The 114857-nt window shown below is 71.4% G+C and carries 103 protein-coding genes, 3 tRNA genes and 1 riboswitch (2 of these 107 cut by a window edge); of the genes, 56 read left to right on the top strand and 50 right to left on the bottom strand.

Annotated features, from left to right (window positions below; translation table 11 throughout):
• Window positions 1-800, bottom strand: the beginning of a protein-coding gene (gene dnaA / locus EV284_RS24820; RefSeq protein WP_130337860.1) for a chromosomal replication initiator protein DnaA. The gene continues 1174 nt to the left of window position 1, outside the view; only the first 800 of its 1974 coding nucleotides appear in the window; its start codon is at window positions 798-800; its stop codon lies off the left edge, out of view.
• A gap of 405 nt (window positions 801-1205) precedes the next feature.
• On the opposite strand from dnaA, the gene rpmH reads away from it, so the two are divergent.
• The 9 genes from rpmH (at window position 1206) to EV284_RS24770 (ending at window position 8030) form a co-directional block, all read left to right on the top strand.
• A complete protein-coding gene (gene rpmH / locus EV284_RS24810; protein WP_003975051.1) occupies window positions 1206-1343 on the top strand; it encodes a 50S ribosomal protein L34 in 138 nt (45 codons plus the stop codon).
• A gap of 21 nt (window positions 1344-1364) precedes the next feature.
• Window positions 1365-1736 (top strand): ribonuclease P protein component, encoded by a 372-nt coding sequence (rnpA, locus tag EV284_RS24805; RefSeq protein ID WP_078872991.1) that lies wholly within the window; start codon window positions 1365-1367, stop codon window positions 1734-1736.
• The gene (gene yidD, locus EV284_RS24800) at window positions 1733-2095 is read left to right on the top strand and encodes a membrane protein insertion efficiency factor YidD (protein WP_030806014.1); all 363 of its coding nucleotides are present in this window, start codon (window positions 1733-1735) and stop codon (window positions 2093-2095) included. Before rnpA ends, yidD begins: the two co-directional genes overlap by 4 nt.
• Before the next feature lie 3 nt (window positions 2096-2098).
• Window positions 2099-3391: a membrane protein insertase YidC gene (gene yidC / locus EV284_RS24795; RefSeq protein ID WP_130337858.1), complete on the top strand. Its 1293-nt coding sequence runs from the start codon at window positions 2099-2101 to the stop codon at window positions 3389-3391.
• A gap of 15 nt (window positions 3392-3406) precedes the next feature.
• On the top strand, window positions 3407-3919 hold the full coding sequence (locus EV284_RS24790; RefSeq protein ID WP_130337856.1) for a R3H domain-containing nucleic acid-binding protein: 513 nt from the start codon (window positions 3407-3409) through the stop codon (window positions 3917-3919).
• Window positions 3920-4036: 117 nt separating this feature from the next.
• A complete protein-coding gene (rsmG, locus tag EV284_RS24785; RefSeq protein ID WP_130337854.1) occupies window positions 4037-4753 on the top strand; it encodes a 16S rRNA (guanine(527)-N(7))-methyltransferase RsmG in 717 nt (238 codons plus the stop codon).
• Window positions 4754-5086: 333 nt separating this feature from the next.
• The gene (locus EV284_RS24780) at window positions 5087-6160 is read left to right on the top strand and encodes a ParA family protein (protein ID WP_130337852.1); all 1074 of its coding nucleotides are present in this window, start codon (window positions 5087-5089) and stop codon (window positions 6158-6160) included.
• On the top strand, window positions 6157-7251 hold the full coding sequence (locus tag EV284_RS24775; protein WP_130337850.1) for a ParB/RepB/Spo0J family partition protein: 1095 nt from the start codon (window positions 6157-6159) through the stop codon (window positions 7249-7251). The genes EV284_RS24780 and EV284_RS24775 overlap by 4 nt, the downstream gene beginning before the upstream one ends.
• A 161-nt stretch (window positions 7252-7412) precedes the next feature.
• Window positions 7413-8030: a GNAT family N-acetyltransferase gene (locus EV284_RS24770; RefSeq protein ID WP_130337848.1), complete on the top strand. Its 618-nt coding sequence runs from the start codon at window positions 7413-7415 to the stop codon at window positions 8028-8030.
• 90 nt (window positions 8031-8120) lie between these two features.
• On the opposite strand, the gene trxA is transcribed toward EV284_RS24770, so the two are convergent.
• The 7 genes from trxA to EV284_RS24735 form a co-directional block, all read right to left on the bottom strand.
• The gene (gene trxA / locus EV284_RS24765; RefSeq protein ID WP_130337846.1) at window positions 8121-8453 is read right to left on the bottom strand and encodes a thioredoxin; all 333 of its coding nucleotides are present in this window, start codon (window positions 8451-8453) and stop codon (window positions 8121-8123) included.
• A gap of 44 nt (window positions 8454-8497) precedes the next feature.
• Window positions 8498-9469, bottom strand: coding sequence for a thioredoxin-disulfide reductase (gene trxB, locus EV284_RS24760; RefSeq protein WP_130337844.1), 972 nt, complete (start codon window positions 9467-9469; stop codon window positions 8498-8500).
• A gap of 171 nt (window positions 9470-9640) precedes the next feature.
• Complete coding sequence (locus EV284_RS24755) at window positions 9641-10528, bottom strand: zf-HC2 domain-containing protein (RefSeq protein ID WP_130337842.1); 888 nt, start codon at window positions 10526-10528, stop codon at window positions 9641-9643.
• Window positions 10525-11253: an RNA polymerase sigma factor SigM gene (sigM, locus tag EV284_RS24750; protein WP_130337840.1), complete on the bottom strand. Its 729-nt coding sequence runs from the start codon at window positions 11251-11253 to the stop codon at window positions 10525-10527. The genes EV284_RS24755 and sigM overlap by 4 nt, the downstream gene beginning before the upstream one ends.
• A gap of 26 nt (window positions 11254-11279) precedes the next feature.
• Window positions 11280-12998, bottom strand: a complete 1719-nt coding sequence (locus tag EV284_RS24745; RefSeq protein WP_130337838.1) for a protein kinase family protein — start codon at window positions 12996-12998, stop codon at window positions 11280-11282.
• A 118-nt stretch (window positions 12999-13116) separates the two neighbouring features.
• A complete protein-coding gene (gene murJ, locus EV284_RS24740) occupies window positions 13117-15414 on the bottom strand; it encodes a murein biosynthesis integral membrane protein MurJ (RefSeq protein ID WP_130337836.1) in 2298 nt (765 codons plus the stop codon).
• Window positions 15415-15460: 46 nt separating this feature from the next.
• Window positions 15461-17821: a DUF6049 family protein gene (locus EV284_RS24735; RefSeq protein ID WP_130337834.1), complete on the bottom strand. Its 2361-nt coding sequence runs from the start codon at window positions 17819-17821 to the stop codon at window positions 15461-15463.
• Between the two features lie 260 nt (window positions 17822-18081).
• Here EV284_RS24735 and EV284_RS24730 point away from each other — a divergent pair, with 260 nt between their 5' ends.
• Entirely contained in the window at window positions 18082-19527 is a 1446-nt protein-coding gene (locus EV284_RS24730; protein ID WP_130337832.1) for a CCA tRNA nucleotidyltransferase, read from the top strand.
• A gap of 34 nt (window positions 19528-19561) precedes the next feature.
• On the opposite strand, the gene EV284_RS24725 is transcribed toward EV284_RS24730, so the two are convergent.
• From EV284_RS24725 to EV284_RS24715, 3 genes are all read right to left on the bottom strand, one after another.
• On the bottom strand, window positions 19562-20872 hold the full coding sequence (locus tag EV284_RS24725) for an MFS transporter (protein WP_130337830.1): 1311 nt from the start codon (window positions 20870-20872) through the stop codon (window positions 19562-19564).
• Between the two features lie 93 nt (window positions 20873-20965).
• Window positions 20966-22048, bottom strand: coding sequence for an inositol-3-phosphate synthase (locus EV284_RS24720; protein WP_130337828.1), 1083 nt, complete (start codon window positions 22046-22048; stop codon window positions 20966-20968).
• 43 nt (window positions 22049-22091) lie between these two features.
• Window positions 22092-22775: a PadR family transcriptional regulator gene (locus EV284_RS24715; RefSeq protein WP_130337826.1), complete on the bottom strand. Its 684-nt coding sequence runs from the start codon at window positions 22773-22775 to the stop codon at window positions 22092-22094.
• A 718-nt stretch (window positions 22776-23493) separates the two neighbouring features.
• On the opposite strand from EV284_RS24715, the gene EV284_RS24710 reads away from it, so the two are divergent.
• Together EV284_RS24710 and EV284_RS24705 are read left to right on the top strand one after the other, a co-directional pair.
• Window positions 23494-25773, top strand: coding sequence for a transglycosylase domain-containing protein (locus tag EV284_RS24710; RefSeq protein ID WP_130337824.1), 2280 nt, complete (start codon window positions 23494-23496; stop codon window positions 25771-25773).
• A gap of 126 nt (window positions 25774-25899) precedes the next feature.
• Window positions 25900-27405, top strand: coding sequence for a glycosyltransferase 87 family protein (locus EV284_RS24705; protein ID WP_207229126.1), 1506 nt, complete (start codon window positions 25900-25902; stop codon window positions 27403-27405).
• A 109-nt stretch (window positions 27406-27514) separates the two neighbouring features.
• Here EV284_RS24705 and EV284_RS24700 read toward each other — a convergent pair whose 3' ends face one another.
• From EV284_RS24700 to EV284_RS24690, 3 genes are all read right to left on the bottom strand, one after another.
• A complete protein-coding gene (locus tag EV284_RS24700) occupies window positions 27515-28546 on the bottom strand; it encodes an alanine racemase (RefSeq protein WP_130337820.1) in 1032 nt (343 codons plus the stop codon).
• A gap of 135 nt (window positions 28547-28681) precedes the next feature.
• Entirely contained in the window at window positions 28682-29803 is a 1122-nt protein-coding gene (gene femX, locus EV284_RS24695) for a peptidoglycan bridge formation glycyltransferase FemX (protein ID WP_030806071.1), read from the bottom strand.
• 181 nt (window positions 29804-29984) lie between these two features.
• On the bottom strand, window positions 29985-30302 hold the full coding sequence (locus EV284_RS24690) for a hypothetical protein (RefSeq protein WP_130337818.1): 318 nt from the start codon (window positions 30300-30302) through the stop codon (window positions 29985-29987).
• A 275-nt stretch (window positions 30303-30577) separates the two neighbouring features.
• Here EV284_RS24690 and rpsF point away from each other — a divergent pair, with 275 nt between their 5' ends.
• From rpsF to rplI, 4 genes are all read left to right on the top strand, one after another.
• The gene (gene rpsF, locus EV284_RS24685; RefSeq protein ID WP_003975025.1) at window positions 30578-30868 is read left to right on the top strand and encodes a 30S ribosomal protein S6; all 291 of its coding nucleotides are present in this window, start codon (window positions 30578-30580) and stop codon (window positions 30866-30868) included.
• A gap of 77 nt (window positions 30869-30945) precedes the next feature.
• Window positions 30946-31533 (top strand): single-stranded DNA-binding protein, encoded by a 588-nt coding sequence (locus EV284_RS24680; RefSeq protein ID WP_130337816.1) that lies wholly within the window; start codon window positions 30946-30948, stop codon window positions 31531-31533.
• 40 nt (window positions 31534-31573) lie between these two features.
• Window positions 31574-31810 carry a 30S ribosomal protein S18 gene (gene rpsR, locus EV284_RS24675; RefSeq protein ID WP_003949403.1) on the top strand — a complete coding sequence of 79 codons (237 nt, stop codon included), beginning with the start codon at window positions 31574-31576 and terminating at the stop codon, window positions 31808-31810.
• A gap of 17 nt (window positions 31811-31827) precedes the next feature.
• Window positions 31828-32274 (top strand): 50S ribosomal protein L9, encoded by a 447-nt coding sequence (gene rplI, locus EV284_RS24670; RefSeq protein WP_130337814.1) that lies wholly within the window; start codon window positions 31828-31830, stop codon window positions 32272-32274.
• 123 nt (window positions 32275-32397) lie between these two features.
• On the opposite strand, the gene EV284_RS24665 is transcribed toward rplI, so the two are convergent.
• Window positions 32398-33735, bottom strand: a complete 1338-nt coding sequence (locus EV284_RS24665) for an MATE family efflux transporter (RefSeq protein WP_130337812.1) — start codon at window positions 33733-33735, stop codon at window positions 32398-32400.
• Between the two features lie 460 nt (window positions 33736-34195).
• Here EV284_RS24665 and dnaB point away from each other — a divergent pair, with 460 nt between their 5' ends.
• Together dnaB and EV284_RS24655 are read left to right on the top strand one after the other, a co-directional pair.
• A complete protein-coding gene (dnaB, locus tag EV284_RS24660) occupies window positions 34196-35677 on the top strand; it encodes a replicative DNA helicase (RefSeq protein WP_130337810.1) in 1482 nt (493 codons plus the stop codon).
• Between the two features lie 64 nt (window positions 35678-35741).
• The gene (locus EV284_RS24655; RefSeq protein ID WP_130337808.1) at window positions 35742-37130 is read left to right on the top strand and encodes a serine hydrolase domain-containing protein; all 1389 of its coding nucleotides are present in this window, start codon (window positions 35742-35744) and stop codon (window positions 37128-37130) included.
• Window positions 37131-37194: 64 nt separating this feature from the next.
• Here the strand turns inward: EV284_RS24655 and EV284_RS24650 are convergent, their stop codons facing one another.
• Window positions 37195-37647, bottom strand: coding sequence for a GNAT family N-acetyltransferase (locus EV284_RS24650; RefSeq protein WP_130337806.1), 453 nt, complete (start codon window positions 37645-37647; stop codon window positions 37195-37197).
• A 10-nt stretch (window positions 37648-37657) separates the two neighbouring features.
• A complete protein-coding gene (locus EV284_RS24645) occupies window positions 37658-38116 on the bottom strand; it encodes a MarR family transcriptional regulator (RefSeq protein ID WP_130337804.1) in 459 nt (152 codons plus the stop codon).
• Between the two features lie 143 nt (window positions 38117-38259).
• On the opposite strand from EV284_RS24645, the gene EV284_RS24640 reads away from it, so the two are divergent.
• Window positions 38260-39465 (top strand): MFS transporter, encoded by a 1206-nt coding sequence (locus tag EV284_RS24640; RefSeq protein ID WP_130337802.1) that lies wholly within the window; start codon window positions 38260-38262, stop codon window positions 39463-39465.
• A gap of 93 nt (window positions 39466-39558) precedes the next feature.
• On the top strand, window positions 39559-39978 hold the full coding sequence (locus EV284_RS24635; RefSeq protein WP_130337800.1) for a heme-binding protein: 420 nt from the start codon (window positions 39559-39561) through the stop codon (window positions 39976-39978).
• A gap of 61 nt (window positions 39979-40039) precedes the next feature.
• Here the strand turns inward: EV284_RS24635 and EV284_RS24630 are convergent, their stop codons facing one another.
• A complete protein-coding gene (locus tag EV284_RS24630; RefSeq protein WP_130337798.1) occupies window positions 40040-40906 on the bottom strand; it encodes a GNAT family N-acetyltransferase in 867 nt (288 codons plus the stop codon).
• 316 nt (window positions 40907-41222) lie between these two features.
• Between EV284_RS24630 and EV284_RS24625 the strand changes: the two genes are divergently transcribed.
• Entirely contained in the window at window positions 41223-42428 is a 1206-nt protein-coding gene (locus EV284_RS24625) for a globin domain-containing protein (RefSeq protein ID WP_130337796.1), read from the top strand.
• An 11-nt stretch (window positions 42429-42439) separates the two neighbouring features.
• Here the strand turns inward: EV284_RS24625 and EV284_RS24620 are convergent, their stop codons facing one another.
• The 5 genes from EV284_RS24620 to EV284_RS24600 all read right to left on the bottom strand — a co-directional run bounded on the left by EV284_RS24620 (window position 42440) and on the right by EV284_RS24600 (window position 46133).
• Window positions 42440-42922 (bottom strand): NUDIX hydrolase, encoded by a 483-nt coding sequence (locus EV284_RS24620; protein WP_030806115.1) that lies wholly within the window; start codon window positions 42920-42922, stop codon window positions 42440-42442.
• 89 nt (window positions 42923-43011) lie between these two features.
• Window positions 43012-43917, bottom strand: coding sequence for a LysR family transcriptional regulator (locus EV284_RS24615; protein WP_130337794.1), 906 nt, complete (start codon window positions 43915-43917; stop codon window positions 43012-43014).
• A 194-nt stretch (window positions 43918-44111) separates the two neighbouring features.
• Window positions 44112-45260: a cystathionine gamma-lyase gene (locus EV284_RS24610; protein WP_130337792.1), complete on the bottom strand. Its 1149-nt coding sequence runs from the start codon at window positions 45258-45260 to the stop codon at window positions 44112-44114.
• Window positions 45257-45748 (bottom strand): low molecular weight protein-tyrosine-phosphatase, encoded by a 492-nt coding sequence (locus EV284_RS24605; protein WP_130337790.1) that lies wholly within the window; start codon window positions 45746-45748, stop codon window positions 45257-45259. The genes EV284_RS24610 and EV284_RS24605 overlap by 4 nt, the downstream gene beginning before the upstream one ends.
• Window positions 45749-45755: 7 nt before the next feature.
• A complete protein-coding gene (locus EV284_RS24600) occupies window positions 45756-46133 on the bottom strand; it encodes a phage holin family protein (RefSeq protein ID WP_130337788.1) in 378 nt (125 codons plus the stop codon).
• 60 nt (window positions 46134-46193) lie between these two features.
• Here EV284_RS24600 and EV284_RS24595 point away from each other — a divergent pair, with 60 nt between their 5' ends.
• The 4 genes from EV284_RS24595 to EV284_RS24580 all read left to right on the top strand — a co-directional run bounded on the left by EV284_RS24595 (window position 46194) and on the right by EV284_RS24580 (window position 48462).
• Window positions 46194-46511, top strand: coding sequence for a cupin domain-containing protein (locus tag EV284_RS24595; RefSeq protein ID WP_130337786.1), 318 nt, complete (start codon window positions 46194-46196; stop codon window positions 46509-46511).
• Window positions 46512-46641: 130 nt separating this feature from the next.
• On the top strand, window positions 46642-46854 hold the full coding sequence (locus EV284_RS24590) for a DUF5326 family protein (RefSeq protein ID WP_030806132.1): 213 nt from the start codon (window positions 46642-46644) through the stop codon (window positions 46852-46854).
• 215 nt (window positions 46855-47069) lie between these two features.
• Window positions 47070-47927, top strand: coding sequence for an IclR family transcriptional regulator C-terminal domain-containing protein (locus tag EV284_RS24585; RefSeq protein WP_207229125.1), 858 nt, complete (start codon window positions 47070-47072; stop codon window positions 47925-47927).
• Window positions 47928-48024: 97 nt separating this feature from the next.
• Window positions 48025-48462 carry an SsgA family sporulation/cell division regulator gene (locus EV284_RS24580; protein ID WP_030806138.1) on the top strand — a complete coding sequence of 146 codons (438 nt, stop codon included), beginning with the start codon at window positions 48025-48027 and terminating at the stop codon, window positions 48460-48462.
• A gap of 101 nt (window positions 48463-48563) precedes the next feature.
• Here EV284_RS24580 and EV284_RS24575 read toward each other — a convergent pair whose 3' ends face one another.
• Window positions 48564-50045: a YibE/F family protein gene (locus EV284_RS24575; RefSeq protein ID WP_130337784.1), complete on the bottom strand. Its 1482-nt coding sequence runs from the start codon at window positions 50043-50045 to the stop codon at window positions 48564-48566.
• Window positions 50046-50116: 71 nt separating this feature from the next.
• A riboswitch (TPP riboswitch) is annotated at window positions 50117-50289 on the top strand.
• Here EV284_RS24575 and thiC point away from each other — a divergent pair.
• Window positions 50282-52087 (top strand): phosphomethylpyrimidine synthase ThiC, encoded by a 1806-nt coding sequence (gene thiC / locus EV284_RS24570; protein WP_130337782.1) that lies wholly within the window; start codon window positions 50282-50284, stop codon window positions 52085-52087. It overlaps the preceding riboswitch by 8 nt.
• Window positions 52088-52119: 32 nt before the next feature.
• On the opposite strand, the gene EV284_RS24565 is transcribed toward thiC, so the two are convergent.
• From EV284_RS24565 to EV284_RS24555, 3 genes are all read right to left on the bottom strand, one after another.
• Window positions 52120-52977, bottom strand: coding sequence for a hypothetical protein (locus tag EV284_RS24565; protein WP_130337780.1), 858 nt, complete (start codon window positions 52975-52977; stop codon window positions 52120-52122).
• 194 nt (window positions 52978-53171) lie between these two features.
• Window positions 53172-54245 carry a metallophosphoesterase gene (locus tag EV284_RS24560; RefSeq protein WP_130337778.1) on the bottom strand — a complete coding sequence of 358 codons (1074 nt, stop codon included), beginning with the start codon at window positions 54243-54245 and terminating at the stop codon, window positions 53172-53174.
• Between the two features lie 298 nt (window positions 54246-54543).
• Window positions 54544-55656: a LacI family DNA-binding transcriptional regulator gene (locus EV284_RS24555; protein ID WP_130337776.1), complete on the bottom strand. Its 1113-nt coding sequence runs from the start codon at window positions 55654-55656 to the stop codon at window positions 54544-54546.
• Window positions 55657-56064: 408 nt separating this feature from the next.
• Between EV284_RS24555 and hisC the strand changes: the two genes are divergently transcribed.
• The 4 genes from hisC (at window position 56065) to cydD (ending at window position 63498) form a co-directional block, all read left to right on the top strand.
• Window positions 56065-57150: a histidinol-phosphate transaminase gene (gene hisC, locus EV284_RS24550; protein ID WP_130337773.1), complete on the top strand. Its 1086-nt coding sequence runs from the start codon at window positions 56065-56067 to the stop codon at window positions 57148-57150.
• A gap of 207 nt (window positions 57151-57357) precedes the next feature.
• Window positions 57358-58866, top strand: coding sequence for a cytochrome ubiquinol oxidase subunit I (locus tag EV284_RS24545; RefSeq protein ID WP_130337771.1), 1509 nt, complete (start codon window positions 57358-57360; stop codon window positions 58864-58866).
• Window positions 58867-58882: 16 nt separating this feature from the next.
• Window positions 58883-59887 carry a cytochrome d ubiquinol oxidase subunit II gene (gene cydB, locus EV284_RS24540; RefSeq protein ID WP_130337769.1) on the top strand — a complete coding sequence of 335 codons (1005 nt, stop codon included), beginning with the start codon at window positions 58883-58885 and terminating at the stop codon, window positions 59885-59887.
• A 59-nt stretch (window positions 59888-59946) separates the two neighbouring features.
• Window positions 59947-63498, top strand: a complete 3552-nt coding sequence (gene cydD / locus EV284_RS24535; RefSeq protein ID WP_130337767.1) for a thiol reductant ABC exporter subunit CydD — start codon at window positions 59947-59949, stop codon at window positions 63496-63498.
• Window positions 63499-63509: 11 nt separating this feature from the next.
• Here cydD and EV284_RS24530 read toward each other — a convergent pair whose 3' ends face one another.
• Entirely contained in the window at window positions 63510-64433 is a 924-nt protein-coding gene (locus tag EV284_RS24530) for a Cof-type HAD-IIB family hydrolase (RefSeq protein WP_130337765.1), read from the bottom strand.
• Between the two features lie 107 nt (window positions 64434-64540).
• On the opposite strand from EV284_RS24530, the gene EV284_RS24525 reads away from it, so the two are divergent.
• Window positions 64541-65443, top strand: a complete 903-nt coding sequence (locus EV284_RS24525; protein WP_130337763.1) for an LLM class flavin-dependent oxidoreductase — start codon at window positions 64541-64543, stop codon at window positions 65441-65443.
• A gap of 14 nt (window positions 65444-65457) precedes the next feature.
• On the opposite strand, the gene EV284_RS24520 is transcribed toward EV284_RS24525, so the two are convergent.
• Window positions 65458-66006: an RNA 2'-phosphotransferase gene (locus EV284_RS24520; protein WP_130337761.1), complete on the bottom strand. Its 549-nt coding sequence runs from the start codon at window positions 66004-66006 to the stop codon at window positions 65458-65460.
• 295 nt (window positions 66007-66301) lie between these two features.
• Window positions 66302-68056 (bottom strand): SDR family oxidoreductase, encoded by a 1755-nt coding sequence (locus tag EV284_RS24515; RefSeq protein WP_242625812.1) that lies wholly within the window; start codon window positions 68054-68056, stop codon window positions 66302-66304.
• Between the two features lie 211 nt (window positions 68057-68267).
• Here EV284_RS24515 and EV284_RS24510 point away from each other — a divergent pair, with 211 nt between their 5' ends.
• The 5 genes from EV284_RS24510 (at window position 68268) to EV284_RS24490 (ending at window position 72082) form a co-directional block, all read left to right on the top strand.
• Window positions 68268-69230 (top strand): ABC transporter ATP-binding protein, encoded by a 963-nt coding sequence (locus EV284_RS24510; RefSeq protein ID WP_130338424.1) that lies wholly within the window; start codon window positions 68268-68270, stop codon window positions 69228-69230.
• Entirely contained in the window at window positions 69220-70137 is a 918-nt protein-coding gene (locus tag EV284_RS24505; RefSeq protein WP_130337759.1) for an ABC transporter permease subunit, read from the top strand. Before EV284_RS24510 ends, EV284_RS24505 begins: the two co-directional genes overlap by 11 nt.
• A complete protein-coding gene (locus tag EV284_RS24500) occupies window positions 70134-71045 on the top strand; it encodes an ABC transporter ATP-binding protein (protein WP_130337757.1) in 912 nt (303 codons plus the stop codon). Before EV284_RS24505 ends, EV284_RS24500 begins: the two co-directional genes overlap by 4 nt.
• Before the next feature lie 10 nt (window positions 71046-71055).
• On the top strand, window positions 71056-71775 hold the full coding sequence (locus EV284_RS24495; protein ID WP_130337755.1) for an ABC transporter permease subunit: 720 nt from the start codon (window positions 71056-71058) through the stop codon (window positions 71773-71775).
• Between the two features lie 73 nt (window positions 71776-71848).
• On the top strand, window positions 71849-72082 hold the full coding sequence (locus EV284_RS24490) for a hypothetical protein (RefSeq protein WP_130337753.1): 234 nt from the start codon (window positions 71849-71851) through the stop codon (window positions 72080-72082).
• Window positions 72083-72369: 287 nt separating this feature from the next.
• Here the strand turns inward: EV284_RS24490 and EV284_RS24485 are convergent, their stop codons facing one another.
• The 9 genes from EV284_RS24485 to EV284_RS24445 all read right to left on the bottom strand — a co-directional run bounded on the left by EV284_RS24485 (window position 72370) and on the right by EV284_RS24445 (window position 82101).
• Window positions 72370-73173 (bottom strand): HAD family hydrolase, encoded by an 804-nt coding sequence (locus EV284_RS24485; RefSeq protein ID WP_130337751.1) that lies wholly within the window; start codon window positions 73171-73173, stop codon window positions 72370-72372.
• Window positions 73170-74447, bottom strand: coding sequence for a serine--tRNA ligase (gene serS, locus EV284_RS24480; protein WP_130337749.1), 1278 nt, complete (start codon window positions 74445-74447; stop codon window positions 73170-73172). Before serS ends, EV284_RS24485 begins: the two co-directional genes overlap by 4 nt.
• A gap of 370 nt (window positions 74448-74817) precedes the next feature.
• Window positions 74818-75750, bottom strand: coding sequence for a prephenate dehydratase (gene pheA / locus EV284_RS24475; RefSeq protein ID WP_130337747.1), 933 nt, complete (start codon window positions 75748-75750; stop codon window positions 74818-74820).
• 111 nt (window positions 75751-75861) lie between these two features.
• A complete protein-coding gene (gene efeB / locus EV284_RS24470) occupies window positions 75862-77139 on the bottom strand; it encodes an iron uptake transporter deferrochelatase/peroxidase subunit (protein WP_130337745.1) in 1278 nt (425 codons plus the stop codon).
• Window positions 77140-77147: 8 nt separating this feature from the next.
• The gene (locus EV284_RS24465; protein WP_130337743.1) at window positions 77148-79136 is read right to left on the bottom strand and encodes a copper resistance protein CopC; all 1989 of its coding nucleotides are present in this window, start codon (window positions 79134-79136) and stop codon (window positions 77148-77150) included.
• Window positions 79137-79149: 13 nt separating this feature from the next.
• Complete coding sequence (locus EV284_RS24460) at window positions 79150-79602, bottom strand: copper chaperone PCu(A)C (RefSeq protein WP_130337741.1); 453 nt, start codon at window positions 79600-79602, stop codon at window positions 79150-79152.
• Window positions 79599-80270 carry an SCO family protein gene (locus tag EV284_RS24455; RefSeq protein WP_130337739.1) on the bottom strand — a complete coding sequence of 224 codons (672 nt, stop codon included), beginning with the start codon at window positions 80268-80270 and terminating at the stop codon, window positions 79599-79601. Before EV284_RS24455 ends, EV284_RS24460 begins: the two co-directional genes overlap by 4 nt.
• Window positions 80271-80360: 90 nt before the next feature.
• A complete protein-coding gene (locus EV284_RS24450) occupies window positions 80361-81110 on the bottom strand; it encodes a YcnI family protein (RefSeq protein ID WP_130337737.1) in 750 nt (249 codons plus the stop codon).
• 145 nt (window positions 81111-81255) lie between these two features.
• Window positions 81256-82101: a hypothetical protein gene (locus EV284_RS24445; RefSeq protein WP_130337735.1), complete on the bottom strand. Its 846-nt coding sequence runs from the start codon at window positions 82099-82101 to the stop codon at window positions 81256-81258.
• Between the two features lie 221 nt (window positions 82102-82322).
• On the opposite strand from EV284_RS24445, the gene EV284_RS24440 reads away from it, so the two are divergent.
• On the top strand, window positions 82323-82772 hold the full coding sequence (locus tag EV284_RS24440; RefSeq protein ID WP_130337733.1) for an ATP-binding protein: 450 nt from the start codon (window positions 82323-82325) through the stop codon (window positions 82770-82772).
• 51 nt (window positions 82773-82823) lie between these two features.
• On the opposite strand, the gene EV284_RS24435 is transcribed toward EV284_RS24440, so the two are convergent.
• Both EV284_RS24435 and EV284_RS24430 read right to left on the bottom strand, forming a co-directional pair.
• Window positions 82824-84290: an aminopeptidase P family protein gene (locus tag EV284_RS24435; protein ID WP_130337731.1), complete on the bottom strand. Its 1467-nt coding sequence runs from the start codon at window positions 84288-84290 to the stop codon at window positions 82824-82826.
• A gap of 127 nt (window positions 84291-84417) precedes the next feature.
• Window positions 84418-85908 carry a PP2C family protein-serine/threonine phosphatase gene (locus tag EV284_RS24430; RefSeq protein ID WP_130337729.1) on the bottom strand — a complete coding sequence of 497 codons (1491 nt, stop codon included), beginning with the start codon at window positions 85906-85908 and terminating at the stop codon, window positions 84418-84420.
• 504 nt (window positions 85909-86412) lie between these two features.
• Between EV284_RS24430 and EV284_RS24425 the strand changes: the two genes are divergently transcribed.
• Together EV284_RS24425 and EV284_RS24420 are read left to right on the top strand one after the other, a co-directional pair.
• On the top strand, window positions 86413-87078 hold the full coding sequence (locus EV284_RS24425) for a bifunctional DNA primase/polymerase (protein ID WP_130337727.1): 666 nt from the start codon (window positions 86413-86415) through the stop codon (window positions 87076-87078).
• Between the two features lie 55 nt (window positions 87079-87133).
• Entirely contained in the window at window positions 87134-87658 is a 525-nt protein-coding gene (locus tag EV284_RS24420) for a hypothetical protein (protein WP_130337725.1), read from the top strand.
• Window positions 87659-87890: 232 nt separating this feature from the next.
• On the opposite strand, the gene EV284_RS24415 is transcribed toward EV284_RS24420, so the two are convergent.
• From EV284_RS24415 to EV284_RS24405, 3 genes are all read right to left on the bottom strand, one after another.
• Window positions 87891-88862, bottom strand: a complete 972-nt coding sequence (locus EV284_RS24415) for a DUF5926 family protein (protein ID WP_130337723.1) — start codon at window positions 88860-88862, stop codon at window positions 87891-87893.
• 138 nt (window positions 88863-89000) lie between these two features.
• The gene (locus EV284_RS24410) at window positions 89001-89642 is read right to left on the bottom strand and encodes an ATP-binding protein (protein ID WP_130337721.1); all 642 of its coding nucleotides are present in this window, start codon (window positions 89640-89642) and stop codon (window positions 89001-89003) included.
• Window positions 89643-89701: 59 nt separating this feature from the next.
• Window positions 89702-90520: a glycerophosphodiester phosphodiesterase gene (locus EV284_RS24405; RefSeq protein WP_130337719.1), complete on the bottom strand. Its 819-nt coding sequence runs from the start codon at window positions 90518-90520 to the stop codon at window positions 89702-89704.
• A 411-nt stretch (window positions 90521-90931) separates the two neighbouring features.
• Between EV284_RS24405 and EV284_RS24395 the strand changes: the two genes are divergently transcribed.
• Together EV284_RS24395 and EV284_RS24390 are read left to right on the top strand one after the other, a co-directional pair.
• Window positions 90932-92353, top strand: coding sequence for a trypsin-like peptidase domain-containing protein (locus EV284_RS24395; RefSeq protein WP_130337717.1), 1422 nt, complete (start codon window positions 90932-90934; stop codon window positions 92351-92353).
• A 69-nt stretch (window positions 92354-92422) separates the two neighbouring features.
• Window positions 92423-92509 (top strand) — tRNA-Ser (locus EV284_RS24390).
• Between the two features lie 70 nt (window positions 92510-92579).
• Here the strand turns inward: EV284_RS24390 and EV284_RS24385 are convergent.
• The 3 genes from EV284_RS24385 to EV284_RS24375 all read right to left on the bottom strand — a co-directional run bounded on the left by EV284_RS24385 (window position 92580) and on the right by EV284_RS24375 (window position 94710).
• Window positions 92580-93404 (bottom strand): phosphotransferase, encoded by an 825-nt coding sequence (locus EV284_RS24385; protein WP_130337715.1) that lies wholly within the window; start codon window positions 93402-93404, stop codon window positions 92580-92582.
• On the bottom strand, window positions 93401-93787 hold the full coding sequence (locus EV284_RS24380) for a VOC family protein (RefSeq protein ID WP_165425651.1): 387 nt from the start codon (window positions 93785-93787) through the stop codon (window positions 93401-93403). Before EV284_RS24380 ends, EV284_RS24385 begins: the two co-directional genes overlap by 4 nt.
• A 65-nt stretch (window positions 93788-93852) precedes the next feature.
• A complete protein-coding gene (locus tag EV284_RS24375) occupies window positions 93853-94710 on the bottom strand; it encodes a bifunctional DNA primase/polymerase (protein ID WP_130337711.1) in 858 nt (285 codons plus the stop codon).
• A 579-nt stretch (window positions 94711-95289) separates the two neighbouring features.
• Between EV284_RS24375 and EV284_RS24370 the strand changes: the two genes are divergently transcribed.
• Window positions 95290-95880 (top strand): SigE family RNA polymerase sigma factor, encoded by a 591-nt coding sequence (locus EV284_RS24370; RefSeq protein WP_130337709.1) that lies wholly within the window; start codon window positions 95290-95292, stop codon window positions 95878-95880.
• Window positions 95881-96016: 136 nt separating this feature from the next.
• The gene (locus tag EV284_RS24365; RefSeq protein WP_207229124.1) at window positions 96017-97669 is read left to right on the top strand and encodes a long-chain fatty acid--CoA ligase; all 1653 of its coding nucleotides are present in this window, start codon (window positions 96017-96019) and stop codon (window positions 97667-97669) included.
• A gap of 51 nt (window positions 97670-97720) precedes the next feature.
• On the opposite strand, the gene EV284_RS24360 is transcribed toward EV284_RS24365, so the two are convergent.
• A complete protein-coding gene (locus EV284_RS24360) occupies window positions 97721-101977 on the bottom strand; it encodes a PAS domain-containing protein (protein WP_130337707.1) in 4257 nt (1418 codons plus the stop codon).
• 299 nt (window positions 101978-102276) lie between these two features.
• The gene (locus tag EV284_RS24355; protein WP_130337705.1) at window positions 102277-102738 is read right to left on the bottom strand and encodes an SSI family serine proteinase inhibitor; all 462 of its coding nucleotides are present in this window, start codon (window positions 102736-102738) and stop codon (window positions 102277-102279) included.
• 200 nt (window positions 102739-102938) lie between these two features.
• Here EV284_RS24355 and EV284_RS24350 point away from each other — a divergent pair.
• From EV284_RS24350 to EV284_RS24330, 5 genes are all read left to right on the top strand, one after another.
• Window positions 102939-103029, top strand: a tRNA-Ser gene (locus EV284_RS24350).
• Window positions 103030-103243: 214 nt separating this feature from the next.
• Window positions 103244-103316 (top strand) — tRNA-Arg (locus tag EV284_RS24345).
• Between the two features lie 94 nt (window positions 103317-103410).
• Window positions 103411-103725, top strand: coding sequence for a hypothetical protein (locus tag EV284_RS24340; RefSeq protein WP_130337703.1), 315 nt, complete (start codon window positions 103411-103413; stop codon window positions 103723-103725).
• A gap of 75 nt (window positions 103726-103800) precedes the next feature.
• Window positions 103801-104211 (top strand): DUF6578 domain-containing protein, encoded by a 411-nt coding sequence (locus tag EV284_RS24335; RefSeq protein ID WP_130337701.1) that lies wholly within the window; start codon window positions 103801-103803, stop codon window positions 104209-104211.
• A gap of 71 nt (window positions 104212-104282) precedes the next feature.
• Window positions 104283-104711: a hypothetical protein gene (locus EV284_RS24330; RefSeq protein ID WP_130337699.1), complete on the top strand. Its 429-nt coding sequence runs from the start codon at window positions 104283-104285 to the stop codon at window positions 104709-104711.
• 43 nt (window positions 104712-104754) lie between these two features.
• Here EV284_RS24330 and EV284_RS24325 read toward each other — a convergent pair whose 3' ends face one another.
• A complete protein-coding gene (locus EV284_RS24325) occupies window positions 104755-105237 on the bottom strand; it encodes a MarR family transcriptional regulator (protein WP_130337697.1) in 483 nt (160 codons plus the stop codon).
• Between the two features lie 78 nt (window positions 105238-105315).
• Between EV284_RS24325 and EV284_RS24320 the strand changes: the two genes are divergently transcribed.
• From EV284_RS24320 to EV284_RS24285, 8 genes are all read left to right on the top strand, one after another.
• The gene (locus tag EV284_RS24320) at window positions 105316-105666 is read left to right on the top strand and encodes an HGxxPAAW family protein (protein WP_130337695.1); all 351 of its coding nucleotides are present in this window, start codon (window positions 105316-105318) and stop codon (window positions 105664-105666) included.
• 142 nt (window positions 105667-105808) lie between these two features.
• Window positions 105809-106684: a DUF2797 domain-containing protein gene (locus EV284_RS24315; protein ID WP_130337693.1), complete on the top strand. Its 876-nt coding sequence runs from the start codon at window positions 105809-105811 to the stop codon at window positions 106682-106684.
• Window positions 106685-106757: 73 nt separating this feature from the next.
• A complete protein-coding gene (locus tag EV284_RS24310; RefSeq protein ID WP_130337691.1) occupies window positions 106758-107498 on the top strand; it encodes a response regulator transcription factor in 741 nt (246 codons plus the stop codon).
• The gene (locus tag EV284_RS24305; protein WP_130337689.1) at window positions 107495-109090 is read left to right on the top strand and encodes a HAMP domain-containing sensor histidine kinase; all 1596 of its coding nucleotides are present in this window, start codon (window positions 107495-107497) and stop codon (window positions 109088-109090) included. The genes EV284_RS24310 and EV284_RS24305 overlap by 4 nt, the downstream gene beginning before the upstream one ends.
• Before the next feature lie 14 nt (window positions 109091-109104).
• Complete coding sequence (locus tag EV284_RS24300) at window positions 109105-110430, top strand: glycosyltransferase (protein ID WP_130337687.1); 1326 nt, start codon at window positions 109105-109107, stop codon at window positions 110428-110430.
• Entirely contained in the window at window positions 110427-112649 is a 2223-nt protein-coding gene (locus EV284_RS24295) for a glycosyltransferase family 39 protein (protein WP_130337685.1), read from the top strand. The genes EV284_RS24300 and EV284_RS24295 overlap by 4 nt, the downstream gene beginning before the upstream one ends.
• A gap of 64 nt (window positions 112650-112713) precedes the next feature.
• Window positions 112714-114153, top strand: coding sequence for an MFS transporter (locus EV284_RS24290; protein ID WP_130337683.1), 1440 nt, complete (start codon window positions 112714-112716; stop codon window positions 114151-114153).
• 69 nt (window positions 114154-114222) lie between these two features.
• Window positions 114223-114857 carry the 5' portion of a TetR/AcrR family transcriptional regulator gene (locus EV284_RS24285; protein WP_242625811.1) on the top strand. The gene runs 142 nt beyond the window's last position, so only the first 635 of its 777 coding nucleotides appear in the window; its start codon is at window positions 114223-114225; its stop codon lies beyond the right edge, outside the window.

The following is a 114857-nucleotide window of genomic DNA, read 5'->3' as shown; positions in this document are numbered from 1 at the left end:
CGCCGGACCGGGTCGCGCTGGTCGTACTCGGCGCGGGGCGCGCCGTACTCCGGGCGCGGGGCGTCGTAGCCGGGGCGCTGCTGCTCGTATCCCTGGCGCTCGCGGCCGGGCGCGCGGTAGTCCGGCGCGCCGCCGTAGGAGTCCTGGGACGGGGAGGCGTAGGGGTCGCGCTCGGGGTAGCCGAGGCGGGGCTGCTGCCAGCCGTAGTCGTCCTGCCCGGAGCGCGGCCAGGCGCCCGGCTCGGGGCGCTGGTACTCGGCCGGATAGGTGGGGCGGGCCGTCGGCATCCGCTCCTCGCGCCCGGTCGGCGGGCGCTCGCCCCGGCCGGCCTGGCCGTCGCCCGGGCGCTGCTGGTCGTCGGCGCGGTGGCGGCCGTAGCCCTCGTAGGGGCCGGAGGGCAGTTCCGGCTCCTCGTAGCGCGGCGAGGAGCCCTGGTCGCGCTGGTCGCGTTCGCGTTCGCGGTCGCGGTCGCGGGAGTCGGCCTGCTCGTGGCCGCCTGACGGCTGGGGCGCCGGGGGGCCGCCGACGGAGTCGTCCACCGTGATGGCGATCCGGATGGGACGGCCGCACTCGCGGCTCAGGGTCTCGCTGACGACCGGGGCCAGGCGGCCTTCGAGTACGTTCTTGGCGAATTCGTTCGGCACGGCCAGCAGCGCGGTGTCCGCGACCAGGGCCAGCGGCTGGCAGCGCCTGATCCAGTGCTCGTCCTTGGTCTCGACGCCCTGGCCCCGGCCCTCGCCCAGGAGTTCCTCCAGTACGCGTGGCCACACTGCGGCAAGATCGGCAGGTACGTCAGCCACGGGGCACGCTCTCTCGCAAGTCCCACGAACGTGTGGTTGTGGGATGGGTCGGGATGAAAATCGGGTGGACGGGCCGGACTGGGCCGGGCAATCCCGGTCGTGCGGGGACAAGGGAACGAATCGGAGTCCAGCCACGGTAGTCAGCGCAGCCGGTAGGGTTCAAGTTGTTGTCCCCAGCCTGTGGACAGTCTCCCCCGACGGGCGCCGGTTTGACCGGATGGCGTAGCCGCGCGTACCGTAACCAGGTCGAGTTGTCGATGGCTGCTGCCGCCTGCCTCCGATGGGCACAGATCGCTTCAGGTGATCGGGAAGCGGTGCACTCGGGCGTGACGCGAGCTACTCGTGGGCGCACGGTGACAGCCAGGACGGCACCCCGCCACTACCGATTTCTTCTGGAGCCCCCGAGTGAGCAAGCGCACCTTCCAGCCGAACAACCGTCGTCGCGCGAAGACCCACGGCTTCCGGCTGCGTATGCGTACCCGTGCCGGCCGCGCCATCCTGGCGACCCGCCGTAGCAAGGGTCGCGCCCGTCTGTCCGCCTGATCCCGATCAGGTCATGACATCGTGCTGCCCCGCGAATACCGGCTGAGGCGGCGCGAGGACTTCGCATCCGCGGTACGACGAGGACGCCGCGCCGGTCGTCCGACTCTCGTCGTCCACCTTCGTAGCGGTGCCACGGACCCGCACGCGCCTGGGGAGAGCGCTCCCCCGACGCGTGCGGGTTTCGTCGTGAGCAAGGCCGTGGGCAACGCGGTCGTCCGCAATACCGTCAAGCGCAGACTGCGTCACCTGATGCGTGACCGAGTCGCCCTGTTTCCCCCCGGTAGCCTGGTAGTCGTACGCGCGCTGCCCGGATCGGGCGACGCGGACCACGCACGGCTGGCCCAAGACCTGGACGCCGCTATCCAGCGGCTACTGGGAGGGGGCACGCGATGAAGTACCCGCTACTGGCTCTGATCAAGTTGTACCAGTGGACGATCAGTCCGCTGCTGGGGCCGGTCTGCAAGTACTACCCGTCGTGCTCCCACTACGGCTACACGGCCATCGACCGGCACGGTGCCATCAAGGGAACAGCTCTCACGGCCTGGCGCATTCTCCGCTGCAATCCGTGGTCGCTGGGCGGTGTGGACCATGTCCCGCCGCGCAAGCGCCCGCGGTGGCACGAAATGCTGCGCAACGCCTGGGGCGCACGCAAGGGCGGGAACTCCGCCGACCCGGCCACCGAGGCGAAGCTTTCTTCCGAGCCACCTTCGGGCCCGGCCGCAGAGACCTCGTCCCATGCCCAAGGAGCATGATTAGTGGACACGATTGCCAGCTTCTTCAGCTTCATCACGACACCCGTCTCCTGGGTCATCGTCCAGTTCCACACGGTGTACGGGGCCATCTTCGGCCCGGACACGGGTTGGGCCTGGGGCCTGTCCATCGTGTCCCTGGTGGTCCTGATCCGCATCTGCCTGATCCCGCTCTTCGTGAAGCAGATCAAGGCGACGCGCGCGATGCAGACGCTCCAGCCGGAGATGAAGAAGATCCAGGAGCGCTACAAGAACGACAAGCAGCGCCAGTCCGAAGAGATGATGAAGCTGTACAAGGAGTCGGGTACCAACCCGCTCTCCTCGTGCCTTCCCATCCTGGCGCAGTCGCCGTTCTTCTTCGCCCTGTACCACGTGCTCAACGGCATCGCGTCGGGCAAGACCATCGGCGTCATCAACGACTCGCTGCTCGAGAGCGCCCGTAAGGCCCACATCTTCGGTGCCCCGCTCGCGGCGAAGTTCAAGGACAGCGCCGACACGCTGGCTGCCCTGCACGCCACGGTCACCGATGTGCGGGTCGTCACCGCCATCATGATCATCCTGATGTCGGCGTCGCAGTTCTACACGCAGCGCCAGCTCATGACGAAGAACGTCGACACTTCGGTGAAGACCCCGTTCATGCAGCAGCAGAAGATGCTGATGTACGTCTTCCCGATCATGTTCGCCGTCTTCGGCATCAATTTCCCGGTCGGTGTCCTCATCTACTGGCTGACCACCAACGTGTGGACCATGGGCCAGCAGATGTACGTCATCCGCAACAACCCGACTCCGGGCTCCAAGGCGCAGGCCGCCTACCTGGAGCGCCTGACCGGTCACGTCACGCACCACGGCAAGGTCCGCAGCCGCGGCGCCCGGGTGATCGTCAAGGCGATCGTCGCCAAGGGCCGCGAGCGCAACGAGGCCGAGCGGAAGTTCATCAACTCCCTCACCAAGGCCGGCCTCACGGCCCAGGCCGACGGCAACGTGGTCAAGAGCGACAGCCAGACCGTCGCCCAGACCGAGGACGGCGCGCCCACCGCGGCCGCCGGCGCCCCGCGCCGTCAGCAGCCCAAGCGGCAGAGCAAGTCCCAGCGCCAGTCGGGGACCAAGCAGCCGCACGAGGCCGAGCCGGACGATGAGCCCTCCGCTCCCTCGCCCTCGCTGACCAAGTCCGAGGAGCCGCAGGACGCCAAGCCCGCGCCTCCCAAGCAGACTCAGAAGCCCGGTTCCGGCACCCGCAGCAAGGCCCAGTCCGGGCAGCGCAAGGGTGGCCAGCGGCCCAAGTCCCCGTCCAAGAAGTAAGAAGGAGCCCATCCCGTGACGGAAGGCACCACCACCGCCGCCGCCGAGGGTGCAGACACCCTCACCCGCCTGGAGCAGGAGGGTGAGATCGCTGCGGACTACCTCGAGGGTCTGCTGGACATCGCCGATCTCGACGGCGACATCGACATGGACGTGGAGGCCGACCGCGCCTCCGTCTCGATCATCAGCGACGCGCAGGGCCGCGATCTGCAGAAGCTGGTCGGCCGGGACGGCGAGGTGCTGGAGGCCCTGCAGGAGCTGACGCGCCTGGCCGTGCACCGCGAGACCGGTGACCGCAGCCGGCTGATGCTGGACATCGCGGGCTACCGGGCGCAGAAGCGCACCGAGCTGGCCGAGCTGGGCGCCAAGGCGGCCGCCGAGGTCAAGAGCACCGGCGAGCCGGTCAAGCTCAAGCCGATGACCCCGTTCGAGCGCAAGGTCGTCCACGACGCGATCAAGGGCGCGGGACTGCGCAGCGAGTCCGAGGGCGAGGAGCCCCAGCGGTTCGTCGTCGTGCTGCCCGCCTGATCGGCCCCATGGTTTCATCGGCCCCGTCTGACCAACAGACGGGGCCGAACTTTGTCAGCCTGGTAGTTCTGAGTGCCGGTGCCTGAAGCACCGGCGCGGTACGGAAGGACGGTCCCCGTGACGGAGGCAGCGGAGCTTCCCCCCGCGCCCGAAGAGGCGCGGGAAGTGTTTGGCGATCGCTTCGATGACGCGGTCCGCTATGCGGAGCTGCTGGCCGAGGCAGGCGTCCAGCGTGGCCTGATCGGCCCGCGAGAGGTACCGCGGCTGTGGGAGCGGCACCTGCTGAACTGCGCGGTGCTCTCCGAGGCCGTCCCCGAGGGGGTGACGGTGTGCGATGTCGGCTCGGGTGCGGGACTGCCGGGCATTCCGCTGGCCCTGGTCCGGGACGACCTCAACATCACCCTGCTGGAGCCCCTGCTGCGGCGCACCACGTTCCTCACCGAGGTCGTGGAGCTGCTGGGCCTGGACCACGTCACGGTGGTCCGCGGGCGCGCTGAGGAGATGCTGGGCAAGGTGCCGCCGGTCCACGTGGTGACCGCGCGAGCCGTGGCTCCGCTGGATCGCCTGGCCACCTGGGGCATCCCGCTGCTGCGGCCCTACGGCGAGATGCTGGCGCTCAAGGGCGACACCGCCGAGGAGGAGCTGAAGGCGGCGTCCACCGCGCTCAGCAAGCTCGGCGCGGTCTCCACGTCTGTGCTCCAGGTCGGCGAAGGCGTGGTGGACCCGCCGTCCACCGTGGTCCGGGTGGAGGTCGGGGAGAGCCCCGGCGGTGTCCGTTTCGCCGCGAAGCGCGCCAAGGCGGCCCGGACGAGCCGGACGCGGCGACGCCGCTGAGCCGCAGGCCCGTGCCCCCGGGGCTGTCGAGCCCGGGGCTCTTCAGCGCTGAGAGTGCGTCCCTGGCCGAGGCCGGGGGCGCATTTTTCTTTCCCGGCCGGGCTAGTCGGCAGGCTGGGACGGAGTGTCGCAGAGCACCGGTCGTCGTGGCTGTGCATCGTGTTTCACGTGAAACGTCGCTCCTTGCTGCACGGCATCATCAGCCGCGGTCGCGCCGCGGCAGAACCCCTCGACCGGCGACCTCTTGGTTCACTCGGAGGGGTTCCGAAGTTGTCCACAGAGGTGGACTTCTCCACAGAAGGACAGGGCTCACTGGTTCACGCCCCCGAAGGCATGGGAGGCTCTGTTCATTGCGAGCCTGTAGTCGAGGAGAGTGAATCCTTGCGGTCCGACGCCAACATCGCGGGACCGATGACCGATCCGGTCCCCGGTCCCCGTACCGAATCGAGGGGGACGGATGTTTCACGTGAAACACCGCCTCCGATGGACGACACTCCCATCGGTCGTGCGGCCCAAGTGGCGGTCGACGCCCTGGGCCGTGCTGCGGAAGGCATGCCGAGGCCGGAGCAGACCCGAGTCATCGTGGTCGCCAACCAGAAGGGCGGCGTCGGCAAGACCACGACGACCGTCAATCTGGCCGCCTCCCTCGCGCTGCACGGCGGCCGGGTCCTGGTGATCGACCTCGACCCGCAGGGGAACGCCTCCACCGCACTGGGGATCGACCACCACGCGGAAGTCCCCTCCATCTATGACGTGCTGGTGGACAGCCGGCCCCTGGCCGAGGTCGTCCAGCCCGTCCCCGATGTCGAGGGCCTCTTCTGTGCTCCCGCCACGATCGACCTCGCGGGCGCGGAGATCGAGCTGGTCTCCCTGGTGGCCCGTGAGAGCCGGCTGGAGCGCGCCATCCAGGCATACGAGCAGCCGTTGGACTACATCCTCATCGACTGCCCGCCGTCGCTGGGCCTGTTGACGGTCAACGCACTGGTGGCCGGCCAGGAAGTCCTCATCCCGATCCAGTGCGAGTACTACGCGCTGGAGGGCCTGGGCCAACTCCTGCGCAATGTGGACCTGGTGCGCGGTCACCTCAACCAGTCCCTGCATGTGTCGACGATCCTGCTCACCATGTACGACGGCCGGACCCGCCTCGCCTCGCAGGTCGCGGAAGAGGTGCGCACCCACTTCGGCGACGAGGTACTGCGGACGAGCATTCCCCGCTCGGTCCGTATTTCCGAGGCGCCGAGCTATGGGCAGACGGTACTGACCTACGATCCAGGATCGAGCGGTGCGCTCTCCTATCTCGAGGCGGCCCGAGAGATCGCGCTGAGGGGCGTGGGGGTCAGCTATGACCCGACCCAGGCCCACCTCGGCACCCAGAACGACCCGAACATGGTGGAGGGGACGCAGTGAGTGATCGACGAAGGGGGCTGGGCCGAGGACTTGGCGCACTGATCCCCGCAGCACCGACCGAGAAGATCCCGGCTTCGGCCGTGCTGGGTGGCGGTTCGTCCGCCGGTTCGGCATCGGGTCCGGCTCTGTCGCCCGACCGCAGGCCCACCGGCATCGGCCGGGGCGGCGCCCTGTCGTCGGCGCCCCAGGAGCCGGAGGCGGCCCCGGCAAGCCCGGCCGACGAGCGCCCGGCGCCGCCCGCCGGCGCCTACTTCGCCGAGCTGCCGCTCGAGTCCATCACGCCGAACCCGCGCCAGCCGCGCGAGGTCTTCGACGAGGACGCGCTGAACGAACTGGTCGTCTCCATCAAGGAGGTCGGCCTGCTCCAGCCCGTCGTCGTACGAGAACTGGGCGACGGCCGCTACGAACTGATCATGGGTGAGCGCCGGCTGCGCGCCAGCCGTGAGGCGGAGCTGGAGTCCATTCCGGCGATCGTCCGTGCCACGGACGACGAGAAGCTGCTGCTGGACGCCCTGCTGGAGAACCTGCACCGCGCGCAGTTGAACCCGCTGGAAGAGGCGCACGCCTACGACCAGTTGCTCAAGGACTTCAACTGCACGCACGACCAGCTGGCCGACCGCATCGGGCGCTCCCGGCCGCAGATCTCCAACACCCTGCGGCTGCTGAAGCTTTCGGCGACCGTGCAGAAGAGGGTCGCCGCGGGTGTGCTCTCGGCCGGTCACGCGCGAGCACTGCTGTCGGTGGAGGACTCCGAGGAGCAGGACCGGCTGGCGCACCGCATCGTGGCCGAGGGGCTGTCGGTGCGGGCGGTCGAGGAGATCGTGACGCTGATGGGCTCGCGTCCCCAGCGGGCCCAGCGAGCCAAGGGTCCTCGCGCCGGTGCTCTGGTCTCCCCGGCGCTGAGTGATCTGGCGACGCGGCTCTCCGACCGGTTCGAGACCCGGGTGAAGGTCGACCTCGGTCAGAAGAAGGGCAAGATCACCGTCGAGTTCGCCTCGGTGGATGATCTGGAGCGCATCCTCGGCACGCTGGCTCCGGGTGAGGGGCCGATCCTGCCGAAGGGTCTCCAGGAGGACGACTCCCAGGAGTAGCGCTACCTCGGGGCGTCCTCCGCATCGCCGCAGGGGCGGACCGTGTCCGGTGTGTACCGGAACACGGTCCGCTCTTTGCTTTGCGCCGGTATCCCCGCAATCGCATCGTGGATACGATGCGAGCTGATGTGACCCGGCGAAGGAAGCGAGGAGCGTCTTTCATGGGGCGTCGGCTCGTACCGCTCACGCTGGACAACCTCAAGGATCTGCCCCAGCGGTGCCGCTCCTGCGTCTTCTGGGAACTGGACCCGGTCACCGCCGAAGCCGCCGTGCGCGAGGGCACCGCGGAGGGGGAGAAGGAGTCCTGGATCTCCGCCGTCCTGCTGGACTGGGGCTCCTGCGGCCGCGTCGCCTATGTCGACGACGTACCGGTCGGCTTCGTGCTCTACGCCCCGGCGGCCTACGTTCCACGGGCGACGGCGTTCCCCACGAGCCCGGTCTCCCCGGACGCCGTTCAGCTCATCACGTCGTTCATCATGCCTGGCTACCAGGGGCAAGGGCTGGGCCGGATGCTGGTCCAGGCGGTCGCCAAGGATCTGCTGCGCCGGAACTTCAAGGCCGTCGAGGCGTTCGGGGACACTCGCTGGAAAGAGCCCGCCTGTCTGCTACCGGCCGACCATCTCCTCGCCGTCGGTTTCAAGACGGTGCGCCAGCACTCCCGCCACCCCCGTCTCCGTCTGGAACTGCGGTCGACGCTGTCCTGGAAGGAAGACGTGGAGATGGCCCTCGACCGGTTGCTGGGCGCGGTGCACAAGGAGCCGGCGCTACGGCCGTTGTGACGACCGGCGCGCACTTCAGACTCCAGGCATGACGAAGGGGCCGACCCGAGTGGGCCGGCCCCTTTCGTGAGCCGTGTTTCACGTGAAACGTCAGCCGGTGATGAAGTCGTCCAGGTCGCGGACGAGCGCCGCCTTCGGCTTGGCGCCGACGATCGTCTTGACGACCTCGCCGCCCTGGTAGACGTTCAGCGTCGGGATGGACATGACGCCGTACTTGGCAGCCGTGGCCGGGTTCTCGTCGATGTTCAGCTTGACGATCTGGATCTTGTCGCCGTGCTCGGCGGCGATGGCCTCCAAGGACGGAGCGATCTGGCGGCACGGGCCGCACCACTCGGCCCAGAAGTCCACCAGGACGGGCTTGTCACTCTTGAGGACGTCCTGGTCGAAGGATTCGTCAGTCGTTTTCTTCACGGTGCCGGCCACAGCGGGCTCCTCACTTGATCATTCGGTGGGGGAAAAGGGGTAAGTCAGACGGCGGTCTTCTCGGGCTCGGCGTGGCCGCCCTCGTCCAGCAGGGACGCGAGGTAGCGCTCGGCGTCCAGTGCCGAGGCACAACCCGTACCGGCCGCGGTGATCGCCTGGCGGTAGGTGTGGTCGACCACGTCACCCGCGGCGAAGACGCCGGGCAGGTTGGTCCGGGTGGAGGGCGCCTCGACCTTGAGGTAGCCCTCCGCGTCCAGATCGAGCTGGCCCTTGAACAGCTCGGTGCGCGGGTCATGGCCGATGGCGATGAACAGACCCGTGACGGGCAGGTCGGACAGCTCGCCGGTCTTGAGGTTGCGCAGCTTCAGCCCGGTGAGCTTCTGCTCGCCCAGGATCTCGACGACCTCGCTGTCCCAGGCGAACTTGATCTTCGGGTCGTTGAAGGCGCGCTCCTGCATCGCCTTGGAGGCGCGCAGGGTGTCCCGGCGGTGGATGATCGTCACGGACCTGGCGAACCGGGAGAGGAAGGTCGCCTCCTCCATCGCGGTGTCGCCGCCGCCGATGACGGCGATGTCCTGGTCCCGGAAGAAGAAGCCGTCACAGGTGGCGCACCACGAGACGCCACGGCCGGACAGCGCGTCCTCGTTGGGCAGCGCGAGCTTGCGGTGCTGGGAGCCGGTGGCGACGATGACGGCCTTGGCCCGGTGGACGGTGCCCGCGGTGTCGGTGACGGTCTTCACATCGCCGGTCAGGTCGACGGAGACGATGTCGTCCGGCAGCAGCTCGGCGCCGAAGCGCTCGGCCTGTGCCCGCATGTTGTCCATCAGCTCGGGGCCCATGATGCCGTTGGGGAAGCCCGGAAAGTTCTCCACCTCGGTGGTGTTCATCAGCGCGCCACCGGCGGTGACGGCACCCTCGAACACCAGGGGCTTCAGGGAGGCACGCGCGGTGTACAGCGCCGCCGTGTAGCCCGCGGGCCCGGAGCCGATGATGATCACATTACGGACGTCGCTCACGGCTTGGTTCCTCGTCTCTGGTCTGTGTCGGCCGACCGGTGGGAGCCCCTGCCGGGACTCTCACACCACCCAACCGATCCTAAGGGGCGCACATTCCCCTGATGTCCGGCCACGCGACGGCTCACACGGTACGGGCGAGGAGAGGTGCGCGGAGACGGGGTCCGCGCCGCTTCAAGAACGGACGAGACTCTGCTTCAGGAGCACACTCCCGGCGGCGGCGGTCCGCTTGGACGTACAGGACGCGTCGACCACATAGGCCGTGACGCGCTTGCTGTCGGCCTGGTCGGGCACCACCACGAGGTAGGCGCTCTTGTCGGCGTAGGTACCGCTCTTCGCCCCCAGAACCGTTTCACCGGAGTGGAGCGCCCGGCGGACACAGTCCGGCACCGGTACCTCGGTCTGGATCAACGTGTTCGCGCTCTGCGTAGGCCCCGAGGGCGCGAGGCCCGTCTCGGCGTCCTGCTGCGGGTGCTGGCTGCCTCGCTCCAGTCCTTTCCTGGCGGTGAGCAGATCCGACACCTGGCTTTTGACGCTGGCCCCGGAGAACGTACCGACGGCCGACGCGGCCGTGCTCTGCGCCGCCTTGTCGGACGCGTTGTTGCCGAGGGACTGCATGAGCAGAGAGCCGGCCCCGAGGACGGCAGCGGTGAGTACGGCGCCCAACGCGGCTGTCCGGCGACGGCTACGGGAGCGCTCTTTCCGGCCGGGACCAGTGCTGGCGCGGGAGAGCGTGCCGGGGCGATCCGGTGGGGTCGGTGTTTCACGTGAAACATGACGGCCGGGGCTCACGGCATCCGTCCGCTCGGTCCGGCCCGCGGCCTCGGCGGCCAAGGCGGCGTCGATCCGGTCCGCGATGTCCACGGGCATCGGGGGTGCATCCGGGACGTCACCCAACAAGCCCTGGATCTCCGTCAGCGCGGCATGGACCTCGGCGCACTCCTCACAGCCCTCCAGGTGGCGCCGCAGCTCCGTGCTGCGGGACGGCGGGAGGAGTCCCTCGGCCAGGTCGGAGATCTCGGCGACGTCCGGATGCCCGGTCGTGTCCGTCGAGGACGTCATGCTCGCCCACCTCCGCCCTTCACGACGGCTGAACCATTCGGCCCGGAGTCTTCGGTTGCCTCGCCCGCAGATCCTGTCGGAGGTGGGACGGATGCCCCCTGCACCCGGTTCCGTCCCGCCACGGGTTCTTTTCCACCGTCACCCGAAGCGCCCGGCCGCAGGTGGGTGAGCAGGGGGAGGAGTCTGGCCCGGCCTCGTGCGCAACGGCTCTTCACCGTCCCGGTGGGCACGTCCAGGACGCGCGCGGCCTCGGCGACGGGGTAGCCCTGCATGTCCACCAGGACCAGCGCGGCCCGCTGTTCCGCGGGAAGGGTGCCGAGAGCCTCCAGGAGCTGGCGGTGGAGGTCGTTGCGCTCGGCCGGGGCCGCGGCGGACTCGTGCGGTTCCAGGAGCTGTTCCAGCCGCTCGGGGTCGTCGACGGGCGCGGTCTTCCGCGAGGCCGCCTTGCGGATGCGGTCCAGACAGGCGTTCACCGTGATGCGGTGCAGCCAGGTGGTGACGGCCGACTGCCCCCGGAAGGTGTGCGCGGCCCGGTACGCCGACACCAGCGCGTCCTGCACCGCGTCGGCGGCCTCCTCCCGGTCCCCCAGCGTCCGCAGCGCAACGGCCCAGAGCCGGTCCCGGTGCCTCCGCACGATCTCGCCGAAGGCATCGGGATCACCCTGCACATGACGGGCGAGCAGATCCTCGTCCCGCACCTCGCCGTACCGACTGGCGCCTGCCATCGTCCCCCTCCGCGTCGGACGGGATGTCAGCCCGTGAAATGGACTTCGGTGATGGCCTGCTTGTAGCCCGCCTGCGAGTAGGTGGCCGCGTCGTAGCCGGACATGGGAACGGCCGTCAGCCAGACCAGGACGTACCGCGCCTTCACCGGCTTGCTCGGCTTCACCGTGGCGGTGGTGGTCGTGGTGGTGCTGCTGCCGGCCTTGTGCATCGAGTCCAGCGACACGGGTGCCGAGTCGGAGGTGTAGAGATCGACCGTGGTGTGGTCCCCGGGGTAGCGCAGTCCGATCGTGGCGGCGTCCAAGTCCGTTGCCGAGCCGAGGTCGTAGACGATGCCCACGCCGGGCTTCAGCGGGGCGATCTGGGGGCCGGCGTTGAAGGACTTGGTCCGCCAGGCCGTCGATGTGTCGCCGTCGTAGGTCTTGGCGACGTCGTCCGGGTGCTGGGCGCCACCCACGGCGACGAACTCCTGGGCACTCTGGATCTTCACCGGCTTCGGCGCCGCCTTGGCAGCGCCCTTGTCGCCGTCGTCCTGCGTCTGCGTGGTGTTGGTGTCGTCGGAGTTCTTGCCGCGGTCCATCAGGGCGTCCGCGAGCTGCCAGCTTCCGAGGCCGAGCGCGGCGATGAGGAGGGCGGAGACCGCCCACTTCAGGGCCTTGCCGGTGCGGCTCTGCAGCGGGGCCGGCGGAGGCACGACGGGCCGGGTGCCACCCCCGTGCGACGAGGGGCGTCCGTAGGTGCCCTGCTGGTAGGTCGTGCGCTGGTACTCCGGCGGGCCGCTGAAGGCGGGCTCCGGCGGCCGCACGCGCGGCATCTCACCGATCGCCTTGACCAGCTCCTCCGGCGTGGTGCACGCGGCCTCGTGCCGGGAGGCCGTGGCGCCGTCATTGACGAGCGCGCGCATCGCCAGCTCGGACAGCCCCCGGTGGACTCCGGCCCGCACCTGGTCCGGCGCGATGAGGCCGATGTCCTTGGGCAGGCCGGCCAGGCCGTACGCGTCGCTCTCGTAGGGCCAGCGCTGGGTCAGCGCCGCGTACAGCAGGGCGCCGATCGCCTCGGTGTCGGTGCGCTGCGGGGTGTCGGAGCCGACACCCCGCAGGGCGGCGTTCACGGCGAGACCGCGGATGCGCCACTGTCCGGAGGAGGTGCGCAGGACAGCGTTCGGGTTCAGCCGCAGATGGGCGAGGCCCTCACGGTGGGAGGCGGCCATGGCGGCCGCCACCTGAGTGACCATCTGGTAGGCGTCGTGCGGCTCCAGCGGGCCGGCAGCGAGCAGCGCGGTCAGCTCGGTGGCGTCGGGCAGCCACTCGTGGACCACGTAGACGAGGTCGTTCTCCTCGACCGCGTCGAGGACCTGGACGAAGCGCGGGTCGCCGAGCAGTGCCGCCGAACGGGCGGCTGCCAGCACGGCACGGGCGCGTACGTGGTCGGCGGGCAGGATGTGCACACCGACGGCACGGCGCAGTTTCTCGTCGACCGCACGCCAACTGCTGAATCCGTCCAGACGGGTGACGCACTCCTCCAGGCGGTAGCGCTTGGCGAGCTTGTGACCGCTGTGCAACTCGGTGGGCGAGGACGCCCTGCCGGACTCCTCCGCGCCGCCTCTCCCCTGCGTCTGGTCGATGTCCGTGTCCCGCTCCGGGTTCTTGGCCACCCCGTCGGCCGTGGCCTGATCCGCCTTGGCGGTCAGCGGCTCGTCACCGCTGTTGTCTGCCACGTCGACGGCAGCCGTGCTGCGTTCCGCCACCGTCGTCCCTGCCTCCCCATCCGTTGCACGCTGTCCGACGCCGAAACCAATTGTGCCCATAGTCCGCCGCTATGCACGACACGCAGAGGGGGACGATGGTTGTGCGACTACCCCGGCCTCATCGCCCCAGACGCCCGCGCACCATGCCGACGAGCGAGTTGAGCTCGTCGATCCGCATGCGGCGCGCCGCCACGAAGAAGACTCCGAGCAGTACCGCCCCACCTGCCACCAGGGCCACGAGGGAGCCGAAGACGCCCTGCCCGAGGGAGTGGCCGATGCCGTAGCAGGCCGCGCCGCTGAGCAGTGCCGCCGGGACCGAGGCGATCGCCAGGCGGGCGTACGTCCGCAGCACCCGGGAGCCGTCGAGATCGCCGCCCAGCCGCTTGCGCAGCCGGCGCCAGGCGACACCGACGCCGATGGCGTAGGAGAGGCCGTACGCGGCCGCCATGCCCGCCACCGCCCAGCGGGACGGCAGCAGGAAGTAGCAGAGCGCGGAGGCGCCCGCGTTGACCGCCGCCACGATGACCGTGTTGTAGAAGGGGGTGCGGGTGTCCTCGTACGCGTAGAAGGCGCGCAGGACGACGTACTGCACCGAGTACGGGATCAGGCCGAGGCCGAAGGCCATCAGCATGAAGCCCATGTTGGTGGCCGAGCCGATGCCGGAGGAGCCGAAGATCAGCGTGCACATCGGGATGCCGAGCGAGACGAAACCGAAGGCGATGGGCACGATGGCCACCGCCGTGGTCCGCAGGCCCTGCGAGATGTCGTCGCGGACGGCCCCGCCGTCGCCCTCGGCGGCCGAGCGCGACAGACGCGGCAGCAGGGCGGCCATCAGGGACACGGTGATGATGGCCTGCGGCAGACCCCAGATGAGCTGGGCGTTGGCGTAGGCGGCGAAGCCGGTGCCCTTGACCCCGGAGTCCTTGCCGGCGGCGGTGGAGAGCTGGGTGACCACCATGGCGCCCGCCTGGTTGGCGAGCACGAACAGCACCGTCCACTTGGCGAGCATCGCGGCCTTGCCCAGGCCGTGTCCCCGCCAGTCGAACCGGAGCCGGATACGGAAACCGGTCTCGCGCAGGTACGGGATCATCGCCAGGGCCTGCACCACGAGGCCGAGCAGAATGCCGATACCGAGGAGCCGCTGGCCCTCCGGCGGGATGTTGTAGACCGTCATGTGGGAGTCGGCCGCGGAGCCGTAGACCCACAGGAACATGCCGAGCGTCACGATGATGACGATGTTGTTCAGGACCGGGGTCCACATCATCGCGCCGAACTTGCCGCGCGCGTTGAGGATCTGACCCATCACCACGTGGATGCCCATGAAGAAGATCGAGGGCAGGAAGTAGCGGGTGAAGGTGACCGCGACCTGGTTGGCCGCCGGTTCGGAGGCGATCGGGTCGGACAGCACCCGCACCAGATACGGCGCGCCGAGCATCGTCAGCGCGGTCAGCGCGGCGAGCGCGACCATGACGAGGGTCAGGAGGCGGTTGGCGAAGGATTCGCCGCCGTCCTCGTCCTCCTTCATCGACCGCACGAGCTGGGGCACGAAGACCGAGTTGAGGCCGCCGCCGACGGTCAGGATGTAGATCATCGTGGGCAGCTGGTAGGCGACCTGGAAGGAGTCGCCGAGGACACCGAGGCCCAGTGCCGCGACGATCATCGCGGAGCGGACGAAACCGGTGAGGCGCGACACCATCGTGCCCGCGGCCATGACGGCGCTGGAGCTGAGCAGCCCGGAGGCGCGCCCCTTCGCCGGGGCGGGAGCCGGCGGGGCCGGGGTCTCCGCGGGACCGGAAGGACCGGCGGGGGCGGGGACAGGCGGTTGCAGGGGGTTCCCGGAGGCCGCCTGGTACGGGCTTCCGCCGCCGCCCTGGTGCGCGGGGCTGTGGGCGTGGGGCGGCGGGTAGGAGCCGCCGCCCTGGGCCGTGTGGGCGGAACCGGTGGCGCCGCTGTGCTGCTGGTCCCGCAGGAGGTGCGCGAAGGCGTCCGGCTCGTGGTACTCCTCGCCGGAGTGCGAGACCAGGTCGTCCACACCCACGAACTGGGTGGTGCGCGGGTGGTCGCCGTACGGAAGGTGCTGGGTGGCGTCGCCCTCCGGTTCGGGCGCCGGGGTCTTGGCCCACACGCGCGGGTCGGGGGAGTAAGAGGACTGCGACGGCGGGGCGTAGAGCGGCTGGCGCGGCTCGTAGCTGCCCGGAGGGGGCGGCGGGTGCGCGGCGCGGTCGTAGAGCGCCTCGGCGACCGGGTCCTGGGCGGAGAGGTCTCGCGCCCGGTACGGGTCCTGGTCGTAGGCGTCCTGCAGGTACATGTCCGCCGCGGGCTGCGGCGGCTCGTGGCCGGGCTCGGGCGGGGTCTCGGGACCGTGGCCCGAGTCGGCGGCGTCCCGGCCGCGGTCACCGTCGTACGGCGCGTTCATGGTTACCCCACCTCATCGTCCCTGGCCACACGGGCCGCGGCGTCGCTCAACGGTCCACTCTCTCACCCGTGCCGGACGGGTCGGCGCTTTCCGGTGCGGTGTCCGGCGCAGGGTCACCCGGCTGGTCCGGCCCGGCTGCCCCGGCGGGGGAACCGGACTCCTCGGGAAGACGGTCCCCGGCGTCGTCCGGGTTCCCGGAGTCCGCCTCCGCCTCGTCCGGGCCCTCCTGGCCGGCCTGGCGGGCGGCCGCGCGCTTGCGCTGGGTGTACATCCTGAAGCCGGCGAGGACCAGCAGCAGCACCCCGCCGCCGATCACCAGCATGACGGTGGGCGTGACCTCGGTGACCTTCACGTCGAAGCTGACGGGGTCGCCGTACTCCTGGCCGTCCTCGGTGTAGAGCTGGGCGAGGACGGTGGCCCGGCCGTTGGCGTTGGCCGAGGTGGTGAACTTCACCGACTGGCTGTGGCCACCCGAGACCTCGACGGGCTGCTCGTCGTACGCCTTGCCGCCGATCTTCAGCCGGGTCGGCTGGGTCGAGCTGAGCCGCAGGTACAGGTGGCCGACGGGCTGCACCAGGTTGTTCTGCACGGTCACCGGGATGGTGGCGCTGCGCCCGGAGAGCTTGGTCTCCGACTTGTCGATCAGCTTGACCTGGCCGCCGAGGTTGTCGAGATAGCTCAGCACGTCGGCGCGGAAGCCGTCCGCCTTGGCGGCCTGGCCGCGCCACGACGTGGACATCCCGCGGTTTATGGCCCGGCCGAAGGGCGTGACCACACGGGACTGGTCGGTGAGGATCACCTGGAAGTTGTCGAGCTTGTCCTGCGTGTCCGCGATCTGCTCGAAGGCGCTCCTCGGCAGTTCCCGCTTGCGCAGCGACGAGGGGTAGGCCGACGTGGAGGGGATGCGCGTGGTCGCGTCCGGGTCCGGCTTGGCGTTGGCGGCACCGGTGAGGGTGTCGGGCTGCGACCAGTTGCCGTCCTGGAGTGCCTTCACGGCGGTGGCCATCGCCTGCGCCTGGCTGGCGGTCGGCGTGCGCTGCGGGGCGACCACGAAGCTGCGCTGCTCGTCCTTCTGCACGTTCGCCTCAAGGCTCTGTGCGAGGAACTGCTGCACCGCGAGCGTGGAGGTGTCCGCCTTGGTGAGGTCGCCCTCGAAGGCCGTGGACATCCGTGCGTCGGCGACCACCGCCGTGGTGCCACCGCCGATGGGGCGGGCGGCGGACGGGGTGTAGGAGAGCCCGGCGGACTCCCGGAGACTGTCGCTGCTGGCGATCACCCGGTCCGCGCCGGCGGAGGTGGCCACCTTGATGATCGACGGGTCGACGGCGCCCTCGACCGGCCATGCGAAGTCGGTGGTCGGCGTCACGTGGAGGACGGTCTTCACCGTGAGGGCCGCGACGTCGGTGGCGTCCTTGAGGTGGCTGAGGGAACCGGTGACGCTGGTGCCGGTGTGGGCGAGCGAGGCGAGGTCGGGGTCGGCGAAGGGCAGCGCGACGACCTCCTTGCCCGTCACAGCCTTCTGGAGACCGGCCAGCCACTGCTTGGCGACGTCCTGGTTCTCGCGCGAGCCGGCCTTGCTGGTGCCGTCGGGCTGCTGGACCCGGTAGCCGTTGGCCATGGCGTCCACTGCGGCCAGCAGGTCCGGGTCGATCACCCAGGTGACGTCGAGGTCGCGGCCCAGGTCCATCATCTGCGCCAGGCGGCCGCCGGGGGCGATCTCCTTGGCCAGCTCGTCGTCCTGGAAGACGGGGGTCTGCCGTTCTCCGGCGCCCGTGCGGGCGGTCATGTGGACGGAGGAGATCAGCGGCCACATGATCGTCGTACGGCTCTTGGTGTCGGCCTCGGACGACTGCCAGGGCAGGAAGGTCCGCTCGATGCCGAGCATCTGGTCCCAGGGCCGCGCCGAGGTCTTGCCGGACACGGAGACGCCGAACGAGTAGACGCCGTCCTTGCCGAGGTCCAGCTCGTCCACGGGCACGGAGATGCTGAAGTGCTCGGCGACGCCCGGAACCAGCTTGCTGAACTTCTCCGTGTACTTGCCGCCGACCTCGTCGCCGGTACCGGCGCGGAGATCGTCGGGGTGCTGGGCGATGCCGTCGATCGCGGAGCGGGTGTTCAGCAGGGGGCCCACCCGCAGGCCGACGTGGGCGCCGGTCACGGACTGCCTGCCGTTGTTGATCACGGTGCCGGACACGGTGAGCGTGTCGTCCTCGGTGGGCGCGCTGGGCGTCAGTGAGTCCAACGCCACGGACACCGAGTCCGCCGGCGCTGCCTGGGCGGGCTCGGCCGCGGTCAGCTGGAGCAGTCCGGCCAGCAGCGGTGCGCCCGCCAGCAGCGCTCCGGCGCGCCGCAGTCGGCGGCGGGCAGGAGAGGCACTGGGCCCCTGGATTTCAGCCGCGTCGGCCACGCGCTAGCCCGTCCCTCGTCGTCGTGATCAGTGGTCGTCGGAATGTGCGTCCCCGCATGGTAACGATGACCGCAGAGGCTGAGTGCCACGGACCGTTCCTCAAGATCGCCACGGAGCGGCTGCCTGCCCTCTATATCCATTAAGGAACGGAGAGCCGGTGTCTGCCGCTAGAGGAGCCCTTGTGGGGGTATGGCCGGGAGCCTCCGCGCCGGTCAAACGGGTGCGGTCCCGGGCGGCCGGGCCACGTACCCTCTTCTGTTGTGCCGAACCCCAACGATGACAATCCCGCTGCCCTCAGCCAGGTGCAGCAGCGCGCGGTGAGCGAGCTGCTGCGGGTGGCCCCCGTCGCCGACGACCTCGCCCGCCGTTTCAAGGAGGCCGGGTTCTCACTCGCCCTGGTCGGCGGCTCGGTCCGGGACGCGCTGCTCGGCCGGCTCGGGAACGACCTGGACTTCACGACCGACGCGCGCCCCGAGGACGTGCTGCGGATCGTCCGGCCCTGGGCGGACGCCGTCTGGGAGGTCGGGATCGCCTTCGGCACGGTGGGCGCCCAGAAGGACGGCTACCAGATCGAGGTCACCACCTACCGCTCCGAAGCGTACGACCGCACCTCCCGCAAGCCGGAGGTGTCGTACGGCGACTCCATCGACGAGGACCTGGTCCGGCGCGACTTCACGGTCAACGCTATGGCCGTGGCCCTGCCGGAGAAGGAGTTCATCGATCCGCACGGCGGTCTGGAGGACCTCGCGGCACGGGTGCTGCGTACGCCCGGCACGCCGGAGGAGTCCTTCTCCGACGATCCGCTGCGCATGATGCGGGCCGCCCGGTTCGCAGCCCAGCTCGACTTCGAGGTGGACCCGGCGGTCGTCACCGCGATGACCGAGATGTCCGCGCGGATCGAGATCGTGTCGGCCGAGCGGGTCCGGGACGAGCTGAACAAGCTGCTGCTCTCCGCGCACCCTCGCAAGGGCCTCACCCTGCTCGTCGACACCGGGCTCGCCGCCCATGTGCTGCCCGAGCTGCCGGCGCTGCGGCTGGAGCGTGACGAGCACCACCGCCACAAGGACGTCTACGACCACTCGCTGATCGTGCTGGAGCAGGCGATCGACCTGGAGGACAGCGGACCGGACCTCACCCTCCGGCTCGCCGCGCTGCTGCACGACATCGGCAAGCCCCGGACGCGGCGCTTCGAGCAGGATGGCCGGGTCTCCTTCCACCACCACGAGGTGGTCGGCGCCAAGATGACCAAGAAGCGCATGACGGCCCTGAAGTACTCCAACGACCTGGTGAAGGATGTCTCCCGCCTGGTCGAGCTGCACCTGCGCTTCCACGGCTACGGCACCGGGGAGTGGACGGACTCCGCGGTCCGGCGCTACGTCCGCGACGCGGGCCCGCTGCTGGACCGGCTGCACAAGCTGACCCGCTCCGACTGCACCACCCGGAACAAGCGCAAGGCGGCCACGCTGTCCCGCGCCTATGACGGGCTGGAGGCGCGCATCGCCGAGCTGCAGGAGAAGGAGGAGCTGGACTCCATCCGCCCCGACCTCGACGGCAACGAGATCATGACGATCCTCGGCGTCGGACCGGGCCCGGTCATCGGCCAGGCGTACAAGCACATGCTGGAGCTGCGCCTGGAGAACGGCCCGATGGAGCACGACGCCGCGGTCGCGGCCCTCAAGGAGTGGTGGGCGCAGCAGCAGAGCTGAATGCTTGCGAGTCGTGTTTCACGTGAAACATGACTCAGTGACGGGGCGGTGTTTCACGTGAAACACCGCCCCTCTCGCTGTTCCGGCACCATTCGAAGCTGCCCATGGCCACGGCGACGGCGGCATAGAGCAGCGCCACGAGGATCACCAGCAGTGCCGAGCGGCCATCCGGGGGGAGCATCAGGGCAGCCACCCCGGCGGCGCCGACGAAGGCGACGTTGAAGAGGACGTCGTAGACGGAGAAGACCCGGCCCCGGTAACCGTCCTCGACCGATGCCTGGACGATCGTGTCTGTCGCGATCTTGGCGCCCTGGGTGACCAGCCCCAGCAGGAAGGCCGCGATCAGCAGCGGCACCGTGGCGAACGGAAGCCCGAGCGCCGGCACCAGGAGGGCGGCGGCGCCCGCACAGACCGCGATCCACCGCCCGGCACCCAGCCGTCCCGCGCTCCAGGGCGTCGCCACGGCCGCCGCGAAGAACCCCGCGCCGGAGACCCCCAGAACCAGGCCCAGCAGTCGGAGCCCTTCCTCAGGGGTGCGGGAGAGACCGTAGCGGCACAGCATGAGCAGCAGGACCAGCAGCGCGCCGTAGCAGAAGCGCATGCACGTCATCGCCGCCAGCGCCCAGACGGCTTCCCTGCGCCGGGGCTCGCCCAGGTACCGCATGGCGGCCAGGAGACCGCGTGCCGTGTCGGTCAGGACGGTGCGCAGCCGGGGCAGCACCGGAGGCCGGTCGGGGCCGAGCAGGGCGGGGGCGATGGTCAGGGCGGTCAGGCCCGCGCCCAGATACAGCAGGGCGCCGAGCAGCACCACCGCCGCGTCCGAGTCCGCCGCGACGAACCGTACGCCGAAGGCCAGGGCCGCGCCGAGGGTCGCGGCCAGCGTTCCGGCGGTCGGGGAGAGGGAGTTGGCCAGCACCAGGCGCTCGGTGCCGACCACGCGGGGAAGTGCCGCCGAGAGGCCCGCGAGGACGAACCGGTTGACGGCCGTGACGCACAGCGCGGAGGCGTAGAACAGCCAGTCCGGCGCGTGCACGGCCATCAGTACGGCGGTGGCGCCGGCCAGCAGGGCGCGCAGCACATTGCCGTGGACGAAGACCTGACGCCGGCGCCAGCGGTCCAGCAGCACTCCCGCGAAGGGGCCGACCAGCGAGTAGGGCAGCAGCAGCACCGCCATCGCGGAGGCGATCGCCGGGGCCGAGGTCTGCTTCTCGGGGGAGAAGACGACGTAGGAGGCCAGGGCGATCTGATAGACGCCGTCCGAGCCCTGGGAGAGCAGGCGGACGTACAGCAGGCGCCGGAAGTCCCGTTCGCGCAGCAGCAGGCGCAGATCACGGACGACGGGCATGGGCACAGCCTCACATATGCGGAGGGTCCCCGGGGTCGGCAGACCCCGGGGACCCTCACAGCCCTGGCAGGAGCGTTGTCGTGCGAGCGGCGCCTAGTGCTCGACGTCGCCGCGGATGAACTTCTCGACGTTCTCGCGGGCCTCGTCGTCGAAGTACTGGACCGGCGGGGACTTCATGAAGTACGAGGACGCCGACAGGATCGGGCCGCCCACACCCCGGTCCTTGGCGATCTTCGCGGCACGGAGGGCGTCGATGATGACACCGGCGGAGTTCGGGGAGTCCCAGACCTCCAGCTTGTACTCCAGGTTCAGCGGGACGTCGCCGAACGCACGGCCCTCCAGGCGGACGTAGGCCCACTTGCGGTCGTCCAGCCAGGCCACGTAGTCGGACGGGCCGATGTGGACGTTCTTCTCGCCGAGGTCCCGGTCGGGGATCTGCGAGGTGACGGCCTGCGTCTTGGAGATCTTCTTGGACTCCAGGCGCTCGCGCTCGAGCATGTTCTTGAAGTCCATGTTGCCGCCGACGTTGAGCTGCATCGTGCGGTCCAGGATCACACCGCGGTCCTCGAACAGCTTCGCCATGACGCGGTGCGTGATGGTGGCGCCGACCTGGGACTTGATGTCGTCACCGACGATCGGCACGCCGGCCTCGGTGAACTTGTCCGCCCACTCCTTGGTGCCGGCGATGAAGACCGGGAGGGCGTTGACGAAGGCGACCTTGGCGTCGATGGCGCACTGGGCGTAGTACTTCGCCGCGTCCTCGGAGCCCACGGGGAGGTAGCAGACCAGGACGTCGACCTGCTTGTCCTTCAGGGTCTGGACGATGTCGACCGGCTCGGCGTCCGACTCCTCGATGGTCTCGCGGTAGTACTTGCCGAGACCGTCGAGGGTGTGGCCGCGCTGGACCGTGATCCCGCTGGAGGGCACGTCGCAGATCTTGATGGTGTTGTTCTCGGAGGCGCCGATGGCGTCCGCGAGGTCGAGGCCGACCTTCTTGGCGTCCACGTCGAAGGCGGCGACGAACTCGATGTCCCGCACGTGGTAGTCACCGAACTGCACGTGCATCAGGCCGGGTACCTTGGCCGCCGGGTCGGCGTCCTTGTAGTACTCGACTCCCTGCACCAGCGACGCGGCGCAGTTGCCGACACCGACGATGGCTACGCGAACCGAACCCATTCCGGTTGCTCCCTGTGTGTACGAGTGAGGCCCTGGCGGGCCGTCACGTGGCGGTGTCGCCGGGCGTATCCGTCCCCGGAAGATCCCTGGGACGGGGCAGGCCGCCCGTCGATCCAGATGTGGTGTCCTGCTGAGCGGACCCGCCGGACTCGGGACCCTTCAGGTCCCGCCCGGCCCGCTCACTCTCGATCAGCTCGTTCAGCCAGCGCACTTCGCGCTCCACGGACTCCATTCCGTGGCGCTGGAGCTCGAGCGTGTAGTCGTCGAGGCGCTCCCGCGTGCGTGCCAGGGAGGCGCGCATCTTCTCCAGGCGCTCCTCCAGCCGGCTGCGCCGGCCCTCCAGCACACGCATGCGCACATCACGCGAGGTCTGCCCGAAGAAGGCGAACCGGGCGGCGAAGTGCTCGTCCTCGTATGTGTCGGGGCCGGTCTGCGACAGGAGTTCCTCGAAGTGCTCCTTACCTTCGGCCGTCAGCCGGTAGACGATCTTGGCGCGGCGTCCGGTGAGAGGGGCGGCCAGAGCGTCTTCATGGGTGTTCCCCGGTTCCTCGATCAACCAGCCGTTGGTGACCAGCGTCTTGAGGCAGGGGTAGAGCGTCCCGTAGCTGAACGCCCGGAACACACCCAGGGACGTGTTGAGTCGCTTGCGCAGCTCATAGCCGTGCATCGGCGACTCGCGCAGCAGCCCGAGCACGGCGAACTCAAGGATGCCGGAACGACGGCTCATGATCGCCTCCTCTCGGCACACAGCGCTTTTATCTCGCTCTGATGTATCGACTCGATACATCACGACGATAGAACGCGCCCCGGCATGCGACAAGGGGGACGGTGGTGAACGGGATCACATCACCGATTCGTACGAGGCAAGTTGCCTGTTTTGGGGTGAACTTCGGGGCTCGGAGGGTTTTGGCGGTGCGTAGTCTGTGCGGCATGCACAACACCGGGAACCAAGGGGCGCTTGGGGAGCGTCGTGATCCTCGGTGCAGTACGGGTGAATGCAGCAACGACCGCATCCGTACTTCGGGGGGACCGGAAACCAGCCGCTGTTTCCAGGCGCGCACGGATGCGCCTGCCCGAGGAGTAATCGTTCGATGAGCGAGCACCGTCGCAAACCGCCGCAGCCGCAGGGAGGCGGACGGGCGGCCCGACGCGGCCAGCCCGGCCCGTCCTCCGGCCGTCCCGCGGCACCGCGAGGCGCCAACGGGGCCTCCGACCACTCCTATGGGTCTCATTCCCAGGGACCGGACGCCTATGGCTCTGGGGGTGATGGGCGTGAGTACGGCAGCCGTGCCGAGGCGCGCCGTGCCGCCCAGAGAGGCGGCGGCCGCCGCCGGGGCGCCGACGGCGCCCCCTCGGGCCGCGGCCGGGGCCATGACCAAGGACCACCCGGCAAGCCCCGGTTCATCGACTACCCCCGCGCGGGCAAGTACGGCTGGCGTCGCTGGGTGCCTTCATGGCGCCTGGTCACCGGCCTGGGCATCGGGTTCGTGGGCAGCCTGGTCGTCATGGCCGGCGTGGGCTACGCCCTGGTCAGCATCCCGAACGAGAACGCTGCGGCCGAGTCGCAGAACAACGTCTACTACTGGGGTGACGGAACCCAGATGGTGGCCACGGGCACCGGGGTGAACCGGCAGAACCTCACGATCGATAAGATCCCCAAGGCCATGCAGTACGCGGTGATCTCCGCGGAGAACAAGAGCTTCTACCAGGACTCCGGCGTGGACCCCATGGGTATCGCGCGGGCGCTGGCCAACATGGCGCGCGGCGGTCAGACCCAGGGTGGCTCCACGATCACCCAGCAGTTCGTCAAGAACACCTACCTGAGCCAGGACCAGACGCTCACCCGTAAGTTCACGGAGATGTTCATCTCCCTGAAAGTGGGCACGAAGCTCGACAAGAACGACATCATGCGGGGTTACCTGAACACCTCGTACTACGGGCGTGGTGCCTACGGCATCCAGGCGGCCGCGCAGACGTACTACGGCAAGGACGCCGAGCACCTCACGCCCAGCGAGTGTGCCGTTCTGGCGGCCCTGCTGAAGGGGCCGACGTACTACGACCCGGCGGGCAACGCGGATCTCGACAAGAGTGCCACCGAAGAAGCGAACCGGGCCCGTTCCGAGGGGCGCTGGCGCTGGATTCTCGGCGAGATGCACAAGGACAACCACCTCAACGACGCCGACTACCAGACCGCGATCAGCAAGTACCCCGTGCCGCAGGGCCGCAAGGCGACCAGGGGCATGAACGGCCAGGTCAGCTACATGGTCGACACGGCGAAGAAGTACGTCCTGAACCACTCCACCATCACGGAGGCGCAGTTCGACAAGGGCGGCTACCAGATCTACACGACCTTCCAGAAGTCCAAGGTCGACGCCCTGACCGCGGCGGTGAAGAAGATCCAGAAGTCGCGGCTGAAGCCCGAGACCAAGGAGAAGGACAAGTACGTCCAGTTCGGCGCGGCCTCGGTGGTGCCCAACGACGGCGCGATCGTCGCCCTCTACGGCGGCGACGGCTACGAGAACGGCCACTTCACCAACAACGCCGACACCTCCGGTGTCCCCGTGGGATCGACGTGGAAGCCGTACGTGCTGGCCGCGGCCATGCAGGACGGCACGTACAACTCAGGCGGTGAGGGCATCTCACCGATGAGCAAGTACAACGGCAACGACCACCTCAAGGTCCGCCGGCCCGACGGCTCGTACTACCTGAACAAGGACAACTCGTTCTTCTTCCAGGCCAACGAGAGCAACCACCCCTGGGGCTACATCACTCTGCGCAAGGCGATGGAGCAGTCGATCAACACGCCGTTCGTGCAGCTCGGTGTCGATGTCGGCATGTCGAAGGTCCGGGACATGGCCCGTTCGACCGGCATCCTGGAAGGCAGCATGGCCAAGGATCTGAACCCGTCCTTCGCCATCGGTACCTCCACTCCCAGCGCGATCCGCATGGCGGACTCGTACGCGACGTTCGCCGCGTCCGGCAAGCAGGCGGATCCCTACTCCGTCACCATGGTCAAGAAGGACGGCCAGGAGATGCCTGGCTTCACCAAGCCGAAGTCCAAGCAGGTGATGAACTCCAGCATCGCCAACAACGTCACCGACGTCCTGGAGAACGTGATCCAGAACGGCACGGGAAAGAACGCCAAGGCGCTGGGCCGCACGGCCGCCGGCAAGACCGGTACCACCGACGAGAACAAGTCGGCCTGGTTCGTCGGCTACACCCAGCAGCTCTCGACCTCGGTGGCGATGTTCCGTGAGAACCCCAAGGATCACCGTCTGCTGTCGATGAACGGTACGGCGGGCACGGACTCCATCCACGGTGGTGACATCCCGACGTCGGTGTGGACCGAGTACATGATGGCCGCGCTGCAGGGCAAGAACGACCCCGGCTTCCCGGACCCGATCAAGGTCGGCAAGATCCACAACGAGGTCGGCGCTCCCACGCCGACCCCGAAGCCGAGCATCACGGCCACCCCGACGCCGACCGAGTCGTCGAGCCCGTCGCCGAGCGAGTCGACGACCTCGCCCTCGCCCAGCGAGAGTGAGACCTGCCGGTTCTTCTGCAACGACAACGGTGGTACCGGACCCGGTGGTGCCGATGGCGGGACCAGCGCCTCACCGACCGACTCGACCTCACCCGGGACCGGTGGTGTCAGGGGTAATGGCAATGCCGGGGCCAACGGGAACGACGGCGGCGGATTGTTCGGAGGCCAGGCAGGCCAGTAGGGCCACCTGCCCGATTGGCGTTCCTTTCGACCGTCGTGGGTGTTTCACGTGAAACAAGGGCCGTCGCACCGACCAGGTGCGGCGGCCCTCGGCCTTTTCCCGAGCGAGTACGGCAGGATGTGCCCCATGCCCAGTGCAGAGACGACGCCCGCGCGCGTGCGTGAACCGGAGACGGTACGACCGACGCGGGAGGACGAGATCGCCGCGGCCGGCAGCGAGCTGATCGGCGGGCCCCTCGGGCGACGCGCCCTGACCGGGACGTCCTGGTGGACGCCGGTCCGGGTCGTCGTGCTCGTGGCGATCGGCATGTTCGCCCTCGGGCTCGTCCAGAAGGCTCCCTGCTACGACGGCGCCTGGTTCTTCGGGGCCAGCTCCCAGTACACGCACGCCTGCTACTCGGACATCCCCCACCTCTACCAGGGGCGTGGCTTCGCCGACGGGCTGGTGCCGTACTTCGACAAGCTTCCCGGCGACATGGACTACCTCGAGTACCCGGTACTGACGGGCGTGTTCATGGAGGTCGCTTCCTGGCTCACGCCGGGCAGCGGCGGTATCCAGCGGCAGGAGCAGTGGTACTGGTTCGTCAACGCCGGAATGCTGATGGTCTGTGCGGCCGTCATCGCCGTCTGCGTCAGCCGTACCCACCGCCGCCGCCCCTGGGACGGCCTGCTGCTCGCTCTGGCGCCGGCCTTCGCGCTGACCGCCACCATCAACTGGGACCTCCTGGCGGTGGCCCTGACGGCCGCTGCGATGCTGATGTGGTCCCGTGGCCGGGCCGTCGCCTTCGGCGTGCTCCTGGGCCTCGCCACGGCCGCCAAGCTCTATCCCCTCGTCCTGCTCGGCCCCCTGCTGGTGCTGTGCTGGCGGGCGGGCAAGTGGCGGGAGTTCTTCCAGGCCGTCGGCGGCGCGGCGGGCGCGTGGCTCGTGGTGAACGTGCCGGTGATGCTGTTCGCCTTCGAGGGCTGGTCGAAGTTCTACACGTTCAGCCACGACCGGGGCATCGACTTCGGCTCGTTCTGGCTGATCTGGTCCCAGAACTCCAGCAACCCGCCCAGCATCGACTTCGTGAACACCACCGCCAGCGCCCTGGTGGTGCTGTCGTTCCTCGGCATCGCGGCGCTGACGTTCACCGCGCCGCGCCGGCCGCGCTTCGCCCAGCTGGCCTTCCTGATGGTGGCGGCCTTCATCCTCACCAACAAGGTCTACTCCCCCCAGTACGTGCTGTGGCTGGTGCCGCTGGCGGTCCTCGCCCGGCCCAAGTGGCGGGACTTCCTGATCTGGCAGGCGTGCGAGGTGGCGTACTTCCTCGGTATCTGGTTCTACCTCGCCTACACGACCAGTGGAGACGCCCACAAGGGTCTGCCCACCGAGGGCTACCACTGGGCGATCGCCCTGCATCTGCTCGGCACCCTGTACCTGTGCGCGGTCGTCGTGCGCGACATCCTCCGCCCGGAGCGGGACGTGGTGCGCCGGGCCGGGGACGACGACCCGTCGGGGGGTGTACTCGACGGCGCGGCCGACCACTTCGTCCTGCGCGGGCTCCGGCACCCGGAGCACGAGGAGCCGGATGAGCCGTCGCGGACGGACTGGGGCGGCCCGGAACCCCTGCCCATGGACGGTCGTTCGCTCTGAGCGAACATGCCCCGCGGGCATGAGAAAGGCCGTGCACGAGATTGAGAAAGGCCGTGCACGAGATTCCGTGCACGGCCTTCGGCGTCGGTTCGGGACCGGCTCAGCGGCCCTAGCGGTCCACGATCCGGTCGAACGTCGTGGTGGTGTGCCGCAGATGGGCCACCAGCTCGTCACCGACCTGCGGCTCGGGAGCGTCGGAGGGGACGAACAGGATCGACACCTGCATGTGCGGCGGCTCCGCGAACCAGCGCTGCTTGCCGCCCCAGACGAACGGCGCGAGGTTCCGGTTCACCGTGGCGAGGCCGGCTCGTGCCACGCCCTTGGCGCGCGGCATGACGCCGTGCAGGGCCTTCGGGGCCTCCAGGCCCACGCCGTGCGACGTACCGCCCGCCACGACCACCAGGTAGCCGTCCGAGGCCGCCTTCTGCTGCCGGTAGCCGAAGCGGTCGCCCTTGGTCACCTTCGTGACGTCCAGGACGGCGCCGCGGTACTCGGTGGCGTCGTGGTCGCCCAGCCACAGCCGGGTGCCGATCCGCGCGCGGAAGCGGGTCTGCGGGAACTGCTGCTGGAGCCGGATCAGTTCATCCGCCTTGAGATGGCTGACGAACATCGTGTGCAGCGGCAGCCGGGCCGCGCGCAGCCGGTCCATCCACCCGATGACCTCCTCGACGGCGTCCGAGCCGTCGGTGCGGTCCAGCGGCAGGTGGATGGCGAAGCCCTCCAGGCGGACGTTCTCTATGGCCTGGTGAAGCTGAGGCAGGTCCTGCTCGCTGATGCCGTGCCGCTTCATGGAGGACATGACCTCGATGACGACACGGGCACCCACCAGGCCGTACACCCCGTCGACCGACGACACCGAGCGCACCACCCGGTCCGGCAGCGGCACCGGCTCCTCGCCACGCCGGTACGGCGTCAGCACGAGCAGGTCGCCGCTGAACCAGTCCTTGATGCGTGCGGCCTCGTAGGTGGTGCCGACGGCCAGCATGTCGGAGCCCAGGCGGGTTGCCTCCTCCGCGAGCCGTTCGTGACCGAAGCCGTAGCCGTTGCCCTTGCAGACCGGGACGAGTCCCGGGAACTGCTCCTGCACGTGCTTGTGGTGCGCACGCCAGCGCGCGGTGTCGACGTAGAGCGTGAGCGCCATGGCCGGACCCGGAACCTTTCTCGTGGCTGCGGTGGATTCAGAGGGACGTCCCCGAGGGGGTGCACGGGGACGGGTGACGGTGAAGCCTTGTGAAGGCTATGGAACCAGAAGGCGGCACGGTCGGCCGCCCGCCGCTCAGCGTCGCGACATGTAGATGTCGAGCGCCTTGTGCAGCAGCTTGTTCAGCGGGAAGTCCCACTCGCCGAGGTACTCGGCCGCCTGGCCGCCGGTGCCGACCTTGAACTGGATCAGGCCGAACAGGTGGTCCGTCTCGTCCAGCGAGTCGGAGATGCCGCGCAGGTCGTAGACGGTGGCGCCGAGCGCGTAGGCGTCGCGCAGCATCCGCCACTGCATGGCATTGGAGGGGCGGACCTCACGGCCGATGTTGTCGGAGGCGCCGTAGGAGTACCAGACGTGACCGCCGACGATCAGCATGGTGGCCGCCGACAGGTTCACGCCGTTGTGCCGGGCGAAGTACAGCCGCATCCGGTTGGGGTCCTCGGTGTTGAGGGCCGTCCACATGCGCTGGAAGTACGACAGGGGGCGCGGCCGGAAGTGGTCGCGGACCGCGGTGATCTCGTACAGCCGCTGCCACTCCTCCAGGTCCTGGTAACCGCCCTGGACGACCTCGACGCCGGCCTTCTCGGCCTTCTTGATGTTGCGGCGCCAGAGCTGGTTGAACTGCTTGTGGACCTCTTCCAGCGAGCGGTTGGCCAGCGGGACCTGGAAGATGTAGCGCGGCTGGACGTCGCCGAAGCCGGCGCCGCCGTCCTCGCCCTGCTGCCAGCCCATGCGGCGCAGCTTGTCGGCCACCTCGAAGGCGCGCGGCTCGATGAAGTCGGCCTCCATGTCGCGCAGCCGCTTCACGTCCGGGCTCTGGATGCCCTTCTTGATGGTCTCCGCGTTCCAGCGGCGGATGATCACCGGCGGGCCCATCTTGACCGAGAACGCGCCCTGCTGCTTGAGGTGCGCCAGCATCGGCTGGAGCCAGTCCTCCAGGTTCGGCGAGAACCAGTTGATGACCGGGCCCTCGGGAAGATAGGCGAGGTAGCGCTTGATCTTGGGGAGCTGGCGGTAGAGGACCAGACCGGCGCCGACCATCTCACCGGTGCGCTCGTCGAACCAGCCGAGGTTCTCCGAACGCCACTCCGCCTTCACGTCGGCCCATGCGGGGACCTGCATGTGACTGGCCGACGGCAGGCTCTGGATGTATGCCAGATGCTGCTCGCGGCTGATGGTCCTCAGGGTCAGACTCATGTCGGGGCGCTCCTCGGGCTGGTGTGTCCCCATGGGATCAGGGGCTCCGGCTCTCGCGCCGAAGCCTACTGCGCCCTGCGAGCGCCCCGAATGGGGCGTACGGCACCGGTGTTCCGGCCCGCTCGCGGACCGGAACATTCCGGGTGCTCGTGATGCCGTCCGGACGGGCGGCCGGGTGGGGTCAGCTGCCGATGAGACCGCCGAACAGACCGCCGTTGGCCATGCCGATGAGGAAGCCGACCCCGGAGGCGCCGAGCCCGACGACCAGGCCGAAGCGCTCCCGGGTGGTGATCGAGATCCACTGGCCGTAGGCGCCGGTGATCATGCCGATCAGGCCGGCCCAGGAGGCCACCAGGTGGAGGCCGTCGATGAAGCAGGTGACGAAGGCCAGCACACCCAGGACGAGGGTCACCACCGTCAGGGTGTCCTGGAGGGGATGGGGCTTTCCGTCACTGGCGAAGAGGGAGCCGGCGGTGGTCGGTCGCAATGCCTGGGTCATGAGGCACCTCCTGCGGATCGCGGCGCACTGTAGCGCCCTACACACCCGATGTGTACAGATTGCGGGCTCCCCGGGCCGGATTTCAACCGGAAGCGGGTGGGCGGGTAGTCTGTAACGTCTGCACCGGTGTCTGCCCTGGCCCGTGGCGGCCCACTGTGGACGGTTCCTCGCGGAACCTCCGGTTGTCAGTGGCGGCCGATACCGTTGCTCACGCATCACGACCCTCCTGCCACGGAACGACCGTGGCCGCTGAGTCCAAAGGAGGTGGGTTCCACATGCGTCACTACGAGGTGATGGTCATCCTCGACCCCGATCTCGAGGAGCGTTCTGTCTCCCCGCTGATCGAGAACTTCCTCTCTGTCGTCCGCGATGGCGGCGGCAAGGTGGAAAAGGTCGACACCTGGGGCCGTCGTCGTCTCTCGTACGAGATCAAGAAGAAGCCTGAGGGCATCTACTCGGTCATCGACCTGCAGGCCGAGCCTGCGGTCGTCAAGGAGCTCGACCGCCAGATGAACCTGAACGAGTCGGTCCTCCGGACCAAGGTCCTCCGCCCCGAGATGCACTGAGCTTTTCCGCTCAGCTGATCTCGGGATTCGAGTAGCAGCAACCAAGCAGCCAGAGCAATCCCGCCGAGAGGTTCCCCATGGCAGGCGAGACCGTCATCACGGTCGTCGGCAATCTTGTCGACGACCCCGAGCTGCGCTTCACCCCTTCCGGTGCGGCGGTCGCAAAGTTCCGCGTCGCGTCCACTCCCCGCACCTTCGACCGTCAGACCAATGAGTGGAAGGACGGCGAGAGCCTGTTCCTGACCTGCTCGGTCTGGCGTCAGGCGGCGGAGAACGTCGCGGAGTCGCTCCAGCGAGGCATGCGCGTCATCGTGCAGGGCCGGCTGAAGCAGCGGTCGTACGAGGACCGCGAGGGTGTCAAGCGCACGGTCTACGAGCTGGACGTCGAGGAAGTCGGCCCCAGCCTGCGCAGCGCGACGGCGAAGGTCACCAAGACCTCCGGCGGCGCCCGCAGCGGCCAGGGCGGTTACGCCGGCGGTGGCAACCAGGGCCAGGGTGGTGGCGGCTGGGGCGGTGGCTCCGGCGGCGGCAACCAGGGCGGTTCCCAGGCCGACGACCCCTGGGCTTCCGGCGCTCCCGCCGGTGGCAACCAGGGTGGCGGCGGCTGGGGCGGCGGTTCCGGCTCCGGCGGCGGTGGCGGCTACTCGGACGAGCCCCCCTTCTAAGGGCTCGCATCCCACTTCTTGATCACACAGGAGAAACACCATGGCGAAGCCGCCTGTGCGCAAGCCTAAGAAGAAGGTCTGCGCTTTCTGCAAGGACAAGGTCACGTACGTGGACTACAAGGACACGAACATGCTGCGGAAGTTCATTTCCGACCGCGGCAAGATCCGTGCCCGCCGCGTGACCGGCAACTGCACGCAGCACCAGCGTGACGTCGCCACGGCCGTCAAGAACAGCCGTGAGATGGCGCTGCTGCCCTACACGTCCACCGCGCGCTAAGGAAGGGTGACTTACACATGAAGATCATCCTCACCCACGAGGTCTCCGGCCTCGGTGCCGCCGGCGACGTCGTCGACGTCAAGGACGGGTACGCCCGCAACTACCTGATCCCGCGGAAGTTCGCTATCCGCTGGACCAAGGGTGGCGAGCAGGACGTGGCGCAGATCCGCCGCGCCCGCAAGATCCACGAGATCCAGACCATCGAGCAGGCCAACCAGATCAAGGGCCAGCTCGAGGGTGTCAAGGTCCGTCTGGCCGTCCGCTCCGGCGACGCCGGTCGTCTCTTCGGTTCCGTCACCCCGGCCGACATCGCTTCCGCGATCAAGGCTTCCGGTGGCCCCGAGGTCGACAAGCGCCGCATCGAGCTGACCGGTCCGATCAAGACCCTGGGCGCCTACGAGACGTCCGTGCGTCTGCACCCCGAGGTTGCCGCCAAGGTGACCCTCGAGGTCGTCGCGGCCTGATCGCCGTGATCGCTCGGCTCGTTTGAGCTGATGAGGGGCCGCATCCTTTCGAGGATGCGGCCCCTTTCGCATGTGGTCAGGGCCTGATGGGGTGGACTCCACGGCACGTTTCACGTGAAACGGTCAGCGGGTCGCGCCCGTCACGATCCAGCGGCCGGAACGGGCCCGCAGCCAGAGGGTCACCATCCGGACCGTCATCATCAGCGTCATGGCCGCCCAGATCGCGGTGAGGCCGCCGCCCAGCGTGGGCACGAGCAGCGCGACCGGGGTGAAGACCGCCAGGGTGACCACCATGGCCCAGGCCAGGTAAGGCCCGTCACCGGCGCCCATCAGTACCCCGTCCAGTACGAAGACGATGCCGCAGATGGGCTGGGACAGGGCAACCACCAGGAGCGCCGGCAGTGCCACGTCCTTGACCCCGGCGTCACTGGTGAACAGTGGCAGGAACAGCGGCCGTGCGGCGACGACGACCAGCCCGAGGACCACGCCGGTGGCGATCCCCCACTGCACCATGCGGCGGCAGGCCGCGCGGGCGCCGGGTGCGTCGTCGGCGCCGAGGTAGCGGCCGATGATCGCCTGTCCGGCGATGGCGATCGCGTCCAGGGCGAAGGCCAGCAGGCTCCACAGGGACAGCACGATCTGGTGGGCGGCGATGTCGGCGTCCCCGAGCCGGGCCGCCATCGCAGTGGCGATCATGAGGATGGCCCGCAGGGACAGGGTGCGGACGAGCAGGGGTACGCCCGCCTGCGCCGAGGCTCGGATACCGGCGAGGTCGGGACGCAGGGACGCCCCGTGGCGCCGCGCACCCCGGACGACCACCCACAGATAGACGACGGCCATGCCGCACTGGGCGATCACGGTGCCCCAGGCGGAACCGGCGATGCCCAGTCCCGCGCCGTAGACGAGTACGGCGTTGAGGGCGGCGTTGGCGATGAAGCCACCGATCGCCACGTAGAGCGGGGTCCTGGTGTTCTGGAGTCCGCGCAGCACGCCGGTGGCGGCCAGGACGGCCAGCATGGCCGGGATACCGAGGGCGGAGATGCGCAGATAGGTGGTGGCGTAGGGCGCCGCGGTGGGGGAGGCGCCGAAGAGGTCCACGATGCCGGGTGCGAGGGGCAGGACGACGGCGATGACGGCGGCCCCGATGAGCAGGGCCAGCCAGATGCCGTCCATCCCCTGACGGATCGCGGCCCGCAGATCGTTCGCGCCGACCCGGCGGGCGACCGCCGCCGTGGTGGCATAGGCGAGGAAGACGAAGATGCTCACCGCGGTGGTGAGGAGCGCGGAGGCGACGCCGAGACCGGCGAGCTGGGCGGTGCCGAGATGGCCGACGATCGCACTGTCGGCCATGACGAAGAGTGGCTCGGCGACCAGGGCGCCGAAGGCCGGCACGGCGAGTGCCACGATCTCCCGGTCATGGCGCCGCCGAGTGGCCTTGGGGATCGCGGGAGCCTGTGTCATGCGCACCAATCTAATCGTCCACAGGTAAGAGATGCAATCGCCTTGTGACCCTTACTCTCCTTTCCAAGGGGCAAGGTTTCGCGCGCCGTTCGAGGTGATCTTGGTCCGACTGGGAAAGTTTTTCTTCTGCACAGCCGGTGGACGGTAAAGACGCAGGTCAGTGCCGCCATGTTCAGGAGGGCGAGGTCTTGTTCACAGGGCTGTCCACCGGGTCGTGCACAGGTTTCGGGGAGTTCTCCACAGCATATGGACCGTCGTCCACATGGCCTGTGGATAACCAGATTGGCTGACGGTGCCGGGGGGCCTACCGTGGTCCGGCGCCCGCTCCCTCTACCGGCCGTGGAAACGTCACATATCCGACGCGCCGGAACCGGAGTTGGGCTTCTCATTTTGTCAGTGCCGTGCCGTAGAACAGAGGGCATGGCGAGGTCCGCTCCGGCGGACGGGAGGAGGTGGCTCGGTGAGCATTTCCGAGCCCTTGGACGATCCGTGGGCCGACAGCGGTCCCAGCGATCGTCTCCCCGCCTCCCGACGCCGCGGTGACTCCGGTCGTGGCGGGCGTGACGAGCAGCACGAGCGCGGCCGTGAGAGCGGCGGCTGGGAAGGCGGGGGTTCCGCCTTCGAGCGGGTGCCGCCGCAGGACCTGGACGCCGAGCAGTCCGTGCTGGGCGGCATGCTGCTGTCCAAGGACGCCATCGCCGACGTGGTCGAGATCCTCAAGGGCCATGACTTCTACAAGCCGGCGCACGAGACGATCTACACCGCGATCCTCGACATCTACGCCAAGGGCGAGCCGGCGGACCCCATCACCATCGCGGCCGAGCTCACCAAGCGCGGCGAGATCAACAAGGTGGGCGGCGCGGCCTATCTGCACACCCTCGTCCAGACGGTGCCGACCGCGGCCAACGCCGAGTACTACGCGGAGATCGTCCACGAGCGTGCCGTCCTGCGCCGCCTGGTGGAGGCGGGTACCCGCATCACGCAGATGGGGTACGCGGCCGACGGCGACGTCGACGAGATCGTCAACAGCGCCCAGGCCGAGATCTACGCGGTCACCGAGCAGCGCACCAGCGAGGACTACCTGCCGCTCGGCGACATCATGGAGGGCGCCCTCGACGAGATCGAGGCGATCGGCTCGCGCAGTGGCGAGATGACCGGTGTGCCCACCGGGTTCACCGACTTCGACTCGCTGACCAATGGCCTGCACCCCGGCCAGATGATCGTCATCGCCGCCCGCCCGGCCATGGGAAAGTCGACGCTCGCGCTGGACTTCGCGCGGGCCGCGTCGATCAAGCACAACCTGCCGAGCGTGGTCTTCTCCCTCGAAATGGGCCGCAACGAGATCGCCATGCGTCTGCTGTCCGCCGAGGCCCGCGTCGCCCTGCACCACATGCGCTCCGGCACGATGACCGACGAGGACTGGACGCGGCTGGCCCGCCGGATGCCGGACGTGTCGGCCGCGCCGCTCTACATCGACGACTCCCCGAACCTGTCGATGATGGAGATCCGGGCGAAGTGCCGTCGGCTCAAGCAGCGCAACGACCTGAAGCTGGTCGTCATCGACTACCTCCAGCTCATGCAGTCCGGTGGCTCCAAGCGGGCGGAAAGCCGCCAGCAGGAGGTCTCGGACATGTCCCGTAACCTCAAGCTGCTCGCCAAGGAGCTGGAGATCCCGGTCATCGCGCTCTCCCAGCTCAACCGTGGTCCCGAGCAGCGCACCGACAAGAAGCCCATGGTCTCCGACCTGCGTGAGTCGGGTTCCATCGAGCAGGACGCCGACATGGTCATCCTGCTGCACCGCGAGGACGCCTATGAGAAGGAGTCCCCCCGCGCGGGCGAGGCCGACCTGATCGTGGCCAAGCACCGAAACGGCCCCACGGCCACCATCACCGTGGCCTTCCAGGGCCACTACTCCCGCTTCGTGGACATGGCCCAGACCTGATCGACAAGCACCCCCTGGACCGAATGCGCTCGACGTGGCCCGTTCCAACGGGTGGACTGGGCACATGACGACATGGGACGAAGAGCTGCTTCCGGCGACGCGCCGGGCGTTGACGCACCGGATCGCCGTCGCGCAGGCCGAGGGGAGGGCGCCTTCGCTCGTGGCCGCGGTCGTGCGCGGGGGCCGGGCGGTGTGGCACGGGGCGCGGACCTTGGTGGACGGGCACGGCCCGGACGAGGACGTGCAGTACCGGATCGGCTCCATCACCAAGACCTTCACCGCCGTACTGGTGCTGCGGCTGCGGGACGAGGGCCTACTCGACCTCGACGACCCGCTGGAGAAGCACCTGGCCGGCACCGGCGCCGGTGAGGCGACCATCGCCGAACTGCTGGCGCACACCGCCGGACTGGCCGCCGAGTCACCGGCACCCTGGTGGGAGCGGACACCGGGCTCGACGCGCCCCGAGTTGAGCGACGTGCTTGGTGAGAAGCCCCTGCTGCACCCGGCCGGGCGGCGCCACCACTACTCCAACCCCGGCTACACCTTGCTCGGCGCCCTGGTGGAGGAACTCCGGGGCGCCCCCTGGGAGCAGGTGCTGCGCGACGAGGTGCTCCAGCCCCTCGGCCTCCGCCGCACCGCCGGCCGGCCCGAGGCACCGCACGTGGGCGGCTGGGCGGTGCATCCCTGGGCCGACGCGCTGTTGCCCGAGCCGCTGGAGGACCTTGGGCTGATGGCCCCGGCCGGCCAGCTCTGGTCCACCACGGGCGACCTCGCCCGCTTCGCCGCCTTCCTGGTCCAGGGGGACGACCGGGTGCTGAGCGCCGAGTCGGTGCGGGAGATGCGCACCCCCGCAGCCCCCGCCGAGCCTGCGGACGTGGTGGACGGTGTCACATACGGTCTCGGGCTCCAGATCCAGCACCGGGACGGCCGGTTGCTCGCCGGGCACTCCGGTTCGCTGCCGGGCTTCCTGGCGACCCTCACGTTCAGCGTGGCGGACGACGTGGCGGCGGTGGTGCTGGCCAACTGCACCAGCGGACCCGCGGTCGGCGCGGTGGCCGCCGACCTCGTCCGCATCGTCGCCGAGGCCGAACCGCGCATCCCCGAGCCCTGGCGTCCGCTGAGGGAAGTCGACCCGTCGGAGCTGGAGTTGGCCGGCCCCTGGTACTGGGGCACGCACCCCTACGTGCTGCGGGTCCTGGCCGACGGCATCACGCTGGGGCCGCTGGCAGGGGGCGGCCGCCGCACCCGGTTCCGGCCGAACGGTGACGGCACCTGGACGGGGCTGGAGGGGTACTACGCCGGGGAGTTGCTGGAGGCCGTACGACGGCAGGACGGAACGGTGAGTCACCTGGACCTCGGGTCATTCGTCTTCACGCGTCAGCCGTACGAGGAAGGTGCGCCGGTGCCTGGTGGGGTGGACCCGCAGGGCTGGCGGGGGATCGTCCAGCCCTAGCAAGTCGTGTACGAAGGGCCCTGTTTCACGTGAAACAGGGCCCTTTTGCTCAGCAATACGCCCGTCAGAGAGTCAGCTTGAAGCCCTCGTGCGAGGCGGTGAAACCCAGTCGCTCGTAGAAGCGGTGGGCGTCGGCGCGCGTCTTGTCCGAGGTGAGCTGCACCAGGTGGCAGCCGAGGCGGCGGGAGGTGTCGACGGCCCACTGGATCAGCTCGCTGCCCAGTCCGCTGCCGCGCTCGTCGGCGTGAATCCGTACGGCCTCGATGAGGGAACGGGTCGCACCTTGGCGAGAGAGCCCCGGAATGATCGTGAGCTGGAGCGTCCCGATCACCCGACCGTCGCGTACCGCCACGACGAGATGCTGGTTCGGGTCGGTGTCCAGACGTTCGAAAGCCGCCAGGTACGGCGTCAGATCGTCGGGGGACTCGCGCCGGGCGCCCAGGGGGTCGTCGGCGAGCATGGCCACGATCGCCGGGATGTCGGCCGGGGTCGCAGGCCTTATGGCGAGGTCGGTCATGGCCCGCAGTCTAGGCGGGGACGTGCAGCGACTCCACGGCCCTCACCAGTGGCGCGAGTTCGGGATTCAGTGCCGCCGTGTCCAGCGCCTCGCGCAGCGCCGCGTCGTTGGTCGGACGCGCCTTCTCCAGCAGCTCCAGTCCGGCCTCGGTGACATTGGTGTAGATGCCCCGGCGGTCGGTGGGGCACAGATAGCGCTCCAGCAGCCCGCGGTCCTCCAGGCGGGTCACCAGCCGGGTGGTGGCGCTCTGGCTGAGGACGACCGCGTCGGCGACCTGCTTCATCTGGAGGTGGCCCCCGTCACCGTCGTGCTGCCTGCTGAGCACGTCGAGCAGGGAGTACTCGCGCACGCTCAGCTCGTGCTGCGCCTGGAGGGCGCGCTCGATGTGCGTCTCGATCCTCCCGTGCAGCAGAGACAGGGCGCACCAGCCCTGGGCGAGGGCGGTGAGCGCGGGGTCTGTCGCTGTCATTGGGTGTTCCTCCGTCCCGGAGCGGCTGGCTTCCAGGGTAGAGCACCGCCGCAATATCCCGCGATTGCATTTAACCCGCGTCTGCAACTATTGTGAGAGCACGCAAAGCGCTCCTGCAATCGTTTGGGAAGGTCTACCCCCTCATGCCTCTCGCGCTTCTGGCCCTGGCGATCGGGGCCTTCGGAATCGGCACGACCGAGTTCGTGATCATGGGGCTGCTGCCCCAGGTCGCGGGTGACTTCGGCGTCTCCATCCCCACCGCGGGCCTGCTCGTCACCGGCTACGCCCTGGGCGTGGTGATCGGCGCTCCGCTGATGACCGTGCTCGGCACCAAGGTCTCGCGCAAGCGGATGCTGATGGGGCTGATGGGTCTGTTCATCGCCGGGAACCTGCTCTCCGCCGTCGCCCCCGTCTTCGCGGTCATGCTGATCGGCCGGGTGGTCGCGTCCCTCGCTCACGGTGCCTTCTTCGGCATCGGCTCGGTCGTCGCGGCCGAGCTGGTGGCACCGCAGAAGAAGGCCGGCGCTATCGCCATGATGTTCACCGGGCTGACCGTCGCCAACGTGGTCGGCGTCCCGCTGGGCACGCTCATCGGGCAGCAGATCGGCTGGCGGGTGACCTTCGGCATCGTCGCCGTCCTGGGCGTCATCGGCCTCGCGGGTATCGCCAAGCTCGTACCCGAGGTGCCCAGGCCCGAGGGTGTGCATCTGCGGCATGAGCTGGCCGCCTTCAAGAACGCCCAGGTCCTGCTCGCCATGGCGATGACCGTGCTCGGCTTCGGCGGAGTCTTCGCCGCCATCACCTACATCGCGCCGATGATGACCCACGTCGCCGGTTTCGCCGACGGGTCGGTCACCTGGCTGCTGGTGCTGTTCGGCCTCGGCATGGTCGGCGGCAACCTGATCGGCGGCAAGTTCGCCGACCGCGCCCTGATGCCGATGCTCTACGTCTCGCTGGGCGCTCTGGCCGTCGTCCTCGCGCTCTTCACGCTCACCGCGCACAACAAGATCGCGGCCGCCGTGACCATCGCCCTCATCGGTGCCCTCGGCTTCGCCACCGTCCCGCCGCTCCAGAAGCGCGTCCTCGACCAGGCACACGGCGCCCCGACGCTCGCCTCGGCCGTGAACATCGGCGCCTTCAACCTGGGCAACGCCCTGTCCGCCTGGCTCGGCGGCATGGTCATCGCGGCCGGGTTCGGCTACACCGCCCCCAACTGGGTCGGCGCCGTCCTCGCCGCGGCCGCACTCCTGCTCGCCTTCCTGTCGGCCGCCCTGGAGCGCCGAGGCACCAAGACCGGCGCGGCGCTCGCCTCCGACGCGCCCGCCATGCCGGAGCCCGCCCGCCGCTGAGGCCGGCCCGACACCCCCCGACCCCGTCCGCGCCGGTGACGAACCCCGGCCCGGGCGGCCCCACCTCAGGAAATTCCAAGGAGAACCCCCACCATGAGCACCACCACCTTCGCCCCGCTCACCATCGAGGACGCCGAGCTGCTCATCGCCAGCGCACGGCGCGCGGCCGAGGACGCCGGTGTCACCGTCAGCGTCACCGTCCTGGACGCCGGTGGCCACCTGCTCGCCTTCCGCCGGGACGACCGGGCCGTACTGATCTCCGGCGAGACGAGCACGCGCAAGGCGTACACCGCGCTTCAGCTCAACGCGCCCACCGCCGACCTGGTCGACGCCGTGCAGCCCGGCGGCCTCTTCCACACGCTGCCGACCGCGCTGGACCGCCCGCTGCTGTTCATCGCGGGGGGCGTCCCCGTCCACCGCGACGGCCGGCTGATCGGCGCGATCGGTGTCGGCGGCGGTGCGCCGGCGCAGGACCACGGCTTCGCCACCGAGGCCGTCACCGCCCTGGTCTGAGCGAGCCGCGCACACATGCTGAAGCCCCCGTGGGACCGCGGGGGCTTCGGCATGCCGGGATTCAGCCCGCGGCCACCGTCAGCGGTGCGAACCTGCGGGTCCAGTCCCCCGGCAGACCGGGCGCGCCGAGCACCATGACCGCGTTCGACATCACCGGGGCCAGCCCCCGCTCCTTCGCCCAGACCAGGAACTCCTCGTGGCGCACGTCCACATCGGTGCGCAGCGGGCGGTCGGTGTGGGCCGCCAGCGACTCGACGAGCGCCTTGGCCGTCTCCGTGTCGCGGGCGATCAGGGGGCCGACGACATGGGTCCGCATGTTGGGCCACGCGGCGGTGTACCCGGTGATCCGGCCGTCCTCCTCCGCCACGCGGACCTGGTCGGCAAAGGCGGGCAGCCGGACGAGGACCGGGGTGCGGTCGACACCGAAGACCTCCGCGTCAAGGCGCAGGATCGCCGGAAGGTCCTCGGCGGTCGCGGCCCGTGTCGACACCGACGGCTCCGATCCGCCCGGGGTGAAGTGCCCCATGAGCATCTCCGCCCGGCCCACGGTCTTGAAGCCGATTTCCTCGTAGAGCGGCCGGCCCAGTGGCGTGGCGTGCAGGGTCAGTGGTGTGCCGCCCTGGGCCGCCACGACGTGCCGCATCAGGCGGCGTCCCACGCCCTTGCGGGAGTGGCGCTCGGCGACCAGGACCATGCCGATCGCGCCCAGTTCCACCCGCTGTCCGGAGCCGTACTCCGTGACGACGCACGCGGCGACGAGGCCACCCTCGGGATCGTCGATGCCGTAGCCACGGCCGGCGGTGAGCAGCAGGCCCCATTTGTGTTCCTCGCGGGCCCACCCCCGGTCCTCGGACAGGTCGGCGCAGGCGGTGAGATCGCGCGGAGTAAGACGGCGGATGGGCAGCGCGGCGAGTGAAGAGATCGGCACGCCGGTCAGGCTGTCCGAACCGCACCACCCACGTCCACCGGATTCGGAGACCTCTTACCGCTTCCGGCCAGATTCTCCGCTCGGGGCAAGCCGCTGACGGCCGACGCTGTTTCACGTGAAACGACGGCCTGCCGTGGCGGCCAACAGAGTAATCGGGCGAAGCCCGCCAAGAGCCGTCTTTTTGGGTACTGGGATGCGGACCGGCTCACGGTGCCACGCTGCGGAACGAGTGCTGCGGTCCTCCGCCCCGGCGGGGAGCAGGCGCTTTTCGAGGGGGAGAGCGCAGACCGCCGCAGGAGTGCGAGCGAGGGCACACATGGAAGCTACGGCCACCCCATCGGGGGACGACGGCACGGCGGACGGCGTCGGCCGACGGCCACGGCACGCAGCCGCGTCCTCTCGTGCGCAGGCATCCTGGGACGCGCTGCTCATCCGCCGCACGATGGCGGAGATCGCGCCCCTGGCCGACAGGGTGACCTCCTACTTCTACGCCCTGCTCTTCGTCCGCCACCCCGAGCTGCGCCCCCTGTTCCCGCCCGCGATGGACACCCAGCGGGACCGGCTGCTGCGTGCCCTGCTCACCGCGGCGGAACACATCGACAACACCCCGGTACTCGTGGACTACCTGCGCAACCTCGGGCGGGGCCACCGCAAGTACGGCACCCGGCCCGAGCACTACCCGGCCGTCGGCGCGTGTCTGATCGGCGCCCTGAGCACGTATGCCACCCACACCTGGAACCCTCAGGCGGAGGCGGCCTGGGGCCGGGTCTACGCGACCATCTCCCAGGTGATGATCGAGGCCGCCGAGACGGACGGGCGGGACGCTCCGCCCTGGTGGCACGCCGAGGTCGTCACCCACGACCTGCGCACCCCCGACATCGCCGTGATCACGCTGCGTCCCGACCAGCCGTACCCCTTCCTGGCCGGGCAGTACGCGAGTGTCGAGACGCCCTGGTGGCCGCGTGTGTGGCGGCACTACTCCTTCGCCTCCGCGCCCCGCGCCGACGGCCTGCTCACCTTCCATGTGCGGGCGGTCCCGGCCGGCTGGGTCTCCCAGGCCCTGGCGCACCGCGCCCGCCCCGGTGACGCGGTGCGTCTCGGGCCGCCGGTCGGTTCGATGAGCGTCGACCACGACACCGACAGCGGCCTGCTCTGCCTGGGTGGCGGCACCGGCATAGCCCCGATCAAGGCCATGGTCGAGGAGGTCGTCGCGCACGGCGCCCGCCGCCCGGTGGAGGTGTTCCTCGGCGCCCGCCGTGACCACGACCTGTACGACATCGACACCCTGCTCCGGCTGCGGCAGGCGCACCCGTGGATATCCGTCCGCTCGGTCATCGACCGGGAGGACCGCCATCTGCACGACGCCGTGCGGGCGAGCGGCCCCTGGCGGCACTACGACGCCTATCTCTCCGGCCCGCCGGGCATGATTCGCAGCGGCGTGTCCGTGTTGCGGGCGCTCGGCGTACCCGAGCCGCGCATACGCCACGACCCGGTCGAGGACCTGGTGGTCACCGGCTCCTGAGAGGGCCCCGGTCAGCCGAGGTCGGGGGCGTGCATCGCGCGGACTCCTTCGATGTTCCCGTCCAGGTAATGCCGCAGCGACAGGGGGACGAGATGGACCGAGGCGATGCCGACCCGGTTGAACGGGATGCGGACGATCTCGTACTCCCCGGCCGGCTCCTCCACCTCGGGGCCGTGACGGAGCGAGGGGTCCATGGACTCCAGACGGCACACGAAGAAGTGCTGCACCTTCACGCCGGTCGCGCCGCCGTCCTCGCCGATGTGCTCCACCGTGTCCACGAAGCAGGGCACGACATCGGAGATCTTGGCGCCGAGTTCCTCGTACACCTCGCGGTGTAGGGCGTCGACGACGGTCGGGTCCTCGGGCTCGACCCCGCCACCTGGGGTGACCCAGTAGGGATCGACGCCGGGCTTGGTGCGCTTGATCAGGATCAGGTCATCGCCGTCCAGCAGAACGGCGCGGGCGGTGCGCTTGACCACGGGTCGGACGGTCATGGGAACAATGTGGCCCGGCCGGTTCCACGTGAAACATCGCGGGCGGCCCCGGACGCGTCGCGGGGAGGCATTCACGGCGGAATGCCCGCTCAGCCCCACCCTGAGCCGGCCCGCTGGAGCCACTCGTGCGCCCGCGCGACATGGGGCAGTGCGAGCGAGCCGGTGCGGACCACCAGGAAGTAGGTCCGCAGTGGCGGCACGGCCGGGTCGTGCAGCAGGATTAGCTCGGCCCGGTCGAGGGCGGTGGAGCACAGATAGCGGGGCAGCACCGCGAGCCCCGCACCCGAGGCGGCACAGGCAAGCACCGCACGCAGGTCCGGCACGATGACCGTCCCCGAGGCGCCCGGACGCGTGTCGAACACGGAGGCCCAGTAACGCGAGACGAAGGGCAGCGACTCGTGGACCTCGACCACGGGCAGGTTCTTCAGCGCGGCCGCCCCCGTCCGCCGCAGCGCGTCCGGCCCGATCCGCCCGGCCCAGCGCGGGGCGGCGACCAGCACATGCTCCTCGTCGCAGAGCGGGCTCGCGCTCAGCAGGGCACCGCGCGGCCGGACCGTACTGATGGCCAGTTCGTGATGGCCCGCCGCCAGGCCTTCCAGGACCTCCTCCGCCGTGCCGAAGGAGGCGCGGAGAGCGAAGCTCTGGCCGTCGGCGCCGGTCAGCTCCGCCAGGGCGGGCAGGGCGCGCTCGGTGGTGAACTCCGGAGGGCCGGCCAGATGCAAGGTGCGCAGTGAGGACTCGTCGTCCAGGCCGCTCTCGGCTATCTCGACCAGGGCGTCGAGATGGGGGGCGGCCTTGTGAGCCAGTTCGTCGCCGATGGTCGTGGGGGTCACCCCGCGTGCCTGACGCAGGAAGAGGGGGCGTCCGAGCTGGCGCTCCAGCGTGCGGATCTGGGAGGTGACAGCGGGCTGGGAGAGGCCCAGCAGCGCGGCCGCGCGGGTGAAGGAACCGGCCCGGTGCACGGTGACGAAGGTCCGCAGCAGGGCCAGGTCCATGGCGGGGCCCCCTTTCCCTGCCTCCTCGGGCAGGCCGGGCAGGCCCCAACTATAAATAAGTCGATAGGTCTCTGTCGTTACCGTGATTGGACACTGACGCAGAGTCAACTAACCTTGTTCGCGCGGTTCTTCGCGCCTGGAACCGGGGACGGTCCGAGCCACGAGGGGGGAGGCTCGGACCGTCCGCACGGCTCTCAGCCGGCCGACTCGTCCAGGGCTCGCAGCACGTCCGCGACCAGGTCCTCGGCGTCCTCGGCCCCGACCGACATGCGGATGAACCCGTCCGGCACGGCGTCTCCGCCCCAGCGGCCGCGCCGCTCGGCCGTGGAGCGCACACCGCCGAAGCTCGTCGCGTCCTCGACCAGCCGCAAGGCCTCCAGGAACCGCTCGGCGCGCTCGCGCGTGGGCAGCGTGAAGGAGACCACGCACCCGAAGCGGCGCATCTGCCGCGCGGCGACCTCGTACGAAGGGTCGTCGGGCAGCCCCGGATACCGCAGGCCGGAGACCTCGGGACGGCCGCGCAGCGCCTCGGCCACCGTGAGCGCCGTGGCGTTCTGCCGGTCGACGCGGAGCGGGAGCGTGGCGATCGAGCGGTGGGCGAGCCACGCCTCCATCGGGCCGGGGATGGCCCCGACGATCTTCCGCCAGCGGCGCACCGCGTCCATCGGCTCGCCCGCGCGGCCGACGACGTACCCCAGCAGGACGTCGCCGTGCCCGCTGAGCTGCTTGGTACCGCTGGCCACGGCGAAGTCGGCGCCCAGCTCCAGCGGACGCTGCCCGAGCGGCGTGGCGAGGGTGTTGTCCACGGCCACCAGCGCCCCGCGGGCGTGGGCCTCCTTCACCAGCCGCCGGATGTCGCACACGTCGAGCCCCGGATTGGACGGCGACTCGATCCACAGCAGCTTCGCCCCGTCGAGCACGTCGAGCTGGGCGTCACCGCCGGTGGGCGCCGTGCGCACCTCGATGCCGAACGCCTCGAGCTGGGCCCGGGCCAGGGGGAGCGCCTGGTAGCCGTCCGAGGGCAGTACCACGGTGTCGCCGGTCTTGAGCTGGGAGAAGAGCACCGCGGAGATCGCCGCCATGCCGGAGGCGAACACCAGCGTCTCGGCGTCGTCGGCGCCGGGCGCCTCCAGCTCGCCGATGGCCCGCTCCAGCAGGGTCCAGGTGGGGTTGCCGTCGCGGCCGTAGGAGTACGGGCCGCTCACGTCCCCGGGCAGGTGGAAGTGCGCGGCGAAGACCGGCCCCGGCAGGGTCGGCTCGTGCTTCACCGGCTCGGGAAGGCCGGCGCGAACGGCGCGCGTGCCGTCGCCAGGGGAGTCCGGGTGCGCGGCGGTGTCGTTCATACGGGCCGTTCCTCCAGATGTTCGCGTACGGAGTCGAGCAGTCCGGCGCTCGCCGCCTCCACCATCTCAAGGCACTCCTCGAAGCCGTCGCGGCCCCCGTAGTAAGGGTCCGGGACATCGAGGTCGGCGCCGGCCGACGGGTCGTACGAGCGCAGGAGGCGCACCTTGCGGGCGTCCTCCTCGGTGGGGGCGAGGCGGCGCAGGGCCTTGAGATGGCCGGTGTCGAGGGCGATCACGAGGTCGAGCCGGCCGAACCAGGACTGCTGGAACTGCCGCGCGATGTGCTCGGTGCCGTAGCCGTGCTCGTCCAGGACCGCGACGGTGCGCGGGTCGGCGGCGTCGCCCTCGTGCCAGCCGCCGGTGCCGGCGCTGTCGGCCTCGATCAGGCCGTCGAGCCCGGCCTCGGCGACGCGCGCCCGGAAGACCGACTCGGCCATCGGCGAGCGGCAGATGTTGCCGGTGCACACGAAACAGACGCGGTAGGCCATGACCGGATCAGTCCTCGTCGGGCAGGACGAGGTTCAGCGCCCAGGAGACGATGGAGATGATCAGACCGCCGAGCACGGCCGTCCAGAACCCGTCCACGTGGAAACTCAGGTCGAGCTGCCCGCACACCCACGAGGTCAGCAGCAGCATCAGCGCGTTGACGATCAGGGTGATCAGGCCGAGGGTCAGGATGAACAGCGGGAAGGTGAGCACCTTCACCACCGGCTTGACCAGAAGGTTCACCAGCCCGAAGACCAGCGCGACAACGATCAGCGTGCCGACCTTCTTGCCCGTGCTGTCACCGGTGAGGGTGATCTTGTCGAGGAGCCACACGGCCACCGCGAGGGCGCCCGCGTTGGCGATCGTCTTGACTAGGAGATTCTTCATGTGTCTGATCGTTGCAGACCAGAATCAGAGTGGGCGGCGCGGCAAGGGCGGACGACAGCGATGAAGGTATTCCGGCTGGACGATCTGGAGGCGGAGCGCGCCGCGAACGACGGCGCCTACCTCCAGTTCCTGCGGGAGCGGAACATGTCGGTGGGCCTGTACGCGCTCGGCGCCGGCTCCCACGACCCCCAGAACCCCCACCCCCAGGACGAGGTGTACTTCGTGGTCAGCGGCCGGGCCTCGGTCTCGGTCGGACTGGAGACCACCGAGGTCGCCAGGGGCAGCGTGATCTACGTGCCCGCCGGGGTGTCCCACAAGTTCCACCACATCAGCGAGGACCTGCGGGTCCTGGTGGTGTTCTCTCCGCCCGAGGGCTGAGGGTCCGGTCTCAGGGTTCCCTAGGGGATGGATCAGGGGACGACAAGGGGTGCGAGACCCCCACGGAGGGCTTCGCCGGCCCTAGCATCGAAGCGGGACATCAAGAACCGCTAGCGCAAAGGACAGGGCGATGCGAGAGATCTTCACGGGCTTGCCGTGGTGGGTGAAGTGGGTCGCGGTGCCGGTCATCGCGCTGGTGGTGTTCGGCGGCCTGATAGCGACCGTGGTCGGCTTCCTGATCGGCCTGCTGTTCAAGCTCCTGCTCTTCGTCGCCCTGGTCGGCGGACTCATCTACGTGGTGCGGAAGTTCACGGCGGGCTCTTCCTCGCGCGGCGACTGGTGACGCGCGGGGGCGCCGGGGAGCGGTGACACGGGGCGGTAACACGGAACGCCGGTTCCCTCGGGGGAGGGAAGTTTCCCCGGCAGGCCGTCCGCGCGCGGTGGTGGACGGTTAGAGTCCGGAACTCCCGTGGGGCCCCGAACCCCGCGGGCGGCACGCCCCCCCCCGTGTCCACCCCGCACGGGCCGCCCCCACCTCCGCGCTTCGGGAGTAAATCCTTGGCCACGGTCGACACCGCCCCGGCAGGACCCCACGCACCCCCGGCTCCCGCACGGTCCTGCGCGCCCCCGTTGCAGCGGCCGCCCGCCGCCACCGCCCCCGACAAGCACTCCGCCACGCTCATCGGTTCCGTCCAGCGCGCGATGCGCCTGCTGGAGACGGTCGCCGCGCACGAGTACGGCGCCCCCGCCAAGCAACTGGCCCGCGAGACGGGCCTCGCGCTCCCCACGGCGTACCACCTGCTGCGCACCCTGGTGCACGAGGGCTATCTGCGCCGGGACAAGGGGCGGTTCTTCCTCGGTGATGCGGCGGACCGGCTGAGTAGCAGCGGAGCGCAGCAGAAACGTCGCAGCACGGTGGCCGACACCCTCGCGCACTGGCGCGACGCGATCGGTGCCCCGGTGTACTACGCGATGTACCGGGACGGTGAGGTCGAGGTCATGTGCGTGGCCGACTCACGGGAGACGCCGGCGGTCGCGGAGTGGGCCGACTTCCGCGAGACGGGACACGCCCACGCCGTCGGGAAATGCCTGCTCTCCCAACTGGACGACGACGCACGTCGTGATCACCTCGCGCGCTATCCGGTCCGTTCCCTCACCCCCTACACGGTCCGCGACAACGATGCCCTGCTCAGGCGCCTGGCCAGGACCCGGCGCATGGAACCGGTGGTGGAGCGGCAGGAGTACGCCCTTGGCGCGGTCTGTGCGGCGGTGCCGATCACTGTCGGTACAACCGCGGCGACGATGGCGATTTCGCTCCCCGCCCATCAGGTGGATCAACTCCCGTGTATGACAAGGAGGTTGCAGGCGGAAATGGGCCGTCACATGGGTGCGCTGGCGCTCTCTATCAGCATCTGAAAACTCACTCCTTGTGATCTGCCATGCACGTTCAGCTAGATTTGACCCCAGTCAGGGATTAAACCCGGCCAGTCGATGTCTTATGACGGGGTAGGCGATGCGCGAGTCCGTACAGGCAGAAGTCATGATGAGCTTTCTCGTCTCGGAGGAGCTTTCCTTCCGTATTCCGGTGGAGTTGCGCTATGAGACGAGTGATCCCTACGCGGTGCGGCTCACCTTCCATCTGCCCGGTGACGCCCCGGTGACCTGGGTCTTCGGCCGGGAGTTGATGATCGACGGAGTCGGTCGGCCGTGCGGCGAGGGGGATGTGCACATCTCCCCCGTCGACTGCGAGGTGCTGGGCGAGGTGCTGATCCGGCTTCAGGTGGGCGGCGACCAGGCGTTGTTCCGCTCTTCCACACCGCCGCTCGTGGCGTTCCTCGACCGCACCGACAAGCTGGTGCCGCTCGGGCAGGAGGGTGCGCTGGCCGACTTCGACACCCACCTCGACGAGGCGCTGGGCCGCATCCTGGCCGAGGAGCAGAGCGCGGGCTGACGGGGCGTGGCCGAGGGGAGCCAGGCGCTCGAACGGACTCCGTGGACCTTTGAAGAAACGCTTCTGCAAGGGTTCAGGGTCCGGCGCCCCCGGCGCCCCGCTCAGTGCTTCCGACGCCGCCCCCGGCCGCCCGGGGCCGCGACGGGCCGGGCGCCCTTCGGAGCCGCCGCCCCGGGCGCGGGGCGGTCCGCCGAGACGACCAGGGCGGCGAGCGCGGTGGTGACGGGCACCGAGGCGACCAGGCCGATCGAGCCGACCAGCGTGCGCACGATCTCCTCCGCCACCAGCTCGCTGGTGGCCACCGTGCCCACCCCGCTCTGCGCGATGGAGAACAGCAGCAGGAGGGGCAGCGCGGCGCCCGCGTAGGCGAGGACCAGGGTGTTGACGACGGACGCGATGTGGTCGCGGCCGATGCGGATGCCCGCTCGGTAGAGCCCCCGCCAGCCCATCGAGGGATTGGCCTCGTGCAGCTCCCACACGGCCGAGGTCTGGGTGACCGTCACATCGTCCAGCACGCCGAGCGAGCCGATGATGACGCCCGCGAGCAGCAGACCGCTCATGTCGATCGACGGGTAGAGCCCGTGGATCAGGCCGGTGTTGTCGTCGGTGTTGCCGGTGAGCGCGGCCCAGCCGATGAACTGCGAGCCCAGGACGCCGATCAGCAGCAGCGAGACCAGCGTGCCGAGCACCGCTACGGAGGTGCGGGCCGAGAGGCCATGGCACATGTACAGGGCGATCAGCATGATCGCGCTCGACCCGACCACCGCCACCAGCAGCGGGTTCGAACCCTGGAGCACCGCGGGCATGATGAACAGGGTCAGTACCAGGAAGCTGACCGCCAGGGCCACCAGCGCCATGACGCCGCGCAGCCGGCCCACCACCACGACGGCGACCGCGAAGATCCCGGCGAGCAGGGCCATGGGGAACGTGCGGTTCAGATCCGTGACCGCGTACTGGAGCTCCTTCGGCGCCTTGGGCTCGTAGGCGACCACCACCTTGTCGCCCTGGTGCAGCTGCCGGGTCTGGTCCGGCTGCACCAGCTCGGTGAAGGTGCGGCCCTTGTCCTTGCCGGTGTCGACCCGGACCGTGGCCTTCTTGCAGGGGCCCTTCTTGTCCTCCTGGGCGCCCTGAGCGCCGCCGGTGGCGGAGGGGTCGCCGACGGGGGCCTGCCCGCCCGCGCCACCGACCTGGCAGCTCACGGAGGTCACCGTGGTGACGGTGGCCTGCTGCGTCTGGCGGTCGAAGCCCACGCCGGTGCGCTGGTGCGGGGGCGCGCCTCCGGGCCAGAGCACCACCAGCCCCACCACGACGGCCGCGCTGAACGGGATCAGGATGGCCGCGATGACCTTGCGCAGATGCTTGGAGACCGGTGTGGCGGGGCCGTGACTGTGGGAATGGCCGTGCCCGCCCCCGGAACCGTGCCCGCCGTGCCCATGCCCGCCGTGCCCATCGTGCCCGTGCCCATCGTGGCCGTGCCCACCGTGCCCGTGCCCCTGTCCACCCCCGTCGCCGGGACCTGGTCCGGAGCCGGGCCGGTGGGGTGGGCCGGGAGGAGGGTAGGGAGACTGCTGCGTCGTGGTCACGGCCCGATCATTGCAAGAACGGGGGAGGCCCACTGTTCATCCCGTCACATGGGGCGCTAGCGTGGAGGCACCTTTGCACACGCGGGAGCTCGGAGCACCGGGCTGAGAGGGCGCTGACCTCCGTCGTTGCGATGTTTCACGTGGAACGTGGTTCCCCGTGAACATCTGCGGACGGGAATCGCTGCGTCGACCGCCGAACCTGTTACCGGGTAATGCCGGCGTAGGGAGTAGGTCTCATGACCAACAAGGACGCACGCACGCCTGCCTCCACGCAGAACGCGACGAACAACTCGTCGGGCGAGGAGGCCGGAAAGTCCATCGGCTGGCACAAGGCGTATGTCGCGGGTTCGCGCCCCGACCTGCGCGTGCCGGTCCGTCAGGTGCATCTCACCAACGGGCGGTCGGTCACGCTGTACGACACCTCAGGCCCGTACACCGATCCGGAAGCCGACACCGATGTCCGCCGGGGGCTCGTCCCGCTGCGGGAGAACTGGATCGTCGCCCGTGGCGACACCGAGGAGTACGCGGGCCGTCCGGTCCGCCCCGAGGACGACGGGCTCAAGCACACCTCGCCGCGCGGCGGGCTGCGCAATCTGGACGCCGTCTTCCCGGGACGGCCCCGCCAGCCCCGGCGCGGACGCGCGGGCCGGGCGGTCACCCAGCTCGCGTACGCCCGCCAGGGGGAGATCACGCCGGAGATGGAGTTCGTGGCGCTCCGGGAGAACGTCGCTCCCGAGGTGGTCCGCGACGAGATCGCGGCGGGACGCGCCGTGCTGCCCGCCAATGTGAACCATCCGGAGATCGAGCCGATGATCATCGGTAAGCGGTTCCTGGTGAAGGTCAACGCCAACATCGGCAACTCGGCGGTCACTTCCTCGATCGAGGAGGAGGTGGAGAAGATGACGTGGGCGACCCGCTGGGGCGCGGACACGGTCATGGACCTCTCCACCGGGCGCAACATCCACACCACCCGCGAGTGGGTGCTGCGCAACTCCCCCGTCCCCATCGGCACCGTGCCGCTCTACCAGGCGCTGGAGAAGGTCGACGGCCGGGCCGAGGAGCTGACCTGGGAGATCTACAAGGACACAGTGATCGAGCAGGCCGAGCAGGGCGTGGACTACATGACGGTGCACGCCGGTGTGCGTCTGCCCTACGTCCCGCTCACGGCGAACCGGAAGACGGGCATCGTCTCGCGCGGCGGCTCGATCATGGCCGCCTGGTGCCTGGCGCACCACAAGGAGTCGTTCCTGTACGAGCACTTCGAGGAGCTCTGCGAGATCCTCGCCGCCTACGACGTCACCTACTCGCTCGGTGACGGTCTGCGGCCCGGCTCGATCGCGGACGCCAATGACGAGGCGCAGTTCGCGGAGCTGCGCACGCTCGGGGAGCTCAACCGGATCGCCCGGCGGTTCGACGTGCAGACGATGATCGAGGGCCCCGGGCACGTCCCGATGCACAAGATCAAGGAGAACATCGACCTTCAGCAGGAGATCTGCGACGAGGCCCCGTTCTACACGCTCGGCCCGCTGACCACCGACATCGCGCCGGCCTACGACCACATCACCTCCGGTATCGGCGCCGCGATGATCGCCTGGTGGGGCACGGCGATGCTCTGCTACGTCACGCCCAAGGAGCACCTGGGGCTGCCGAACCGGGACGACGTCAAGACCGGGGTCATCACCTACAAGATCGCCGCTCATGCGGCCGACCTGGCCAAGGGGCACCCCGGCGCCCAGGAGTGGGACGACGCGCTCTCGGACGCCCGCTTCGAGTTCCGGTGGGAGGACCAGTTCAACCTCGCCCTGGACCCGGACACGGCACGGGAGTTCCACGACGAGACGCTGCCCGCCGAGCCCGCCAAGACGGCCCACTTCTGCTCCATGTGCGGCCCGAAGTTCTGCAGCATGAAGATCTCGCAGGACATCCGGCGCGAACACGGCGGCAACCGGGCCGAGATCGAGGAGGGCATGGCGAGGAAGTCACTGGAGTTCGCGGCCACGGGCAATCGGGTCTACCTGCCGATCGCGGAGGACACCCCCTGACGCCCTAGTCGTACGGGACGCCGGCCGGATGTTCAGTCCGGCTGGTGTTCCGGTCCGCCGAAGTCCGGGCTCGAGTAGTCCGGGCTGCTGAAGCGGGGCCGGTCGGTGGCCGTGCCGTCGTCGGGGCTGGTGAAGCCGGGGCGGCCGTAGCCCAGGCGGGGCATCCGGCTCGGGCCGGGGGCCGGCAGGGGCTGGGCGGCGGGCGTGCCGGGCTGGGCGAGGGCGTCGCGGAGGAACGGCAGGATGCCGCGTTCCAGCAGGGCGTCCCGCCACTCCTCGCCCGCCCGTGCCACCGCCTCGCGGGCCTCCGCCTGGGCGGCCGCCTCGGCGGAGGAACTGTTGCGCAGCGCGGTGAGCAGCAGTGCCACCCCGGCGGCCAGGATCGCCGCCGCCGTCACGGCCCCGAAGACCCAGCCGACGGTCACCATGGTCCGGCCGAACTGCTGGCCGGGGGCGACCATCCGCAGGATGTAGCCGACGAGGAGGAAGAGCACGGCGGCCGTCCCGGCGAGCACGGGGGCGAGCACGGCGACCATCGCGCTGGCGCCCGCACCGGCGGCCTCGGCCGTCTCCCCGAGGGCGGCGGCGAGCCCGAGAGCGCCCGACTCCGTCTCGACCGGGGCGGTTTCGGCGGCCGACTCGGCGGCCGGGGCCGGATGGCGCAGCTCCTCGCGGACCTCCACGTAGCGCTGGTACTCGGCGGCGGCCGCCGCCGTGATGAGGGCCGTGGCGCTGAGCGCCATCGTGCGCAACTGCTCGGGGTTGAGCCGCTGTCCGATGCCGGACAGCTCCGGGTGGGCCGGTGCGGAGCGCAGCGCCTCATCGAGGAGCCGCTCGAATTCCCGGCGGTCCTCGCTCAGCAGGTGCTGCGGAACGCTGTTCATGTGCATCCCCCGATGCTCCGTAGGGCTTGGGGCTCGCATGGTGACGAGCCGTCGGGCAGAAACGGAGGGGAGCCTGCTACGGATAAGCCGATGGTAGAGCTGTCACACCGCACGGTGACAGGGGGTTGCCGGAAATTGAGGCGATGCCCCGTGCCCCTTCCGCGCAGTCCCGGCCCGGTGCCGGGCGGCGCGGTGCGGGGTCAGGCGTCCAGCGGGAGTTGCTGGACCAGCAGCTTTCCGGCCATGGTCACGCCGCCGTCCATGGCGATGGCGAGGCCGTCGGCGTAGACGTGCGGGCCCTCGACGTGGGGCTCGCCCCGCTCCTCACCCTCTTCGGAACCGACCTGGCCGAGCAGATAGGGGATCGGGCTGTGGCCGTGAACGACCCGGGAGCCGCCGTACGTATCCAGCAGGGAGCGCACGGCGTCGGCGCCGCCCTCGTCCCGGAAGGAGAAGCGCTTGGTGAACTTGCGGAACAGGTCCCAGACCTCGTCCGCGTCGTTGCGGGTCAGCGCCTCGCGGACGGTGTCGTTGACCGCCTCGATCGAGTCGCCGTAGTCGAGGTAGGCGGTGGTGTCGGAGTGGAGCAGCAGATGGCCGTCGACCTCCTCGACCGCGTCCAGCCGGGCCATCCACTGGAGGTGGTGGTCCTGGAGGCGGTCCATGTCGGTCTTCTGGCCGCCGTTGAGCAGCCAGGCCGCCTGGAAGGTGGCGGTGCCCGCGCCGGAGTTGACCGGAGTGTCGCCGAACCGCTTGGCGCCCAGCAGCAGCAGCTCGTGGTTGCCCATGAGCGCCTTGCAGTAGCCGCCGGCCGCCGCGGCCTCGGCGGACAGCCGCATCACCAGGTCGATGACGCCGATGCCGTCCGGGCCCCGGTCGGTGAAGTCGCCGAGGAACCACAGCCGGGCGGTGCCCGCGCACCACTGGCCCTCCTCGTCGACCAGGCCCTTCTCCCGCAGCGCGCTCAGCAGCTCCTCGATGTAGCCGTGGACGTCGCCCACGACGAACAGCGGACCGGGGCCCGCCTCGGGCTGCGGCGCCGGGGCGGGAGCGGGCTCGACGGGGGGCGGGAGGGTGTCGCCGCGCTGGATGACCGGCAGGTCGCGCTCGGTCGGGGTGTACCCGTCGGGGTGCTCCTCCTCCTGCGGAGGGACGACGTCACCGGGGTGCACGTCGGCGTACGGACCGGTCTCGTGGACGTACGCGGGCACCCGGAAGTCGCGCAACGTCGCCGTACGCTCCGTATCGGGTCCCAGACCGGCCCCCTGAGTCATCAGACCCCTCCACCATCGCGCCGAAGCTGCACCGCTTCGGACTGCCTGGTCGCAGCGGCCCGCGGTGTCGTGCGCCCATCATAGGAACGCGCGTCGCGCCATGTGATGACCCAGGGGTGGTGAATCACGGTGAGGTCCCTGATCACTGGGGCTTTCGTCCCGATTGGGCAGGAGTCCGGCCGGTTGCCCGGCGGGGACGGGGTGGCCGCCGGCCGGTTGCCCGCCCCGGTTCGACGAGGCGCGGCGGACCCCCGCCACGCCTCGCGTACCTCTCCGGGTTCCTCGGACCGGTTCCGCGTCAGTCCCGTTCCGGCGCCCGCGGCGGGCTGACCGTGGTGCGCGGCGGGCGGCGCTGGGAGGAGGTGCGCACGATCAGCTCCGTCGGTATCACCTGCTCGACCGGCTGGTCCGACTCGACCCCCTCGATGGCGTCGATGAGGAGCTGTACGACTGCCGTGCCGATGCGGCGCGGCTTCAGCGAGAGCGTGGTGATGGGCGGCTCGGTGGTGGCGTACACGGTGGACTCGCTGCAGCACACCAGCAGCAGATCCTCCGGGACGCGCAGGCCGTAGCGCCGGGCGGCGGCGAGCAGGTCGGTGCCGTTGGGGTCGAAGAGGCCGTAGACGGCGTCCGGGCGGTCGGGGCGGGCGAGCAGCCGGTCGGCGGCGACGGCGCCCGCGCACGGGTCGTGCGCCGGGTAGGCCTCATAGACCGGGTCCTGGCCGACCCGCTCGCACCAGCGCAGGTAGGCGGTGGTGGACAGGTGCGTGTACGTGTCCGTGGTGGTGCCGGTGAGCAGGCCGATGCGGCGGGCCCCGGCGGCGGCGAGGTGGTCGAGGATGCCGAGGACGGCGGCCTCGTGGTCGTTGTCGACCCAGGCGGTGACCGGGAGGGAGCCGGCCGGGCGGCCGTCGGAGACGACCGGTAAACCCTGCCGGACCAGTTCGCTGACGACCGGGTCCTGATCGGAGGGGTCGATGACGACCGTGCCGTCCAGCGCGACGTTGGACCACACGTCGTGCCGGGAGGTCGCGGGCAGGATGACCAGGGCGTACCCCCGGGCGAGCGCGGCGGAGGTGGCGGCCCGCGCCATCTCGGCGAAGTACGCGAACTCGGTGAAGGTGAAAGGTTCATCCCCGTACGTGGTCACGGTCAGGCCGATCAGGCCGGACTTGCCGGTACGGAGGGTGCGGGCGGCGGCCGAGGGCCGGTAGCCCAGCCGGTCGGCGACCTCGCGGACATGGCGGCGGGTGGCGTCCGGGAGCCGCCCCTTGCCGTTGAGGGCGTCGGAGACGGTCGTGATGGAGACCCCGGCGGCGGCGGCCACGTCTCTGATGCCGGCCCGTCCGGGCCGGCTGCCCCGCCGGGAGGTTTCCGCGCGGCTCACCTGGTGCTTCCCTGCTGCTGTCATGGCGAGCCGATAGTAGGGCTCTTCCGGTGGGGTAGGGCGGACGCATATGCATGCGTTGACAGGCACGTTTCTGCATGGTCGTCAGGCCCCAACCACCTTTGAAAGCAAGTCAGTTGGCTGGGTCGATGGCAAGACGTGTCTTGTCGACGCGCGTGGGCCTGCCAAGGGCTCCATGTCTCGAAGAGGTCTCAACTCACCTTCACGAGGGACGCGCGCCACGGCGCGAGCTACCGGCGCATGGACAAATGCGTGGTGCGCCCCCTAAAGCGCAGCCAGTCGCCCGGCGTGACCCCGGAGCCGCGGAAGCCGGGACGCACCGGTGCGCAAGCGCGCCGAATCCTCATAAGGTGAGGAGCATTGGATGCCGGCGGCGTCGACGGTCCGCCGGTGGTCGCGAGGAGGACTGCGGTGAGCGAGACGAGCCCCAAGCTGCGCGCGGAGCTGGAGGGTATCCCCACCTACAAGCCGGGCAAGCCCGCCTCGGCCGAGGGTCCGGTCGCCTTCAAGCTGTCCTCCAACGAGAACCCCTATCCCCCGCTGCCGGGTGTGATGGAGCGGGTGACGGCGGCGATGACCGAGTTCAACCGCTACCCCGACATGGCGTGCGGCGGTCTGATGGCCGAGCTGGCCGAGCGTTTCGGCGTCCCGGTCTCCCACCTGGCCACGGGCACCGGCTCGGTCGGCGTGGCCCAGCAGCTGGTGCAGGCGACCAGTGGTCCCGGCGACGAGGTCATCTACGCCTGGCGCTCCTTCGAGGCGTACCCGATCATCACGCGGATCAGCGGCGCCACGCCCGTGCAGGTGCCGCTCACGCCCGGGGATGTGCACGACCTGGACGCCATGGCGGACGCGATCACCGAGCGGACCCGGCTGATCTTCGTCTGCAACCCCAACAACCCCACCGGCACCGTGGTGCGGCGGGCCGAGCTGGAGCGGTTCCTCGACCGGGTGCCGAAGGACGTGCTGGTGGTGCTGGACGAGGCGTACCGGGAGTTCATCCGGGACTCCGAGGTGCCCGACGGTGTCGAGCTGTACCGGGAGCGGCCGAACGTCTGCGTGCTGCGCACCTTCTCCAAGGCGTACGGGCTGGCGGGGCTGCGGGTCGGTTTCGCCATCGCGCACGAGCCGGTGGCGGCGGCGCTGCGCAAGACGGCGGTGCCGTTCGGCGTGAGCCATGTCGCGCAGGAGGCGGCGATCGCCTCGCTGCAGGCCGAGGACGAGCTGCTCGGCCGGGTCGGTTCGCTGGTGTGCGAGCGCGCCCGGGTGGTCGACGCGCTGCGCGCGCAGGGGTGGACGGTGCCGGAGACGCAGGCCAATTTCGTGTGGCTGCGGCTGGGGGAGCGGACCATGGAGTTCGCGGCGGCGTGCGAGGACCACGGGGTGGTCGTGCGGCCGTTCGCCGGTGAGGGCGTGCGGGTGACGGTCGGTGAGAACGAGGCGAACGACCTGTTCCTGAAGGCGGCGGAGGCGTTCCGCCGCGAGGTGGCGGACTGACGCCGGTCCGCAGTCCGTGCGGTGAGGGCCCTGCCGGGAGGCGGGGCCCTTCGTCGTAGGGGCCCCCTTGTGGATGCCGAATACGTGTGCGCCATAATGGCTTGTGAATGTGAACGCTTTCACAAGCTCCGACCGGATTGCTCCATATGTGGGGGGCATAAGCGGCGAAGGCCGCACCGGCACCGCGAAGTAAGGAGGGGTGACGACGTGGAACTGGCGTTGGCGCCGGAGACCCTGGCGCGCTGGCAGTTCGGCATCACCACCGTCTATCACTTTCTGTTCGTCCCCCTGACGATCTCCCTGGCCGCCCTCACGGCCGGGCTGCAGACGGCCTGGGTGCGCACGGAGAAGGAGGTCTACCTCAGGGCCACCAAGTTCTGGGGCAAGCTCTTCCTGATCAACATCGCGATGGGCGTGGTCACCGGCATCGTGCAGGAGTTCCAGTTCGGCATGAACTGGTCGGAGTACTCGCGCTTCGTCGGGGACATCTTCGGCGCCCCGCTGGCCTTCGAGGCGCTGATCGCCTTCTTCTTCGAGTCGACCTTCATCGGGCTGTGGATCTTCGGCTGGGACAAGCTGCCGAAGAGGATCCACCTGGCCTGCATATGGATGGTCTCGATCGGCACGGTCCTCTCGGCGTACTTCATCCTCGCGGCCAACTCGTGGATGCAGCACCCCGTCGGCTTCCGGATCAACAAGGAGCGGGGGCGCGCCGAACTGACCGACTTCTGGGCCGTGCTGACCCAGAACACCGCGCTCGCCCAGGCGTTCCACACCCTCTCCGCGGCCTTCCTGACCGGGGGCGCCTTCATGGTGGGCCTGGCCGCCTACCACCTGGCCCGGCGCCGGCACATCACGGTGATGCGGACCTCGCTGCGGCTCGGCCTGGTCACCGTGGTGATCGCCGGACTCCTCACCGCCATCAGCGGCGACACCCTCGGCAAGGTGATGTTCAAGCAGCAGCCGATGAAGATGGCCGCCGCCGAGGCCCTGTGGGACGGTCAGAAGCCCGCGCCCTTCTCGGTGTTCGCCTACGGCGACGTGGACAAGGGCCACAACACCGTCGCCGTCGAGGTGCCGGGTCTGCTGTCCTTCCTGGCGAACGACGACTTCACGTCCTACGTCCCCGGCATCAACGACGTCAACAAGGCCGAGCAGGAGAAGTTCGGGCCCGGGGACTACCGGCCCAACATCCCGGTCGCCTACTGGGGCTTCCGCTGGATGATCGGGTTCGGCATGGCCTCCTTCACCCTCGGGGCGCTCGGGCTCTGGCTGACCCGGAAGAAGTTCCTGCTCCCCGGGCACCTGCGCACCGGCGACGACGAGGTGCCGCATCTGGTGCTCTTCGGGCGGCGGACGCTGGGCCCGAAGCTCACCCCCTGGTTCTGGCGCGTGGCCACCTGGACGATGGCCTTCCCGCTGATCGCGAACTCCTGGGGCTGGATCTTCACCGAGATGGGCCGCCAGCCCTGGGTGGTCTACGGCCTGTTCCAGACCCGTCAGGCGGTCTCCCCCGGTGTCTCCCAGACCGAGGTGGCCATCTCCATGGCCGTCTTCACCGCGCTGTACGCGATCCTCGCGGTCATCGAGGTCCGGCTGCTGGTCAAGTACGCCAAGGCTGGGCCCCCGGAACTGACCGAGGCCGACCTCAACCCGCCCACGAAGATCGGCGGCGACCACCAGGACGCCGACCGGCCGATGGCCTTCTCGTACTAGCGCTGGGGGAACAGCCATGGAACTGCATGACGTCTGGTTCGTCCTCATAGCCGTGCTGTGGACCGGCTACTTCTTCCTGGAGGGGTTCGACTTCGGGGTCGGTGTGCTGACCCGGCTGCTCGCCCGGAACCGGCCCGAACGGCGAGTGCTGATCAACACCATCGGCCCGGTCTGGGACGGCAACGAGGTGTGGCTGCTCTCCGCGGGCGGTGCGACCTTCGCCGCCTTCCCGGAGTGGTACGCCACCCTGTTCTCCGGCTTCTATCTGCCCCTGCTGCTCATCCTGGTCTGCCTGATCGTGCGGGGTGTGGGCTTCGAGTACCGGGCCAAGCGGCCCGAGGAGAAGTGGCAGCGCAACTGGGAGTGGGCGATCTTCTGGTCCTCGCTCATCCCGGCGTTCCTCTGGGGCGTGGCCTTCGGGAACATCGTGCGGGGCGTGCGGATCGACCGGCACTTCGAGTACGTCGGCGGGCTGGCCGATCTGTTCAACCCCTACGCCCTGCTCGGCGGCGCGGTGACGCTCACCCTGTTCACCTTCCACGGGACGGTGTTCACGGCGCTCAAGACCGTCGGTGACATCCGCACGCGGGCCCGGACCCTGGCCCTGCGCCTCGGCCCGGTGACCGTCGTGGCGGCGCTCGGCTTCCTGGTCTGGACCCAGCTCCACAGCGGGGACGGTGCGAGCCTGGTCGCCCTCGTCGTGGCGGCCCTCGCCCTGGTCGGCGCACTGGCCGCCATCTGGTGGGTGCGGGAGGGATGGGCGTTCGCGCTGTCCGGGGTGACCATCGCGGCCACCGTGGCGATGCTCTTCCTGTCGCTGTTCCCGAATGTGATGCCGTCCACCCTCGACGCGGACTGGAGCCTGACGGTGTCCAACGCCTCGTCGAGCCCGTACACCCTGAGGATCATGACCTGGTGCGCCGTCATCGCCGCCCCGCTGGTCATGCTCTACCAGGCGTGGACCTACTGGGTCTTCCGCAAGCGCATCGGTACCCAGCACATCGCCGAAGCCGCACACTGACCGCCTCAAGGGTATGTTTCACGTGAAACACACTCTCGGGACTGAAGGACACGTTTCACGTGAAACCGATCGATCCCCGCCTGCTGCGCTACGCCCGTGCCACGCGCTTCTTCCTCGTGGCGGTCGTCCTCCTGGGCGGGCTCGGCGCCGGCCTGGTCATCGCCCAGGCCATGCTGATCGCCGAGGTCGTGGTCGGTGCCTTCCAGCAAGGCAAGTCGGCAAGTGACCTGGTCACGCCGCTGGCCCTGCTGGCCGGAGTGGCCTGTGGGCGGGCGCTGGTCTCCTGGCTCACGGAGCTGGCGGCGCACAAGGCCAGCGCTGCCGTGAAATCCGAGCTGCGGGAGCGGCTGGTCGAGCGGGCCGCGGTGCTGGGTCCCGGCTGGCTGAGCGGCCAGCGCACCGGCTCACTGGTCACCCTGGCCACGCGCGGGGTCGACGCCCTGGACGACTACTTCTCGCGGTACCTCCCGCAGATGGGGCTCGCCCTGGTCGTTCCGGTGGCGGTGCTGGCGCGGATCGTCACCGAGGACTGGGTCTCGGCGGCGATCATCGTCGCCACCCTCCCCCTCATCCCGGTCTTCATGATCCTGATCGGCTGGGCCACCCAGTCCCGGATGGACCGCCAGTGGTCGCTGCTGTCCCGGCTCTCCGGACACTTCCTTGATGTGGTCGCGGGGCTGCCCACGCTGAAGGTGTTCGGCCGGGCCAAGGCGCAGGCCGAGTCCATCCGCAAGATCACCGGCGAGTACCGCCGCGCCACCATGCGGACCCTGCGGATCGCCTTCCTCTCCTCCTTCGCGCTGGAACTGCTGGCCACCCTCTCCGTCGCGCTGGTCGCCGTCACCATCGGCATGCGGCTGGTGCACGGTGGGATGGACCTGTACATCGGCCTGGTCATCCTCATCCTGGCCCCGGAGGCGTATCTCCCGCTGCGCCAGGTGGGCGCGCAGTACCACGCGGCGGCTGAGGGGCTGGCGGCCGCCGAGGAGATCTTCGCCGTGCTGGAGACGCCGGTCCCCGCCACCGGCACCGCGCCCGTCCCGGCCGGCTCCCTGGCCTTCGACTCCGTGACCGTCCGCTACCCCGGCCGCTCGGCGGACGCCGTCACCGACGTGTCCTTCTCCGTGGAACCCGGCGAGACCGTGGCCCTGATCGGGCCGAGCGGCGCGGGCAAGTCCACCCTGCTCAGCGTGCTCCTCGGCTTCGTCCGGCCCACCGATGGACAGGTCCGGGTCGGGGGCGCCGACCTTGCCGGCCTCGACCTGGAGGAGTGGCGCACCAAGATCGCCTGGGTGCCGCAGCGGCCGCACCTGTACGCGGGGACCATCGCGGAGAATGTACGCCTTGCCCGCCCCGACGCGGACGACACCGCCGTACACCAGGCGCTGGCGGACGCCGGCGCGCTGGAGTTCGTGGACGCGCTCCCCGCGGGTGCCGGCACCGTGCTCGGTGAGGACGGGGCCGGGCTCTCCGCGGGCCAGCGGCAGCGGCTCGCCCTGGCCCGCGCGTTTCTCGCCGACCGGCCGGTGCTGCTGCTGGACGAACCCACCGCCGCGCTGGACGGCGCGACCGAAGCCGACGTCGTCGCGGCGGTGCGGCGCCTCTCCGTCGGCCGCACGGTGCTGCTCGTCGTGCACCGGCCCGCCCTGCTGGAGGTCGCCGACCGGGTCGTGCGGCTGGAGCTGTCCGAGCCGGCCGCCGCGCCCGAGCCGGTCACGGCCGAGGTACTCGCTCCCGAACTCGCCGCCGCCGCGGTGGACGCGCACGTGCGCGTCCCCGCCGGCGGTGAAGCCTTCTTCCCCGAGTCGGACGACACGGACGACGATCGGGAGGAACCGGCGCCCGGGAAGGCGACGGCCCGTGAGCGGGGCATCCTGGCCCGCGTCCGTTCCGTGGCCGCCGCCCGGCGCGGCCGGCTGCTCTTCGCGCTGCTGCTCGGCAGCCTGGCCCTCGGCTGCGCCGTCGGTCTGATGGCGACCTCCGGCTGGCTGATCTCCCGCGCCTCGCAGCAGCCGCCGGTGCTTTATCTGCTGGTCGCGGTGACGGCCACCCGGTTCTTCGGCATCGGCCGCGCGGTCTTCCGGTACAGCGAGCGGCTGGTGTCGCACGACGCCGTGCTGCGCATGCTGGCCGACACCCGTGTCGCCGTCTACAGGCGGCTCGAGCGGCTGGCCCCGGCCGGGCTGCGCGGCACCCGGCGCGGCGATCTGCTCAGCCGGCTCGTCGCCGACGTGGACGCCTTCCAGGACTACTGGCTGCGCTGGCTGCTGCCCACCGGCGTGGCGGTGGTCGTCTCCGCCGCCTCGGTCGGCTTCACCGCCTGGCTGCTCCCGGAGGCGGGAGCCGCGCTCGCCGCCGGCCTGCTGCTCGCCGGAGTCGGCGTACCGCTGATCACCGCCGCGGTCGCCCGGCGGACCGAACGACGGCTGGCGCCCGCCCGGGGCGTGCTGGCCACCCGCGTCACCGACCTGCTCACCGGCACCGCCGAGCTGACCGTCGCCGGGGCGCTGCCCTCGCGTACGGAGGCGACCCGGAAGGCCGACGGCACCCTCACCCGGATCGCGTCCCGCGCCGCCGGGGCCACCGCGCTCGGCGACGGCCTGACCGCGCTGATCTCGGGCCTGACCGTCGCCGTCGCCGCGCTGCTCGGTGCGCAGGCGGCGGCCGGGGGCCGTATCCACGGCGTGCTGGTGGCCGTGGTGGTCCTCACCCCGCTGGCCGCCTTCGAGGCGGTGCTCGGCCTCCCGCTGGCCGTCCGCTACCGCCAGCGGGTCGCCCGCAGCGCCGAGCGGGTCTACGAGGTGCTGGACGCCCCGGTGCCGGTGCGGGAGCCCGAGCAGCCGCGCGAAGCCCCCGACTCGCCGTTCCCGCTGGTGCTGAGAGACCTGACCGCCCGCTACGCGGACCAGCAGCGGGACGCGCTCCACGGACTCGACCTCACCCTGGACCGGGGCCGCCGGATCGCCGTGGTCGGCCCCTCGGGCTCCGGCAAGACCACCCTCGCCCAGGTGCTGCTCCGCTTCCTGGACGCCGGCTCGGGCACGTACACGCTGGCCGGGGTACCCGCGGCCGAGATGGACGGCGACGACGTACGGCGGCTGGTCGGGCTGTGTGCCCAGGACGCCCACCTCTTCGACAGCACCGTCCGGGAGAACCTGCTGCTCGCCCGGAAGGACGCGACCGAGCCCGAGGTGCGGGACGTACTGCTGCGGGCCCGGCTGCTGGACTGGGTGGACGGGCTCCCGGAGGGCCTGGACACGCACGTCGGCGAGCACGGCGCCCGGCTCTCCGGCGGTCAGCGGCAGCGGCTGGCGCTGGCCCGCGCGCTGCTCGCGGACTTCCCGGTGCTGGTGCTGGACGAGCCCGCCGAGCACCTGGACCTGCCCACGGCGGACGCCCTCACCGACGATCTGCTGGCCGCGACCGAGGGCCGCACCACGCTGCTGATCACGCACCGGCTCGCCGGGCTCGCCGCCGTGGACGAGGTGCTCGTCCTCGACGCGGGCCGCGTGGTGCAGCGCGGCCCCTATGCCGAACTGCTCGCCGTGGACGGCCCGCTGGCCGCGATGGCCCGCCGCGAGGCGGAGGCGGAGGCCCTCGTCGTGCTGTGACCGGCGGGGGGTCAGACCCGTCCGGCGAGGAGGTCCTCGATCACGCGGGCCACGCCGTCCTCGTTGTTGGCGTGAGTGCGGCCGGTGGCGGCGGCCAGGGTGTCGGGGTGGGCGTTGCCCATGGCGTAGGAGCGTCCCGCCCAGGTCAGCATCTCGATGTCGTTCGGCATGTCTCCGAAGGCGACGACCTCCTCCTGCGAGATGCCGCGCTCGGCACAGCACAGGGCCAGGGTGCTGGCCTTGGAGACGCCGGGTCCGCTCAGTTCCAGCAGCGCGCTGGGGCTGGACCGGGTGACGTTGGCGTGGCCGCCGACGGCGATCCGGGCGAGGGTGAGGAAGGCGTCCGGGTCGAGGTCGGGGTGGTGGGCCAGGATCTTCAGCACCGGCTGGCTCGCCGCGACACCGTCCGGTGCGAGGAGTTCCTCGGCGGGCCGCAGGGTGTCCGGGACCTCCAGGTGCAGCTTGGGATAGGCGGGCTCCTGGTGGAAACCGTAGGTCTGCTCGACCGCGAACAGGGTGCCGGGGGCCGCCTCGCGCAACAGCTGGACCGACTTCAGGGCGTTCTCCCTGGCCAGCTCGCGCACCTTCACGAAGCGGTGGGCGCCCGCGCCGCCGTGCAGGTCGACCACGGCGGCGCCGTTGCCGCAGATCGCCAGGCCGTGGCCGTGCACGTGCTCGCTGACGACGTCCATCCAGCGGGCCGGGCGGCCGGTGACGAAGAAGACCTCGATACCCGCCTTCTCGGCCGCGGCCAGCGCCGCGACGGTCCGCGGGGAGACGGTCTGGTCGTCGCGCAGCAGGGTGCCGTCCAGGTCCGTGGCGATCAGGCGCGGCGGGAGGGAGCCCCCTCCTCGTCCGGACGGGGCCGACGGCTGTGCGGGGGCCGGGGTCCCCGGCTGTCTGGTCGCTGAGGTCACCCGAGCATTCTCGCGCATATGCGCGCACGACTGTGCGGCACGGGGCCCGGATGAGAGCAGGTGCACGTCAGACGCGTCCCGGAGCGGGTCCTGGTCGGCCATCCGGGCGTCGTAGGCTCGTCGGCATGGCACTTCGTCTCAGTACCGTGATCCTCCCCGTCGACCGCTGGAGCGAAGGGGGTCGGGCGAAATGGCAGCGGGCCGAGGATCTCGGGTTCCACGCCGCGTACACCTACGACCATCTGTCGTGGCGCTCGTTCCGGGACGGGCCGTGGTTCGGGGCGCTGCCGACGCTGACGGCCGCCGCGGGGGCGACCGAGTGGCTGCGGCTGGGGACGCTGGTGACCTCGCCGAACTTCCGGCACCCGGTGACCCTGGCCAAGGAGCTGATCTCCCTGGACGACATCTCCGGCGGCCGGGTCACCCTGGGCATCGGTGCGGGCGGCTCCGGGTTCGACGCGACGGCGCTCGGGCAGGAGGCGTGGTCGCCGCGTGAGCGGGCCGACCGGTTCGCGGAGTTCGTGACGCTGCTGGACCGGCTGCTGACCGAGGACGCGGTGTCGTACACGGGCGAGAACTACTCGGCGGTGGAGGCCCGCAACATTCCGGGCTGCGTGCAGGAGCCCCGGCTGCCGTTCGCCGTGGCGGCGACGGGCCCGCGCGGACTGAAGCTGGCGGCGCGGTACGGGCAGGCGTGGGTGACCACGGGCGATCCGAAGCTGTTCGAGACCGGTACGCCGGAGCAGTCGGTGCTGGCGGTGGAGCGGCAGATCGGCCGGCTCACCGAGGCGTGCGCGGAGACCGGCCGCGACGTGGCCGGCCTGGACAAGATCATGCTGACCGGGTTCACCCCCGACCGCGCCCGGCCGCTGGACTCCGTCGACGCGTTCGTGGACTTCGCCGGCCCGTACGCGGCGCTGGGCATCACCGAGCTGGTCGTCCACTGGCCCATCGCCGACTCGGACTTCGCGGCCGACCAGGCAGTCTTCGAGAAGATCGCCATGGAGGCCGTCGCCCAGCTCGGCTGAGCGGCCGGCGGATCTCAGCGCGGCTCGGCGAACCGCAGGTAGCGCGGCGGGACGGCGTCGGTGAGCCAGACGCCGTTCGCGCTGACGTGGAAGACATGACCGTCGCGGTGCATGGCGCCCGCGTCCACGGCGAGGACCACGGGACGGCCACGGCGGGCGCCCACCCGGGTCGCGGTCTCGCGGTCGGCCGAGAGATGGACGTCGTGCCGGTTCATCGGGCGCAGCCCCTCGGCGCGGATCGCGTCCAGGCTGCCGGCGACGGTGCCGTGGTAGAGGTACGGCGGCGGGGTGGCCGGGGGCAGGCCGAGCGCCACCTCGACGGTGTGGCCCTGGCTGGCACGGATACTGCCGCCCTCGACGGCGAAGCGCCGCTTGTCGTTGACGGCGACGACATGGTCCAGCTCCGCGCGGCTGATGGGGAAACCGTGGGCGGCCGCGGCGGCGAGGAGCGTGTCGATCTCCACCCAGCCGGCCGGGTCCAGGGTGATCCCGATGCGCTCGGGCTGGTGCCGCAGGTGCTTCGAGAGGTACTTGGACACCTTCACGGCGCGTCTGTCGTCCATCGCCTCTGGTAACCCCATTCCTCTCCTACGATACTTTTTCTCTCGTATGGTGCTTTTCGTATCGTCCTCTCATGGGGCTGCCCCGTGTTTTCCGCCCATGATCCGCCTCTCCCCAGCCTTCCGGAGAGACGCGGATCACGCACATGATTTTTGTGGGCAGGTTTGATCCACAGCCAATGCCTGTTATCCACAGGCTTTTTGACGATTCTGTGGACAACCAGCGCCCGTTTCAGGCATGTTGATCAACTTCGGTGTGCTTCAGGGCAGATGGAGCTCTCACCGCCGACCGGCTGACTCACAACTTCGGCTCCACCCGGGCCAGTCCGCGCAGTGCCCCCGGCACGAACCGCGCCAGCAGATACGCCCCCCGCGCCTCGGGAGTCACCGGCACCACCGCCCGGTTCTCCGCCACCGCGTCCAGAATCGCCCTGGCGACCTTCTCCGGTGGGTAGTTGCGCTTCCCGTACAGCCGGGACGACCGCTCCTGACGCCGCCGTGCCTCGGTCTCGTCCACCCCTGTGAAGCGCGTCGTCGAGGTGATGTTGGTGTTGACGATGCCGGGGCAGATGGCCGTGACCCCGATGTCCTCGGCGGCCAGTTCGGCGCGCAGGCACTCCGACAGCATCAGCACCGCCGCTTTGGACGTGCTGTACGCCGGAAGCGCCCGCGAGGGCTGGAAGGCAGCCGCGGAGGCGATGTTGACGATGTGGCCGCCCTGCCCCCGCTCCGCCATCCGGGCCCCGAACAGACGGCAACCGTGGATCACCCCCCACAGGTTGACGTCCAGCACCTTGCGCCAGTCGTCCGGAGTCGTGGTGAAGAAGGAGCCGGAGACACCGATGCCCGCGTTGTTGACCAGCACGTCCACCACGCCGTACTCGCGGTGCACCCGCTCGGCAAGCTTCTCCATGGCCTGCTCGTCCGAGACGTCCACCGTCTCCGCCCAGGCCCCCGACGCTCCTGCGGCCACGGCCAGTTCCGCGGTACGGGCAGCCGTACCGGCGTCCCGGTCGACCGCCACCACCCGTGCCCCCGCCTCCGCGAGAGCCAGCGCCGTCGCGCGCCCGATGCCGCTTCCGGCGCCAGTGACCAGCGCCAACTGGCCGCCGAAACGGTCGGCGTGACGACCGCCGCCGCCCCGCGACGGCTCGCCCCGCTCGACGGAGATCACGAACTCCTGGATCCATCGCGCCAGTTGGTCTGGTCGGGTCCGCGGCACCCAGTGCTTGGCCGGGAGCGTGCGCCGGGTCAGCCTCGGCACCCACCGCTCCAGGTCGTCGTAGAGCCGCTCCGAGAGGAACGCGTCGTCCTGCGGGGTGATGAGCTGTACCGGCACGTGCGCGACGGCGTCCGGGCGGGGGTGGCGCAGCCGGGGGCGGACGTTGTCCCGGTAGAGCCAGGCGCCGTGGGCGGCGTCCGAGGGCAGCGTCGCCGTCGGGTAGTCGCCGGCCGGGATCTTCTCGGCCCGCTCCAGCAGCCTGGGCCACCGCTTGCCCAGCGGGCCGCGCCAGGCCAGCTCCGGCAGCACCGGCGTGTGCAGCAGGTACACGTACCAGGACTTGGCGCCCTGGCCGAGGAGCTGGCCCACCCGGCGCGGGGTCGGGCGCTTGACGCGGGCGTCGATCCAGTGGCCGAAGTGGTCCAGCGACGGGCCCGACATGGAGGTGAAGGAGGCGATGCGGCCCCGGGTCCGCTCGACCGTCACGAACTCCCAGGACTGCACCGAGCCCCAGTCGTGCCCGACCAGGTGCACCGGCCGGTCCGGGCTCACCGCGTCGGCCACCGCGAGGAAGTCGTCCGTCAGCTTGGCCAGGGTGAAGCCGCCGCGCAGGGGCTTCGGCGCGGTGGAACGGCCGTGGCCGCGCACGTCGTAGAGCACCACGTGGAAGTCGTCCGCCAGGCGGGCGGCCACCTCGGACCAGACCTCCTTGCTGTCCGGGTAGCCGTGCACCAGCACCACGGTGGGGCGTCCCGGGTCGCCCAGTTCGGCCACGCACAGCTCGACCCCGCCGGTGCGCACCCGCCGCTCACGCGCGTCCTTCAGCGTCACTTGTCCTCCGCCCGCATCCGTCCGACTCCGTCCAGCGAATGTGGCAGTTGTTAGAGGTGGCGTCAATAGGGGAGATCGGGCCTCTCCCCCCAGGGCCCCTCCCCCCAGGGCCCATCACCCCTAGGGCCCCGTACTACCCGAGGCGGACCCCAAGACGGCTCTGAGGTCTGACGACCCGGGTGCCCCTCGTCACTACCGTCGGAGCGTGACTGTGATCGTGACCGAGAGCCTGAGCAAGCGGTTCCCCCGGGTGACCGCGCTCGACCGGCTGTCCGTGGACATCGGACCCGGTGTGACGGGACTCGTCGGTGCCAACGGCGCCGGCAAGTCCACCCTGATCAAGATCCTGCTGGGTCTGTCCCCCGCCACCGAGGGCCGCGCATCCGTGCTCGGCCTCGACGTGGCGACCGAAGGCGCCGCCATCCGCGAGCGCGTCGGCTACATGCCGGAGCACGACTGCCTGCCGCCCGACGTCTCGGCCACCGAGTTCGTCGTGCACATGGCGCGCATGTCCGGCCTGCCGCCCACCGCCGCCCGCGAGCGCACCGCCGACACCCTGCGCCACGTCGGGCTGTACGAGGAGCGCTACCGCCCCATCGGCGGCTACTCGACCGGCATGAAACAGCGGGTCAAGCTCGCCCAGGCGCTGGTGCACGACCCCCGGCTGGTCTTCCTGGACGAGCCGACCAACGGCCTCGACCCGGTCGGCCGGGACGAGATGCTCGGCCTGATCCGCCGCATCCACACCGACTTCGGCATCTCGGTCCTGGTCACCTCGCACCTGCTGGGCGAACTGGAGCGCACCTGCGACCACGTCGTGGTCGTGGACGGCGGCAAGCTGCTGCGGTCCAGCTCCACCACCGACTTCACCCAGAGCACCACCACGCTGGCCGTCGAGGTCACCGACAGTGACACCCACCCCGACGGCACCCGCGCCCTGCGCGAGGCGCTGCACGCGCGCGGGATCGACACCCACGACGACGGCGGCGGCCTGCCCGGCGCCGGCCACATCCTGCTGCTCACCGCGCAGGGTGAGGAGACGTACGACCTGGTGCGCGACACCGTCGCCGGGCTCGGTCTCGGCCTGGTCCGGATGGAGCAGCGGCGCCACCACATCTCCGAGGTGTTCACCCGCGACGAGCAGCGGAAGGAGGCAGTCGGCCATGGCGGTTGACCAGCCCGTCCCCACGGCACCGGCGCCCTCGGGCGACCAGTCCCGCATCCACGACATCGGCTACCGCGGCTACGACGGCCCCCGCCTCGGCCGCGCGTACGCCCGCCGCTCGCTGTACTCGCAGTCCCTGCGCGGTGCCTACGGACTCGGCCGTTCGGCCAAGTCCAAGGTGCTGCCGATGCTGCTGTTCGCGGTGATGTGCGTGCCGGCCGCCATCATGGTCGCCGTCGCGGTGACCACCAAGGCACACGACCTGCCGGTCCCCTACAGCCGGTACGCGATCATCATGCAGGCCGTGATCAGCCTGTTCGTCGCCTCCCAGGCCCCGCAGTCCGTCTCGCGCGACCTGCGCTTCAAGACGGTCCCGCTGTACTTCTCCCGGCCCATCGAGACCGCCGACTACGTGCTCGCCAAGTTCGCGGCGCTCGCCTCGGCCCTGTTCGTCCTCACCGGCGGTCCGCTGATCGTGCTCTTCGTGGGCTCGCTGCTCGCCAAGATGGGCGTGGCCCACCAGAGCGAGAAGTTCGGCCAGGGACTGGTCACCGTGGCCCTGCTCTCCCTGCTGTTCGCCGGGATCGGCCTGGTCGTCGCCGCCGTCACGCCGCGCCGTGGCTTCGGCATCGCCGCCGTCATCGCCGTCATGACCATCTCCTACGGCGCCGTCTCCACCCTCCAGGCCATCGCGGACTCCCAGGGCAACAGCGGCGCGGTGCCGTGGATCGGGCTGTTCTCCCCGGTGACCCTGATCGACGGCGTCCAGTCGGCGCTGCTCGGCGGCACGTCCTCGTTCCCCGGCGGGGTCGGCCCGTCCACCGGCGAGGGCTTCGTCTACCTGCTCGTCGTCCTCGGCATGATCGCCGCGAGCTACGGCCTGCTGCTGCGCCGCTACAAGAAGGTGGGCCTGTGACAACGCTCCAGATCGACCACGTCTCCCGCTGGTTCGGCAACGTGGTCGCCGTCAACGACATCACCATGACCATCGGCCCCGGCGTCACGGGCCTCCTCGGCCCCAACGGCGCCGGCAAGTCCACCCTCATCAACATGATGGGCGGCTTCCTCGCCCCGTCCACCGGCACCGTCACCCTCGACGGGCAGCCGGTGTGGCGCAACGAGGCGGTGTACAAGCACATCGGCATCGTCCCCGAGCGCGAGGCGATGTACGACTTCCTCACCGGCCGCGAGTTCGTCGTCGCCAACGCCGAGCTGCACGGTCTCGGGGCCAAGGCCGCCCAGCGCGCCCTGGCCACCGTGGAGATGGAGTACGCCCAGGACCGGAAGATCGCGACCTACTCCAAGGGCATGCGCCAGCGCGTGAAGATGGCGTCCGCGCTCGTCCACGACCCCTCGCTGCTGCTGCTCGACGAGCCCTTCAACGGCATGGACCCGCGCCAGCGGCTGCAGTTGATGGAGCTGCTGCGCGCCATGGGCGACGAGGGCCGCACCGTGCTGTTCTCCTCGCACATCCTGGAGGAGGTCGAGCAGCTCGCCCGGCACATCGAGGTCGTCGTCGCCGGCCGGCACGCGGCCAGTGGCGACTTCCGCAAGATCCGCCGCCTGATGACCGACCGCCCGCACCGCTATCAGGTCCGCTCCAGCGACGACCGCGCCCTCGCGGCCGCGCTGATCGCCGACCCGTCCACCGCGGGCATCGAGGTCGACGCCGTCGAGGGCGGGCTGGTCGTCCAGGCCGTCGACTTCGGCCGCTTCACCACGCTGCTGCCCAAGGTCGCCAGCGACCAGGGCATCCGGCTCCTCACGGTCTCGCCCTCGGACGAGTCCCTGGAGTCCGTCTTCTCGTATCTCGTCGCGGCGTAGGAGGCCGAAGATGTACGACCCCACAGTCGCCCGGCTCACCTACCGGGCCCTGCTCGGCCGCCGCCGGGCCCTCGTCCTCGGCGCCCTGCCCCTGCTGCTCATCGTGATCTCGGTGGCGGTGCGCCTGCTCACCGGGGCCGACGACCAGGTCGCCGCCGACGTGCTCGGCGGGTTCGCGCTCGCCACCATGGTGCCGATCATCGGCGTCATCGCGGGCACCGGCGCGATCGGGCCGGAGATCGACGACGGCTCGGTGGTGTATCTGCTGTCCAAGCCGCTGAAGCGGCCCACGATCATCTTCACCAAGCTGATCGTCGCCATCGCGGTGACCATGGTGTTCTCCGCGCTGCCCACCCTGATCGCGGGCCTGATCCTCAACGGCAACGGTCAGCAGGTGGCCGTCGCCTACACGGTCGCCGCGCTCGTCGCGTCCATCGCCTACTCGGCGCTGTTCCTGCTGCTCGGCACGGTCTCGCGGCACGCGGTGGTCTTCGGCCTGGTCTACGCCCTGGTCTGGGAGGCGCTGTTCGGCTCGCTGGTCTCCGGCGCCCGGACCCTGAGCGTCCAGCAGTGGTCGCTCGCGGTCGCCCACAAGGTGGTCGGCAGCAACCTGATCACCTCCGACGTCGGCCTCCCGGCGGCCACCGCCCTGCTGATCGTGGTCACCGTGGCCGCCACCTGGTACGCGGGTCAGCGGCTGCGCGCGCTCACCCTGGCGGGCGAGGAGTAGCGACCGCCTTGACGGGGACCTCGTCCCCGTCCGGGCACACTGGCGGCCACGGGAGTACGGCGAGGAGGACGCCATGGCACAGGAACAGCCAACCGGCGACGGCGAGGCAGCGCCCGATCCCTGGGACGGCGTCGAACTGGACGAGGACTTCGTCCGGGCCGCCGAGACCTCCGAGCCGTCCGCCCGGGCCCGCATGCTCACGGCCCGTTGGCGGGCCGAGCGCCCGGAGCCCCAGCCGTGGCGGGCCGACAAGCCGCCCGCGGGGTGGTTCTTCAGCCGTTCGCGCCGGCGCCGGCGCAAGGGTTAATTCGCTGGCGCCGGGCTTTCGGGCGGGGGCACAGTGGGGGAGCCGACGCCGGGTTCAGGGAGCCCGGCGCGCCCCCGTACCGGGAGCGGAGCCGGACGGCGTCATGTCCGGCTTCCGTCAGGACGGTCCCAGGGCGGGCCCCGGTGCGGTTACTCCACCGTCGAGCCCGCTCCCGCACGGGGACCGTCCGGGGCGGCCGCTTCGAGCACGCGATGTCGCTCTCGCGTGGGCCGCCCACCCGGAGAACCCGCCGGGAGGCGGGGCAGGACGACGCCGCGCCCCGCCTCTCAGCCGAGCAGTCGCTCCAGCACCACCGCGATGCCGTCCTCCTCGTTGGAGGCGGTCACCTCGTCGGCCACGGCCTTGAGGTCCGGGTGGGCGTTGGCCATGGCCACGGTGTGCGCGGCCCAGGCGAACATCGGCACGTCGTTCGGCATGTCGCCGAAGGCGATCGTGTCGGCCGCCCTCAGCTTCAGCCGCCGGGCCGCCAGCGACAGACCCGTCGCCTTGGAGAGCCCCAGCGGCAGCAGCTCCACGATGCCCTCGCCCGCCATGACGACGGTGACGAAACCGCCCGCCGCGCGCGAGGCCGCGTCCGCCAGCTCGTCCGTGGACAGCGTCGGATGCTGGATGTAGATCTTGTTCAGCGGGGCTTCCCACAGATCGGCCACGTCCGTGAACGCCTTGGCCGGCAGCCGGCCGGCGACCGCGTAGCCGGGGCCCACCATGACCTCGCCGTCCAGCCCGTCCCGGCTCGCCGCCAGGTACAGCGGGCCCACCTCGGCCTCGATCTTGGCCAGGGCGATGCCCGCCAGCTGCCGGTCCAGCGTCACCGAGGTCAGCAGCCGGTGCTGTCCGGCGTCGTAGACCTGGGCGCCCTGGCCACAGACGGCCAGGCCCCGGTAACCGAGGTCGTCCAGTATGTGCCGGGTCCAGGGCACCGCCCGGCCGGTGACGACGATGTGCGCGGCGCCCGCGGTCGCGGCGGCGGCGAGCGCCTCACGGGTGCGCGGCGAGATCGTCTCGTCGCCGCGCAGCAGCGTGCCGTCCAGATCGGTGGCGACCAGCCCGTACGGGAAGGGGTTGCTCACTTGGCGACCGGCTCCAGAAATTCCCGTCCGCCCAGGTAGGGGCGGAGGACCTCCGGGACACGGACCGAGCCGTCGGGCTGCTGGTGGTTCTCCAGGATCGCCACGATGGTGCGCGGTACGGCGCACAGCGTGCCGTTGAGCGTGGCCAGCGGGCGGACCTGCTTGCCGTCGCGCATCCGGATCTGCAGCCGGCGGGACTGGTACTCGGTGCAGTCCGAGGTGGACGTCAGCTCGCGGTACTTGCCCTGGGTCGGAATCCACGCCTCGCAGTCGAACTTGCGGGCGGCGGAGGAGCCCAGGTCACCGGTGGCCACGTCGATCACGCGGAACGGCAGCTCCAGCGAGGTCAGCCACTGCTTCTCCCAGTTCAGCAGGCGCTGGTGCTCGGCCTCGGAGTCCTCCGGGGCGACGTAGGAGAACATCTCCACCTTGTCGAACTGGTGGACCCGGAAGATGCCGCGGGTGTCCTTGCCGTGCGAACCGGCCTCGCGGCGGAAGCAGGGGGAGAACCCGGCGTAGCGCAGCGGCAGCCGGTCCGCGTCGATGATCTCGTCCATGTGGTACGCGGCGAGCGCCACCTCGGAGGTGCCGACCAGGTAGAGGTCGTCCTTGTCGAGGTGGTACACGTCCTGCGCGGCCTGGCCGAGGAAGCCGGTGCCCGCCATGGACTGGGGACGGACCAGCGCCGGGGTCAGCATCGGGGTGAAGCCGGCCGCGGTGGCCTGCGCGATGGCCGCGTTGACCAGGGCCAGCTCCAGCAGGGCGCCGACGCCGGTGAGGAAGTAGAAGCGGGAGCCGGAGACCTTGGCGCCGCGCTCGGTGTCGATCGCGCCGAGGATGTGGCCGAGTTCGAGGTGGTCCTTGGGCGCGAAGCCCTCGGCGTCGAAGTCGCGGATCTCGCCGTGCGTCTCCAGCGTGACGAAGTCCTCCTCGCCGCCGACCGGGACGGCGGGGTGGACGAGGTTGCCGAGCCCGAGCAGCAGGCGCTGGGTCTCCGCGTCGGCCTCGTCGCGCTCGGCCTCGGCCGCCTTGACGTCGGCCTTGAGCTGCTCGGCACGGCTGAGCAGCTCGGCCCGCTCCTCGGGAGTGGCCTTGGGGATCAGCTTGCCGAGCTGCTTCTGCTCGGCGCGCAGCTCGTCGAAGCGGACACCCGATGACCTGCGCCGCTCGTCGGCAGACAGGAGGGAGTCGACGAGCGCGACGTCCTCTCCACGAGCACGCTGGGAGGCGCGCGCACGGTCAGGGTCCTCACGAAGCAGGCGAAGGTCAATCACAGGCCCAAGGCTACCGGTGCGCGCGGACCGGCCGGGACCCCTATACCGGGGGCGGGCGTGCGCATCCACACCCTGGGGAAAGTTATCCACAGGCTGTGTGGAGTGACTGTGGATTTCGGAATTGATCATTCCGAGGGAGTTGCCTCCCAAGGAATTCCCGGTTCAAACTCCCCGGATAACCACTTTCGAGTGGAAAGTGGTCGTCCCAAAAGCTGAATCGATGGAAACGGGTGGACGAAGGGTGATCCGGGCTGGGCTGAATGCAGCTGATGACTGTGAGCCGATTTGTCGACCGGATGGGCCTTGTTGTCGACTTGTCCCCAGGTAGAGAAGCGGACCTGTGGATAACTTCTGTGGATAACGCGGACCGCTAGAAACGGCCGTCCTGGCAGCGGGTCACCCAGTCGGAGGCGGCCAGGAACTCCTGGTCGGACGTGCCCGGCTGAAGGGGCCGCGCCCCGCCCGGCCCGATGTCGGCACGCGGATAGGAACCCAGGAATCGCACCTGGAGACAGACCCGCTTCAGCCCCATCAGGGCCTCCGCCATCCGCCGGTCGGAGATGTGCCCCTCGGCGTCCACGCAGAAGCAGTAGTTTCCGATGCCCTCGCCGGTCGGCCGGGACTGGAGCAGCATCAGGTTGATACCGCGGGTGGCGAACTCGTCGATCAGGTCACGCAGGGCGCCGGGGTGGTCCTCCCGCTGCCACAGCACCACCGAGGTCTTGTCGGCACCGGTCGGCGCCGCGGGCCGGGCGGGCCTGCCCACCAGCACGAACCGGGTCTGCGCGTTCTCCGCGTCGTGGATGTCGGTCTCCAGCGGCACCAGGCCGTACCGCGCCGCCGCGAACTCACCCGCGAAGGCCGCGTCGTAGCGGCCCTCCTGGACGAGGCGGGCGCCGTCCGCGTTGGAGGCGGCCGACTCCCAGAGGGCATCGGGGAGGTGGGCGCGCAGCCAGTTGCGGACCTGCGGCTGGGCGGCGGGGTGGGCGGTGACCGTCTTGATGTCGGCCAGCTTCGTGCCCGGCCGGACCAGCAGCGCGAAGGTGATCGACAGCAGCACCTCGCGGTAGATCGAGAGCGGCTCGCCGGCGACCAGCTCGTCCAGGGTGGTGGTGATCCCGCCCTCGACCGAGTTCTCGATCGGCACGAACGCGGCCTCCGCCTCGCCGCTGCGCACCGCGTCCAGCGCGGACTGCACCGAGACGTACGGGATCAGCTCGCGGGTGGCGGCCTCCGGGAGAGTACGGAGGGCGACTTCGGTGAAGGTGCCTTCGGGACCGAGATACGCGTAACTCGCTGGCATGCCCTCACCCTAATGGCCCTGCGGCGACCCGGCCCGACCGTCTCATGCCGGCCACCCTTCCGGGTGGTTTCGATCCCGGACGCCTGCGAAAGGGGCGTCCGGGATGCCTGGTCAGCCCTCCAGCAGCCGCTGTCCCACGTACTCGCCCTTCGCCGCGCCCCCCGGCACCGCGAACAGCCCGCTGGCCTCGTGCCGCAGGTACCGCGACAGCGCGTCGCCCCGGTCGAGCTTGCGCTGCACCGGTACGAAGCCGCGCAGCGGGTCGGCCTGCCAGCAGATGAACAGCAGCCCGGCGTCGGGGGTGCCGTCCGCGTCGTAGCCGTCGTGGAAGGAGAAGGGGCGGCGCAGCATCGCGGCCCCGCCGTTCTGGTCGGGCCGGGTGATCCGGGCGTGCGCGTTGAGCGGGACGACGTACTCGCCCCGCGCGTCCGCCTTCTCCAGGTCCATCGGCGTGGTCTCGCCGCCGCCGGACAGCGGGGCGCCGTCCGACTTGCGGCGGCCGATCACCGCCTCCTGCGCCGGGCGCGCCAGCTTCTCCCAGTCGTCCAGCAGCATGCGGATGCGGCGGACGACGGCGTAGGAGCCGTTCGCCATCCAGGCGGGCTCGCCCGAGGCGGGCACGAAGATCCGCTGGTCGAAGTCCGGCTCGGCGGGCTTGGGGTTGCGGGTGCCGTCGACCTGGCCCATCAGGTTGCGCGTGGTCAGGGCGTGCGCGGTGGTGCCCGGCGAGCGGTTGAAGCCGTTCATCTGCCAGCGGACGCGGGCCGCGTCGCCCGCCTCCTTCTGCAGCGCCCGCAGCGCGTGGAACGCGACCAGCGCGTCATTGGCGCCGATCTGCACCCAGAGGTCGCCCTCGCAGCGCTTCCTGTCGAGCTGGTCGGCGGAGAAGTCGGGCAGCGGGTCCAGCGCGGCCGGCCGCTGCTTCTCCAGTCCGGTGCGGGCGAAGAAGCTGTGCCCGAAGCCGAAGGTGACGGTCAGCGAGGAGGGCCCGGCGTCGCGGGCCACATCGGTGTCCTCGTGCGGGGCCGCCTCGCCCGCCATCAGCCGCTCGGCCGCCGCCGACCAGCGGCGGAGCAGGGCCGCCGCCTCCTTGCGCCCGGCACCCGGCTTCAGATCGAAGGCGACGAGATGGCCGTGGGCCTGGAGTGCGTCGGTGATGCCGGGCTGATGTTTCCCGTGAAACATCGCGCGGTCCGTACCGATCGAGGTGAGGGGTGTGGCCGGGGCCGGCGCGGCGGCGTACCCCAGGGCGCCGCCCGCCGCGCCGAGCACGAGGCCGGTGGCCCCGGCGGTGCCGAGCAGGGCACGGCGGGACACACCCCGCCCCGCCTCGGCGGCGGGTCGCCCGGCTTCCGGGGTACGGGTCTGAGGGACGGACGGGTCGGGCATGGTGCGGTTCAGCCGATCTGCGCGTTCTTGGAGACGGTCACCTGGTCGATGTCGGAGGTCCGTACGGTGACGGCGACCTCCCAGTCTCCCGCCATGGGGACCTGGACACCGTTGGCCGCCCAGTGGCCCGTGGTGATGTGTTCCGGGGCCACCGGGAGCGGGCCGATCTTCTTCGCCTTCAGGGTGAGGGCGACCTTCACCTCGGGGATGTCGTACGGGCGGCCGTCGGACCGCTGGACGTACAGATGCATCTCGTTGGCGCCGACGCGGGCGGGGTCGAGGTCGATCCGGACCAGGCCCTTGCCGTTCTTGCCGCCGGTGTCGAAGGGCATGTCCAGGGTGAGGGCGCCGGAGGTGTCGGCCGGGGAACTCGCGGCCGGGGCGGTGGCGGCCCTGGCCTCCTGCTCGGTACGGCCCGGCTCGGTCTGGGTGAGCGCGGTGGTCACCGCGAGCAGCACGACGGCGACGCCGGCCTCCGCCAGCACCGACCGGCGCAGCCCGGCGCGGCCCGGGTCGGCATCCCGCACCCGCTTGCGCCGCGCGGTCTCCACGGCGGCCCGCTGCCGGGCGAGCTGAGCGGCGCGGCCGGGGTCGGCGGGGGTCTCCCCCTCCGCCGGCCCGGCTTCGCCGGCCTCGGTGACGGCAGCACCGGACGGCACGGTGGCGGCCAGGGGCGCCCGCACCTCCGCCTCGGCCGAGGGGGCGTCCCCCGCTGCCCCGGACGCCACTTCGGCCGTAGCTCCTTCCGCGAGCCTCCCCGTCCACCGTCGGGAGATCCACGCCAGCCCGACCATGACCGCCACCAGCCCCAGCTTGACCAGCAGCAGCTGCCCGTAGCGGGTGTCGGTGAAGGCCGACCACGAGCCGAGCTGCCGCCAGGACTGGTAGGCACCGGTGGCGACCAGGGCCAGGACGGAGCCGAAGGCCAGCCGGGAGAAGCGCCGCACGGCATCCGTGCCGAGCGGGGTGTCGGCGGGCGCCCGGTACAGGGCGACGAGCAGCGCGGTCAGTCCGCCGAACCAGCAGGCGACGGCGAGCAGATGCACGATGTCCACCGGCATGGCGACACCCGGCTGGAGCCCGGTGGACGCGTGCTCGGCCATCGCCCAGCTCGCCGCGAGTCCGGCCCCGACGACGACCCCGCCGATGGCGAGCCCGAAGCCCAGGTCACGCCGCTCGGCCGCCGCGTCCTCGTCGGCCCCCTCCTCCTCTTCCCGCCGCGCGTACGCCCCGAAGAGCACCGCGACGAACAGCGCGGCGGCGGCGAGCAACAGCAGCCGGGAGACCAGCGCGGCCCCGGTCTTGGTCTGGAGCACCTGCCCGAGCAGGTCGAGGTCGAAGACGTCTGCGAGCTTGCCGGAGGAGGTGTACGAGCCCCGGAGCAGCAGCAGTCCCAGCGTGGCCGCGGTGAGCGTCAGCCACCCCCCGACCACGAGCCGCTGCAGCGCCCGTATCCCCGCGCCCTGCCGCCAGCAGGCCAGCACGAAGGCGGCGCCGCCGGCCAGCACGATGAAGCCCGCGTAGGACAGGTACCGCCCGACGGCGTACAGCCCGCCCACGGCCCCGCCGCCGGCGCCCGCCCCCGTGTCGGAGACGACGGTGCGCGAGGGCGCGCCGATGGAGAAGGTGTAGGCCCCGGCGACGGGGTGGCTGTCGGCCGAGACCACCTGGTAGGCGACGGTGTACGTGCCGTCCGCCAGCCCGGCGCGCAGCCGGACCGCGTACGTGGTGCCGCTGACGTTCGCCGGTCTGCCGGACTGGACCGGCTTGCCCTTGGGGTCGAGCACGCGCAGCGAGTCGTCGCCCATCGCCACCTGCTCGGAGAAGGTGAGCGAGATCTGGGTGGGTGCCCGGTCGACCACCACCCCCTGCGCGGGGTCGCTGCCGGTCAGCGCGGCGTGCGCGGAGGCGGGCGCGGCGCCCGCGAACAGCGCGCCGGTGACGGCGAGGAGCAGCAGTACCAGGGTGCGCAGCCGGGGGGTGATGGTCCGCGTCAAGGTGGTCCCTCCCTCAGTGTCCGGTCGACGGGTTGTACGTGGCGGACCGCACCGGCATCTCGACGGTCAGCGGACCGGACCTGGCGAAGCCCAGCTTGAGCTTGACGGTCTGGCCCTGGTGCGGCTTCTGCTTGAGCTGCTCGAACATCAGGTGGTTGCCGCCGCTCCGGAAGACGAGCCGGCCGTGCGCGGGCACCGCGAAGGAGGTGCGCTCGGCCATCGTTCCGCCGCTGGTGCTGTGCATGGTGACCCGGCCGATGTCGCTGCTGACCGAGGTCAGCTCGTCCTGCTCGCCGCCCTTGTTGGTGACGGTGAGGAAGCCGGCGGCCATGTCGGCGGCGACCGGCTGGGGCATGTAGGTGGCGCTCACCGACAGCTCGGGCTCGCCGGCCCCCTGTCCGGAGCCGCACCCCGCGAGGGCGAGGGCGGCGGCGAGGGCGGCGGCGGGCAGTGCGGCCCGCTTCACGGCTTCGCCCCGCGCACGAGCTTGGGGAGGTCCTTGGTCCAGTCGTCGACGGTGGCCTCCTCGCCGTAGAGGACGTAGCCGCCGTTCGTCTTCGGGGAGAAGGCGATGACCTGGGTGCCGTGGACGGAGACGGTCTTGCCGTTCTTGTCCTTGCTCGTCGGCTCGACCGAGATGCCGAGCGAGCGGGCGCCCGCCTGGACGGTGGCGAAGTCGCCGGTCAGGCCGGTGAAGCGCGGATCGATGCTCTTGAGCCAGGTGCCCAGCTCGGCCGGGGTGTCGCGGCCGGGGTCGGTGGTGACGAAGACGACGCGCAGGTCGTCCTGCTCGGCCTTGGGCAGCGCCTTCGTGGCGACGGCGATGTTGCTCATCGTCGTGGGGCACACGTCGGGGCAGTGGGTGTACCCGAAGTAGACGAGCGTCGGGTGGCCCTTGGTCTCGGCCCGCAGGTCGTACTTCTTGCCGTGGGTGTCGGTGAGGACCAGGTCGGGCTTGGCGAAGGGCTGGTCGAGGACGGTGGCGGCCTTGTCGGAGCCGCCCTCCTCGGAGACCACGGAGACGGGCGAGGCGGAGTCGTCGCCGCTGCCGCAGGCGGACAGGGTGAAGGCGGCGGCTGCCAGCAGCGCGGCCGCGGCCAGGGTCTTCTTGCGCGGAGAAAGCGGAGAGAGCATGGAGAGATGTCCCAGGGGGTCGAGAACTCCCGCGCGCACCGGGGCCGTACCGGGCGGGCACGGGCCCGGTGCGCGCGGATCAGATGAGGGTCAGGCGGTGCGGCGGCGGCCCGCGAGGACGCCGTAGGCCACGCCCGCGACGCCGATCACGATGCCGACGACGCCGAGCACGCGGGCGGTGGTGTCGGTGCCGCTCTCGGAGTCGGCGGCCGCCTCCTGGTGGGCGTCGTCCTTGTCGCCGCCCTTGGCGTCGTCGTCACCGGCGGCGGCGGCCGTGCCGTGGTGGTCGTCGGTCGCGGCGGACAGCGCCAGCGTCGGGGCCGGGTTCTCCGGCTCGTCCTGGCCCTCCTGCGGCACCTCGATCCAGCGGACGACCTCCTTGTCGGAGTACGTCTGGATCGCCTTGAAGACGAGCTGGTCGGTGTCCTCGGGCAGCGCGCCCAGCGAGAGCGGGAACTTCTGGAAGTAGCCGGGCTGGATGCCCTTGCCGTCCGCGGTCCAGGTGACCTTGGTGACGGCCTCGCCGATCTTCTCGCCGTGCATGGTCAGCGGCTTGTCCAGCTTGGACTTGGTCACCTTCACGCTCCAGCCGGGCACCGGCTGCGGCATGACGGAGGCCAGCGGGTGGTCGGCGGGGAGGTTGACCTCGATCTTGGTGGTGGAGGCGTCGTCGCGCTCGTTGGGCACCTTGAAGTCGACGGTGGCGTAGCCGCCCTTGGCCGCCACGCCCTCCGGCTGCACGGAGACGTGCGCGAAGGCGGGGACCGACACGGCGAGGACGGTCGCGCCGGCCACGGCGACGGCGGCGGTGACACGGGAGGCGGTACGGGAGATCTGCATGCTGGGGAAACTCCGCTCTTGAGCGAGATCCGGTGCTGAGCCCGGTGACGGTGAGGGTGCGCGGGGCGCCGGTGAGAGACGCACGCGCGCGTGCCGCGCGACGACGGCCCCTCCCCTCCTCGTACGTACGGGAGCGGTGGTCGCGTCAGGCGGCGAGACGGAACGCGTCGGCGGGCGGGCCGCGCCGGATCACCGAGTGCTGGAGCGCGGCGGCCTGCGGTACCGGCGCCTCGTCCCGCTCGGTGCGGGCGAGGCGCGGGGCGGGCCCGGTCGTGGGCAGCAGCCCCGCGTACAGGGCGCGGGTCAGCGCGAGCGCGGCGCGCAGGGCGCCAACGAGCGCGCCCTCCGCGACCCCGTGCGTCGACAGCTCGACCAGCCGCAGCACGGCCAGGTCGCCCCGGCGCAGCAGCCAGCCCAGGGCGAGCGCCGCGAGGAGGTGGCCGAGAAGCATCGGCAGCGAGAGCAGGGAGAGCGCCGACGACGCCGAGCCCGCCGGGGAGCCGGCCGTGCCGGAGGCGTGCCCGCCGGTCGCCGCGTGGTTGGTGAAGCGGCCCGAGGCGTCGATGAGGCGGGCGTCGAGCAGCAGGCGGTAGGCGTGGCCGGGGGTGAGGGTGGCCGGGCCGGACCCGCACAGCAGTCGCGCGGCCCGCTGCACCATCTCGTCGTCGGCCGCGCCGGAGTGTGCGGTGCCCATGGACGCCATGGGCTGCGCGGTGTGCTGGCCGAGGCCGAACAGCGTGTGCAGGGCCACCTGGCCGAGGGCGAGGAGGGCGGCGATGGCGGGCACCGAACGGGCCCGTCCGGCGAGCGGCGCCATGACCAGCAGGGAGCCCGCGAACCCGGCGCCCAGCGTCCACAGCGGGACGCTCGCGCAGGAGGCAGCGGTGTGCCCGGCGGCGGCCAGCACGACACAGACCGCGGCGAAGACCGCGGCCCGCAGCAGCCGGACACGGGGTCCGGGTCGCGCCGTGCGCGGACGAGGGGCACTCATGGCGGGGCTCATCATCGCACTGCGCCCGCCGCACACCCGAGGCAGGGCCGCCGGATCACGCCACCGCCGGACGCGCGCCGCGGCGGCGGCCGTACCTCATACCCCGATTCGTCTCGGCGCACATCGACCATATGGGCGGCATCACGTCACTTGCGGGCTTACGGGCGCTCGCGCGCGGCAATAGGTAACGGTATGTCGAGCCGCGGCCAGGAGGCTGGAGCATGAGCATCTGGTGGTCACTCCATCTGCGCCGCGATGCCGCGAGCGTCCCGCTCGCCCGGCGGCTGCTGATCGGCACCATGGAGACGGCCGGCGTCGACCCCGACGTCTCCTACGACATCTCCGTGGCCCTCACCGAGGCGTGCGCCAACGCCGTCGAGCACGGCGGGACCGCGCACGGGGAGCATGCGGAGGCGTACCGGGTGACGGCCTATCTGGACGGCGAGAAGTGCCGCATCGAGGTGGCCGACTCCGGCCCCGGTGTCGCGTCCGCCCCGGCCCTGGGCATCCGGATGGCCCGCGTGGACGCCGAGGACGGCCGGGGCCTGTGTCTGATCAGGGAGCTCGCCGACCACGTCCACATCGGCGCCCGGCCGGGGCGCACGGGCACCGTGGTCAGCTTCGACAAGATCCTGAAGTGGAAGAAGGACCCCTCACTGCTCACGGCGTGAGGGGTCCTTCACCAGCGGGCCGGGCACCGGCGCCCGGCCTTCGCCGTGTCGTCAGCCCTTGAGCGACGCCATCCACGCCTCGACCTCGTCGGAGCGGCGCGGCAGCCCCGCCGACAGGTTCCGGTTGCCCTCGGCGGTGACGAGGATGTCGTCCTCGATCCGGACGCCGATGCCCCGGTACTCCTCCGGCACCGTCAGGTCGTCGGCCTGGAAGTACAGGCCGGGCTCGACGGTGAGGACCATGCCGGGCTCCAGCGTGCCGTCGACGTAGGCCTCGGTGCGGGCGACCGCGCAGTCGTGGACGTCCATGCCGAGCATGTGACCGGTGCCGTGCAGGGTCCAGCGGCGCTGCAGGCCCAGCTCCAGGACGCGCTCGACCGGGCCCTCGACCAGGCCCCACTCGACCAGCTTCTCGGTGAGCACGCGCTGCGCGGCGTCGTGGAAGTCGCGGAACTTGGCGCCGGGCCGCACCGCCGCGATGCCGGCCTCCTGGGCCTCGTACACCGCGTCGTAGATCTTGCGCTGGAGGTCGGTGTAGGTGCCGTCGACGGGGAGGGTGCGGGTGACGTCGGCGGTGTAGAGGGTGTGGGTCTCCACGCCGGCGTCCAGCAGCAGCAGGTCGCCGGAGCGGACCGGGCCGTCGTTGCGCACCCAGTGCAGGGTGCAGGCGTGCGGGCCGGAGGCGCAGATGGAGCCGTAGCCGATGTCGTTGCCCTCCACGCGCGCGCGGAGGAAGAAGGTGCCCTCGATGTAGCGCTCCGAGGTGGCCTCGGCCTTGTCGAGGACCTTCACCACGTCCTCGAAGCCGCGCACGGTGGAGTCGACGGCCTTCTGCAGCTCGCCGATCTCGAACTCGTCCTTGACCAGGCGGGCCTCGGAGAGGAAGACGCGCAGCTCCTCGTCGCGCTCGGCGGTGACCTTGTCGGTCAGAGCCGCCTCGATCGCGGCGTCGTGACCGCGCACCACGCGCACCGGGCCGGTGGCCTCGCGCAGCGCGTCGGCCAGCTCGCGCACGTCGGCGGCCGGGATGCCGTAGAGCGCCTCGGACTCGGTCAGCGAGTGGCGGCGGCCGACCCACAGCTCGCCCTGGCCGGAGAGCCAGAACTCGCCGTTCTCGCGGTCGGAACGCGGCAGCAGGTAGACGGTGGCGCGGTGGCCGTCGGCGGTGGGCTCCAGGACCAGGACGCCGTCCTCGGTCTGGTCGCCGGTGAGGTAGGCGTACTCGGTGGCGGCGCGGAAGGCGTACTCGGTGTCGTTCGAGCGGGTCTTCAGGTTGCCCGCCGGGATCACCAGGCGCTCGCCGGGGAAGCGGGCGGACAGCGCGGCGCGGCGGCGCGCGGTGTCGGCGGCCTGCGGGATCGGCTCCAGGTCACGCAGCTCGGTGTCGGCCCAGCCGGAGCGCATGTTCTCCGCCAGCTCGTCGGAGACACCGGGGTAGAGGCCGTTCTTGCGCTGCTTGATGGGCTCCTCGGCCTCGGTGGCCTCGTCGTTAACGGCCGGGTTGAGCTCGTCGGACACTGATCCTCCTCGGTACGGCGTGTGGTCTCCCCCCGGGGGCACGCGGCGCTCGCGTCCACGCCCGAGCGAGGGTGCCTCCATCATCGTACGTTCGTACCGAAACCGGACCGGTCGGGCCTGTCTCCGCTCAGTCGAAGCGGGCCGCCAGGAGCACCACGTCCTCGTCGCCGGCGGTGTCCTCCTCCGGCAGCAGGGTGGCGAGGACGTGATCGGCGACGGCGCCGGGGTCGGCGCGCAGGACGCGCGGCACGCCGGCCGCGGCCGCGTGCAGCCGGGCGAAGGCCCGGTCCATGGCCTCGCCGGTACGGCGGAGCAGCCCGTCGGTGTAGAGGAGAACCGTCTCTCCGGGCTGGACGCCGAACTCCACGCTGGGCGCCTCCCAGCAGGCGAGCATGCCGAGCGGGGCGGACAGGGAGGTCTCGACGTACTCGGTGCGGCGCTCCCCGGTCAGCAGCGGCGGGCTGTGCCCGGCACCGGCCAGGGTGACCCGGCGCACGGCGGGCTCGCAGTAGGCGAACAGGGCGGTGGCCGAGCGGGCGGGCTCGGTCAGCCTGAGCAGGAGCTCCAGGTCGGAGAGGACGGCGACCGGGTCCTCGCCCTCCATCACGGCGTAGGCCCGCAGGGAGGCGCGGAGCCGGCCCGTCGCGGCGACGGCGCCCGGCCCGCTGCCGGTGACGGAGCCGACGGAGAGGCCGAGGGCGGCGTCGGGCAGCGGCAGCGCGTCGTACCAGTCGCCGCCGCGCGGGCCGGTGCGATGCCGGACGGCGAGCTGGACACCGGGGACGCGGGGGAGCCGGGAGGGGAGCAGTTCCTCGGTGAGGGCCGCGGTGTTCAGCCGGGCGCGCTCCACCTCCAGCAGCAGGGCGAGGTGCTCGGTGGCCTGGCGGAGGTAGAGCGCGACGAGATGTCTGTGGTGTTCGTCGGGGGCGGCCGGTTCGTCGTAGAGCCAGACGGCGGCGCCGAGGTGGGTGCGTTCGGCGGCCAGCGGGAGGGCGTGGCTGGCGGCGTAGCCGAGGCGGGCGGCGACCTCGCGGTGGCGGGGGTCGAGGCCGGGCTCGGCGAGGAGGTCGGCGGTACCGGTCAGCAACGCCTCGCGCGGGACGGTCTCGATATGGCCGAGATCGGCGCGGCCGAGGCCGAGGCCGACGGTGGTGCGGGGGCCGAGCCCGTCGCCGGGTTCCAGCACGACGAGACCGCGCCGGGCGCCCACCAGGGCGGCACCGGCGCGCAGCAGTTCCTCAAGTGCGGCTGGCAGGGCGGATGTTCGGCACATCCGTTCGGTCAGCTCATGGAGGGTGGTGAGGTCGGAGACCCAGCCGGCCAGCCGGTCCTGGAGCAGGCTGCCGGGGGCCTCCGGGACGGCGACGGGGGGCGGTGTGCCTCCCGGGGCGTCCGGTGCGGGACCGGCTTCCGGGGCGGGGGGTGCGGGCGCGACAGTGTGGGCGGGAGTGGGAACCGTGGGATCGATTCCGGCCACTTTCGGAGGGTGAGGGGCGTTCATGGCGTCCGGCTCTCGGACCGGTGCGTCTTGCTGAAAAGCATCGCAAACCCCCATGTGATTCTGCGCCGCCAGCAGTGTCTCCACATGTACACGCACTCGTGAGGGGATGTCCAGCATTGTCCTGCGGGGATTCCTGGTGTTGGTGGGGTGCGGGAGGGATCTCCCGGAACCCCTTGCCCTACTGGCAAGTTGGCTGGAAACTGCCTCGGGTGGAGCGTCATTGCGGTCGACTGGCCCTGCTCGACGGAGCGTCACCACGGTCGTGCGGGGTACGTACTCGAGAGAAGCCCAGGGGTGGCCACAGGCCGCCCGGAACCTGGCGAAGGACCCGGACGTCATAACCACCGACGACCGAGCCCCATCCTCCCGTGGCGGAGGCGGAGAGAAACACGCGCGACGGCAAAACGCCAGACTTCGCCACCCCCGTGCCGTGTCCGTGCTCCTGAAGAACCGGCACGTCTGAAGAACCGCACGTCGGACGCGGCCGTTGTTCCATCCCTGGGGGTTCCCCCGCCGTACGCGGGGGCGTGATGCGCCAACAGGTACGCACAGTGAAGTGATCCACACATGTTGTGATGTCCACGGTGTTGCCAGCGGTGCAACGGAAAGGAACGAGCGCTCATGCGCGAGATCCTCGGAAGCCGAAGCGGCCTTCCGCCCCGGCGGGGCGACGACGGCCCGGCGCTGATCGACGCGGCCACGACCTTCGCGGTGACGTGGCGGTGGCCCGTACTGCCGGGCACCGCCCCGGATGCGCGGGGTCCGGCCGGCTGCTCCTGCCCCGACCCGGCCTGCACGGTGCCCGGCGCCCACCCCGGTGACCCCGATCTGCTGGCGGCTACCACCGACGCCCGCATGGTGCGTTGGTGGTGGACCAGCCGGCCGGACGCGCCGATCGTCCTCGCCACCGGCGGCCAGGCCCCCTGCGCCGTCAGCCTCCCCGCGGCGGCCGGCGCCCGCGCGCTGGCGCTGCTGGACCGGCGCGGCATGCGGCTCGGCCCGGTCGTCGCGGGCCCGCACCGCTGGGCGATCCTCGTGAAGCCCTACTCCATGGAGCAGCTCGGCGAACTGCTGTACGCCAAGGACTTCGTCCCCGGCTCGCTCCGTTTCCACGGCGAGGGCGGCTACCTCGCCCTCCCGCCCTCCACCACCGGTCAGGGCGAGGTCCACTGGGAGCGCGCCCCGCTGCCCGGCTCCGCCTCCCCGTGGCTGCCCGACGTGGAGGCCGTGGTGGACGCGGTGGTCGAGGCCCTCACTCGTACGGGTGTGAGCGCGCCCGAGTTGTAGGGGTGTCGGGGGCGCGCGGGGCCTTCGGGTCGCGCGCGCTCGTTATGTTCCGCCCATGCTGCGAAATCACCGGTCCCGCGCGGGCGGGCCGGGAGCCGGTCCGCTCCGTACCTCCGCCCTGGCGGGTCTCGTCGTGGCGGCGCTCCTGCTGCCGCTGGGCGGGGCGTCGGCGGAACAGGAGGCGGACGGGGACGGCGGTACGGCCTCGGCTTCTGTGCCCGCTGCGCCGGGCCGGACCGCTCTCACCCGCTGCGGACCCGAACTCGCCTCGCCCGAAGGGCTGGAGGCGCAGACCTGTGTCCTGACGTTGGGCGGCGACACCTGGGCACGGGTGTACTACCGCAACACCACCGGCGACGCCCTGGACGCCGGCCTGAGCCTGCTGGGCCCGGACGGCCGGGCGGTGCGTACGACGTGTGACACCGGCGCGGACGACGCGCCCGCCACCTGTGAGACCCCGCGCGAGCGCACGCGGGGCGCGGGGGCCGCGTACACGGCCGTCTCCGAGTTCGCGCGCGGCGCCGAGGAGCCGCTGCTGCTCCGTTCCGCCAGCAACTCCGTTGATGAAAACGGAAGTTGAGCGGCTCCGCCGTCGACCTGGCCGGGCGCGGGCATGAAAAGGCCCGGTTGCTGGCGACGGGGGATGCACCAGCAACCGGGCTACTGGAACGGTAACAAGAGATCGGCGGTTCGCAAATTCGGTCCGGCTCATTCGGACACCGATTCGCTTGTCACACCGAGGAGTTGTGACAGGAGTCACCTGCTCCTGACAGGGCCCGTCCGTTCCCCTTGCTCCAGGCCCTGCCCGGGGGTCAGCTCAGGGTGACCTGCCGGTTGGTGAGGCCGCCGCGCGCCCGGCGCTCCTCCGGGGTGAGCGGCTCGGTCACCGCGAGGGCCGCGGCCAGCCGCTCGGCGAACTCGGCGGCCGGCTTCTCGATCTCCTCGGCGCCGACCCCGCTCGGCAGGTCCCACACCGGCACGGTCAGTCCGTGCGCGCGGAACGAGCCGACCAGACGGGTGCCCTCGCCCAGGCTGGACGTGCCCGCGGCGTGCAGCCGGGCCAGCGCGTCCAGCAGGTGCTCCTCCTCGTGCGGCATGACCCAGCGCAGGTGGTTCTTCTCCGGGGTCTCGCACCAGTACGCGGCGTCCACCCCGGTCAGCTTGACCGTGGGGATCGCGGCGGAGTTGGCCCGCTCCAGGGAGGCGGCCACCTCGGGCGTCGCGTTCTGCGCGTCCGGCACCCAGAACTCGAACCCGCTGTGCACGACCGGCTCGAAGGGGCCCTCGGCGGCCAGCAGGTCCTGGAGGCGGGGCGCGTCGGAGGGGGCGCGGCGGCCCTCCACCGGGGTGCCCGGCTCGGCCACCAGGGCCCGCTGGAGGGTGTCGGCCAGGTCGCGGCTGATGTCGCCGGAGGCGGTGTCGTTCTGCAGGCCCAGCAGCACCGAGCCGTCGTCGCGGCGCAGCGCGGGCCACGCCATGGGCAGCACCGTGGCCAGCGTGACCGAGGGGACGCCCTCGGGCAGGCCGTCCTTCAGGGTGAGTTCGACGGTGGCCGCCGGGACCAGCTCGCGCAGCGCCACCCAGTCGCACTCGCCCGGCAGGTCCTCGAAGGGGCGCTGCACCAGCTCGGTCACCGAGTGCGCGGCCGCGCGGCCGTGGCACGCCTTGTAGCGGCGGCCGCTGCCGCAGGGGCACGCCTCGCGGGCACCGACGACCGGAACCTCGCCCCCGGCCCCGTGCGGCTGCGGGCGGCTGCCCTTGGTCTGGGGTCGCTTCTTGGCCATCGTGGCTGTCTCCCGGTAACGGCTGGTCTCGTACGGGCGGGAGCCTAGTCGTTCGGGCCAGGCGCCACGGGAACCTGTGGACGGCGCGGGCGGGGGCGGGCCGTGCCGGTGGACGACCACCGCTTCCCCGAAGCCCGTTCAGTCCAGGCTCTCGAACGCCTCCGTGAAGCCGAGTTCGGCCAGCGCGGCGACCGGCGCGGGGGTGGTGACGCGCGTAGCGAAAGATTCGAGCGGGGCGCCGGCATCGGGGTCGTGCACGTCCCCGTGGACCACCACCCAGACCGTCACCTCGCCCGGCACGTCGTCCCGTACCCCCCAGTCGTCGGCGAGCGCGTCGATGATGCTCAGGCCCCGGCCGCCGTGCGCGGTGACCGAGGGGGTGGCCGGGGCGGGGCGGGTCGGACCGCCGCCGTCGGTGACCTCCACGATGAGCCGTCCACGCGGGTCGATCCGCCAGTCCGCGCGCACCGCGCCGTCCCCGGCCCGGGCGCCGCCCAGCGGACGTCCGTGCCGGTACGCGTTGCTCAGCAGCTCCGACAGAATCAGCACGGCGTCGTCCACGACCGGTTCCGGGACCCCGCCGCCGCGCAGTTGCGCGCGCATCCGGTGCCTCGCCTTCCCCACGCCGGCAGGGCCGTGAGGTACGGCCATGCTCGACGACGCGGGCACTTCCTGTGCCACCACCAACGCCACCCCCGAGACCTCCTTCGCCCCACGCCACGGTGTGGATGCCCCATTGGCCTGAACCGGAAACCGGCCAGTCTCGTTCCGGCGACGCATTCGCAACCTCCGCGCGGGAGGCGAACGCGCCGGAGCACTCCTCGACCGAGGGGGAGGGGTCAGCGGCCGAGGCGGCCGAGCACCTCGCGCGGGCGGTTGGTGATGATGGCGTCGACGCCGAGTTCCACGCAGAGGTCCACGTCGGCGGGCTCGTTCACCGTCCACACGTGCACCTGGTGGCCGGCTTCCTTGAGCCGTCGTACGTACGCCGGGTGACCGCGGGCGATGCGGAGGGAGGGGCCCGCGACGGTGACGCCCTCGGGGAGGCGTCCGTCGCGCAGGCGCGGGGTGGCGAACTGGGCGAGCAGCACCAGGGGCAGGGTCGGGGCCGCGGCGTGCACCCGGTGCAGGGAACGGGCGGAGAAGCTCATCACGCGCACCGGGGAGACGTCGGGGGAGACGGGGGCGTGCAGTCCGTACCGGCGCAGCAGGGCGAGCAGGCGCTCCTCGACCTGGCCGGCCCAGCGGGTGGGGTGCTTGGTCTCGATGGCCAGCTCGACCGGGCGCCCCGCGTCGGCGACGAGTTGGAGCAGGCGCTCCAGGGTCAGGACCGAGGTCTCCTCGCGGTCCTCGGGCCGGTGCTCCCAGTCGGGCTCCTCGTCCCGGCCCGTGCGGCCCTTCCAGGAGCCGAAGTCGAGGGCCGAGAGGTCGGACAGCTCCAGGGCGGAGACGGCGCCCCGGCCGTTGGAGGTGCGGTTCACCCGGCGGTCGTGGACACAGACCAGGTGTCCGTCGGCGGTGAGCCGTACATCGCACTCCAGGGCGTCCGCGCCGTCCTCGATCGCCTTGCGGTAGGCGGCGAGGGTGTGTTCGGGCGCGTCCTCGGAGGCTCCACGGTGGGCGACGACCTGGATCGTGTGGTGTGGTGCGTGGGTCACCGCGTCATGGTGCCACCGACCGGGGGTGGTGCGGGGCGCGCGAGCGGGCAGGCGACCGGGAGCGGTACACCACCGCGCGGGCCCCGGCCATACTTATCTCACTTATGCCCGAGAAGTCTTATATAAAGGGTCCCCACGATCCCACAGGGACCGCTTACGGTGCCCTGACGGCCCGTGGGAAAAGCTGAGTGCGTACAACAGGAACAGGTAGGGACCATGTGCGGCCCTGTCGCGCCGGTCCGCGCGTCTTGGGTGACGGGCGTGCGCACGGCCACGGACATGACCGACCATGGACCAGCGCGACCGTACGCGACCCGTGTACGACGTGGCGCGACCGGTGGCGACCGAGCATGATCGATAAAGACCGAGCGCGACCGACGACAACAGCCGTGGATCGAGGAGAGAAGAGCTGTGAGCACCGAGAACGAGGGCAACGCGGTACCCCCGGCCCCGTCCGCACCTCCTGTGCCGGTGGCATCTCCCGCTCCCCCGCAGGGTGACGCGGGTGCGACGGCTCAGCTTCCGCCGGTGCCGTCCGGCCCGCCGGAGCAGCACCCGTACGGGCCCGGCCCCACCCAGTCCTACGGCGCCCCCGAGGGCTCCTGGCCGCCCCCGCCGCCCCCGGGCGCACCGGGTTACGGCGAGGCGGGCGCGGGCGGCGCGGGCGGCGGCTGGGGTGCCTCGTACCAGCAGCCGGCGCCGAAGCCGGCCGGTGGCGGGCGCGGCGGGCTGATCGCGGCGGTGCTGGTGGCCGCGCTGGTCGCGGGCGGTCTGGGCGGCGGCCTCGGCTACACCCTGGCCAAGGACAACGACGGCCAGGGCTCCACCACCGTCTCCGCCGCGGACAACGGCGCCTCGCAGGTCAAGCGGGCGCCGGGCACCATCGCGGGCGTGGCCTCCAAGGCGCTGCCCAGCACGGTGACCATCGAGGCGGAGAGCAACAGCGGGGAGGGCGGCACCGGCACCGGGTTCGTCTTCGACACCCAGGGTCACATCGTCACCAACAACCACGTGGTCGCCGAGGCGGTCGAGGGCGGCAAGCTGTCCGCCACCTTCCCGGACGGCCGCAAGTACGCCGCCGAGGTCGTGGGACACGCCCAGGGCTACGACGTGGCCGTCATCAAGCTGAAGAACGCGCCCTCGGATCTCAAGCCGCTCTCCCTCGGCAACTCCGACCAGGTCGCGGTGGGCGACGAGACGATCGCCATCGGCGCCCCCTTCGGGCTGTCCAACACCGTGACGACCGGCATCATCAGCGCCAAGAACCGCCCGGTGGCCTCCAGTGACGGCAGCTCCAGCAGCAAGGCGTCCTACATGAGCGCCCTGCAGACCGACGCGTCGATCAACCCGGGCAACTCCGGCGGCCCGCTGCTCAACGCCTCCGGCGCGGTGATCGGCATCAACTCCGCGATCCAGTCCACCAGCGGCGGCAGCTTCGGCTCCGGCCAGTCCGGCTCGATCGGCCTCGGCTTCGCCATCCCGATCAACCAGGCCAAGTACGTCGCCCAGCAGCTCATCAAGTCCGGCAAGCCGGTGTACGCCAAGATCGGCGCCTCGGTCTCCCTGGAGGAGTCCACCGACGGCGCGAAGATCACCGACCAGGGCGCGGGCGGCGCGGACGCGGTCGAGTCGGGCGGCCCCGCCGCCAAGGCCGGCCTCAAGCCGGGCGATGTCATCACCAAGCTGGACGACTCCGTCATCGACAGCGGTCCCACCCTGATCGGCGAGATCTGGACCCACAAGCCCGGCGACAAGGTCAAGGTCACCTACACCCGGGGCGGCGACCAGCACACCGTCGACCTCACCCTCGGCTCCCGAGTCGGCGACAGCTGAGCCAGGTCCCCCGCCCGGCCCGCGCTCCCGGTACGCTGTACCCCGCTCCGCCCCAGGTGGGCGAAGCAGGGAGGTGTGCCCGAGCGGCCTAAGGGAACGGTCTTGAAAACCGTCGTGGCAGCGATGTCACCGTGGGTTCAAATCCCACCGCCTCCGCAGAGGCAGGAAGCAGAAGGGGCGCCCCTCGTCAGGGGGGCGCCCCTTCCGTGTTGCGTACCCCGGCCGGTCAGTTCAGCAGCGCTGCCGTGAACGTCTCGCGGTGCTCCGCCAGCCAGGCCCGGACGCGGTCCCAGCGCTCCCAGCCGCCATGCTCGGCCAGTGCCCGGAGGTAGACGGGGTCGCCCTCGGCCACGCGGCGGGTGACGAAGGCGCGGCAGACCTCCGTGGCCTGTTCGACGACGCCGGGCAGCTCGGCGCGCTCCCGGGCCGAAAGCCCGTAGCCGTCGGCAAGGACCCGCAACCGCGCGGGTGCGTCCAGGCCGGCGGGATACAGGGCCGCCGCGGACGCCGGATCGAGCATGGGCACCCAGTAGCGGGCGGTCATGGCCACGTCCCAGAGGGGACGTCCCGGGGCCGCCATGTCGAAATCGATCAGGGCGGCGGCACGCCCCTCGCGGAAGACGACGTTCTCCGGGCAGACGTCGTTGTGGCACAGCGTCGTCCCCCCTGCCGGGTCGGCCAGGTCCCGGGGCCATCCGGCACCGGTGTCGACCGCGACGGCCGCGCCGGCCTCGTGCAGGCGCCGCACCAGGCTCCCCACCGAGTGGAGGGCGGCCTTCGTCATGACCTGGTCCGGGAACGGCGGCAGGGCCACGTCACCCGGGACGAAGGTCAGTCGCTCACGACCGCCCACGGGGAGGCCGACGGGCACTGGAGCGGCGTCGAAGCCGTGTTCTCTCAGCGCCAGGAGGTAGGGGTGCAGGGCGCCCGCGCTGGGCGGCGCCGGACGCTCCACCAGCTCACCCCGCCGGAAGACCGCCCCCGCGTTGGCCAGGCCTCCGGCCAGCGCGCCGCCCTCGTCCTTCCTGACCCCGCCCCCGTCCGACGTCACGCCCCCTTGTCCTCCGGGTACCACCGCAGCTCGATCGTGTTGCCGTCCGGGTCCTGGACGTAGACCGACGTCGCCTCGCCCCGCGCGCCCGAGCGTTGGACCGGGCCCTCCAGGACGGTGAAGTGGCCGGCGGCGATGATCTCGGCCCAGTCCAGGGGGTCCACGACGAGGCAGAAGTGGTCGACGTTGGAGTCGGAGCGGGGGCCCTCGACGATGTCGATGATCGTGTCCGGGGTGATGCGGACGGAGGGGAAGGGGGCCTTGCCGGCCCGCCATTCGTCGACGTTCTCCGGCTGGAGGCCGAGGAGCGTGGTGTAGAAGCCGAGGGAGCGCTCGACGTCGGCGACCTTGAGGACCAGGTGATCGAACGCTTTGACGCGCAGGGCGGGCACTGTGCCTCCAGAGGCTGTCGGGGACGGTTCCACGATCCACCGGAGCCGGGACTTCTTCAAGATCCCCCCGCCCGCCGTGCCGCCGACCCCAGCGTGGCCCGGGCCTCCGCCTCCGGCAGGCCGGTGTCCAGGGCCGCGTCCAGGAGCGGGCCCGCCAGCGCGGCGCCCAGTCCCTGTTCCCAGGCCCGGCACGCCGCCCAGAAGAGGCGGGAGTTGCGCTCGCCCTCGTGCGCGGTGCGGACGAAGTGGACCAGGGCCGCGCCCCCGTCCGCCGGGTGCGCCCGCGAAGGCCGGGGTGGCGGGGGCAGGAGGAGGTGCAGCAGGGGCGGGGGACAGGGCGCCGGGCGGAGGTGGGCGGTGCCCGGTGCCGTGGCGTACGTACCGCGGGTGCCCCGGGAGCCGGGGCCGACCAGGTAGCCGCCCGCGCCCCGGATGTCGATGCCGGGGGCCAGCCGGCTCGCCGAGTTGGGGACCGCCACGTCCGGCGGCCCGGTGAGCCAGAGATGGCGGCCGCCGCTCGGGGTGAGGACGACGACCGTCTCGGGGATCGTGAACCGGTGCCGTACCGCGAGGGCGCGCAGCGCGGCCGGGGAGTCCGTGCCGGGCTTGGTGTCCAGGTCGACGCCGATCAGATGGTGCGGGGGCAGCCCGCAGGCGATGCCGTACCCGGTGGCCCAGGGCGCGGCGGCGAACAGGGCGCGCACGCGCGCGGGGTCGGCGGAGGCGTCGTGCACCCCGTGCCCGAGCCGTCCGCACTCGCCGTGGCAGGGCGGGTGCGCGGGGTCGGCGTGATGCGGGGAACGCAGTGCCGGGAGCTTCTGCCGGGACAGCGGGATGACGGCCAGCCCGCGCTCGGCGGCCGACAGCGCGTGGGCGAGGGCCGGCGGCGTGGCCCGCCGGTCGGAGGTGGCCATGACTCCATGGTCGTACGCACATTCGAGTAGGGGAAGTGGGCCGGGATGTCCGGTCTGCGGCACAGGGCGAAGAAGTGTGGCGATGGGGGTTTATCGACTTGTCATCACGCTTGCGTGGGAACCATGCCCCTTGAGGAGATTGGGGCCGATCCGGGCGGGCAGTACTCCGGTGCGACGCCGCAGAGAGAGGACGGGTCGGGACGGTCGGCCGGCCTTCCTGACTCAAGCCGTAGTCGGGTCTGGAGGAAGAGATGGACAGCAGTCACCGCGGACCTCTCCGGTGAGCCGGGGGCGGGGTCCCTGGGGAGGGACTCCGCCGGGGTGTGCTTCGGGGTCATGACAGCGGCGCGGCCGGCACTTCGGTGCCCGCCGCGCCGCTGTCGTACGCCCGGCCCCGCCCGGCCCGTACGCGTACCGCGCTCCGCCCCCGGCGACCCCTCCGGGACAACCCGCAGGCCGGGTGGAGGTCCACTCCACCTTCAGGAGGTCCGGCGCACCCCACCCCTACAACCTGAGGCGGACCCGGCTTCGGGACCTCCGGCCGATCCCCGGCGCCGTACCCGCTCCTAGCGTGGAGACATGACCGCACCCGTCTGCACCAGCGCCTCGGCCGCCGCCGCACCGGCGCGGCGGACTCTCCCCCACCCCCGGCTCGCCCCGGAGGCGACGTCGCTGTACCCCTCCTTCGCCTCCTACGTCCGCGCCCGCCACCCCGCCCTGCTGCGCACCGCCCGCTCGCTCACCGCCAACCCGAGCGACGCCGAGGACCTGCTGCAGACCGCGCTGGCCAAGACGTATGTCGCCTGGGAGCGCATCGAGGACCACCGGGCGCTGGACGGCTATGTGCGCCGCGCCCTGCTCAACACCCGTACCTCGCAGTGGCGCAGACGACGGGTGGACGAGTTCGCCTGCGACGAGCTGCCCGAGCCCGAGCCGCGCCCCGGCGCCGACGACCCGGCCGAACGGCAGGCGCTGCGCGACGCGATGTGGCGGGCGATCCTGCGCCTGCCCGCGCGCCAGCGGGCGATGGTCGTCCTGCGCTACTACGAGGACCTCAGCGAGGTCCAGACCGCCGAGCTGCTCGGGGTCTCGGTCGGCACCGTGAAGTCCGCCGTCTCCCGCGCCCTCGGCAAACTCCGCGAGGACCCGGAACTCGGTCCCGCCCGCTGAGAAGCCAAAGCGCCGCCGCGAGGCGCAGCGCACAGCGCGACTTTCCCTGCCCCTAGTGACATACCGCGCGGTATGTGCGCAGAATCAGCGCGACTCTACTTCCGTACAGGCAACGCTGCCGGGGAGGACGCCCGCTGTGCTGAGCACCATGCAGGACGTACCGCTGCTGATCTCGAGGATTCTGACCCACGGCTCCACGGTGCACGGGTCGTCTCTGATCACCACCTGGACCGGCGAGGCCGAGCCGCACCGGCGCACCTTCGCCGGGATCGGCACCCGCTCCGCCCAGCTCGCGCACGCCCTGGCCGGCCTCGGAGTGCGGGACGACGACCGGGTCGCGACCCTGATGTGGAACAACGCCGAGCACGTGGAGGCGTACTTCGCCATCCCGTCCATGGGCGCCGTGCTGCACACGCTCAACCTGCGGCTGCCCGCCGAGCAGCTCGCCTGGATCATCAACCACGCGGCCGACCGCGTGATCATCGTCAACGGCTCGCTGATCCCGCTCCTCGCGCCCCTGCTGCCGCAGCTGCCCACCGTCGAGCACATCGTGGTGTCCGGCCCCGGCGACCGCGCCCCGCTCGCGGGCGGCACCGCCCGGCTCCACGAGTACGAGGAACTGCTCGCCGGCCACCCGGAGACGTACGACTGGCCCGAGCTGGACGAACGCCGGGCCGCCGCCATGTGCTACACCTCCGGCACCACCGGCGACCCCAAGGGCGTGGTGTACAGCCACCGTTCGGTCTATCTGCACTCCATGCAGGTCAACATGACCCAGTCGATGGGCCTGACCGACCAGGACACCTCGCTGGTGGTCGTCCCGCAGTTCCACGTCAACGCCTGGGGCCTGCCGGACGCCGCGTTCATGACCGGGGTCAACCTGCTGATGCCGGACCGGTTCCTCCAGCCGGCGCCGCTCGCCGAGATGATCGCGGCCGAGCGCCCGACGCACGCGGCCGCCGTACCCACCATCTGGCAGGGCCTGCTCGCCGAACTCGGTGCCAACCCCCGAGACGTCTCCTCCCTCGTCCAGGTCACCATCGGCGGCGCGGCCTGTCCGCCCTCCCTGATGGAGGCGTTCGACGCGCTCGGCATGCGGGTCTGCCACGCCTGGGGCATGACGGAGACCTCCCCGCTCGGCACGGTCGCCCGGCCGCCCGCCCACGCGGTCGGCACCGACAAGGAGTTCGCCTACCGGCTCACCCAGGGCCGCTTCCCCACCTCCGTCGAGGCCCGCCTCACCGGCCCCGGCGGCGAACGCCTGCCCTGGGACGGCGAGTCGGCGGGCGAGCTGGAGGTGCGCGGCCCCTGGATCGCGGGCGCCTACTACAACGGCCCCGGCGCCGAACCCCTGCGTCCCGACGACAAGTTCAGCGCGGACGGCTGGCTGAAGACCGGCGACGTCGGCACCATCTCCCCGGACGGCTACCTCACCCTGACCGACCGCGCCAAGGACGTCATCAAGTCGGGCGGCGAGTGGATCTCCTCGGTCGCGCTGGAGAACGCCCTGATGGCCCACCCGGACGTCGCCGAGGCCGCCGTGGTCGCCGTGCCGGACGAGAAGTGGGACGAACGCCCCCTGGCCACCGTGGTGTTGAAGGAGGGCGCGGACATCGGCTTCGAGGCGCTGCGGGTCTTCCTCGCCGAGGAGTGCGGGATCGCCCGCTGGCAGCTCCCCGAGCGCTGGACGATCGTCGAGACGGTCCCGAAGACCAGCGTCGGCAAGTTCGACAAGAAGGTGCTGCGCAGGCGGTACGCGGACGGTGAGCTGGACGTCACGCGTCTCTGAGCCTTCCTCGCCGACAGTGGGCCGGGGGCGTGAACGCCCCCGGCCCCTTTGTCAGTTGGTGCCGATCCGGGCCAGCAGGTCCACGATCCGCCCCTGCACCTCGTCGCTGGTGGACCGCTCCGCGAGGAACAGCACCGTCTCGCCCGACGCCAGCTTCGGCAGGTCCGCCTGCTCGACCGCCGCCGTGTAGACGACCAGCGGGGTCCGGTCGAGCTGCCCGTTGGCGCGCAGCCAGTCCACGATCCCCGCCTGGCGCTGCTTGGTCTGCATCAGGTCCATCACCACGAGGTTCGGCCGGAACTGCCCGGCCAGCGTCACCGCGTCGGTGTCGCTCGCGGCCCGCGCCACCTGCATCCCGCGCCGCTCCAGCGTCGCGGTGAGCGCCAGCGCGATCTCCGCGTGCTCCTCGATCAGCAGCACCCGGGGCGGATGCTGCTCGCTGTCGCGCGGGGCCAGCGCCTTGAGCAGGACGGCCGGGTCGGCGCCGTACGCCGCCTCGCGGCTCGCCTGGCCGAGGCCGGCCGTCACCAGCACCGGCACCTCGGCGGCCACCGCCGCCTGCCGCAGCGACTGGAGCGCGGTCCGGGTGATCGGGCCGGTCAGCGGGTCCACGAACAGCGCGGCGGGGAAGGCGGCGATCTGCGCGTCGACCTCCTCGCGCGAGTGCACGACCACCGGCCGGTAGCCGCGGGTGCTCAGCGCCTCCGAGGTCGTCACGTCCGGCGCGGGCCACACCAGCAGCCGGCGAGGGTTGTCCAGCGGCTCCGGGGGCAGCTCGTCGTCCATCGGCTGCGGACGCGGGGTGTCCGCGACCTCCACCGCGCCACCGGGACCGTCCAGCGGCTCGGGCCCCTCGGCGGCGTTGGCGTCCGGTGCCCCTATGGCGTACGACCGGCCCACGCCCTCGGTGCCCGGAGCCCGGCGCGACTGCGCGGGTGCCTCGGGGTGCGGACGGGCGCCCGCCTCGGGCTGCGCCTCCGGGCGCGGGGGCGGGGTGCCCAGCTTGCGGCGCCGCCCGCCGCCGTTGGTCGCGTGCGGGGGCGGGGTCGCGGTCGGCTGCTGCACCTGCGCGGCCTGCCGGACGAACGGCACGCCCTGGCCCAGCGTGCGCACGCTGATGGCGCGGCCCTGGGTGGCGTCGGGCGCCTCGGCGGGGAGGGGCTGCGCGGCCCTCGGCTGCGGCGTGAACTGCGGCGGCAACGAGGCGCCGGGCAGTCCCGCGCCCGCCGTGTCGTCGTCCTCGTCATCGGGCCACGGCTGCGGAACGGGTGCCGGGGCGGCGGGCGCGGCCGCGGCCTCGGCGGGCAGCGGTTGCGCGGATGCGGCCGCCTCGGGGGCGGTCGCCTGCGCCGGTACGGGGAGCGGCTGGGCGGGGGGCGCGGCCTGTGCCGGGATCGCCGCCTCCTGCTGCGCCGGCTGGGCCACGGCCCGGCGGCGCCTGCCGGTGGGCGCGGTGGTCGGGTGCGGCTGCGGCGGCGTGTGGTCCTCGGACTGGTCCACGGGCACCGCGTCGTGCCGCCCACCGTCGGCCGGGTCACCCTCGGCGGGGAGCCGCGGCGGTACGGGGGCGGACGGGGCCGGGGCCGCCGGTGCGGGGGGCTGGGCCGCGGCGGGCGCCGTGCCCGGAGCGGTACCGGTGGTGGGGGCGGGGCCCTGTGCCGGGACGGGGCCCACGCCCGGAGCCGTACCCGGCACCGGAGCCGTACCCTGCGCCGGGACGGCCCTCGCACCGGGAGCAAGCCCCTGCACGGGCACCGGACCGACGCCCGCGGCGCCACCCGGCATCGGAGCGGGAGCGGCACCCTGCGCCGGAACCGGTCCCGCGCCCTGACCGATCCCCCGCACCGGAACCGGACCGACCGCCGGACCGGCGTTCACCGCCATCCCCGGAGCGATCCCGGCCCCCGCGGCCGTACCCGCACCGGGAACCGGAGCCCCCGCCAGCGGACCCACCCGCACACCGGGCGTCTCCGCCTCCGGCGTCCGGTCCGCCTCGGCGGGCGGCAGGGCGAAGACCGTGCGCTCCCCCGTGTCCTGCGCGGCCGCGCGCTCGGCGGCGGCGGCCAGTGCACGGCGGCGCCGCCCGGTCGGCTGGGCGTCCTCGGGCGGTGCGCCCTCCGCGCTCGGCGCGGGAAGCGCGGGCGGTAGCGCCGCCTGCTCACCGGGGCCCTGCGGCGCCCGCTGCCCGGCCGGCACCGGTACGCCCTGCGGCGGCACCGCGCCGCCAAGTCCCGTATTCGAGGCGGCGGTTCCGGCGGCATGCTCGGCCGCCGTCAGCACGGCGCCCTCCGCCGCGACCCCGTCCCCGACCTCGGCGGGACGACCCCGTCGCCGGCCGGTGCCGCTGGAAGCCGCCTCCGCGCTCTCGATCGCGGCCGGGGCCAGCTCCTCGGCCGCCGGGGCACCGCGCCTGCGGCGCCGCCCGGTGGGCGTCTGAGTGCCCGTACCGTCGGCCGCCTCGGCGCCCGCGACCTCGCTCTCCAGGAACGCGTCGGTCGACGGCCGCCGCGCCCGCCGCCGGCCGCCCTGCTCGCCGGCGTCGCCCACGAGGGCGACCTCGGCGCCGGTCGACACGGCCTCGCGCGGGTCCGGGACGCGCGCGGCGACCGTACCGGCGCCACCGCCCAGGGGTACTTCGAGGACATAGGCGCGCCCGCTCATGCCCGGCACCTCATGGGTCTGGAGCACACCTCCGTGCGCCCGGACGATGCCCCGCACGATCGGCTCGTGCACCGGGTCGCCCCCGGCGTACGGGCCGCGCACCTCGATGCGCGCGACCTCGCCGCGCTGCGCGGCCGCGACCACCACGGTGTTGTCCAGGTAACCGGCCGAGGAGACAGGGGCGTTGCCGGTGGCGTCCACGCCCGCGACGTCCGCCACGAGGTGGGCCAGCGCCGTGGCGAGCCGCTGCGGGTCGACCTCGGCCTCGATGGGCGGCGCGTGCACGGCGAACTGCACGCGTCCCGGCCCGATCAGCTCCACGGCACCGTCGACACCGGCCGCGACGACCGCGTCCAGCATCACCTTGGTACGAGCGATGTCCTCGGTGCCGGAGTCCAGGCGCTGGTAGCCGAGGACGTTGTCGATGAGGGCGGTGATGCGGGCGTACCCGGCCGACAGGTGGTGCAGCACCTGGTTGGCCTCGGGCCAGAGCTGGCCCGCGTCGTCGGCGGCGAGGGCGGCCAGTTCGCGGCGCAGCTCGTCCAGCGGGCCGCGCAGGGAGGAGGCGAGGAGGGTGAGCAGCTGCTCGTACCGCGCGGCTAGGGCGTCGTACCGGTCCTTCTCGCGCTCGCCGAGGGCGGCGTAGCGCTCCTCGCCCGCGGCCAGTTCCTCCTGGAGCTTCTCGCGCAGCCCGGTCAGCTCGGCGGCGCCGCGCTCGGTCAGCTCCTCGACCTCGGTGGCGTGCTTGTGGCGCAGCGCGGTGAGGTCGGCGGCGTGCTCCTCGGCGAGCCGCTCCAGCTCCTCGGCGTGCGCCTTCTCCAGCGCCTCCTTCTCGTCGGCGAGGGACTGGTAGGGACGCCGGTCGGTGAAGGTCATGACGGCGCCGACGAGCTGGTCGCCGTCGCGCACCGGGGCGGTGGTGAGGTCGACGGAGACCTCGTCCCCGCTCTTGGACCACAGCACCTGCCCGCGCACCCGGTGCTTGCGCCCGGAGCGCAGGGTGTCGGCGAGCGGCGACTCGTCGTACGGGAAGGGGGAGCCGTCGGCGCGGGAGTGCAGGACGAGGGTGTGCAGCTCGCGGCCGCCCAGCTCACCGGCGCGGTAGCCGAGGATCTGCGCGGCGGCGGGATTGACCAGCACGATCCGGCCGTCGGTGTCCGTGCCGACGACGCCCTCGGAGGCGGCGCGCAGGATCATCTCGGTCTGCCGCTGCGAACGGGCGAGTTCGGCCTCGGTGTCGACGGTGCCGGAGAGGTCCCGCACGACGAGCATCAGCAGCTCGTCGCCGGTGTAGGACGAACCGTCGTACGCCTGCTGGGGGTTCTCCAGGTTGGCGCTGGTGACCTCGACCGGGAACTCGGTGCCGTCGGTGCGCCGGGCCACCATCCGCGTCGGCTTGGTGCGGCCGGCCGGGTCCATGTGGTCGGGGCGGCGCATCGAGCCGGGGATCAGCTTGGAGTCGAACTGCGGCAGCAGATCGAGCAGGCCCCGCCCCACGAGCGCCGTACCGGGTGCCTCGAACGCCTCGAGGGCGATGGTGTTGGCGTTGACGACCGTGCCGTTGGCGTTGACCAGGAGCAACGCGTCGGGCAGGGCGTCGAGTATGGCTGCGAGGCGAGCAGCGCCTCGGGATGGCCTGCTGCTCACGAGACGCTTCCTCCCTGTCACCGCACCTTGCCGACCGCTCGGGCCATCTTGCCAAGCGGCCCGCGGGGTGTCACGCGAGGGAGTCTAAGGGCTCCGCCCGCGCGCACGGCGCCGGATGGGAGGGAGGTACCACGACGAAGTGACGCCGAACATATGCCCGCATCCCGCCACGGGTCGCCTTCCGGGGTACGCGACTTGCCCCTGACATGCGCCCCGGCCCGCTGTCGCCCCCTCCCTCCGGCCCCCGTCACCGGCCCTCCCCGGCCGCCCGACCACTCCCCGAGACCTTCGCGGGACCTTTACGGGGATTTCTCCGCCCCGGCACCCGGCAGGAACGGCACCAGCCGGTCCCAGCGGGCGATCTCGCACCCGTTGCGCCGGCTGAAGTCGGCGTCCACGGGGCGGCCGGCCCAGTACCCGGTGACATGGGCGGTGGCGGGTCCGCCGTCGATCATCGTGCAGATGCCGTCCGGGGGGACGGGGGCGAAGGTGTCCTGACCCCAGCGGGTGTTCTCGTCGAGCACGCGACAGGCGGCGGCGGGGTCGGGATGATCACCACCCTCGGGATGGCAGAAGAGCTGCCGCACACCGTCCCGGCCGGGGCCGGCGCCCTGGACGACGAGGGTGAGGTGGTCGCCGGTGCGGTCGTCGGGGAGCGGGGGCGGGGGGAGGAGGGGGGCCGCGTAGGCCGGGCCGGCGGCGAGGCCGCAGAGGAGGGAGACGGCGAAGGACGCGATGCCGCGCCGCGGGAGAGCACTCATACCCACCCCAACGCGCACCCCCGCCGGACGTTGCGCCCCACCTGCGACACCGCCCGCCGAAGCGGCGCGCGCCTCGCCGGGAAAAGCCCTTTGCCCTGCGGGCCGGGTGCCTAGTACCGTGGGGGGCGATTGGTGACATGGCGCTTGCCTGTGTCATCATCTGCACGCACCATTCGCGCGCTCGCGGGACTGGTTGTGCTGGAGGCGTCGCCTAGTCCGGTCTATGGCGCCGCACTGCTAATGCGGTTTGGGTCTTAAAGCCCATCGAGGGTTCAAATCCCTCCGCCTCCGCCCTGATCCGAAGCCCCGGTCCATCTGGACCGGGGCTTCGGCGTTGCCGGGCTCGTCGAGAGCCCCCTGTGTTCGATCTAGGTTTCGACGTTTCCGCAGGTCAGGCAGGGTGCGGGGAACGGATTTCACATGACGGCGGCAGTCATGTAATGTTCTTCCTGTCGCCGGGACGGGCCGAAAGGCCAGGGAAACGGAGACAAAAACAAAAGAACAAGCACTCGTAGCTTAACGGATAGAGCATCTGACTACGGATCAGAAGGTTGCAGGTTCGAATCCTGCCGAGTGCACAGTAAAGAGGCCCCGGAGAAATCCGGGGCCTCTTGCGTTTGCGGTGAGAAGTGAGGCTGGGCGAATCCGTCGGGTCGGTGTCAGCATGGGCCGATGCTGACCGAAGAGGACGCGCGCCGACTGGTGCTAGCAGAGATCGACGCCGTACGGCGCCGCCTGGAGTACGACCTCGAGATCCAGCGGGTGGAGGCACTGCCCTTCGGTTGGATCTTCTACTGGGGCGCGGTCCGGGACGGTCGGCGCGGGCAGCGCCCTCCGCTGGGGGGTAACGGCCCCATCCTGGTCGACCGTGAGAACGAGCGACTGATCGGTCTGCCCACCTGCACCCCTGTGGCCCGCCAGATCGCCGACTACGAGCGCCGACTGCGCCGCGAGGCCCACGTCCGGAACCTGTCAGCTCAGAGGTGACCGTCCGCGGCGGTGAGCTGCACCGGCGTGAGAAGTCCCTGGCGGGCCCCGGCTCCTGCGGCAGACAATGGCGTCGTGATGCTGACTGTCTGGGTCGATGACTGGCAAATGCAGTGCTGCGGCGAGGACTTCGCTGTCGGGGACGTCGTCTCGTGGACGCTGATCGAGGCCGATCCGGAGGACTACGCAGACGTCGTCGGGGAGAAGCGCGCGGAGGGGATCGGCTTCCGCGAGGAGCATCACGGCGGGGCGGGGGAGTGTGCGGCCGCCTCGGTGGAGGTGCTGTCGATCGATGAGGTGCACTGCCGTTACGAGATACCCGCAGGCGCCACGGACCGGCTGCACGTTCCCGTCCGGGACACGACCGTCCTGGTTCCTGTCGGCAGGGCGGACGGATGGGCCCGGCCCCGGCCGGACGTGTCCTTCGCGGGCTACCTGGTGACCGCCCGGCGCGTCACCGGTCTGCCGGAGGACGCCGTCACGTGAGGCCGCTTCCTCGGGGGAGCAGGGAACCTCGGCAGACCGGTGCGTGGCTCGTACTGCTGAACGTCGCGGCCATGCATCTGAGCGGCGCCCTGCTGTTCGTCGCTCTGGGCTGGGTTCCGGCCGTGTCCCCGATGACCTACGGCCAGGTGTTCGGTCTGTTCGCCTGGACCCTGGTGCTCCATGTGCTCATCCAGGTGCCGTCCGGCATCCTCGCCTCCCGCTGGGCGGCTCGCGGACAGGTGCTCAAGGCCGGCTCGGTTGCGTTCGCGCTGGCCACCTCTGCCGTCTGCGCACTCCACTGGTGCGTTGAACGGCAGCCGTCGGCGTGGGACTTCTGGTGGCAGAGCTGGTGTTGTCTCTGCGTTTCCCTGAGCGGTTACGTATGGCTGTGCTCCCTGCGCCGCTCCACGGTCCAACGGCTCAGGGACCGAGTGAGCCGTCATCTGGGCGTGGTCGCCATCTGGGCTCTGCTCCGGCCACCACGGCATGGCCCCCGCTGAAACGCCGACCCCATGCCGCCTTCCGGACGACTGCTCCGAGAGGTCAGTCGGACTTCTCCGCCGACAGTTCCACTCGGGACTCGTGGGCCAGTGCCGTCGCCCGGGTGAACCAGTCGGTGATGACCGCCAGTTCGGCCGGGGTGTAGTCCGCGAACAGGGTCATCAGACGGGCGTAGTGGGGGCCGTAGGCCGCCTCCACGCGGGCGACCGCCGAAGGGACCGCCGCCACTCGGACCCTGCGGCGGTCCGTGGGGTCCGGGCGGCGGGTGACGAAGCCGGCGCGTTCCAGGCGGTTCAGGATGCCGGTCACCGCGCCCGTCGTGACCTGGATGCGGGACGCGAGGTCGCCGGCGGTCAGGAGGTCGGGGCCCGCCTGGAGGACGTAGCCGAAGCAGGTGAGGTCCGTGACGGTCAGGTTCAGCCGCCGGGCCATCTCCTGCTGGCCGATCAGGTGCGCGGCGATGAGGTCGTCCATCGCGGTCAGCGCCTGCGCGGGGGTCGCGGGCGGGCGGGACTTGCCGTCCATCTTCCTTGTTTCCTTAGTTTGTGAGATATTCGAGAGGTAAATCTCTTAGAACGTGAGAGATATGTAGGAGGCCGTTCCATGAGTCTGTACGACGAGGGTCACACGATCGCCGGGTGGACCGGGTGCGCCATTGCCACCCTCGGCAGTGGTGTCGTGGGCGCGGGAGTGTGCACCGGGTCCAGTGCGGCTCTCGTGGGCGGCGGGGTGCTCGTCGCGGTCAGCGTGCTGGTCACCTGGGCGCTGCATCTCAGCGGGTGGGGGAAGCCGCCGGGCGTCCGGCCGCGGGAGGAGTGGGGGATGCGGACGCGGGACACGCAGGCCCGCGGTGGGCACCCGGGATGCGTGGGCTGTGCGCTGGCGGGGCGTCGTCCCGCCTCGGCGCCCGTGGCCACCCGTGCCGAACCGGTACCTCTGTCTCCTGCCGAGTGAACGTTCCCCCGCACAGCCCGTAGTCGCTGATCGGGACCCTCGCACTGGTTCCGCACCGTGGACGTCCGTGAGCCCCTCGGGTACGGGCCCAGCGGTTCCGCCGGCGGGGCGCTGTCGGTGGCATCTCCTACCCTCACGAGTGATGGCGGCACAGATGTGGACGTGTACGGGACTGCGCTGGTCCCCCGAAGGGCCGGAGCTGGTCTGGTCCGGCGGCCGGCGCAGCGCGCTGACGTGGGGGAAGCGGGTCGCCTTCGGCGTACGGGCGGAGACCGTGCGGCGCTGCGTCGGCGCGCGGGGGAACGCGTGCCCCACCGCCGCCCCCGTCCCCGCGCGCAGCACCGGCGCCCGCTGTGACGACTGCGCCCGCCTGGACCGCGCGCACTCCGTGGCCGCCGACACGATCGCCGACGACCCCCGTCCGTACCGCGTCTACCTCGCCTGGTTCGGCCCCGGCATGGTCAAGGTCGGCATCACCGCCGTGGAACGCGGGCCGGCACGGCTGCTGGAGCAGGGTGCTGTCTGCTTCAGCTGGCTCGGCACCGGCCCGCTGATGGCCGCCCGGCGCACCGAGGAGCTGCTGCGGGCCGCCCTCGGCGTCCCCGACCGGATTCCGTACGCCCGGAAGCGCACCGTACGCGCCGCCCTGCCGGCCGGAGCCGAGGAGCGGGCGGCACAGGTGCGGGAGCTGCACGCGCGGGCCGTCTCCCTCGGGAACTGGCCGGAGTCCGTCGTACGGGAGTCGTGCCAGGTCACGGACCACCTGGCCGCCTTCCATCTCCAGCACGCGGAGCCCGCCACCGGCGCGGTGACCGAGCTGGTCGCCGGAGGACACGTGGCCGGTGAACTCGTCGCCGCCGCCGGACCCGACCTGCACCTGGACACGGGCGGACCCGCAGGCGTACTCGTGCTCGACACCCGTCTGCTCCCCGGCTGGGAGCTGACCCGGGCTCAGCAGGTTGACGAAATCTCGCTGCCCGTAAAGGACTTCGCCGCGCGTCAGGACGGGCTCTTCTGACTCTCACTCCTTTCTCAGCGAAATCACAGACTGGCGAAAGGGCTCTCTCAGAGGGTGCGGACAAGGTCTCACCATGACCACGACCTCGCCCCAGGGGCGCACCGAACTGCTGAGGCCGGACGGCAGTCCCGTCCGCGTGCTGGTGGTGGACGACGAGCTGTCGATCACCGAACTGCTGAGCATGGCGCTGCGTTACGAGGGCTGGCGGATAAGGAGCGCGGGGGACGGGCAGGGCGCCCTGCGCGCGGCGCGTGAGTTCCGGCCCGACGCGGTGGTCCTGGACATGATGCTGCCGGACATGGACGGGCTGACCGTACTGAGCCGGCTGCGCCGCGAACTCCCGGACGTACCGGTGCTGTTCCTCACCGCCAAGGACGCGGTGGAGGACCGTGTCGCCGGGCTCACGGCGGGCGGGGACGACTACGTCACCAAGCCGTTCAGCCTGGAGGAGGTCGTGGCCCGGCTGCGCGGGCTGATCCGGCGCTCCGGTGCCAGCGACCGGCGCCCGGACTCCGTGCTGGTGGTGGGCGACCTCAGCTTGGACGAGGACAGCCACGAGGTCTGGCGGGGCGAGGAGTCCATCCATCTGACCGCCACCGAGTTCGAGCTGCTCCGCTTCCTGATGCGCAACCCGCGCCGGGTGCTGAGCAAGGCGCAGATACTGGACCGGGTCTGGTCGTACGACTTCGGCGGGCAGGCGAACGTCGTGGAGCTGTACATCTCCTATCTGCGCCGGAAGATCGACGCGGGCCGTGAGCCGATGATCCACACCCGTCGGGGGGCGGGCTACCTGATCAAGCCCGTCGTGTCGTGAGGCTCGTCCGCCGCGCGGGCACCTCACGCACCCTGCGGACGCGACTGGTCGTCGCGTCCGTCGTGCTGATCGCCGTGGTGTGCGCGGTGATCGGTACGGTGACCACGCTGGCCCTCCATGAGCACCTGTACCAGCAACTCGACGGCAAGGTGCGGGAGATGGCCGAGCGTGCGGTCGGCCGCCCGCATGCCGGCCCCGGCCCGCTGGACCCGGCCGCCGCCGCGCTCGCCTCGGCGGCGGCCGCCGAGAGCCCCGCCGAACGGGTCACCACCCTGCTCACCCGTGGACCTGTTCAGAAGCAGACCGTCGCCGCGTACGTGCGCGACGGCTCGATCGTCTCCGGGGCCGTCTCCGACGAGCAGAAGGACGGCAGCGGCGTGTTCCGGCGCATGCGCGCGGCCCGGCTCAGCCAGGCCCAGACCGAGGCCCTCGCCACCGTCCCCCAGGACGGTGGCTCCCACACCGCCCACCTCCCTGGCCTCGGCGACTACCTCGTCCGGTACGCGGCGAGCCACGACAGCGCCGACCGGTACTACGTCGCCCTCCCCACCGCCGACATGGACGGCGTCGTCGACACCCTGATCCTGGTCGAGGTCTGCGTCACCCTCGCCGGGCTCGTCGCGGCCTCGCTGGCCGGCACGGTCATCGTCGGTGTCGCCACCCGCCCCCTGCGCCGGGTCGCCCGCACCGCCACCCGGGTCTCCGAACTCCCGCTGCACTCCGGCGAGGTGAACCTCAGCGAGCGGGTCCCGGAGTCCGAGTGCGACCCGCACACCGAGGTCGGCCGGGTCGGCGCCGCGCTCAACCGGATGCTCGACCACGTCAACGGCGCCCTGCGCGCCCGCCAGGAGAGCGAGACCCGCGTCCGGCGCTTCGTCGCCGACGCCAGCCACGAGCTGCGCACCCCGCTCGCCTCGATACGCGGCTACGCCGAGCTGACCCGGCGCGGCGGGGAGCAGGTCGGCCCGGACACCCGGCACGCGCTGGCGCGGATCGAGTCCGAGGCGGGCCGGATGACCCTCCTGGTGGAGGACCTGCTGCTGCTCGCGCGGCTGGACGCCGGCCGTCCGCTCCAGTTCCACCGCACCGACCTGGTCCCGCTGGTCGTGGACACGGTCAGCGACGCCCGCGCGGCCGGGCTCGACCACATCTGGCGGCTCGACCTGCCCGACGAACCGGCGCCGGTGACCGCCGACGCGGCGCGCCTCCAGCAGATCCTGGTCAACCTGCTGGGCAACGCCCGCAGCCACACCCCGCCGGGAACCACGGTGACCGCGCGGGTGCGCGGTCAGGGCGACCGGATGTGCGTCCAGGTCGCGGACGACGGTCCGGGCATCCCGCCCGCGCTGCTGCCGCATGTCTTCGAGCGGTTCGCGCGCGGCGACTCCGCCCGCACCCGCGCCACCGGCTCCACCGGGCTCGGCCTCGCCATCGTGCGGGCCGTGGTCACCGCGCACGGCGGCACCGTGGACGTCGAGAGCCGGCCCGGCCGGACCGTGTTCACCGTACGGCTGCCCGCCGCCGGGACCGAGCCGCCGACCCACTCACAGCCGGACCACAGCCTCACCACACGGGCACGACAGGGGAGTTGAGAAGGGTCGGTCCCATGCGAACCGACTCTTCTCCCGGCACCCTTCCGGCACGGGAGCACCTTTTGGCCACGGCCGCCGGCACCCCGGTGCTGGACGTGGTCATCCCCGTCCACAACGAGGAGAAGGACCTGCGCCGGTGTGTGCTCGGACTGCGGGAGCACCTGGCGCGCACCTTCCCCTACGCCTTCCGGGTCACCATCGCGGACAACGCCTCCACCGACGGCACCCCGCTCATCGCCGCCGACCTCGCCGCCCGCCACCCGGACGTGACCAGCGTCCGGCTGGAGCGCAAGGGCCGGGGACGCGCCCTGCGCACGGTGTGGTCCGCCTCCGACGCGCCGGTCCTCGCGTACATGGACGTCGACCTCTCCACCGACCTCAACGCCCTGCTTCCGCTGGTCGCCCCGCTGATCTCGGGCCACTCCGACCTGGCGATCGGCTCCCGGCTCAGCCGGACCTCGCGGGTGGTGCGCGGCCCGAAGCGGGAGTTCATCAGCCGGGTCTACAACCTGATCCTGCGCGGCTCGCTCCAGGCGCGGTTCTCCGACGCCCAGTGCGGTTTCAAGGCGATCCGCCGCGAGGTGGCCCAGGCGCTGCTGCCGCTGGTGGAGGACACCGGGTGGTTCTTCGACACCGAGATGCTGGTGCTGGCCGAGCGGGCGGGGCTGCGCATCCACGAGGTGCCGGTCGACTGGGTCGACGACCCGGACTCCACCGTGCGCATCGTGCGCACCGCGACCGACGACCTGAAGGGCGTGTGGCGGGTGGGGCGCGCGCTGACCACCGGATCGCTGCCACTGGACCGGCTGGCCCGGCCGTTCGGCGACGACCCCCGCGACCGTGAGATCACCGACGTGCCCAGGGGTCTGGCCCGCCAGCTCGTCGGGTTCTGCGTGGTCGGCGGCCTCTCCACCCTCTTCTACCTGCTGCTCTACAGCCTCTTCCGGCAGTCCGGCGGCTCGCAGGCGGCCAACGCGCTCGCCCTGCTGCTCTCCGCGCTCGCCAACACGGCCGCCAACCGGCGCCTCACCTTCGGGGTGCGGGGCCGGGGCGGAGCGGTACGGCACCAGGCGCAGGGGCTGGTCGTCTTCGCCATCGGCCTCGCTCTGACGAGTGGTTCGCTGGCCGCGCTGAACGCGGCCACCGCCGGCCCCGCGCACAGCACCGAGATCGCGGTCCTGGTCGTCGCCAACCTCGCCGCGACCGTCCTGCGCTTCCTCCTCTTCCGCGCCTGGGTCTTCCCGGAGCGCCGCGACCCCGCCCCCGCGTCCGTACCCGCCCCGGCCGTACCCGCCGCCGGCTCCGAACCCACCACCATCTCCACGGGGGACCCCCGATGACCACCCAGTACGACCGGCCCCCGCGGACCGCCGGGACGCCCCCCGCACCGGGCGCCGGTCCCAAGACCCCCTTCGGCCGCCGTCTGTGGCGCGGCCGTCCCGAGGACCCGGGCTGGGCCCGTCCCGCCCTCTGGGCGCTGCTCGCCGCGACCTTCGTGCTGTACCTCTGGGACCTGAGCGCCTCCGGCTTCGCCAACTCCTTCTACTCGGCGGCCGTCCAGGCGGGCAGCACCTCGTGGAAGGCCTTCTTCTTCGGCTCGCTGGACGGCGGCAACGCCATCACCGTCGACAAGCCCTCGGCGTTCCTGTGGCCCATGGAGCTGTCGGTCCGGACCTTCGGCCTGAACTCCTGGGCGGTCCTGGTCCCCCAGGTCCTCATGGGCGTCGCCTCGGTGGCGGTCGTGTACGCGGCCGTACGGCGCCGGTCCGGCGCGGTGGCCGGTCTGGTCGCGGGCGCGGTGCTGGCGCTGACCCCGGTCGCGGCGATGATGTTCCGGTTCAACAACCCGGACGCGATGCTGGCCCTGCTGATGACGCTGGCCTGCTACTTCACCGTCCGTGCCGTCGAGGACGGCCGGACCCGCTGGCTGGTCTGGGCGGGCGTGGCCATCGGCTTCGCCTTCCTCGCCAAGACCCTCCAGGCCTTCCTGATCCTGCCTCCGCTGGCCATCGTCCACGCGGTCTGCGCGCCGGTGCGGGTCGGCAAGCGGCTGGCGCAACTCGGGCTGGCCACGCTCGCGCTGGTGGTGTCCGGCGGCTGGTGGGTCGCGGTGGTCGAGCTGTGGCCGGCCTCCTCCCGCCCGTACATCGGCGGCTCGCAGCACAACAGCTTCCTGGAGCTGACCTTCGGCTACAACGGGCTCGGCCGGATCAACGGCGACGAGACCGGCAGCGTCGGCGGCGGAGGCGGCGGCATGGGCGGCGGTGGCCGCTGGGGCTCGACCGGCTGGGACCGGATGTTCGGGGCCGAGGTCGGCGGCCAGGTCTCCTGGCTGCTCCCGGCCGCGCTGGTCCTGCTCGCCGCCGGCCTGTGGGCCACCCGCAGGCTGGGCCGCACCTCGGTCACCCGCGCGTCGTTCCTGGTCTGGGGCGGCTCGCTGCTGATCACCATGGCGGTCTTCAGCTACATGGCCGGCATCTTCCACCAGTACTACACGGTCGCTCTCGCCCCGTACCTCGCCGCCGTGACGGGTATGGGCGCCGGGCTGCTGTGGGAGCGCCGCGAGGAGACCTGGGCGCGCTGGGCGCTGGCGACCGCGTCGGTGGCCTCGGGCGCCTGGGGGTACGTGCTGCTCAACCGCACCTCCGACTACCTGCCCTGGCTGAAGTGGCTGGTGCTGGTCGGCGGGCTGCTCGCCGCGCTCGGGTTGCTGTTCCTCGGGCGCGCGCCCCGGAACCTGGCGCTCGGCGCGGCCGCGCTGGGCCTGGCCGCGGCGCTGGCGGGGCCGGCGGCGTACACGCTGAGCACGGTGAACTCCGCTCACACCGGGTCGATTCCGACAGCCGGACCGGCGGGCGCGAGCATGATGGGCTTCGGCCGTCCGGGCGGCCGGGGCGAGGGAACGCGCGGCGGCTTCCCCGGCGGGATGCCGGGCGGGCGGGGTCAGGGCCGGACCCCGCCCGGTGGTGCGGCGGGCCAGGGCTTCCCCGGCGGTGGCTTCCCCGGCCAGGGCGGTCAGGGCAACGGCCAGAGCAAGGGCCAAGGCGGGCAGAACGGCCAGGGCTTCCCCGGTGGCGGCTTCTCGGGCGGTCAGGGCTTCCCCGGCGGCACCGGCGAATCCGGCCGCATGGGCGCCCCCGGCGGCGCGGGCGGCCTCCTCGACGCCGCCACCGTCTCCGCCCAGGCCCGGAAGCTCCTCCTGGCCGACGCCGGCTCCTACACCTGGGTAGCCGCCTCCACCGGCTCGCAGAACGCGGCCGGCTACCAACTCGCCACCGAGAAGGCGGTGATGGCGATCGGCGGCTTCAACGGCACCGACCCGTCCCCGACCCTCGCCCAGTTCAAGCGGTACGTCGCCCAGGGTGAGATCCACTACTACATCGCGGGCGGCGGCATGGGCATGGGCGGCGGCATGGGCCGCACCGGCGAGGCCCGGGGCGGTATGGGCGGCGCCAGTGGCACCGCCTCCGCCATCAGCACCTGGGTCGAGGCCAACTTCCAGAAGGTGACGGTCGGTTCGGCCACCTTCTACGACCTCACCCGGAAGAAGGCGAGCTGACCGGAAGCACCCTCGGCCGATAATGCCGTACACCGTATAGGGAAATCGCTATACGGTGTACGGCATGTCCGCTCCCGACGTCTCGGCACCACCGCTCCCGAAGGCCCCAGAGGGCCACCCCCGCCGCTGGCTGATCCTCGGCGTGATCTGCCTCGCCCAGCTCACCGTGCTGCTCGACAACACCGTGCTGAACGTGGCGATCCCCTCGCTCACCCACCGGCTGCACGCGGCCACCTCCGACATCCAGTGGATGATCAACGCGTACTCGCTGGTCCAGTCCGGCCTGCTGCTCACCGCGGGCAGCGCCGCCGACCGGTACGGCCGCAAGAAGATGCTGATCGCGGGCCTCTCGGTGTTCGGGCTCGGCTCGCTGGCCGCCGGACTCTCCACCACCACGGGGCAGTTGATCGCCGCCCGCGCGGGGATGGGCATCGGCGGCGCGCTGCTGCTGACCACCACGCTCGCCGTCGCCATGCAGATCTTCGCGCCCGAGGAGCAGCCGAAGGCGATCGGCATCTGGGCCGCGGTCAACTCGCTCGGCTTCGCGGCCGGCCCGCTGATCGGCGGCTTCGTGCTCGACCACTTCTGGTGGGGCGCGATCTTCCTGATCAACCTCCCCGTGGCCGCCCTGGGCCTGGTCGCCGTGGTGGCCCTCGTCCCCGAGTCCAAGGCGACCCGTGCCGTCGGTGCCGCGGGTCTGCCCGCCCGCCCCGACCTCCTGGGCGCGCTGCTCTCCACGATCGGCATGACCGCCCTGGTCTTCGCGGTCATCTCCGGCCCGCACCACGGCTGGACCTCGGCGCGCGTGCTCGGTTCGGCGGCCGTGGCGGTGGCCGTGCTGGCGGTGTTCGCGTACTGGGAGAGCCGGGTCGAGGAGCCGATGCTCGACCTCGCGTTCTTCCGGGACCGCCGGTTCACCGGCGCGGTCGCGGGCGCGGTGCTCATCACCTTCGGCATGGGCGGCGCGCTGTTCCTGCTCACCCAGCACCTCCAGCTGGTCCTCGGCTACGGCCCCCTGGAGGCGGGCGCGCGCACCGCGCCGCTGGCGCTCACCGTGGTCCTGCTCAACTTCAGCGGGCTCTCCGCCAAGTGGGCGGCCCGGCTGGGCACGCCGTTGGCGATCGCGCTGGGCATGGCGCTGATGGCGGGCGGCCTGGTCTCCATCGCCGAGCTGGCCTCCTCCGGGTACGCGGGGACGCTGCTCGGGCTGGTGCTGATCGGCGCCGGGTGCGCGCTGGCCAACCCCGCCATGGCGCACGCGATCATGAGCGCCATCCCGCCGGAGAAGGCCGGGGTCGGTGCCGGGATCAACGGCACGCTGGCCGAGTTCGGCAACGGTCTCGGGGTGGCCGTGCTCGGCGCGGTGCTCAGCTCCTTCCTGGCCGACGGCCGCACCCTGTCGGCCGGGCTCAGCGCCGGACAGCTGGTCGGCGCCGTCTCCGTGCTGGCCGGTGGCCTGGTCGCGGCGGCCCTGCTCAAGCGGGCCCAGCGCGATGCCGTCTGAGCCGGGGTGGCCGGGCCGCCCGGACCTGGCAAGGTGTGCGGTGAGCGACGGCCCACGGAGGGGAACCCGGTGGTGAAGGAAGACGGCCTCCACGAGGACCGCCCCAGGGCCGAGCGGCGCGGCAGCGTCTGGGTGAGCGGCAAGGAGCGGCGCGGCCGGGGCGGCCAGCCCTCCGGCCTCGACCGGGACCGGATCACCGCGACCTCGGTCGCCCTGCTGGACGCCGACGGCCTGGACCGCTTCTCCATGCGCCGCCTGGCGGGCGAGCTGAACGTGACCGCGATGTCCCTGTACTGGTACGTCGACACCAAGGACGACCTGCTCGAACTCGCCCTGGACACCGCCTTCGGCGAGCTCGCGCTGCCCGACGCGCAGGACACGGAGGCCGACTGGCGTGAGCAGTTGCGCACCCTGGCGACCGAGTACCGGGCGATGATGGTCCGCCACCCCTGGCTCTCCCCGATCGCGGGCCGCTTCCTCAACATCGGCCCGAACTCCCTGGTCTTCTCCCGCACGGTGCAGCGGGTGGTCGGCCGGGCGGGGCTGCCCGCGCACGGGGTGACGGGCGCGATCTCGGCCGTCTTCCAGTTCGTGTACGGCTACGGCACGATCGAGGGCCACTTCCACGCCCGGATCGCGGACACCGGGCTGAGCGTGGACGAGTACTTCCAGCAGTCCCTCACCGTCGCCTCCGAGGTGGCCGG

It is taken from the genome of Streptomyces sp. BK022 (assembly GCF_004217355.1).
In the GTDB taxonomy this organism is placed as follows: domain Bacteria; phylum Actinomycetota; class Actinomycetes; order Streptomycetales; family Streptomycetaceae; genus Streptomyces; species Streptomyces griseoluteus.
This window is presented reverse-complemented; position numbering and strand designations above follow the sequence as displayed.

Bases quoted from the DNA above. Each gene is read 5' to 3' on its own strand.
- EV284_RS24560 (WP_130337778.1), bottom strand. From the start codon at position 54,245: ATGACTCAGGGGGCCGGTCTGGGACCCGATACGGAGCGTACGGCGACG.
- EV284_RS24520 (WP_130337761.1), bottom strand. From the start codon at position 66,006: ATGGACGACAGACGCGCCGTGAAGGTGTCCAAGTACCTCTCGAAGCAC.
- rpsF (WP_003975025.1), top strand. From the start codon at position 30,578: ATGCGTCACTACGAGGTGATGGTCATCCTCGACCCCGATCTCGAGGAG.
- EV284_RS24415 (WP_130337723.1), bottom strand. From the start codon at position 88,862: ATGGCCAAGAAGCGACCCCAGACCAAGGGCAGCCGCCCGCAGCCGCAC.
- EV284_RS24610 (WP_130337792.1), bottom strand. From the start codon at position 45,260: ATGAACGACACCGCCGCGCACCCGGACTCCCCTGGCGACGGCACGCGC.
- EV284_RS24725 (WP_130337830.1), bottom strand. From the start codon at position 20,872: ATGCCCGTCGTCCGTGATCTGCGCCTGCTGCTGCGCGAACGGGACTTC.
- EV284_RS24625 (WP_130337796.1), top strand. From the start codon at position 41,223: ATGGAAGCTACGGCCACCCCATCGGGGGACGACGGCACGGCGGACGGC.
- EV284_RS24680 (WP_130337816.1), top strand. From the start codon at position 30,946: ATGGCAGGCGAGACCGTCATCACGGTCGTCGGCAATCTTGTCGACGAC.
- EV284_RS24425 (WP_130337727.1), top strand. From the start codon at position 86,413: ATGCGCGAGATCCTCGGAAGCCGAAGCGGCCTTCCGCCCCGGCGGGGC.
- EV284_RS24650 (WP_130337806.1), bottom strand. From the start codon at position 37,647: ATGACCGACCTCGCCATAAGGCCTGCGACCCCGGCCGACATCCCGGCG.
- efeB (WP_130337745.1), bottom strand. From the start codon at position 77,139: ATGCCCGACCCGTCCGTCCCTCAGACCCGTACCCCGGAAGCCGGGCGA.
- sigM (WP_130337840.1), bottom strand. From the start codon at position 11,253: ATGGCAGGCGCCAGTCGGTACGGCGAGGTGCGGGACGAGGATCTGCTC.
- EV284_RS24445 (WP_130337735.1), bottom strand. From the start codon at position 82,101: ATGAGTGCCCCTCGTCCGCGCACGGCGCGACCCGGACCCCGTGTCCGG.
- EV284_RS24330 (WP_130337699.1), top strand. From the start codon at position 104,283: ATGCATCTGAGCGGCGCCCTGCTGTTCGTCGCTCTGGGCTGGGTTCCG.
- EV284_RS24410 (WP_130337721.1), bottom strand. From the start codon at position 89,642: ATGCGTCGCCGGAACGAGACTGGCCGGTTTCCGGTTCAGGCCAATGGG.
- EV284_RS24635 (WP_130337800.1), top strand. From the start codon at position 39,559: ATGAGCACCACCACCTTCGCCCCGCTCACCATCGAGGACGCCGAGCTG.
- pheA (WP_130337747.1), bottom strand. From the start codon at position 75,750: ATGCCAGCGAGTTACGCGTATCTCGGTCCCGAAGGCACCTTCACCGAA.
- EV284_RS24640 (WP_130337802.1), top strand. From the start codon at position 38,260: ATGCCTCTCGCGCTTCTGGCCCTGGCGATCGGGGCCTTCGGAATCGGC.
- EV284_RS24690 (WP_130337818.1), bottom strand. From the start codon at position 30,302: ATGACCCAGGCATTGCGACCGACCACCGCCGGCTCCCTCTTCGCCAGT.
- EV284_RS24720 (WP_130337828.1), bottom strand. From the start codon at position 22,048: ATGGGTTCGGTTCGCGTAGCCATCGTCGGTGTCGGCAACTGCGCCGCG.
- EV284_RS24770 (WP_130337848.1), top strand. From the start codon at position 7,413: ATGGGGCGTCGGCTCGTACCGCTCACGCTGGACAACCTCAAGGATCTG.
- EV284_RS24450 (WP_130337737.1), bottom strand. From the start codon at position 81,110: ATGCAGATCTCCCGTACCGCCTCCCGTGTCACCGCCGCCGTCGCCGTG.
- EV284_RS24455 (WP_130337739.1), bottom strand. From the start codon at position 80,270: ATGCTCTCTCCGCTTTCTCCGCGCAAGAAGACCCTGGCCGCGGCCGCG.
- EV284_RS24525 (WP_130337763.1), top strand. From the start codon at position 64,541: ATGGCACTTCGTCTCAGTACCGTGATCCTCCCCGTCGACCGCTGGAGC.
- EV284_RS24600 (WP_130337788.1), bottom strand. From the start codon at position 46,133: ATGAAGAATCTCCTAGTCAAGACGATCGCCAACGCGGGCGCCCTCGCG.
- EV284_RS24420 (WP_130337725.1), top strand. From the start codon at position 87,134: ATGCTGCGAAATCACCGGTCCCGCGCGGGCGGGCCGGGAGCCGGTCCG.
- EV284_RS24590 (WP_030806132.1), top strand. From the start codon at position 46,642: ATGCGAGAGATCTTCACGGGCTTGCCGTGGTGGGTGAAGTGGGTCGCG.
- EV284_RS24340 (WP_130337703.1), top strand. From the start codon at position 103,411: ATGCTGACCGAAGAGGACGCGCGCCGACTGGTGCTAGCAGAGATCGAC.
- EV284_RS24505 (WP_130337759.1), top strand. From the start codon at position 69,220: ATGGCGGTTGACCAGCCCGTCCCCACGGCACCGGCGCCCTCGGGCGAC.
- EV284_RS24595 (WP_130337786.1), top strand. From the start codon at position 46,194: ATGAAGGTATTCCGGCTGGACGATCTGGAGGCGGAGCGCGCCGCGAAC.
- cydB (WP_130337769.1), top strand. From the start codon at position 58,883: ATGGAACTGCATGACGTCTGGTTCGTCCTCATAGCCGTGCTGTGGACC.
- murJ (WP_130337836.1), bottom strand. From the start codon at position 15,414: ATGAACGCGCCGTACGACGGTGACCGCGGCCGGGACGCCGCCGACTCG.
- EV284_RS24430 (WP_130337729.1), bottom strand. From the start codon at position 85,908: ATGCTGGACATCCCCTCACGAGTGCGTGTACATGTGGAGACACTGCTG.
- EV284_RS24295 (WP_130337685.1), top strand. From the start codon at position 110,427: ATGACCACCCAGTACGACCGGCCCCCGCGGACCGCCGGGACGCCCCCC.
- EV284_RS24290 (WP_130337683.1), top strand. From the start codon at position 112,714: ATGTCCGCTCCCGACGTCTCGGCACCACCGCTCCCGAAGGCCCCAGAG.
- EV284_RS24375 (WP_130337711.1), bottom strand. From the start codon at position 94,710: ATGGCCACCTCCGACCGGCGGGCCACGCCGCCGGCCCTCGCCCACGCG.
- EV284_RS24705 (WP_207229126.1), top strand. From the start codon at position 25,900: ATGCCCAGTGCAGAGACGACGCCCGCGCGCGTGCGTGAACCGGAGACG.
- EV284_RS24300 (WP_130337687.1), top strand. From the start codon at position 109,105: ATGCGAACCGACTCTTCTCCCGGCACCCTTCCGGCACGGGAGCACCTT.
- EV284_RS24310 (WP_130337691.1), top strand. From the start codon at position 106,758: ATGACCACGACCTCGCCCCAGGGGCGCACCGAACTGCTGAGGCCGGAC.
- EV284_RS24580 (WP_030806138.1), top strand. From the start codon at position 48,025: ATGCGCGAGTCCGTACAGGCAGAAGTCATGATGAGCTTTCTCGTCTCG.
- EV284_RS24370 (WP_130337709.1), top strand. From the start codon at position 95,290: ATGACCGCACCCGTCTGCACCAGCGCCTCGGCCGCCGCCGCACCGGCG.
- EV284_RS24715 (WP_130337826.1), bottom strand. From the start codon at position 22,775: ATGAGCCGTCGTTCCGGCATCCTTGAGTTCGCCGTGCTCGGGCTGCTG.
- EV284_RS24555 (WP_130337776.1), bottom strand. From the start codon at position 55,656: ATGACAGCAGCAGGGAAGCACCAGGTGAGCCGCGCGGAAACCTCCCGG.
- EV284_RS24615 (WP_130337794.1), bottom strand. From the start codon at position 43,917: ATGGACCTGGCCCTGCTGCGGACCTTCGTCACCGTGCACCGGGCCGGT.
- EV284_RS24755 (WP_130337842.1), bottom strand. From the start codon at position 10,528: ATGACGTCCTCGACGGACACGACCGGGCATCCGGACGTCGCCGAGATC.
- EV284_RS24645 (WP_130337804.1), bottom strand. From the start codon at position 38,116: ATGACAGCGACAGACCCCGCGCTCACCGCCCTCGCCCAGGGCTGGTGC.
- EV284_RS24605 (WP_130337790.1), bottom strand. From the start codon at position 45,748: ATGGCCTACCGCGTCTGTTTCGTGTGCACCGGCAACATCTGCCGCTCG.
- EV284_RS24320 (WP_130337695.1), top strand. From the start codon at position 105,316: ATGAGTCTGTACGACGAGGGTCACACGATCGCCGGGTGGACCGGGTGC.
- EV284_RS24700 (WP_130337820.1), bottom strand. From the start codon at position 28,546: ATGGCGCTCACGCTCTACGTCGACACCGCGCGCTGGCGTGCGCACCAC.
- EV284_RS24440 (WP_130337733.1), top strand. From the start codon at position 82,323: ATGAGCATCTGGTGGTCACTCCATCTGCGCCGCGATGCCGCGAGCGTC.
- EV284_RS24325 (WP_130337697.1), bottom strand. From the start codon at position 105,237: ATGGACGGCAAGTCCCGCCCGCCCGCGACCCCCGCGCAGGCGCTGACC.
- EV284_RS24530 (WP_130337765.1), bottom strand. From the start codon at position 64,433: ATGCGCGAGAATGCTCGGGTGACCTCAGCGACCAGACAGCCGGGGACC.
- EV284_RS24665 (WP_130337812.1), bottom strand. From the start codon at position 33,735: ATGACACAGGCTCCCGCGATCCCCAAGGCCACTCGGCGGCGCCATGAC.
- yidD (WP_030806014.1), top strand. From the start codon at position 1,733: ATGAAGTACCCGCTACTGGCTCTGATCAAGTTGTACCAGTGGACGATC.
- EV284_RS24565 (WP_130337780.1), bottom strand. From the start codon at position 52,977: ATGCACATGAACAGCGTTCCGCAGCACCTGCTGAGCGAGGACCGCCGG.
- rpsR (WP_003949403.1), top strand. From the start codon at position 31,574: ATGGCGAAGCCGCCTGTGCGCAAGCCTAAGAAGAAGGTCTGCGCTTTC.
- femX (WP_030806071.1), bottom strand. From the start codon at position 29,803: ATGAGTCTGACCCTGAGGACCATCAGCCGCGAGCAGCATCTGGCATAC.
- EV284_RS24655 (WP_130337808.1), top strand. From the start codon at position 35,742: ATGACGACATGGGACGAAGAGCTGCTTCCGGCGACGCGCCGGGCGTTG.
- EV284_RS24780 (WP_130337852.1), top strand. From the start codon at position 5,087: ATGGGAGGCTCTGTTCATTGCGAGCCTGTAGTCGAGGAGAGTGAATCC.
- EV284_RS24315 (WP_130337693.1), top strand. From the start codon at position 105,809: ATGGCGGCACAGATGTGGACGTGTACGGGACTGCGCTGGTCCCCCGAA.
- EV284_RS24355 (WP_130337705.1), bottom strand. From the start codon at position 102,738: ATGAGTGCTCTCCCGCGGCGCGGCATCGCGTCCTTCGCCGTCTCCCTC.
- EV284_RS24490 (WP_130337753.1), top strand. From the start codon at position 71,849: ATGGCACAGGAACAGCCAACCGGCGACGGCGAGGCAGCGCCCGATCCC.
- thiC (WP_130337782.1), top strand. From the start codon at position 50,282: ATGACCAACAAGGACGCACGCACGCCTGCCTCCACGCAGAACGCGACG.
- EV284_RS24495 (WP_130337755.1), top strand. From the start codon at position 71,056: ATGTACGACCCCACAGTCGCCCGGCTCACCTACCGGGCCCTGCTCGGC.
- EV284_RS24620 (WP_030806115.1), bottom strand. From the start codon at position 42,922: ATGACCGTCCGACCCGTGGTCAAGCGCACCGCCCGCGCCGTTCTGCTG.
- rplI (WP_130337814.1), top strand. From the start codon at position 31,828: ATGAAGATCATCCTCACCCACGAGGTCTCCGGCCTCGGTGCCGCCGGC.